This window comes from Dactylosporangium sp. NBC_01737 (assembly GCF_035963215.1).
Taxonomy (GTDB): domain Bacteria; phylum Actinomycetota; class Actinomycetes; order Mycobacteriales; family Micromonosporaceae; genus Dactylosporangium.
In genome coordinates, this window is record NZ_CP109153.1 from 11,495,440 (window position 1) to 11,609,444 (window position 114,005).

General features: G+C 73.4%; 100 protein-coding genes and 5 pseudogenes (2 of these 105 only partly in view). 40 read left to right on the forward strand and 65 right to left on the reverse strand.

The features are described 5' to 3' along the window. On the reverse strand, positions 1 to 142 hold the beginning of the coding sequence (locus OHA72_RS52975) for a tautomerase family protein (RefSeq protein ID WP_327003706.1). Its footprint begins 245 nt before the window's first position; only the first 142 of its 387 coding nucleotides appear in the window; it begins with the start codon at positions 140 to 142; the stop codon falls past the left edge of the window. Positions 143 to 210: 68 nt separating this feature from the next. On the opposite strand from OHA72_RS52975, the gene OHA72_RS52980 reads away from it, so the two are divergent. Then, positions 211 to 666, forward strand: a complete 456-nt coding sequence (locus OHA72_RS52980; protein WP_327003707.1) for a MarR family transcriptional regulator — start codon at positions 211 to 213, stop codon at positions 664 to 666. A gap of 15 nt (positions 667 to 681) precedes the next feature. Here the strand turns inward: OHA72_RS52980 and OHA72_RS52985 are convergent, their stop codons facing one another. Next, positions 682 to 1,080: a nuclear transport factor 2 family protein gene (locus OHA72_RS52985; RefSeq protein WP_327003708.1), complete on the reverse strand. Its 399-nt coding sequence runs from the start codon at positions 1,078 to 1,080 to the stop codon at positions 682 to 684. 59 nt (positions 1,081 to 1,139) lie between these two features. Between OHA72_RS52985 and OHA72_RS52990 the strand changes: the two genes are divergently transcribed. Continuing rightward, positions 1,140 to 1,694 (forward strand): TetR/AcrR family transcriptional regulator, encoded by a 555-nt coding sequence (locus OHA72_RS52990; protein ID WP_327003709.1) that lies wholly within the window; start codon positions 1,140 to 1,142, stop codon positions 1,692 to 1,694. A gap of 57 nt (positions 1,695 to 1,751) precedes the next feature. Here the strand turns inward: OHA72_RS52990 and OHA72_RS52995 are convergent, their stop codons facing one another. Further along, the gene (locus tag OHA72_RS52995; protein WP_327003710.1) at positions 1,752 to 2,591 is read right to left on the reverse strand and encodes an alpha/beta fold hydrolase; all 840 of its coding nucleotides are present in this window, start codon (positions 2,589 to 2,591) and stop codon (positions 1,752 to 1,754) included. Positions 2,592 to 2,647: 56 nt separating this feature from the next. Between OHA72_RS52995 and OHA72_RS53000 the strand changes: the two genes are divergently transcribed. After that, on the forward strand, positions 2,648 to 3,310 hold the full coding sequence (locus tag OHA72_RS53000; protein ID WP_327003712.1) for a TetR/AcrR family transcriptional regulator: 663 nt from the start codon (positions 2,648 to 2,650) through the stop codon (positions 3,308 to 3,310). Here OHA72_RS53000 and OHA72_RS53005 read toward each other — a convergent pair. Next, entirely contained in the window at positions 3,296 to 3,919 is a 624-nt protein-coding gene (locus OHA72_RS53005) for a TetR/AcrR family transcriptional regulator (protein ID WP_327003713.1), read from the reverse strand. The two genes, OHA72_RS53000 and OHA72_RS53005, sit on opposite strands and share 15 nt — an antisense overlap. Positions 3,920 to 3,987: 68 nt before the next feature. On the opposite strand from OHA72_RS53005, the gene OHA72_RS53010 reads away from it, so the two are divergent. Beyond that, a complete protein-coding gene (locus OHA72_RS53010) occupies positions 3,988 to 4,539 on the forward strand; it encodes a peroxiredoxin-like family protein (protein ID WP_327003714.1) in 552 nt (183 codons plus the stop codon). Here the strand turns inward: OHA72_RS53010 and OHA72_RS53015 are convergent. Then, complete coding sequence (locus tag OHA72_RS53015; protein WP_327003715.1) at positions 4,526 to 5,245, reverse strand: alpha/beta hydrolase; 720 nt, start codon at positions 5,243 to 5,245, stop codon at positions 4,526 to 4,528. The genes OHA72_RS53010 and OHA72_RS53015 overlap by 14 nt on opposite strands. A 155-nt stretch (positions 5,246 to 5,400) precedes the next feature. On the opposite strand from OHA72_RS53015, the gene OHA72_RS53020 reads away from it, so the two are divergent. Beyond that, on the forward strand, positions 5,401 to 5,766 hold the full coding sequence (locus tag OHA72_RS53020) for a winged helix-turn-helix transcriptional regulator (RefSeq protein ID WP_327003716.1): 366 nt from the start codon (positions 5,401 to 5,403) through the stop codon (positions 5,764 to 5,766). Positions 5,767 to 5,777: 11 nt separating this feature from the next. On the opposite strand, the gene OHA72_RS53025 is transcribed toward OHA72_RS53020, so the two are convergent. The 3 genes from OHA72_RS53025 to OHA72_RS53035 are packed head-to-tail and all read right to left on the reverse strand — an operon-like array spanning position 5,778 to position 8,271. Further along, entirely contained in the window at positions 5,778 to 5,909 is a 132-nt protein-coding gene (locus tag OHA72_RS53025) for a hypothetical protein (protein ID WP_327003717.1), read from the reverse strand. Then, positions 5,906 to 7,447 carry a tetratricopeptide repeat protein gene (locus OHA72_RS53030; RefSeq protein ID WP_327003718.1) on the reverse strand — a complete coding sequence of 514 codons (1,542 nt, stop codon included), beginning with the start codon at positions 7,445 to 7,447 and terminating at the stop codon, positions 5,906 to 5,908. The genes OHA72_RS53025 and OHA72_RS53030 overlap by 4 nt, the downstream gene beginning before the upstream one ends. Continuing rightward, positions 7,408 to 8,271: a hypothetical protein gene (locus OHA72_RS53035; protein WP_327003719.1), complete on the reverse strand. Its 864-nt coding sequence runs from the start codon at positions 8,269 to 8,271 to the stop codon at positions 7,408 to 7,410. Before OHA72_RS53035 ends, OHA72_RS53030 begins: the two co-directional genes overlap by 40 nt. A 127-nt stretch (positions 8,272 to 8,398) precedes the next feature. On the opposite strand from OHA72_RS53035, the gene OHA72_RS53040 reads away from it, so the two are divergent. The 4 genes from OHA72_RS53040 (at position 8,399) to OHA72_RS53055 (ending at position 11,972) form a co-directional block, all read left to right on the forward strand. Next, positions 8,399 to 8,725: a YciI family protein gene (locus OHA72_RS53040; RefSeq protein ID WP_327003720.1), complete on the forward strand. Its 327-nt coding sequence runs from the start codon at positions 8,399 to 8,401 to the stop codon at positions 8,723 to 8,725. Further along, the gene (locus tag OHA72_RS53045; protein WP_327003721.1) at positions 8,722 to 9,954 is read left to right on the forward strand and encodes an RNA polymerase sigma factor; all 1,233 of its coding nucleotides are present in this window, start codon (positions 8,722 to 8,724) and stop codon (positions 9,952 to 9,954) included. Before OHA72_RS53040 ends, OHA72_RS53045 begins: the two co-directional genes overlap by 4 nt. Positions 9,955 to 10,026: 72 nt before the next feature. Then, entirely contained in the window at positions 10,027 to 11,313 is a 1,287-nt protein-coding gene (locus OHA72_RS53050) for a condensation domain-containing protein (RefSeq protein WP_327003722.1), read from the forward strand. 11 nt (positions 11,314 to 11,324) lie between these two features. Next, complete coding sequence (locus OHA72_RS53055) at positions 11,325 to 11,972, forward strand: hypothetical protein (protein ID WP_327003723.1); 648 nt, start codon at positions 11,325 to 11,327, stop codon at positions 11,970 to 11,972. On the opposite strand, the gene OHA72_RS53060 is transcribed toward OHA72_RS53055, so the two are convergent. Next, positions 11,890 to 12,447, reverse strand: coding sequence for a DoxX family protein (locus tag OHA72_RS53060; protein WP_327003724.1), 558 nt, complete (start codon positions 12,445 to 12,447; stop codon positions 11,890 to 11,892). The two genes, OHA72_RS53055 and OHA72_RS53060, sit on opposite strands and share 83 nt — an antisense overlap. A 255-nt stretch (positions 12,448 to 12,702) precedes the next feature. Here OHA72_RS53060 and OHA72_RS65315 point away from each other — a divergent pair. From OHA72_RS65315 to OHA72_RS53080, 4 genes and pseudogenes are all read left to right on the forward strand, one after another. Continuing rightward, positions 12,703 to 12,885 (forward strand): annotated as a pseudogene (locus tag OHA72_RS65315) (RNA polymerase sigma factor); the annotation flags it as partial. Positions 12,886 to 14,213: 1,328 nt separating this feature from the next. Further along, a complete protein-coding gene (locus tag OHA72_RS53070) occupies positions 14,214 to 15,254 on the forward strand; it encodes a hypothetical protein (protein ID WP_327003726.1) in 1,041 nt (346 codons plus the stop codon). Positions 15,255 to 15,371: 117 nt separating this feature from the next. Further along, positions 15,372 to 16,514, forward strand: coding sequence for a hypothetical protein (locus tag OHA72_RS53075; RefSeq protein ID WP_327003727.1), 1,143 nt, complete (start codon positions 15,372 to 15,374; stop codon positions 16,512 to 16,514). A 4-nt stretch (positions 16,515 to 16,518) separates the two neighbouring features. Beyond that, a complete protein-coding gene (locus tag OHA72_RS53080; RefSeq protein ID WP_327003728.1) occupies positions 16,519 to 17,100 on the forward strand; it encodes a hypothetical protein in 582 nt (193 codons plus the stop codon). 4 nt (positions 17,101 to 17,104) lie between these two features. Here OHA72_RS53080 and OHA72_RS53085 read toward each other — a convergent pair whose 3' ends face one another. The 9 genes from OHA72_RS53085 to OHA72_RS53125 form a co-directional block, all read right to left on the reverse strand. After that, positions 17,105 to 17,860, reverse strand: a complete 756-nt coding sequence (locus tag OHA72_RS53085; RefSeq protein ID WP_327003729.1) for a DeoR/GlpR family DNA-binding transcription regulator — start codon at positions 17,858 to 17,860, stop codon at positions 17,105 to 17,107. Positions 17,861 to 17,866: 6 nt separating this feature from the next. Continuing rightward, on the reverse strand, positions 17,867 to 18,907 hold the full coding sequence (locus tag OHA72_RS53090; protein WP_327003730.1) for a Gfo/Idh/MocA family protein: 1,041 nt from the start codon (positions 18,905 to 18,907) through the stop codon (positions 17,867 to 17,869). Beyond that, positions 18,904 to 19,875: an ABC transporter permease gene (locus OHA72_RS53095; protein ID WP_327003731.1), complete on the reverse strand. Its 972-nt coding sequence runs from the start codon at positions 19,873 to 19,875 to the stop codon at positions 18,904 to 18,906. The genes OHA72_RS53090 and OHA72_RS53095 overlap by 4 nt, the downstream gene beginning before the upstream one ends. Continuing rightward, positions 19,872 to 20,831, reverse strand: coding sequence for an ABC transporter permease (locus tag OHA72_RS53100; RefSeq protein WP_327003732.1), 960 nt, complete (start codon positions 20,829 to 20,831; stop codon positions 19,872 to 19,874). The genes OHA72_RS53095 and OHA72_RS53100 overlap by 4 nt, the downstream gene beginning before the upstream one ends. Continuing rightward, positions 20,828 to 22,339, reverse strand: a complete 1,512-nt coding sequence (locus tag OHA72_RS53105; RefSeq protein ID WP_327003733.1) for a sugar ABC transporter ATP-binding protein — start codon at positions 22,337 to 22,339, stop codon at positions 20,828 to 20,830. The genes OHA72_RS53100 and OHA72_RS53105 overlap by 4 nt, the downstream gene beginning before the upstream one ends. Further along, positions 22,339 to 23,412, reverse strand: coding sequence for an ABC transporter substrate-binding protein (locus tag OHA72_RS53110; protein ID WP_327003734.1), 1,074 nt, complete (start codon positions 23,410 to 23,412; stop codon positions 22,339 to 22,341). Before OHA72_RS53110 ends, OHA72_RS53105 begins: the two co-directional genes overlap by 1 nt. A 162-nt stretch (positions 23,413 to 23,574) precedes the next feature. Then, positions 23,575 to 24,450 carry a DeoR/GlpR family DNA-binding transcription regulator gene (locus OHA72_RS53115; protein ID WP_327003735.1) on the reverse strand — a complete coding sequence of 292 codons (876 nt, stop codon included), beginning with the start codon at positions 24,448 to 24,450 and terminating at the stop codon, positions 23,575 to 23,577. A 43-nt stretch (positions 24,451 to 24,493) separates the two neighbouring features. Beyond that, positions 24,494 to 25,942, reverse strand: coding sequence for a rhamnulokinase (locus OHA72_RS53120; protein ID WP_327003736.1), 1,449 nt, complete (start codon positions 25,940 to 25,942; stop codon positions 24,494 to 24,496). 19 nt (positions 25,943 to 25,961) lie between these two features. Next, positions 25,962 to 26,357 (reverse strand): COG4315 family predicted lipoprotein, encoded by a 396-nt coding sequence (locus OHA72_RS53125; protein WP_327003737.1) that lies wholly within the window; start codon positions 26,355 to 26,357, stop codon positions 25,962 to 25,964. Positions 26,358 to 26,617: 260 nt separating this feature from the next. Here OHA72_RS53125 and OHA72_RS53130 point away from each other — a divergent pair, with 260 nt between their 5' ends. Both OHA72_RS53130 and OHA72_RS53135 read left to right on the forward strand, forming a co-directional pair. Then, entirely contained in the window at positions 26,618 to 27,721 is a 1,104-nt protein-coding gene (locus tag OHA72_RS53130) for a hypothetical protein (RefSeq protein WP_327003738.1), read from the forward strand. A gap of 13 nt (positions 27,722 to 27,734) precedes the next feature. Then, positions 27,735 to 28,073, forward strand: a complete 339-nt coding sequence (locus OHA72_RS53135) for a hypothetical protein (protein WP_327003739.1) — start codon at positions 27,735 to 27,737, stop codon at positions 28,071 to 28,073. A 66-nt stretch (positions 28,074 to 28,139) separates the two neighbouring features. Here the strand turns inward: OHA72_RS53135 and OHA72_RS53140 are convergent. From OHA72_RS53140 to OHA72_RS53150, 3 genes and pseudogenes are all read right to left on the reverse strand, one after another. Then, a pseudogene (locus OHA72_RS53140) lies at positions 28,140 to 29,377 on the reverse strand (vWA domain-containing protein). Further along, positions 29,377 to 30,578: pseudogene (locus OHA72_RS53145) on the reverse strand (AAA family ATPase). The pseudogenes OHA72_RS53140 and OHA72_RS53145 overlap by 1 nt, the downstream one beginning before the upstream one ends. A 43-nt stretch (positions 30,579 to 30,621) precedes the next feature. Continuing rightward, positions 30,622 to 31,932, reverse strand: coding sequence for an amino acid adenylation domain-containing protein (locus OHA72_RS53150; protein ID WP_327003740.1), 1,311 nt, complete (start codon positions 31,930 to 31,932; stop codon positions 30,622 to 30,624). Positions 31,933 to 32,096: 164 nt separating this feature from the next. Between OHA72_RS53150 and OHA72_RS53155 the strand changes: the two genes are divergently transcribed. Then, positions 32,097 to 32,336 (forward strand): hypothetical protein, encoded by a 240-nt coding sequence (locus OHA72_RS53155; RefSeq protein WP_327003741.1) that lies wholly within the window; start codon positions 32,097 to 32,099, stop codon positions 32,334 to 32,336. Between the two features lie 35 nt (positions 32,337 to 32,371). On the opposite strand, the gene OHA72_RS53160 is transcribed toward OHA72_RS53155, so the two are convergent. Further along, positions 32,372 to 33,451, reverse strand: a complete 1,080-nt coding sequence (locus OHA72_RS53160; protein ID WP_327003742.1) for a tetratricopeptide repeat protein — start codon at positions 33,449 to 33,451, stop codon at positions 32,372 to 32,374. 29 nt (positions 33,452 to 33,480) lie between these two features. Further along, entirely contained in the window at positions 33,481 to 33,663 is a 183-nt protein-coding gene (locus OHA72_RS53165) for a hypothetical protein (protein WP_327003743.1), read from the reverse strand. Between the two features lie 197 nt (positions 33,664 to 33,860). Between OHA72_RS53165 and OHA72_RS53170 the strand changes: the two genes are divergently transcribed. Then, the gene (locus OHA72_RS53170) at positions 33,861 to 35,102 is read left to right on the forward strand and encodes an MFS transporter (RefSeq protein ID WP_327003744.1); all 1,242 of its coding nucleotides are present in this window, start codon (positions 33,861 to 33,863) and stop codon (positions 35,100 to 35,102) included. 567 nt (positions 35,103 to 35,669) lie between these two features. Here the strand turns inward: OHA72_RS53170 and OHA72_RS53175 are convergent. After that, positions 35,670 to 37,901: pseudogene (locus OHA72_RS53175) on the reverse strand (ATP-binding protein); the annotation flags it as partial. Between OHA72_RS53175 and OHA72_RS53180 the strand changes: the two are divergent. The 3 genes from OHA72_RS53180 (at position 37,828) to OHA72_RS53190 (ending at position 41,156) form a co-directional block, all read left to right on the forward strand. After that, positions 37,828 to 38,337: a hypothetical protein gene (locus tag OHA72_RS53180; protein WP_327011981.1), complete on the forward strand. Its 510-nt coding sequence runs from the start codon at positions 37,828 to 37,830 to the stop codon at positions 38,335 to 38,337. The pseudogene OHA72_RS53175 and the gene OHA72_RS53180 sit on opposite strands and share 74 nt — an antisense overlap. A 289-nt stretch (positions 38,338 to 38,626) precedes the next feature. Beyond that, positions 38,627 to 40,354 (forward strand): helix-turn-helix domain-containing protein, encoded by a 1,728-nt coding sequence (locus OHA72_RS53185; protein ID WP_327003745.1) that lies wholly within the window; start codon positions 38,627 to 38,629, stop codon positions 40,352 to 40,354. 76 nt (positions 40,355 to 40,430) lie between these two features. Next, on the forward strand, positions 40,431 to 41,156 hold the full coding sequence (locus OHA72_RS53190) for a leucine-rich repeat domain-containing protein (protein WP_327003746.1): 726 nt from the start codon (positions 40,431 to 40,433) through the stop codon (positions 41,154 to 41,156). A 7-nt stretch (positions 41,157 to 41,163) separates the two neighbouring features. Here the strand turns inward: OHA72_RS53190 and OHA72_RS53195 are convergent, their stop codons facing one another. From OHA72_RS53195 to OHA72_RS53205, 3 genes are all read right to left on the reverse strand, one after another. Further along, the gene (locus OHA72_RS53195; RefSeq protein ID WP_327003747.1) at positions 41,164 to 42,108 is read right to left on the reverse strand and encodes a DUF1152 domain-containing protein; all 945 of its coding nucleotides are present in this window, start codon (positions 42,106 to 42,108) and stop codon (positions 41,164 to 41,166) included. 308 nt (positions 42,109 to 42,416) lie between these two features. Beyond that, a complete protein-coding gene (locus OHA72_RS53200) occupies positions 42,417 to 42,782 on the reverse strand; it encodes a hypothetical protein (RefSeq protein ID WP_327003748.1) in 366 nt (121 codons plus the stop codon). Further along, the gene (locus tag OHA72_RS53205; protein WP_327003749.1) at positions 42,746 to 43,435 is read right to left on the reverse strand and encodes a hypothetical protein; all 690 of its coding nucleotides are present in this window, start codon (positions 43,433 to 43,435) and stop codon (positions 42,746 to 42,748) included. The genes OHA72_RS53200 and OHA72_RS53205 overlap by 37 nt, the downstream gene beginning before the upstream one ends. Positions 43,436 to 43,465: 30 nt before the next feature. Between OHA72_RS53205 and OHA72_RS53210 the strand changes: the two genes are divergently transcribed. Further along, entirely contained in the window at positions 43,466 to 44,329 is an 864-nt protein-coding gene (locus tag OHA72_RS53210) for a hypothetical protein (protein WP_327003750.1), read from the forward strand. Positions 44,330 to 44,381: 52 nt separating this feature from the next. Here OHA72_RS53210 and OHA72_RS53215 read toward each other — a convergent pair whose 3' ends face one another. Then, positions 44,382 to 45,077, reverse strand: coding sequence for a vWA domain-containing protein (locus OHA72_RS53215; RefSeq protein ID WP_327003751.1), 696 nt, complete (start codon positions 45,075 to 45,077; stop codon positions 44,382 to 44,384). Between the two features lie 41 nt (positions 45,078 to 45,118). After that, positions 45,119 to 47,791: a tetratricopeptide repeat protein gene (locus OHA72_RS53220; protein ID WP_327003752.1), complete on the reverse strand. Its 2,673-nt coding sequence runs from the start codon at positions 47,789 to 47,791 to the stop codon at positions 45,119 to 45,121. Positions 47,792 to 48,020: 229 nt separating this feature from the next. Between OHA72_RS53220 and OHA72_RS53225 the strand changes: the two genes are divergently transcribed. After that, the gene (locus OHA72_RS53225; RefSeq protein WP_327003753.1) at positions 48,021 to 48,956 is read left to right on the forward strand and encodes a GNAT family N-acetyltransferase; all 936 of its coding nucleotides are present in this window, start codon (positions 48,021 to 48,023) and stop codon (positions 48,954 to 48,956) included. 24 nt (positions 48,957 to 48,980) lie between these two features. Here OHA72_RS53225 and OHA72_RS53230 read toward each other — a convergent pair whose 3' ends face one another. From OHA72_RS53230 to OHA72_RS53245, 4 genes are all read right to left on the reverse strand, one after another. After that, positions 48,981 to 50,660: an insulinase family protein gene (locus tag OHA72_RS53230; RefSeq protein ID WP_327003754.1), complete on the reverse strand. Its 1,680-nt coding sequence runs from the start codon at positions 50,658 to 50,660 to the stop codon at positions 48,981 to 48,983. Next, positions 50,657 to 51,307, reverse strand: a complete 651-nt coding sequence (locus OHA72_RS53235; RefSeq protein WP_327003755.1) for a hypothetical protein — start codon at positions 51,305 to 51,307, stop codon at positions 50,657 to 50,659. The genes OHA72_RS53230 and OHA72_RS53235 overlap by 4 nt, the downstream gene beginning before the upstream one ends. Before the next feature lie 98 nt (positions 51,308 to 51,405). After that, complete coding sequence (locus tag OHA72_RS53240; protein WP_327003756.1) at positions 51,406 to 51,606, reverse strand: hypothetical protein; 201 nt, start codon at positions 51,604 to 51,606, stop codon at positions 51,406 to 51,408. 40 nt (positions 51,607 to 51,646) lie between these two features. Beyond that, complete coding sequence (locus tag OHA72_RS53245; protein ID WP_327003757.1) at positions 51,647 to 52,246, reverse strand: TetR/AcrR family transcriptional regulator; 600 nt, start codon at positions 52,244 to 52,246, stop codon at positions 51,647 to 51,649. Positions 52,247 to 52,329: 83 nt separating this feature from the next. Between OHA72_RS53245 and OHA72_RS53250 the strand changes: the two genes are divergently transcribed. Beyond that, positions 52,330 to 53,361, forward strand: a complete 1,032-nt coding sequence (locus OHA72_RS53250) for a glycoside hydrolase family 113 protein (protein WP_327003758.1) — start codon at positions 52,330 to 52,332, stop codon at positions 53,359 to 53,361. Positions 53,362 to 53,461: 100 nt separating this feature from the next. Here the strand turns inward: OHA72_RS53250 and OHA72_RS53255 are convergent, their stop codons facing one another. Next, positions 53,462 to 54,421: a helix-turn-helix transcriptional regulator gene (locus OHA72_RS53255; protein ID WP_327003759.1), complete on the reverse strand. Its 960-nt coding sequence runs from the start codon at positions 54,419 to 54,421 to the stop codon at positions 53,462 to 53,464. A 62-nt stretch (positions 54,422 to 54,483) separates the two neighbouring features. On the opposite strand from OHA72_RS53255, the gene OHA72_RS53260 reads away from it, so the two are divergent. Beyond that, positions 54,484 to 54,882: a VOC family protein gene (locus OHA72_RS53260; protein ID WP_327003760.1), complete on the forward strand. Its 399-nt coding sequence runs from the start codon at positions 54,484 to 54,486 to the stop codon at positions 54,880 to 54,882. A 46-nt stretch (positions 54,883 to 54,928) separates the two neighbouring features. Here OHA72_RS53260 and OHA72_RS53265 read toward each other — a convergent pair whose 3' ends face one another. Then, positions 54,929 to 55,081, reverse strand: a complete 153-nt coding sequence (locus OHA72_RS53265) for a hypothetical protein (RefSeq protein ID WP_327003761.1) — start codon at positions 55,079 to 55,081, stop codon at positions 54,929 to 54,931. 41 nt (positions 55,082 to 55,122) lie between these two features. On the opposite strand from OHA72_RS53265, the gene OHA72_RS53270 reads away from it, so the two are divergent. Continuing rightward, positions 55,123 to 55,683 carry a class IV adenylate cyclase gene (locus tag OHA72_RS53270; RefSeq protein WP_327003762.1) on the forward strand — a complete coding sequence of 187 codons (561 nt, stop codon included), beginning with the start codon at positions 55,123 to 55,125 and terminating at the stop codon, positions 55,681 to 55,683. Between the two features lie 103 nt (positions 55,684 to 55,786). Here OHA72_RS53270 and OHA72_RS53275 read toward each other — a convergent pair whose 3' ends face one another. The 25 genes from OHA72_RS53275 to OHA72_RS53395 all read right to left on the reverse strand — a co-directional run bounded on the left by OHA72_RS53275 (position 55,787) and on the right by OHA72_RS53395 (position 90,369). Continuing rightward, on the reverse strand, positions 55,787 to 56,770 hold the full coding sequence (locus OHA72_RS53275; protein ID WP_327003763.1) for a radical SAM protein: 984 nt from the start codon (positions 56,768 to 56,770) through the stop codon (positions 55,787 to 55,789). A 46-nt stretch (positions 56,771 to 56,816) separates the two neighbouring features. After that, positions 56,817 to 57,188 carry a hypothetical protein gene (locus OHA72_RS53280; protein WP_327003764.1) on the reverse strand — a complete coding sequence of 124 codons (372 nt, stop codon included), beginning with the start codon at positions 57,186 to 57,188 and terminating at the stop codon, positions 56,817 to 56,819. Positions 57,189 to 57,231: 43 nt separating this feature from the next. Then, the gene (locus OHA72_RS53285; RefSeq protein WP_327003765.1) at positions 57,232 to 59,292 is read right to left on the reverse strand and encodes a hypothetical protein; all 2,061 of its coding nucleotides are present in this window, start codon (positions 59,290 to 59,292) and stop codon (positions 57,232 to 57,234) included. 348 nt (positions 59,293 to 59,640) lie between these two features. Continuing rightward, positions 59,641 to 60,915 (reverse strand): YqgE/AlgH family protein, encoded by a 1,275-nt coding sequence (locus tag OHA72_RS53290; RefSeq protein WP_327003766.1) that lies wholly within the window; start codon positions 60,913 to 60,915, stop codon positions 59,641 to 59,643. 119 nt (positions 60,916 to 61,034) lie between these two features. Beyond that, positions 61,035 to 61,901 (reverse strand): alpha/beta fold hydrolase, encoded by an 867-nt coding sequence (locus OHA72_RS53295; RefSeq protein WP_327003767.1) that lies wholly within the window; start codon positions 61,899 to 61,901, stop codon positions 61,035 to 61,037. A gap of 96 nt (positions 61,902 to 61,997) precedes the next feature. Continuing rightward, on the reverse strand, positions 61,998 to 62,579 hold the full coding sequence (locus OHA72_RS53300; protein ID WP_327003768.1) for a TetR/AcrR family transcriptional regulator: 582 nt from the start codon (positions 62,577 to 62,579) through the stop codon (positions 61,998 to 62,000). 92 nt (positions 62,580 to 62,671) lie between these two features. Further along, entirely contained in the window at positions 62,672 to 64,285 is a 1,614-nt protein-coding gene (locus OHA72_RS53305; RefSeq protein WP_327003769.1) for a methyl-accepting chemotaxis protein, read from the reverse strand. A gap of 6 nt (positions 64,286 to 64,291) precedes the next feature. Continuing rightward, positions 64,292 to 65,401 (reverse strand): multiple monosaccharide ABC transporter substrate-binding protein, encoded by a 1,110-nt coding sequence (gene chvE, locus OHA72_RS53310; protein WP_327003770.1) that lies wholly within the window; start codon positions 65,399 to 65,401, stop codon positions 64,292 to 64,294. Between the two features lie 200 nt (positions 65,402 to 65,601). Further along, positions 65,602 to 67,053, reverse strand: a complete 1,452-nt coding sequence (locus OHA72_RS53315) for a glycoside hydrolase family 10 protein (protein ID WP_327003771.1) — start codon at positions 67,051 to 67,053, stop codon at positions 65,602 to 65,604. Positions 67,054 to 67,361: 308 nt separating this feature from the next. Then, positions 67,362 to 69,551 carry an acyl-CoA dehydrogenase family protein gene (locus OHA72_RS53320; RefSeq protein WP_327003772.1) on the reverse strand — a complete coding sequence of 730 codons (2,190 nt, stop codon included), beginning with the start codon at positions 69,549 to 69,551 and terminating at the stop codon, positions 67,362 to 67,364. Positions 69,552 to 69,576: 25 nt separating this feature from the next. Further along, positions 69,577 to 70,338, reverse strand: a complete 762-nt coding sequence (locus tag OHA72_RS53325; protein ID WP_327003773.1) for a thioesterase II family protein — start codon at positions 70,336 to 70,338, stop codon at positions 69,577 to 69,579. Next, positions 70,335 to 71,600 carry a cytochrome P450 gene (locus OHA72_RS53330; RefSeq protein ID WP_327003774.1) on the reverse strand — a complete coding sequence of 422 codons (1,266 nt, stop codon included), beginning with the start codon at positions 71,598 to 71,600 and terminating at the stop codon, positions 70,335 to 70,337. The genes OHA72_RS53325 and OHA72_RS53330 overlap by 4 nt, the downstream gene beginning before the upstream one ends. 102 nt (positions 71,601 to 71,702) lie before the next feature. Continuing rightward, positions 71,703 to 72,419, reverse strand: coding sequence for a sulfotransferase-like domain-containing protein (locus tag OHA72_RS53335; protein WP_327003775.1), 717 nt, complete (start codon positions 72,417 to 72,419; stop codon positions 71,703 to 71,705). Further along, the gene (lysX, locus tag OHA72_RS53340) at positions 72,419 to 73,297 is read right to left on the reverse strand and encodes a lysine biosynthesis protein LysX (protein WP_327003776.1); all 879 of its coding nucleotides are present in this window, start codon (positions 73,295 to 73,297) and stop codon (positions 72,419 to 72,421) included. Before lysX ends, OHA72_RS53335 begins: the two co-directional genes overlap by 1 nt. A 28-nt stretch (positions 73,298 to 73,325) precedes the next feature. Further along, on the reverse strand, positions 73,326 to 74,354 hold the full coding sequence (locus OHA72_RS53345) for a BtrH N-terminal domain-containing protein (RefSeq protein ID WP_327003777.1): 1,029 nt from the start codon (positions 74,352 to 74,354) through the stop codon (positions 73,326 to 73,328). After that, complete coding sequence (locus tag OHA72_RS53350) at positions 74,351 to 75,016, reverse strand: beta-sandwich domain-containing protein (RefSeq protein WP_327003778.1); 666 nt, start codon at positions 75,014 to 75,016, stop codon at positions 74,351 to 74,353. Before OHA72_RS53350 ends, OHA72_RS53345 begins: the two co-directional genes overlap by 4 nt. Positions 75,017 to 75,028: 12 nt before the next feature. Then, entirely contained in the window at positions 75,029 to 75,772 is a 744-nt protein-coding gene (locus OHA72_RS53355; RefSeq protein WP_327003779.1) for a 2OG-Fe dioxygenase family protein, read from the reverse strand. Between the two features lie 266 nt (positions 75,773 to 76,038). Beyond that, the gene (locus tag OHA72_RS53360; protein WP_327011830.1) at positions 76,039 to 81,420 is read right to left on the reverse strand and encodes a type I polyketide synthase; all 5,382 of its coding nucleotides are present in this window, start codon (positions 81,418 to 81,420) and stop codon (positions 76,039 to 76,041) included. Position 81,421: 1 nt separating this feature from the next. Further along, on the reverse strand, positions 81,422 to 81,655 hold the full coding sequence (locus tag OHA72_RS53365; protein ID WP_327011831.1) for an MbtH family protein: 234 nt from the start codon (positions 81,653 to 81,655) through the stop codon (positions 81,422 to 81,424). A 98-nt stretch (positions 81,656 to 81,753) separates the two neighbouring features. Further along, entirely contained in the window at positions 81,754 to 86,256 is a 4,503-nt protein-coding gene (locus tag OHA72_RS53370; RefSeq protein ID WP_327003780.1) for a non-ribosomal peptide synthetase, read from the reverse strand. Positions 86,257 to 86,319: 63 nt separating this feature from the next. Beyond that, positions 86,320 to 87,144, reverse strand: coding sequence for an SDR family oxidoreductase (locus OHA72_RS53375; RefSeq protein ID WP_327003781.1), 825 nt, complete (start codon positions 87,142 to 87,144; stop codon positions 86,320 to 86,322). Then, positions 87,141 to 88,271 carry a M20/M25/M40 family metallo-hydrolase gene (locus tag OHA72_RS53380; RefSeq protein WP_327003782.1) on the reverse strand — a complete coding sequence of 377 codons (1,131 nt, stop codon included), beginning with the start codon at positions 88,269 to 88,271 and terminating at the stop codon, positions 87,141 to 87,143. The genes OHA72_RS53375 and OHA72_RS53380 overlap by 4 nt, the downstream gene beginning before the upstream one ends. Beyond that, positions 88,264 to 89,121, reverse strand: a complete 858-nt coding sequence (locus OHA72_RS53385) for a [LysW]-aminoadipate kinase (RefSeq protein WP_327003783.1) — start codon at positions 89,119 to 89,121, stop codon at positions 88,264 to 88,266. The genes OHA72_RS53380 and OHA72_RS53385 overlap by 8 nt, the downstream gene beginning before the upstream one ends. 50 nt (positions 89,122 to 89,171) lie before the next feature. Next, the gene (argC, locus tag OHA72_RS53390; RefSeq protein ID WP_327003784.1) at positions 89,172 to 90,152 is read right to left on the reverse strand and encodes an N-acetyl-gamma-glutamyl-phosphate reductase; all 981 of its coding nucleotides are present in this window, start codon (positions 90,150 to 90,152) and stop codon (positions 89,172 to 89,174) included. A gap of 37 nt (positions 90,153 to 90,189) precedes the next feature. Next, a complete protein-coding gene (locus tag OHA72_RS53395) occupies positions 90,190 to 90,369 on the reverse strand; it encodes a lysine biosynthesis protein LysW (protein WP_327003785.1) in 180 nt (59 codons plus the stop codon). A 362-nt stretch (positions 90,370 to 90,731) separates the two neighbouring features. Here OHA72_RS53395 and OHA72_RS53400 point away from each other — a divergent pair, with 362 nt between their 5' ends. The 6 genes from OHA72_RS53400 (at position 90,732) to OHA72_RS53425 (ending at position 96,787) form a co-directional block, all read left to right on the forward strand. Further along, entirely contained in the window at positions 90,732 to 92,087 is a 1,356-nt protein-coding gene (locus tag OHA72_RS53400; RefSeq protein ID WP_327003786.1) for a DegT/DnrJ/EryC1/StrS family aminotransferase, read from the forward strand. 49 nt (positions 92,088 to 92,136) lie between these two features. Further along, entirely contained in the window at positions 92,137 to 93,024 is an 888-nt protein-coding gene (locus OHA72_RS53405; protein ID WP_327003787.1) for a transketolase, read from the forward strand. Then, positions 93,021 to 94,034, forward strand: a complete 1,014-nt coding sequence (locus OHA72_RS53410; RefSeq protein ID WP_327003788.1) for a transketolase family protein — start codon at positions 93,021 to 93,023, stop codon at positions 94,032 to 94,034. Before OHA72_RS53405 ends, OHA72_RS53410 begins: the two co-directional genes overlap by 4 nt. A 5-nt stretch (positions 94,035 to 94,039) precedes the next feature. Beyond that, positions 94,040 to 94,312, forward strand: coding sequence for an acyl carrier protein (locus OHA72_RS53415; protein WP_327003789.1), 273 nt, complete (start codon positions 94,040 to 94,042; stop codon positions 94,310 to 94,312). Between the two features lie 47 nt (positions 94,313 to 94,359). Then, positions 94,360 to 95,565 carry an acyltransferase family protein gene (locus OHA72_RS53420; protein WP_327003790.1) on the forward strand — a complete coding sequence of 402 codons (1,206 nt, stop codon included), beginning with the start codon at positions 94,360 to 94,362 and terminating at the stop codon, positions 95,563 to 95,565. A 106-nt stretch (positions 95,566 to 95,671) separates the two neighbouring features. Continuing rightward, positions 95,672 to 96,787 carry a winged helix DNA-binding domain-containing protein gene (locus OHA72_RS53425; protein ID WP_327003791.1) on the forward strand — a complete coding sequence of 372 codons (1,116 nt, stop codon included), beginning with the start codon at positions 95,672 to 95,674 and terminating at the stop codon, positions 96,785 to 96,787. A 3-nt stretch (positions 96,788 to 96,790) separates the two neighbouring features. Here the strand turns inward: OHA72_RS53425 and OHA72_RS53430 are convergent, their stop codons facing one another. The 5 genes and pseudogenes from OHA72_RS53430 to OHA72_RS65325 form a co-directional block, all read right to left on the reverse strand. Continuing rightward, entirely contained in the window at positions 96,791 to 97,318 is a 528-nt protein-coding gene (locus OHA72_RS53430) for a DinB family protein (RefSeq protein ID WP_327003792.1), read from the reverse strand. Between the two features lie 90 nt (positions 97,319 to 97,408). Continuing rightward, the gene (locus tag OHA72_RS53435; RefSeq protein WP_327003793.1) at positions 97,409 to 97,792 is read right to left on the reverse strand and encodes a PaaI family thioesterase; all 384 of its coding nucleotides are present in this window, start codon (positions 97,790 to 97,792) and stop codon (positions 97,409 to 97,411) included. A 43-nt stretch (positions 97,793 to 97,835) separates the two neighbouring features. Further along, positions 97,836 to 98,309 carry a hypothetical protein gene (locus OHA72_RS53440; protein ID WP_327003794.1) on the reverse strand — a complete coding sequence of 158 codons (474 nt, stop codon included), beginning with the start codon at positions 98,307 to 98,309 and terminating at the stop codon, positions 97,836 to 97,838. 182 nt (positions 98,310 to 98,491) lie between these two features. After that, positions 98,492 to 99,901: a condensation domain-containing protein gene (locus tag OHA72_RS65320; RefSeq protein WP_442788784.1), complete on the reverse strand. Its 1,410-nt coding sequence runs from the start codon at positions 99,899 to 99,901 to the stop codon at positions 98,492 to 98,494. A gap of 87 nt (positions 99,902 to 99,988) precedes the next feature. Beyond that, positions 99,989 to 102,234: pseudogene (locus tag OHA72_RS65325) on the reverse strand (condensation domain-containing protein); the annotation flags it as partial. Here OHA72_RS65325 and OHA72_RS53455 point away from each other — a divergent pair. From OHA72_RS53455 to OHA72_RS53495, 9 genes are all read left to right on the forward strand, one after another. After that, positions 102,158 to 103,420, forward strand: a complete 1,263-nt coding sequence (locus OHA72_RS53455; RefSeq protein WP_327003796.1) for an MFS transporter — start codon at positions 102,158 to 102,160, stop codon at positions 103,418 to 103,420. The pseudogene OHA72_RS65325 and the gene OHA72_RS53455 sit on opposite strands and share 77 nt — an antisense overlap. 13 nt (positions 103,421 to 103,433) lie before the next feature. Next, positions 103,434 to 103,910 carry an AMP-binding protein gene (locus OHA72_RS53460; RefSeq protein WP_327003797.1) on the forward strand — a complete coding sequence of 159 codons (477 nt, stop codon included), beginning with the start codon at positions 103,434 to 103,436 and terminating at the stop codon, positions 103,908 to 103,910. Next, positions 103,907 to 105,358, forward strand: coding sequence for a non-ribosomal peptide synthetase (locus OHA72_RS53465; protein ID WP_327003798.1), 1,452 nt, complete (start codon positions 103,907 to 103,909; stop codon positions 105,356 to 105,358). Before OHA72_RS53460 ends, OHA72_RS53465 begins: the two co-directional genes overlap by 4 nt. Positions 105,359 to 105,463: 105 nt before the next feature. Continuing rightward, positions 105,464 to 106,633, forward strand: a complete 1,170-nt coding sequence (locus OHA72_RS53470) for a cytochrome P450 (RefSeq protein WP_327003799.1) — start codon at positions 105,464 to 105,466, stop codon at positions 106,631 to 106,633. Position 106,634: 1 nt separating this feature from the next. After that, positions 106,635 to 107,657, forward strand: coding sequence for a methyltransferase (locus OHA72_RS53475; RefSeq protein ID WP_327003800.1), 1,023 nt, complete (start codon positions 106,635 to 106,637; stop codon positions 107,655 to 107,657). Continuing rightward, positions 107,657 to 108,385, forward strand: coding sequence for a thioesterase II family protein (locus OHA72_RS53480; protein WP_327011833.1), 729 nt, complete (start codon positions 107,657 to 107,659; stop codon positions 108,383 to 108,385). Before OHA72_RS53475 ends, OHA72_RS53480 begins: the two co-directional genes overlap by 1 nt. A 165-nt stretch (positions 108,386 to 108,550) precedes the next feature. Further along, positions 108,551 to 111,883, forward strand: a complete 3,333-nt coding sequence (locus OHA72_RS53485; protein WP_327003801.1) for a non-ribosomal peptide synthetase — start codon at positions 108,551 to 108,553, stop codon at positions 111,881 to 111,883. Continuing rightward, positions 111,880 to 112,680, forward strand: a complete 801-nt coding sequence (locus tag OHA72_RS53490; RefSeq protein WP_327003802.1) for a thioesterase II family protein — start codon at positions 111,880 to 111,882, stop codon at positions 112,678 to 112,680. The genes OHA72_RS53485 and OHA72_RS53490 overlap by 4 nt, the downstream gene beginning before the upstream one ends. Continuing rightward, a protein-coding gene (locus OHA72_RS53495) for an AMP-binding protein (protein ID WP_327003803.1) crosses the window boundary here: on the forward strand, positions 112,677 to 114,005 show its 5' portion. The gene runs 1,308 nt beyond the window's last position; the window shows 1,329 of its 2,637 coding nt (coding positions 1-1,329); it begins with the start codon at positions 112,677 to 112,679; its stop codon lies beyond the right edge, outside the window. Before OHA72_RS53490 ends, OHA72_RS53495 begins: the two co-directional genes overlap by 4 nt.

Below are 114,005 nucleotides of genomic sequence, written 5' to 3' on the forward strand. Positions count from 1 at the left end.
GCAGGCCGATCAGGTGCACGACCACGGTGCTGCGGGCCCACTCCCCGTAGACGGCGACGACCGCGTCGGTCAGCTTCCCGATCAGCGCGGTCTCACGGCCGGCCAGGTCGCTCTCCAGGACGTGGACGCTGAGATGGGGCATACCATCCTCCGGGAACGAGTTTGATCGCAAATCAGCTTTGATAGCAAAGGTATTTGGAGGATGGGTGGATGTCAACGCCTGACACCACGGACGACACGGTCAGGGAGCTGCTCCTGGTCATGCCGAGGCTGGTCGGCAGGATCAAACGCCTGCCGCCGCCGGAGCAGCTGCGGTCGCTCGACCTGGCGCCGAGGCACCTGTCGATGCTGTCGCTGCTGCTGCTCGACGGGCCGCTGACCGTCTCGCAGCTGGCCGGGATGCTGGGTGTGGCACCGACCACGGTGAGCCTGATCGTGAGCGACCTGAGCCGCAAAGGGGTCCTGGTGCGGCGCGAGGACGACGCCGACCGCCGCCGGCGCATCATCGACATCAGCGACGAGAGCCGCCCCGCCATCGCTCAATGGCTGTCGCCGGGCGCCCGGGCGTGGCGGCACGCCCTCGCACCGCTGAGCCCGGCACAGCAACGGACGTTCGTCGACACGTTGCTCAGGTACGAGGCGGCGGCCGCGGCGGAGCGCGAGTAGGAGCGCACCGCGCCGTCAGGGCTGCAGTGGAACGCGGCGTGGCCGGACGACCCGGTGCGTGATCCTCCAGCCGCCGGCGCCGAGCTCGACCGTGTCCTCGTAGGTCCCGCTCGCGACGGACCCGTCCGTCATGACACCCAGATACTTGGACAGCGCCCGGACCGTGCCGTCCGCTGCCGCCTCGAGCACGATGTTCGTGACGTGATGGGCGAGCGGGTTTGCCTCGCCGAGTGCGAGCGCGGCCTCCCGCGCGTCGGCCAGCCCGGCGAGCACGCCGCCCCCGAGGGCGCTGACGTCATAGGTGACGTCCTCAGTGAACAGCGCGGGCAGGCCGGCGAAGTCGCCCCGATCGGTCAGATGCCCGTGCAGGTTGATGACGTCCTCGATGGCGAACCGGTCCTCCGTGGTCAGCATCGCTCGCCCCTCCACATAAGTGGGGATGTCCCCGTTTTGTTGCCGTACCATATGCGGGGATGTCCCCGGATAGCAAGCGCCGGCCCCGGTCCGACGCACGACACAACAGGGAACGCCTGATCGCCGCCGCTCGCGAGCTCGTGGCGGAGGTCGGCAGCGAGGTCGCGCTCGATGAGGTCGCGCGGCGCGCGGGCGTCGGCAACGCCACGCTGTACCGGCACTTTCCGACCCGTGCCGAGCTGCTCGCCGCGCTGTACACCGACGAGGTGCGGGCGCTGTGCGACCACGGCGACCGGCTCCTCGCCGCGCCGTCGCCGATCGAGGCGCTGTTCGCCTGGCTCGACGCGTTCGTCACCCATGTCGCGACCAGACGCCCGCTCGCCCTGGCGGCCACCGACGTCCCGGACGGCCGCCGGACGCCGATGTTCCACGAGTGGCACGCCGCGATCAACGCCACCGCCGCCGCGCTGGTGCGGCGCGCGCAACCGGCGCTCCGGCAGGACGTCACGCCGGCCGACGTACTGGCACTCGCCAGCGGCGCGGCGCTCACCACCGACGCCGAGAACGCACGCCGCCTGGTCGCACTGCTCCGCACCGGCCTGGCCGCCGACTGATCCAGGGGCGCGGCGGGGCACGCCGCCCGCCGTGGAGACGGCGGGCGGCGCATCGGGTCATTTCGACGCAGCGAGCGTGGCGGCCCGGCCCGCGAAGACGGCGGCCACGCGGGCGAGCTCGGCCGGCGCGGTCAACGGCAGCATGTGGTTGACGCCGTAGATCGTGGTGGCCGTGGCGCCCGGGATCAGCGCCGCCAGGTAGGCGGTCATGCGGTGCACCGCCGGTGAGCTCTCGCCGCCCTGCACCAGCAGCACCGGAGCGGCCAGTCGCGCCGGATCGAAGGGCCAGACGTTCACCGCCGGGATCTCGCCGGTGAAGAAGTAGCCGCTGCGGCGCTCGGCCTCCTCGACCGCACCCGGGCCGAGCGCGTCGGTCATCGCCCGGCGGTAGTCCGGGCCGCACACGGGGGACATGAAGGCGTCGAAGGCGGCCGGCAGGTCGCCGCGGGCCACGGCGCCCATCGCCGCGCCGATCGCCGGGCCGAGAAAGGCGTGCAGCGCCTCGTGGTCGGCCGGATCGGTCAGGGAGTCGATCAGTGGAGGCTCGCTCAGGCACAGCGTGCGCACCAGCTCGGGGTGGTCGAGGGCCAGCTGGAGCGCGAACGGCGCGCCCGACGAGTGGGCCACGACGTGGGCCGGGCCGGTGCCCAGCCGGCACAGCAGCTCGGCGGCGTGCCCGGCATGGTCGGCGACGGTCAGGCCGGCGGGCGCAGGCGCGGCGGTGTACCCGGCACGGATCAGGCGGATCACCCGGTACCCGGCGAGGGCTGGATCGGCGGCCATCGGCACGAACCAGTCGGCGAACCCGCCGGCGTGCATCAGCAGCATCGGCTCACCCGGGCCGCCGGAGTCGGTGTAGGCCAGTTCGGCGCCGGCGACGTGGCAGTACTCGATCATGAGGATCTCCTTCGCTAGAGTCAGCTCTAGTGAGTGACTAGAGTAGGCTCTAGCGGATGAGCGGGCCTGTCAAGAAACCGAAGAAACCCGACAGCCGGCCGACGCGGGCCGAACAGGCCCGGGCGACCAGGCGGCGCATCATCGCGGCGGCGGCCGAGCAGTTCATCGCCCTCGGCTACGGCGCGACGCGGCTGGACCAGGTGGCCGAGCGGTCCGGCGTCGCCGTGCAGACGGTGTTCTTCCACTTCGGCAACAAGCGCACCCTGCTCAAGGAGGCGCTCGACGTGGCCGCGGTGGGCGACGACGAGCCGGTCGCGCTGCTGGAGCGCCCGTGGATCGAGCAGATCCAGCAGGAGACCGACCCGCAGCGGATCATCGAGCTGTGGATGGTGACCGGCCGCGCCATCGTCGAGCGGGTCGCCCCGCTGATGCGGGTCGTGCGCGGCGCGACGGGCACCGACCCCGAGCTCGCCGCGCAGTGGGACACCAACCAGCAGCAGACCCGCACCGCCTACGGCTTCCTCGTGCAGCTGCTCGCCGGCCGCGACGCCCTCAGACCCGGCCTGGGCGTCGATCAGGCGGTCGACATCGCGTTCGTCCTCGGCAACGTCGAGACCTACCTGCAGTTCAGCGAGGTGTGCGGCTGGACCCTCGACGAGTGGCAGCAGCGCGTCGGCGAGCTGCTCGGCGCCGCCCTCCTCGGCTCAGCCGGGCGGTGATGCGTCCAGGCCGTTGAGCAGCAGGGCGAGGCCGCCGTGGAACTCCTCGTCCGGGCCGACCCGACGGGCCTCGGCGCCGAGGTCGCGCATGTTCGGGAACGACGCGGGGTCCAGGCCGGCGATGGCGACCGTGCCGGGGCCCGACAGCGGGCCGAGGTGCTCGAGCTGGATCGCGCCGATGAGGTACGACAGCAGCCCGCGCAGCGCGACGACCCGCCGCCTCGCGTCGCCGACGGGCTCCGACAGGATGCCCGCCACGGTCTCCGACCAGCGCAGGATGGCCGGCGAGCTGTGCCGGTGGGTCATCGTCAGCGGCACGACGGCCGGGTGGGCGCCGACCGCCACCCGCACCCGCTCCACCATCACCGTCACGCGCTCCTGCCAGGTGCCGCCGGCCGGGGGCGCCGGGTCCACGGCGCCCAGCACGCGTTCGACGATGAGGCCTTCGAGATCCTCGCGATCGTGCACGTACCGGTACAGCCCCATCGTGCTCATGCCCAGCTCGTGCGCGACGGCGCGCATGTTCAGCCCGCCGAGGCCGTCACGGTCGAGGACCGCGAGCGCGGCGGCGGCGATCTGCTCGGGTGTCAGCGACCGTGGGCGAGGCATGGCACTTGACAGCGTACGACCTACGCCTACTCTCGTAGGAGTACAACGTACGCTTACAGGAGGTTGCCGTGCACGCTGTCGATTCGCGCCGTCTGCAGGTCGTCGTCGGAGCGCCGGTCGCGCTGCCCGACCCGGACCAGCTGGTGCACCTGCAGTTCCGTCGCTTCGCCGGATGCCCGGTCTGCAACCTGCACCTGCGCTCGATCGTGCGGCGGCACGCCGAGATCACGGCGGCCGGCGTCCGCGAGGTGGTCGTGTTCCACTCCTCCGCGGCGGAGCTGCGTGAACACGTGACCGACCTGCCGTTCGCGGTCGTGCCCGACCCGCAGCGACGCCTGTACCGCGAATTCGGCGTCGAGTCGTCCCGCCGCGCCCTGCTGAACCCGCGCGTGTGGCCGACCATCCTGCGAGCGGTGGCCCGCAGCTCGTGGGCGCTGCTGCGCGGCCGCGAACGGCCCCCGTCGCTCAATCCGGCCGGCGGCCGCCTCGGCCTGCCCGCCGACTTCCTGATCGCCCCCGACGGCACGGTGCTGGCATCGAAGTACGGTGAACACGCCTACGACCAGTGGTCGGTCGACGAGCTGCTGCACCTCGTGAAGGGGACGGTCAGGCGAGCTTGAGCAGCAGCTCGGAGAGCTCGACCGGCATGGTGACCATGCAGTCGTGGCCGGTGGGCAGCTCCCACACCTGTGCGGGGGTGCCGTTGGGCTGCGTCGCGGGGACGGGCCGTCGTCCCGGCGGCGCGCCGGCGACGCAGTGGATGTGGGTGCGGGCGATCGCGTTCGCGGCCGGGTTGTCCAGGCGGACCCGTTGCTGGAAGCAGCGCACCGGCTCGTCCGACAGCATCGAGCGCACCCAGGCGACGTCCGCCGGGTCGGTGACGCCGAAGAGGCCCGCGGGCGGCGGCAGCGGCGGCAGCGGGGGGATACGCCACGGGGCGCCGGACCGTGCGGCCTGGTCGATCAGGAGCTGGGTCATGGGGATGACGTCGATCGCGTTCTCGCCGTCCTCGGGCACCATGGCGTCGAGGTAGACCAGGTGGGCGATCCGGTCCGGGATCCGATCGGCGACCGAGGCGATGATCATTCCGGCGTAGCTGTGCCCCACCAGGATCACCTCGGTCAGGTCCTCCCCGGTGATCAGCCGGACGATGTCGTCGACGTAGGTGTCCAGCCCCACCTCGGGGGCGAGCAGCTCGGCGCGGTCGCCGTGGCCGGTCAGGGACGGTGCGAGCACCAGGTGCCCGGCCATGCTCAGCAGGGGGACCACGCGATCCCAGCTCTGCCCGCTGTGCCAGGCGCCGTGTACCAACAGGTATGCAGACATGGTTGATCGTCCTTCGATGAGCCGTTGCGGTGCAGAAGGGCCGGCGGTTACCCGCAGTGCCTCGGTACCTTCCAGGAACTACACTCAGCATCGAGCACCCATCGCGGCCCGCGCAATCAGGCACATTGCCGTGCCCCGGTTCCCCGGAGGTAACCATGTCCGCAACGGATGACGAGCCCGCCCGGCGGACCGGGTGCCGATCCATCATCGAAGACAAGTGGGCGCTGCGGATCGTGTCGACCCTGGGCACCGGGCCGCGCCGGTTCACCGAGCTCAAACGCGCCACCGACGGCATCAGCCAGCGCATGCTCACCGTCACCCTGCGCAGCCTGGAGCGCGACGGCATCCTGACCCGGACGGTCTACAACGTCATGCCGCCCAACGTCAGCTACCGGCTGACGCCGATGGGCACGGCCCTGCTCGAGGCCGCCACCCCACTGCTGGCATGGACCACCGACGCCCTGCCGCTCATCGACGCCGCCCGCGCGGAGTACGACGCGCGCAGCCGCACCGCACCGTGACCCCGGGGGCGCTACCGCTCGGGCCGTCCGGCCGTGTCCCGTTCCGCGGCGCGGACCGCGCTGTCGCCGACGGCGCGGGCCGCTCCCGCGCCACCCAGCACCGCGCCGATGCTGACAACGCTCGGCAGGCTGAAGTCGCTCACGACCCGCCGTCCGGGCCACCGGGAGCGGCCGGCGGGTCGGCGCCGGCGAGCAGGGACACCGCCAGGCCGGCGAGCGACGGGTCCGCCAGCGGCACGGCGGCCAGGAACCGTGGGGTGTCCTGCTGGGTCGCCAGCGCGTGGGCCAGCTGGGTGCGGCACCGCCGCGGGTCCACCTCGACCCCGGCCCGCACGCAGGCGGCGAGCGACAGGTTGCCGCCCGCCCCGCCTTCGCGGGACAGCAGGCAGGCAAAGGCCTCGTCCATGACGGCGCGGGCGCGGCCGGGCTCACCGGCGCGGGCGTGCGCCACCGCCCGCGCGGCGAGTGCCGGCACCCGATGGTCCGGGTGGGCGTCCGTGAGCCGCTCCAGCAGGGCGTCCGCGCGGTCCGTCTGGCCCAGCTCGGCGGCCGTGACCGCGAGCAGGGACAGTTCGCCGTCGATCGCCCGCCGCACGGCGCCCGACCAGCCGAGGGCAGCGCGGGTGGCGAAGTCGAGCAGTGACCCGGCGAGGTCCGCGTCTCCCCGGGCGGAGGCGACGATGGCAAGAGCGGTCGCGGCGTCGGCGACCGGCCCGGTGCCGGCCGTCACCCGCTGCACCGCAGGCTCGATGTCGCCGCGGATCGCGTCGATGAGCGGATCCGCCGGCCAGTCCTCGGCCTCGGACGGCCGGACCAGTGTGCAGAAGTCGTCGAGCAGCGGGCTGCCGGCCCGCAGCGCCAGGACCGCGATCCGGGTCGCCGTGTGCTGCAGCCCCCGCCACTCCACCACGGACGGCGGCGACAGCTCCCGCAGCTCGCCGGCGCGGGTGAGCAGCGCCATCGCCGTGTCGAAGCGGCCGGCGCCGGCCGCGCCGACGGCGGCCTTGCGAAGGAGACCCGCCGCCTCGACGCCCTCGGCGAGTTCGTCCACAAGGGACAGACGGTCGGTGCGCCCGGCCGCCTCGGCCAGCGGCGGCAGCATCCGCACCCGCAGGTCTTCGTCGCCGCCGGCCAGCGCCAGCAGCGGCTGCGCCTGGTCCAGGCGGCCCACCTCGGCGACCGCCTCGGCCAGCGCCAGGATCTCCCAGAACGGCTGCCGGGGGTGGTACATCGACCGCAGGATCTCCTCGGCCCGCTCGGGTCGCCCGGCCTCGGCCAGCGCGACGGCGAGGTCCCGCCGCGGCTCGATCTGGCGCGGGCCGGGGACGGACCGGGCCACGGCAGCGGCCCGGTCCAGCAGCGCGCCGGCGCGTTGCTCGTCGCCGGACTCCGTCGCCGCGCGGGCCATCTCGATCAGCGCCGCCAGCCGGATGTCCGGGTCGGTGATGCGCGCGATCCGCCCGCACGCGGACGCGTGGTCGCCGAGCAGCTCGTACACCAGGGCCAGGCGGGCATGCAGCTGGTGCTGGCTGGAGTCGTAGCCGAGAAGCCGGATCGTCGGGCCGGCGCGCTGCAGACAGCCGAGGGCCCGCTGCGGGTCGCCGACCCGGGCCGCCGCCTCGGCGAGCTCGGTCAGCGCGATCAGCGTCTCCCGCAGCCGCAGCTCCTGCTGGCCGTGCACGACGGTGCCGTGGTCCAGGGACGGCAGGCTCCGCGCGGCCGCGTCGAGCAGCCGGCCGGCCCTGGTGCGGTCCCCGCCCCGGCGGCGGCGCGGGCGAAGGCGGCGACGACGCGGACCGTGTAGGCCGGGTCGCGCGGGTCCGGGAACGACCGTTGTGCCGCGTCCGCGCCCCGGACCTCGGCCGACGCGAACGCGATCAGCGACAGCCGGTACGCCCGCAGGTCGGCTGGGCGCAGCCCGTCGAGCTGCCGTTCCGCCTCGGCGATGAGCTGCCGGGCGTGCCGCCGAGCGCCGATCGCCGCGTACGCCTGGGCGACCGCCGCCATCGCCTCACCCCGGTGGTCGGCGTCCGGCGCGACGCTCGTGCGCCGCAGCACCGTCTCGGCCTCGCGCAGCAGGTCGCGGGCGAGGCCGGTGGCGCCCAGCCGCGCGGCGGACCGGCCGAGGACCGCGAGGTGGCGGGCCCTGAACCAGTCCGACGTGGACGGCCGCGCCGGGTCACGGGCCGCGTCCACCAGGCGCCGGAACCGTGGCACGTCGCCGTTGCCGGCGGCGACCTCGGCCAGGCCGGTATACGCCTCCATCGAGTGCAGGATGAGCGGCGCGACGTGTTCGGCGCGGCTCCAGTCGCCGAGCCGGGCCCACGCCACCGGGATCGCCGCGGGAAAGCTCTGGCCGCGGTCGGCGACGAACGCGATCAGCCGGTGCCTGCGCATCGCCAGGATGCACATCTCGCGCAGCGCGTCGCCGCCGGCCGTCGCGCTCAGCAGATCACCGAGCTGCTGGACGGCGGGCCCGTCAAAGCTGGGCTCCGCCCCGGACACGCGTCCAGACTACGGCGACTTTGCAAGAATTCTCCGGGCGGCGGTGTCGGATCGGGGCGGCGCCGTTCGTAGCAGGGATGAACGGCCGCCCACGAGGGGCGCCCGGACCACAGGAGATGATCGTCAGATGCAGTACCTGGTTTCCGTGATCTTCGACTCGCCCGGACTCGCCACGCCGGAGGAGATGGCGGCCATCGACGTGTTCAACGACCGGCTCCAGGCCGACGGGCACTGGGTCTTCGCCGGCGGCCTCGCGGCGCCCGCCTCGGCAACGGTCGTGGACAACCGGGGCGACGGGGAGGCGCTGTTCACCGACGGGCCGTTCGTGGAGTCCAAGGAGTTCCTCGCCGGCTTCTGGGTCATGGAGGCCCCCGACCTGGACGTGGCGCTCAAGCTCGCCGCCGACGGGTCGAAGGCCTGCAACCGGAAGGTCGAGGTGCGGCCGTTCCTGTGAGTGGGATCGACGTGCGCGAGGCGATCACCCGGGCGCACCGCGAGGAGTGGGCGCGGGTGGTCGCCGCCCTGACCAGAAGGTTCGGCGACCTCGACACCGCCGAGGAGGCCGCCGCCGAGGCGTTCACGACCGCCGTCGAACGGTGGCCGGCCGACGGCGTACCCCCGAATCCCGGTGCGTGGCTGACCACCACCGCCAACCGCAAGGCCATCGACCGGATCCGCCGTGAGGACAAGCGCGACGACAAGCAGAAGGAGGCTCAGTTGCTGCACGACGACGACCCGCCCGAGCCTGTCGGCGCCATCGACGACGAGCGGCTCCGGCTGATCTTCATCTGCTGTCACCCGGCGCTCGCGACGGAGACCCGCGTGGCGCTGACGCTGCGCATGGTCGGCGGCCTGAGCGTGGCCGAGATCGCCCGCGCCTTCCTGGTGCAGGAGACCGCGATGGGGCAGCGCATCACCCGCGCGAAGGCCAAGATCAAGGCGGCGCGCATCCCGTATCGGGTGCCGTCCGCGGACGACCTCCCGCGCCGGGTGTCCGGGGTCCTCGCCGTGCTGTTCCTGGTGTTCAACGAGGGCTATCTGGCGACCGGCCCCGACACCGACCCCGTCCGGCAGGACCTGACCGCCGAGGCGATCCGGCTCACCCGCCTGATCCGTGCCCTCCTGCCGCACGACGGTGAGGTGGCCGGGCTGCTGGCGCTGATGCTGCTCATCGAGGCCCGGCGCACCGCCCGCGTCTCGGCGGGCGGCGAGCTGGTCACGCTCGCCGAGCAGGACCGCGGGGCGTGGGACGCGGCGATGGTCGCCGAGGGCCACCGGCTGGTGCGCGAACGCCTGTCCACCGGCGTCGCCCCCGGTCGCTACCAGATCCTGGCGGCGATCAACGCCGTGCACACGTCCGCGCCCGATGTACGCGACACCGACTGGACGCAGGTCGTCGCGCTGTACGACCAGCTCGTCCGCCTCGACGCCTCGCCGATCGTCGCGCTCAACCGGGCGATCGCGGTCGCCGAGCTCGACGGCCCGGAGGTGGCGCTGGCGGCCGTCGACCGTCTCGGCACCGCGCTGGCCGGCTACCACGCCTACCACGCGACCCGCGCCGACCTGCTGCGCCGGCTGGGCCGCGGCGGGCAGGCACGGGCGGCGTACGACACCGCCATCGAGCTGGCGGGCAACACCGCCGAGCGGGCCTACCTGACCCGCCGCCGCAGCCAGCTGGGGTGACGCCGCGGGCTGCACATTTCCTGCAACCGCCGGCGCCGTCCGGGGGCCCCGGATTCCCCTAGAGTGACCGCCATGGATGAGGTGGCGGGCCGCCGCACCGTGTCGTTCGCCGGGGAAGGCTCCGGGGAGGGTGAGCTGTCCTGGGGGCAGCTCGACGTCTGGCTCAAGATGCGCAGGCTCGGCCGGACGTTCGCGATGGGTGGTGCGCGGCCGCTGCCGCCGCGCACCACCGTCGAGGACGTCGCCGGGGAGCTGGCGTACCTGATGGGGCGCTACCAGTCGATGCGGACCCGGTTCGTGCCCACCACCGGCGACGACCCGCCCCGGCAGGTCGTGCACGACCACGGCACGATCGACCTCGAGCTCATCCCCGCCGGGCAGGACGCCGAGGACGTGGCCCGGCGATACCGGACGACACCGTTCGACTACGCGGCCGAGTGGCCGGTGCGGATGGGTGCCGTCGTGGACGGCGACCGGTGCACCCACGTCGTGCTGGTCATGTCGCATCTGGTGTTCGACGGCGCAGGGGCGGTCGTCATGATGGCCGAGACCGCCGCCCGCACCACCGCACCGGTGCGCGGCATCGCGCCCCTCGAACAGGCCCGGCAGCAGGCGCAGCCCGCGGCGCAACGGCACAACGCCGCCGCGCTGCGGCACTGGGAGACGCGGCTGCGCCAGATCCCCGTGCCGGTCGTGCCGCCGTCGCGGGACGTGCGCAGCCCCCGCTACCACCACGGCGTGTTCCGCTCCACGGCGCTGCCCGCGGCCCTCTCCGCCGCCGCCCGCGAGCACGGCACGGACACCGCGGCGGTGCTCCTGGCCGTGTTCGCGATGGCGTTCGCGGAGGTGACCGGGGTCCTGGTCCTGCCGCTGCGGCTGATGGCCAGCAACCGCTTCCGCGCCGAGCTGGACGGCAGCGTCTGCCCCGTGTCGCAGAACGGCCTGTGCGTGCTGGACACCACCGGCGCGTTCGGCGACGTCGTACGGCGGGCCCGCGGCGCGGCGATGGCCGCGTACAAGCACGCCTACTACGACCGCCGGGCGCTGGAGGCCCGCGTCGCCGCCGTCGTCGCCGACCGGGGACCCGGGGTCGACCTGGACGTGAACTTCAACGACCGCCGGTTCGGCGGCTCGCTGCGGCCCATCCCGCTCCCGGCCGGGGCGGACAGCGAGTTCACCTGGGTCAGCGCCCACGACGACCCGCAGTCCGGCTTCTTCCTCAGCGTCGACGGCTCCGACGAGGTGCTGGAGATGACGCTGTACGTCGACAGCCACTTCCTCGCCCCCGACGACGCCGCCGCGGTCCTGCACGCGATGGAGACGGTCGCCACCCGTGGGCCGGTGACGCACGCGCTCTAGGATCGGCGGTCATGACCGAGCCCTATGAGCTGGCGACCGCGGTCCTGCGCCAGGATCCGGGGCGGGACCTGGAATCGCTGGGGATCGACCGGCTGCCGCTGCCGGAGCGGCTGATGGTGCGGGCGTTCGCGCTCGGGCTGGAGGAGTACCCGGAGGACAAGGCGCACGCGGTGTGGCTGTTCCACGAGGCGCTGGCGCGGGACCCGTACCATCCCGGCGGCCTCTACGACCTCGCCTGCGTCCTCGCGAAGGCCGGCGACCGGCGCGGCGCCGCGGTGGCGTTGCTGGACGCGATCCGTGACGGCGGCGGCGAACGCCTCGCGACCCGTGCCGCCGCCGACCCGGACCTCGACCTGCCGGCCGACGAGCTGACGCGGGCGGTCTCCGGCGGGGCGCACTGCCTGTCGGCGTTCCAGGTCCGCCCGGAGCACGACGGCGGCAGCATCCGCTTCCGGGTCCGGCCGCAGCAGCGCGAGCAGGCCCACGAGGAAAGCCTCGCGCTCAGCGTCAGCGGCGCTCCCCCGGCGACCGCCTCCTGGCCGAGGCGGTCGCCGCCGAGTTCGGCTGACGGCATGATCAGAACTGGGTGTGCGTCATCGTGTACCAGGTCGGGACGAACACCGTCAGCACCATCAGCACGAGCACGGCGACCGAGGTGAGGACCCGCCGGGTGGTGAGCGGCGCGGCCTCGACGGGTCGCAGGTCGGCCCGTCCGGCCGCGAGGAACGCGGCCACGGCGCCCAGCACGACGGTGGCGGGCACGAGTGCGTACTCGCCGCGCACGACGTGGAAGCCGGCGGCCAGCAGCATGGTGAGTGCGAGACCGGCGGCGGCCAGCGGCGTGAGCCTCGGCGCGACCCGGGTGATCGCGGGCAGGAGCAGGCCGATCCCGCCGAGCACCTCGACGACGCCGATGCCGACGATGAGCGGCTGCGGCACCGCGGCGTACCAGGCCACGGCGCGGGGTGCGGCGGCGTAGAGGGCCCCGTCGTACAGCAGGACCTTGCCGAAGCCGCTGCCGGCGAAGAAGAAGCCCCAGACGATCTGCAGTGCCCAGAGGACACCGTTGAGGGTGAACCAGGACCTGCGGATGGTGCCGGCGTCGGGCTGGTGCGCGGTGGCCTGTGCGTTCATGGCGTGTCTCCTGCGTGTCGTCCGGGTGTTGCTGACAGGAGCCATCCGAGCATCGAGGCGCCGGTGCCCGCGCCGCCCGTGGGACACCATGGGACACCGGCGAAGCGGGCCACCTGCGCAAACACGACCGTGTGCCGTTGCCGCCGCCTGGGACGGCACGGGTGTTGCAGAATTTGCCGCAGTCGGTGAGAGGTCGGACGGTGCGCGCACACGTACCGATCTGACAGGGTTCTCTCACGCCTTCTGGAGGGTGGCATGGCACTCGATCAGGACCCGCTGTGGACGCGCCTGCGCGACGGTGACAGCGGTGTGCTCGACGAGCTGTTCCGGCAGTACGCGCCGAAGCTGCGGCGGCACTTCGCGCGGGCGCTGCCCGATCGCGGCGAGGCCGACGACTGCGTGCAGGAGGTCTTCGTGCGGATCGCGGCGGCGGCCGCGGCCGAGGACCCGCCGCCGGTGCAGCGGATGGGGCCGTGGCTGTGGGGACTCGCCACCAACGTCGGCAACGCCCGGGTCGGCGCGTTCGTGCGGGCCCGGGAGAAGGCCCGCACGCTGGAGGATCCGACGCTGGCGCCGCCGTTGCGGCCCGGCGTCCATCACGACGCGCCGGAGCTCGACGACGACGGCAGGCAACGCGCGATCGACGACGCCGAACAGGTCATCGAGACCCTTCCGGCCAACCGGCGGCTGCTGCTGGAGACCGTCATGGCGGTGGTGCGGCGGGAGGGTCGCGAGGTTGTCGGTGAGGAGCTCGCCGGCGAGCTGGGCAACGGCCGGGACGCCGCCTGGGTGCACCGGGAGCTCAGCCGGGCACACGCCGACGTGCGGCGGAAGATGGGGATCCTCGCGGTGGCCCGCGCCGCGGGTGGGTGCGGCACCGCCGCGGGCCTGGTTCGCGCGCCGGGCCCGCAGCTGCGGTTCGCGCAGCTCGACCGGGCGGAGACGGCCGCGCTGGCCCGGCACGCGACGGCGCCGGTCGCGCACCTCGACGCCGCCGCCGACGGATCCGGGGACGGGTGCAAGCGGTGCACCATCATCTTCCGTGACGCGCAACGGGCCGGGCTGTACGCGTTCGGCCCGGGCCTGCTGCTGCTCGCGACCCAGGTGCTCGACGGCGACGGCCGGCCACGCCGCGACGCGCTGGTCGCGAGCGTCACCGAAGCCGTGGCGGCCACCACCGACCCGGCTGCTGCCGCCACCACCGACTCCGCCACTACCACCGCCACCGCCACCGCCACCGCCACCGCCACCGCCACCGCCACCGCCACCGAGGCCGCTACCACCACCGACGCCGGCACCGCCGACGACACCGGCGAGGGCACTGAGATCGACGCCGGCAAGGGCGCCGGGGTCGACCGGGCCGGCGGGGCGCCGGTCGACGGCGGAGCGCCGGCCTCGCTGCAGCGGGGCGGCGGTCTCCGGGCGTTGATCGACGCGGCCGCCCAGCGCGTCGCGAGCATGCCGATGGTCGGCAACGTCGTGCAGGTCGTGCAGGCCAACCCGGCGGTGCTGCGAGTGGCGGGCCTGGCCGTGGTGGCGCTCGCCGCGGGCGCGACCCTGGCCGCGTCCGGCCCGGGCGGCCTGCCCGTGGAGGTCGAGGGCGGGCCGGCCCGTTCGCCGGGCGCCACCGGCCCGGCCACGGCACCGGGGCCTTCGGCACAGCCGGGCGGCACACCCACCAGCCCGGCGCCGGGCGCCTCCACAGCCCTGGCACCGGGCCCGGCACCGGGCCCGGCGGCGGACCCGGTGGCGGGCCTGGCGGCGCGGTGCCCGGCCCCGGCGGCGGGCCGGGCGTGTCCCTGCCGGCGGTGTGGGCCTTCGGGCAGGTCCGCTGGGTCGACCACCCGATCGGGACCACGCACGACCTGGCACCGAACCCGGAGCACCCCACCAACGACGAGTCGAACTGGACGTACGGGCCGTGGCGCACGGGCGGGCCGGGCGGCGGTCGCGTCGCCACCGCCACGCACACCGACGTCGGCCGGCAGCGCATCGTCCTGCCCGGTGCCGGCGCCCCCGGGGGCGTCGCGCACGCCACCGCATACGACTACACCGGCGCCGGGGCGACCTGCCAGCCGTCGGCCTGGCACCAGGACGGCATCGACGAGGTCGTCGACGTGGCCTGCTTCGACCGGTCCGGCGGGCCGGCCGACGTCCCGGTCGACGTGCTGTTCCTGGCCGGCACGCCGGCCGGCGGCGCCCGCGGCTTCGTGCACGCCGCGAGACCGGCGGCGTCGTCGTACACGCCCGGCGCGCCGGACGCGTCGAACACGGGCCAGGTACGCCGCACCGGCACCGGCCGGTACACGGTCGCGGTGCCCTCCGGTGCCACCGCGGTGCAGGTGTCACCGGTCGCGGGCGCGGCCAGGTACTGCGCGGTCGCCGGCGTCGCCGGTGGTGCCGCGTCCGTCGTGTGCACCGGCCCGGGCGGCGCGGCGCAGGACACCGCGTTCGTCCTGAGCCACACCGGCCGGGAGAGCCTCCTCGGCGACCCGCGGGTGCCGTACGGCGCGTTCCTCACTGGCGCCGGCACGTCCGGTCCGGGTGACTGGTGGGCGGGGAAGCCGGGCGCCGTGACGGTGGACCGGACGGGCGCCGGCCGGTACACCGTGCGCCTGCCGGTCGGGCAGCTGCCGAGCTACACACACGTCACCGGGCGCGGCCCCGGGCACTGCGGCCTGGTGCTGCGCAACGACTACGGCACCAAGGACGCCGTCGTGCTGCACGTCGCGTGCTTCGCCGCGGCGGGCGCGCCGGCCGACGCCGCGTTCGACCTCACCTACGCCACGGCGTCGCCGTACGAGTGACCGGCCGGGCCGCCGCGGAAAATCTTGGCGCGAACCTGAGAGATCGCCGTAGCCGCAGCAACGACCACTGTGCACACGGCCGCCGACCCGCGCGGCCGGGCGAGGACAGGAGGTCCCGTGGACACCGTGGATTCGAGCACTCCCACCCCCGGGCGGCGGCACTCCCGCCGCACCGTCCTGCGCGGTCTGGCGTCGGCGACCGCCGGCGCCGGGCTGGGCGCCGCCTTCGGCACCGCCCTGGGCGCCGCCGGGGCGGCACCGGCGTCGGCCGTCGACTTCGGCACGGTCACCTGGTCCCCGGCCGACCGGGGCACCCCGATCAACGGGCTCGGTTTCCGGATCGTCACCGGCGACGACGACCTGCGCGGACCCGAGGGCATCGAGCCGGCGAGCAGCATCACCGCGTCGGTCGTCGTGCGGCATCTCGACCGCACCGTGACGGTCAACCGGTGGCTGAACAGCGACGGCGCGGGCTGGCCGAACCGGTCGACCCGGGACCGCTGGATGTCCTTCGCCGCCGCGGGCCTGCCGACGGTGCTCGCCGAGAACATCGTCAGCGTGCGGCTCACGTTCGTGCCGAACACCGTGTGGTCCCTGGACAACTGGAGCATGGCAGCCCTGTCGGTCTTCTACCCGAAGGGCGACGGCCTCGGCGACCCCGCGTTCGTCCCGGCCGCCAACGGCCTCGGCATCGACAACAGGTTCCGGCTGCTGGCCACCGGCGGCGGACAGCCGTGGCTGCACCGCTTCCGGCAGTCGTTCGACATCGAGGGCGGTCCGACGTTCGACACCGTCAACCCGCTGCACAACCCGGTGCTCGGGCAGCGCAACTGGCGCTGGTGCCGCCGGTGCCAGTCGCTGTTCTTCGCCGGCAACACGTCCTCCGGCGCGTGCCCGCTCGGCGGCGGCCACGACCGCACCGGCAGCGCCAACTACGTCATGCCGGCGTACAACGCGCCGCTGCCGCCGCAGGTGCAGAACGGGTGGCGGTGGTGCCGGCGGTGCCAGGGGCTGTTCTTCGGGCCGTTCGTCGGCCGCTGCCCGCTCGGCGGCGGGCACGAGGCGGTGGGCAGCTCCGACTACGCCATGTACGTCAACGACGGGCAGTCGCCGAGGATGCAGGTCGGCTGGCGCTCCTGCGGGGCGTGCCAGTCGATGTACTTCGCCGGCAACGGCGGCTCGGCCTGCGCCGCCGGCGGCGGGCACGACCCGACGGGCAGCTTCCAGTACCAGATGGCGTTCTCCTCCCGCGAGCCGTGACCCGGTGCGGGACGTCACCCTCGTCGTGCTGTGCGCACTGGCCGTCCTCGTGGCGGCCGGTGTGGCCGGCGCCCACCGCACCGTGCCCGCGGCGGTCGACGGGTTCACCTGGCACCGCAGCGTCGACATCCACGAGGAGCGCTGGGTGCGGCGCAGCTCCTACTGGGGACCGCCGGCCGGCAGCCGCAACCACACCCGGGAGACGGTCCACGTCACCCGGCCCGTCCAGGACGTGCAGTGGCGCACGGAGTACGTGTTCGGCAAGGCGCAGACCCGCGCCGTGTACAGCACCCGCTGGGTCCACGAGACTCGCACGCTGCACACGTACGAGATCCCGAAGCGCCACTACAGCCACACGGTCGAGGCGTCGGGCCGCTCCCGCGCGGACGTCGCGTGGCCCGCCGCGCACGGCGTGGCCGGTGCCCGGCGGGCGTCGTACCGGGTCCGGTTCACCGGCACCGACGACCGGCGGTACACGGCCCGCATGGGTGAGCGGCGCTGGCTGCGGCTCGACGAGCGCCGGGTGCACCTGCTGCGGGTGACCTGGTACGGCGTGGTCCTGCACGTCCGACCCCACGAACCGTGAGCCGTCAGGGGCCGGCGGTGGCGAGGATCAGGTGGCCGGCGTGGTCGGTCAGGGCGACGTAGGCGTCGTCGGCGAGGGCGTCGTCGGTGATGACGACGTCGGCCTCGTCGAGGGCGGCGACGGTGGCGATGCCGGTGACGCCCCACCGGCCGTGGTCGGCGAGGACGACGAGCCGGCGGGCGGACTCGACGAGGCGGCGGTCCACGGCCGCGGCGGCGAGGCTGCCGGCGGTGAAGCCGGCCCGGACGGTCATGCCGTGCGCGTCGAGGAACAGCGCGTCGACGTTGAGCCGGGCCGCGGCGTCCTCCGCGATCGGCCCGACCAGGGCGCCGGACGGCTCACGGACACCGCCGAGGACGACGACGGTGTGCCGGGCGGGCCGGGTGGCGTGCAGGACGGCGGCGACCCGCAGGGAGTTGGTGACGACCGTCGTCGGGGGGCGGTCGGCGAGGCAGTGCGCGAGGGCGGTGGTGAGCGGGCCGTTGGACAGGGCGATCGCGGCGCCGGGCTCGACGAACGCCAGGGCGTGCCGGGCGATCGCCGCGACGGCATCCGCCTGGGGAGCCGCCGCGGTGGTCCCGGCGGGGCGGGTCGCGCCGCCGTGGACCTTCTCGACCAGGCCCCGCTCGGCGAGGTCGGCGAGGTCGCGGCGCACCGTCATGTCGGACACGCCGAGGCGGTGCATCAGGTCGCGCAGCCGCACCCCGCCGTCGCGGTGGACGAGGTCGAGGATGATCGCCTGCCGCTGCTGGGCCAGCATCTCCGCTCAGTCCGCCACGGGCACCCGGGCGCCGCTCTCGAAGGAGCGGATGACGGCGCCGGCGAGCAGGACCGCCCGCCGGCCGGCGGTGATCGGCACCGGTGGCTCGCGGCCCTGCCGCAGCGCCGCGAGGAGGTCGTCGACGTGGCGGTCGAAGGTGGCGTGGAAGCCGCGGTCGGTGTCGTTGAAGTAGCCGGCCTGCCAGACCTGGGCGGTCTCGTCGCCGGCCCGCTGGAACGTGTACCGGCGCACCGTGTCCTGGATGAGGATCCGGCCGGCGGTGCCGTTGAGCTCGACCCGGTGGGTGTCGGTGTAGGCGTAGGAGGAGTCGTAGCTGCCGACCAGGCTGCCGACGGCGCCGTTGACGAACTGCAGCGCGACGACCAGCGTGGACCAGGCGTCGCCGACCGGGGACACCGCCTGTGTCATGACGGACTCGACCGGTCCGCACAGGTGCTCCAGCATGTCCAGGCCGTGGCACTGGGTCTCGATGAGGTTGGCGTGCGGGTGCCGGCTGGTGCCGGGCTCGCCGCCGAAGCGCCAGGTCGCGAACGTGAGCCGGCCGAGGTCACCGCGGGCCAGGGCGTCGGCGGCGAGGCGGACCGGTTTCGCGTAGCGGTGGTTGAAGTTGATCCCGACGAACCGGCTGTACTCCGCGGCCGCGGAGACGAGGACGTCGGCCTCGGCGAGGGAGAACACCAGCGGCTTCTCCAGCAGCAGCGGCACGCCGGCGCGGATGAGCCGCAGCGTCGGCTCGAAGTGCGCCTCGTTGGGCAGGCACACCGACACCAGGTCGGGCTGGTGCCGTTCCAGCATCTCGTCGAGGTCGACGTGGGGCGCCGCGCCGTAGGCGGCGGCCCGGGCCGCGGTCCGTGCCGGGTCGCGGCCGACGACGGCGACGAGGGTGGTGTCGGGGCGGCCGGCGAACAGTTCGGCGTGCTGGCGGCCCCACCAGTCGCCGGTACCGACGACCGCCACCCGGACCGGCGGACCTTCGTGGACATCGGGCGGGACGACGCCCGGTGCGTGCCGGGCGGCCCGGTTCACGACCGCCGCCTTCGGGCGAGCCGCAGCTGGACCAGGACCACCACGACGAGGAACGTGCCGCTGACCACCTGCTGGTAGTAGGCGGTGAGGGTGCCGACCTGGTTGATGAGGTTCTGGATCACCTTGAGCAGCAGGACACCGGCGAGGGTGCCGCTGAGCGAGCCCGCTCCCCCGGACAGCAGCGTCCCGCCGATGACGACCGCGGCGATGGCCTCCAGCTCCCGCCCTTCGCCGATGGTCGGCAGGCCCGACTGGGTCTGCGCGGCGACGAGGACACCGGCGACACCGGTCAGCACGGCGCTGAGGACGTAGACGAGGACCCGGACCCTCGCGACCGGCAGGCCCATCAGCTCCGCGGCCTCCTGGTTGTCGCCGACGGCGAACGTGGCCTGGCCGAACCTGGTCAGGTTGAGCAGCACCAGGCCGCCCGCGAACACCGCCAGAGCCAGCCAGACCGGTGCGCCGAGACCGAGCCAGCGGGCCTGGCCGAGCCGGGTCAGCGTGAGCCCGGCGGGGATGATGTACACCCGGTTGCCCTCGTCGGCGACGGCGAACGCGAGCCCGCGGGCGAACAGCAGCGCGGCGAGCGTGACGATGAACGGCGCTATCCTCGCCCGGCCGATGAGCAGGCCGTTGACGACGCCGAACGCGGCGCACACGGCCAGCGGCAGGGCGACCGCGGCGAGGGTGCCCCATCGGGCGCCGTACGCGGTGAGCACCCCACTGAGCGCGAGCAGCGAGCCGACGGACAGGTCGATGCCGCCGCTGAGGATCACGAACGTCATCCCGGTCGCGATCAGCAGCAGGTACGAGGCGTCCAGGGCGATGTTGCCGAGATTGCGGCCGCCGGCGAAGCTGCCGCCGAAGACGGCCGCGCCGCCGAGGACGACCAGGCCGAGCACGATCGGGGCGCCGGCCCGGTCGACCCGCCAGCGGGGCAGCGCGATCCGCAGTCCGAGGGTGGTCATGTGCGGCTCCGTCCACGTTGGACATACACGGCGGCGATGATGATGCCGGCCTGGATCATGCGGGCGGTGGAGTCGGGCAGGTTCTGCTGGATGACGGTGGCCGTGATGAGCTGCATGAGCAGTGCTCCCATGAGGGTGCCGAGGATCCGGACCCGCCCGCCGGACAGTGGGGTACCGCCGACGACGACCGCCGTGATCGCGCTGAGCTCGATGAGCAGCCCGACGAACGACGGATCGCTGGCGCCCTGCCGGGACGTGGACAGCACCCCGGCCGCGGCGGCGAGCAGTCCGCTGAGGACGTAGACGATGATGAGGGTCCGCCGCACCGGCAGCCCGGCGAGCACGGCGGCGGGCCGGTTGCCGCCGATGGCGAGGATCCGCCGGCCGACCGCGGCGTGCCGCACGGTGATCCCGGCGGCGGCGGTGACTGCGAGGAACAGCAGGACGCTGACCGGTATCCCCGACAGCGAGGCGTTGCCGAGGCCGGCGAGTGTCGGGTCGAACAGTTCGGTGAGCCGGCCGTCGGCGAGGACCAGCGCGAGGCCGCGCCCCGCGACGAGCAGGCCGAGCGTGGCGATGATCGGCTGCATCCCGGCGAACGCGACGAGCGAGCCGTTGACCGCGCCGACGGCGGCACCGGCCAGCAGCGCGATCCCGATCGCGGGCCAGGCGCCGTATCCGATGTACAGCGGCAGCAACGCCGCGCTGATCGCCATCGTCGAGCCGACGGACAGGTCGATGCCCTCGGTCGCGATGACCAGGGCCATCCCGATCGCGACGATCGCGACCGGCGCGACCTGCACCAGTTGCAGCCGCAGGTTGGCGGTGGTGGCGAAGTTGGGGGTGAAGAGCAGGTTGAAGACCACGACGACGGCGATCGCCAGGTACACCCCGCCGACCTGCAGCAGGCCCGTGACGTCTATGGGCCGGCGGGCCGCCGCCTGCACCGTCGTCATGAGGCGATCACGCGCATGACCGCCTCCTCCGTGATCTCGTCGCCGCGCAAGGTGCCGGCGACGGCGCCGTCGCGCAGCACGAGGACCCGGTCGGCGCCCTCGACCACCTCCTCCAGGTCGGAGGAGATGAGCACGACGCCGAGGCCCTGCTCGGCCAGGTCGTCGATGAGGGCCTGGATCTCGGCCTTGGCGCCGACGTCGATGCCGCGGGTCGGCTCGTCGAGGATGAGCACCTTCGGGTACAGGCACAGCATCCTGGCCAGCAGCACCTTCTGCTGGTTGCCGCCGGACAGCTCGCGGACCTTCTGTGCCGGGCTGGAGACCTTGATCCGGAGCCGTTCGACGAAGGTGTCGACGAGCCGGTCGCGGCGCCGTTCGGACACGAACCCGGCGACGCTGAGCCGGGGCAGCACGGCCAGGACGATGTTGTCGCGGACGGACAGCTCGGGGATGACGCCTTCGGCCTTGCGGTCCTCGGGGACCATCGCGAGGCCGGCCCGGATCGCGCCGGCCGGGTCCCAGCGCCTGCGTCGCTGCCCTCCGACGGTGACGGTCCCGGCGTCCAGGGGCGCTGCGCCGAAGACGGCCTTCACCGTCTCGGTGCGGCCGGAGCCGAGCAACCCGGCGAGGCCGACGACCTCGCCGGCGTGCACGTCGAGGCTCACGTCGCGCAGCCGGGGCGCCCGGGTGAGACCTTCGGCGTGCAGTACCGGCGGGCCGGCGGCGGTGCGGTGCTCGTCGGTGAACGTGGTGGCGCCGTGCCGTCGGACGAAGTCGACGTCGCGGCCGAGCATGGTGGCCACCAGCCGGAGCCGGTCGGTGGCGGCGACCTCGCCGGTGTGCGCGAGCCGGCCGTCGCGCAGGACCGTGACCCGCTCGCAGGCGCGGAACACCTCGTCGAGCTTGTGCGTGACGTACAGGACGGCGACCTCCCGCCGCCGCAGCAGGTCCACGACGTCGAGGAGGAGGTCGACCTCGCGCGGTTCGAGCGAGGACGTCGGCTCGTCCATGATGACGACCTGCGCGTCGGTGGCGAGGGCCCTGGCGACCGCGACCATCTGCTGGACGCCGAGGCCGAGCTCGCCGAGGCGGCTGCGCACGTCGACGGTGATGCCGTAGCGGGCGAGGATGTCGCGCGCCTCGCGGTGCATCCGGCGCCGGTCGATGAGGCCGAACCGGTTGACCGGCTCCCGGCCGAGGAACAGGTTGCCGGCGACGCTGCGCTGCGGGACCAGGTTGACCTCCTGGTAGATGGTGCTGATCCCGGCGGCCTGCGCCTCCCGGGGTCCGGCGAAGGTGACCGGGGCGCCGCGGTAGTGCACGGCGCCCCCGTCCGGCCGGTGGACCCCGGTGATGAGTTTGATGAGGGTCGATTTGCCGGCGCCGTTCTCGCCGACGAGGGCGTGCACCTCGCCGGGGCGCAGGGTCAGGGAGACCTTGTCGAGGGCCTGGACGCCCGCGAAGTGCTTGCGCACCTCGCGGACCTCCAACGTGGTTGAGTCCGTCATCAGTACGCGTTGACGAGTTCGGCCTGGGCGTTGGTCTTGGTGTACTCCTTGTCGGAGATGATGGTCTTCTCCGCGACGCCCTTGCCGCTGTAGAAGTCCTCCAGGGCCTGGAACGCCAGGGGTCCGAAGCGCGGGTTGGACTCGATGACGCCGGCGATCCAGCCGTCCAGGATGCCCTGCACCGCGCCCTTGGTACCGTCGATCGTGATGATCTTGACGTCACCGGGCTTCTTGCCGGCGCCCTTGAGCGCGGCGACCGCCCCGAGGGCCATCTCGTCGTTCTCGGCGTAGATGGCGGTGATGCCCGGGTTGGCGGAGATCAGCTGCTCGGTGACCTTCTGGCCCTTCTCCCGGGTGAAGTCGCCGGTCTGCTCGGCGACGACCTTCAGCTTGGAGGCCTTGGCGGTGAGCTGGTCCTTGAAGCCCTTCGTCCGGTCGACGGTCACGTTGACGCCGGACGCGCCGAGCAGGATCGCCACCTGCCCCTGGTCGCCGGTGGCGGCGATGAGCGCGTCGGCGGCGCGCTGCCCCTGGATGACGAAGTCGGAGCCGATCCAGCCGATGTAGTCCTTGCAGGCGGTCTTCGTGGTGAGCAGCCGGTCGATCGTCATCACCGGCACCTTGGCGTCCTGCGCGGCCTTCAGCGCGGGGTCGAGACCCTCGGAGTTCAGCGGCGAGATGATCAGCGCCTTGGCGCCCTGCGCGATCATGCCCTGGATGTCGGCGATCTCCTTGTCGAGGTCGGACTGCGCGTTGGTGGTGATGAGCTTGATGCCCCGCTTGGCCGCCTCGTCCTTGATGGACTGGGTCTCGGTGATCCGGAACGGGTTGGCTTCCTTCTCGGACTGGGCGAAGCCCACGGTGATGCCCTTGAGGTCGAGCTTCGGCACGCCGCCGTTGTAGCGCTCCGGCGTGCAGCCGGTGGCGCCCGAGGTCGCCTGGACCTGCTGGGCGGCGGAACCGGTGGCGGCGGGTGCGGCGGTGTCGCCGGCGGTCTTGGTGCAGGCGGTGCCGGCGGTGGCGAACAGGACCAGGACGGTGGCGAGGGCAGCGGAGCTACGGGACTGCGACATCTGGCTTTCCCTTCACGCGGGCATGGCGGATCAGCACCGCCGCTCGGGCACGGTGCCAAAAAGTGAAAGAGATTGAGTCGAACTTGCCAGATGGTAGCCAGGTGGTGCCAACTGTTGTCAAGAGTTGGAATTTGTTGACGTTTTCTGGTTGGTACTGCGGAGCTACGCGAGCCGCACGTCGACGCCCTCCGCGCGCAGCCGGCGCACGGTGTCCGGATCCGCGTCGGCGTCGGTGACCAGGACGTCGATCCGGTCGCAGGGCACCGTCTGGCACATCGTGTCGTGGCCGATCTTGGTGTGGTCGGCGAGCACGACCACCTGCCGGCCGGCGGCCATCAGCGCCTGGTCGGTGGCGGCGGCGAACACGTTGGGCGTGGTCAGCCCGCGCTCGGCGGTGACGCCCTCACCGGACAGGAACACCTGGGCGCCGCGCAGCGCCTGCAGCGCCTGCTCGGTGATCGGGCCGACCACGGCGCCGATGGACCGTCGCAGCGCGCCGCCGACGAGGACCACGTCGATCTGCGGCAGGTCGATGAGCGCCTGGGTCACGGCCACGGAGTTGGTCACGACCGTGAGCTGCTCGATCCCGGCCAGCCGGCGGGCGAGAGCGGTGGTGGTGCGGCCCGGGCCGAGCAGGATCGCGGTGCCCGGCACGATCAGCGTGGCGGCGTGCGCGGCGATCGCCTCCCGCTGCTCCGGAACCGGGTCGGCGCGCTGCTCCGGCGGCACCTGGGACGCGCCGTCGGCCGCACCGTCGCGGCGGTGCGCGGCCGCGCCGTTGGCCGGGCCTTCGGCACGGCCCGCGGGCCGGTCGGCGCCGACGTGACCGCCGCCGCGGTACCCGGCCGGACGCGGCTGCCGGATCGGGCCGACGCCGCCGCGGGTCGCGACGAGGAGCCCCTCGTCGACCATCGAGCGCAGGTCGCGGCGCACGGTCGACTCGGAGATCTCCAGGGCCTCCGCGAGCTCCCGGAACGAGACATAGCCGCGGTGGTGGACCTGCTCCAGCAGCAGCCGCCGCCGCTCGGCGATCAACACCGACGACACCTCCCCTTGCACACGCCGTACTTTGCAGAATATGTCAGATCCGGTCACCCGCGTCGAGCAGGGCGAGGAAGCGAGCGTACGCGTCGTCGGACCGGGCGCCGCCGGCCGGCTCGAAGCGGCGCGGCGGCAGCGACCGGGCGACGACCGCGCGCAGGTCCTCCAGGGTGCCGAGCCGCCCGTCGGCGCGGGCCTGCACGAGGAGGTTGCCGACCGCGGTCGCCTCGACCGGCCCGGCGAGGACGGGCCGGCCGGTCAGGTCGGCGGTGAGCTGGCAGAGCAGCGGATTGGCCGCGCCGCCACCGACGACGTGCACGACCTCGGCCCGGCGACCGGCAAGCGCCTCGGCCCGCTCCAGGGTCCACCGGTGCCTGCACGCGAGGCTGTCCAGCACGCACCGCACGAGGGCGGCCCGACCGACCGGCACCGGCTGCCCGGTGGCCCGGCACGCGGCGGCGAGCTGCGCCGGCATGTCCGGCGGCGCGACGAACGCGGGGTGGTCGGGGTCGACCAGCGACCGGAAGCCGGGCACCGCCGCCGCGGCGGCGACCAGGTCGGCGTAGGAGGTGTCGGCCCACGCCGCCCGGCACCGCTGCAACAGCCAGAGCCCTGTGCCGTTGCGCAGGAAGCGGGTCGTGCCGTCCACCCCCGCCTCGTTGGAGAACCCGGCGAGCCGGGCCTCGTCGGTGAGCACCGGCGCGTCGAGCTCCAGGCCGACCAGTGACCAGGTCCCCGAGGAGATGTACCCGAACCCGGGCCCGGTGGCGGGCACCGCGGCGACCGCGGCGGCGGTGTCGTGCCCGGCCACAGTCCACAGTGGAATCTTCGGGTGTCCGAGCAGCGGCCCGACCCTGGTCCCCGCGGGCACGACACCACCGGCGAACAGCCTCGCCGGGATGCCGAGCCGGTCGATGATGCCGCTCGCCCAGGTGCGGGTCGTGACGTCGAGCAGCTGGCTGGTGCTGGCGATGGTCTGCTCGGTGGCGAGCTCACCGGTCAGCCAGTAGCCGAACAGGTCCGGCAGCATGGCGAGCCGCTCGGCGATGTCGAGCTGCGGGGAGCCCTCCATCGCGACGAGCTGGCTGGCGGTGTTGATGGGCAGCGGCGGGGTGCCGGTCGCCCGGTACAGTGCGCCGGCGCCGACCCGCGCCGCGACGACGGCGGTGCTGGCGCTGGTCCGCCGGTCCCGGTAGTGGAACGGGTTGCCGATCAGGCACCCGGTCCGGTCGAGCAGACCGAAGTCGTTGCCCCACGCGTCGATACCGATCCCGGCGACGGGTTCGCCGCCACCGGCGACGGCGGCGGCGATCCCTTCGGACAGATCGGCGAACAGCGCGAGGGCGTCCCAGTGCAGCCCCTCGGGCAGCGCCACCGGCCGGTTGACGAACCGGTGCGCCTCGGTGACCGTCAGCCGGTCGTCACGCAGCGCACCGCGCAGCACGCGACCGCTCTCGGCGCCGAGGTCAACGGCCAGATAGTCAGGCACCGGCCGAGCTTAGCTCTGGTCATTTCCTGACCACCGGTCTGCCGTCGGGGCGCACGACGCTCCAGTTGCCGCCGACGCCCTCACCCTTCGTGTCCGCGGGCGACTCGTCCTGCTTGTACAGGTACAGCGGCCAGCCGTCGAGGGTGACCTGGGTGAGGCCGTCGGCCCGCTGGACCGAGCCGACCAGGCCCGGGTTGACGCCGGCGAGCTTGACGGGGGTGCCGTCGGTGAGCAGCGGCGGCCAGATGACCAGGCAGTCGCCGACGCAGTTCACCTTCGGCGGCTTGTTCTCGTCGGCCTCGAAGCGGTACACGACGCGGTCCTTGAACCGCACGACGTCGGCGTCGGTGCCGGCGACCTTCGCCTTGCCGGCGGTCAGGCCGATCGGTTCGGGCTTCGGCGTCGGGACGGCCACCGCGGTCCCGTCGGTGAGGTCCGCGCCGGCGGCGGTCGAGGCGGCCGCCGATGTGGGCGGGTTCGCGGCGGGCGTGGCGCCGGACCCGCACGCGGCGCGTGACGCTGCCGTCGACGAAGGCCCGGCCCCGCACCCCGCGGGACCGGGCCTTCCGGCTGCCGGCCGCGGCGTAACCCATAGAGGTTGCGCAATGGTCCCGGACGCGACCTGTGCCACGGCTCGATCGTTGAGCCCGCGGACCCAGGCGAAAGAGGCGGCCGATGCAGCACGTCCAGGTGTACCGCTACTGCGTCACCCTCGCGTGCGGCGACGAGGCCGCGGCGCTCGCCGCCACCACGGAGGCGTTGCGTGCCGTCGCGGAGCGAGGATCGGACGAGGACGACCCGGCGGCCCTGTTCGCGCTCGCCCGCGCCGCCGTCAAGGCCGGGCTGCGGCAGCGCAAGGAGGCCGCGACACCCGCCGCGGGCACCCTGTACGCCGCCCGGCCGGCCCTGGAGGAGCAGCACTGGAGCCTCCTCGCGCTGCTGCTGCCCGAGTACGCGGACCGTCCCCGCCACCGGCAGGTCGACCTGACGGCGGTCGCGGCGGCGCTCGGCAGGAAGGTGGACGTCACCCGGAAGGCGGTCGACCGGTTGGTGGAACCCGGCGGTTACCTCGACGTCGCCATGTTCACCGCCGACGCTTTCGCCGGCGGGACCGGCTGCCCGGAGCTGGCGGCGCTCGTCGCGGGCGCGAAGCGGCCACGACCCGCGCTGCGCAAGGCGGTGGCGGCGCATCTGCCCGACTGCGCGGTGTGCACCGCAGCGCTGGAGGCGCGCCCCGGAGCGCTCACCGTGCTCAGCGCCGCCACGGTCCCGGCCGTCCCCGCGGACCTCACCGGACCCGTTGCCACGCCGCCCCCTGCGGCCTCCCCTGACCTCGGCGAGCCCGTCGTGCCCGAGCCGGGTGAGGACACCGACATCACCGCGGAGATCCTCCTCGACGCTGACCGTCCACTGTCGACGGTCTACCACCCGGTGCCCGTGCCCGCCGTCGCGAGCGTGCGGCTGCCGCTGCTGCGGCGCCCGCCGGTGTTGCTGACCGTCCTCGTGATACTGCTGGCCGTCGCCGCCGTCGCCGGGTTCCTCGGCGTCCGCAGCGGTTCGCCGAAGGGCTCCGCCGGTGCCGCGGGGGTGCCCTCGGCGCCCGGCGCGGGGCCGCCGCCCGCCGCCCGCGCTGGTGCCGCCGGGCGTCGCGGTGTCGGGGTCGCCCGGCGCCGGCCGTACACCTGCCGCATCGGGACATGCAAAGGTCTCGACCAGTCCGTCGGCGCCCGGCGGGTCGCCGTCGGCGGGGAGCGCCGCGCCGCTCGTCCCGGCCGGTGACCGGCTCCGCGAGGTGCTGCCGCTGCTGGTGAAGGCGCCGGGGTGCCCCGGGCAGACGTTCAGCGGCTCGTGCTACTCGGTCCAGCCGTTCACGCTGCCGCTGTCGGTGGTCGTGCCGGCGGGGTTCGACGAGGCACGGCTCTCCGAGTCTCTCCAGTGGACGGTGCGGGCGCAGACGGTGCTCGGGCCGGTGGAGTTCCGCGGGCGCGGCAACCACGCGCGGGTCACGGTGACCGACGGCGGGCAGGCCACCCCGCCGACCGTCTGGACCATGCAGGCGGCCCTGACCGTCGACGGGGAGACCCACCTGAGCAACGAGGTGACACTCCGGGTGTACGCCACGACTGTCTGAAGTGGACGGTCAGGCGATCTGGGTGAGCTTCCGCCCGCGGACGCGCAGAGCCCGATCCGGTGCCGGTCAGCCGATGGCGACGACGTGGGCCCAGTCGGGCGGCTGGTCCGGCACATAGTCGGGGTCATCCTCGTTCCAGGAGGTGTGGCGGGGGAACAGCCCGACCACCGTCCGGCACTGCGGCCGGGCCTCCGGCCACGGCGTCTGCCCGTCGGTCAGCACCACGACCACGTCGGGGCGGGGCGTCGTGCGCAGCGCCTTGGCGAACCCGGCGCGCAGGTCGGTCCCGCCGCCGCCGATCAGCGGGATCCCCTCGGCCCGGCACAGCGGATAGGCGACCCCGGCCGCCGCGTCGCACGACATCACCCGCACCAGGTCGCGGCGGCCGCCGACGGCCCGGCCGATCGCGGCGACCTCCAGCAGCGCGCCGCCCAGCTCGGCATCGCTCACCGACCCGGACGTGTCGATGATGACGCACACCTGCGGCGGGCGGCGGCGCAGGCTCGGCAGCACCACCCCGGGCAGCCCGGCCGAGCGCCGCGCCGGCCGGCCGTAGGTGTAGTCGTCGCCCCGGCGGCGCTCGCCGCCGCGGAGCGGACCGCCGCGCCGAGCAGGTCCCGCCACGGCTGTGGCGGGTGGAACGCCTCGTCCGCCCACCGCCGCCACCCCTGCGGGACGTCGCCGGGGCGGGCGTTGATGCCCTGCGCGACCCGGAAGCGGACCGCGTCCAGCTCGTGGCCGCTGAGCCCGTGGGCGCCGTCCTCGCCGAGGTCCCAGGCCCGAACCTGGCCGTCGGCGCCGCTGCCGCAGTCCAGCCAGACCATGCCCGAGGTGTACGGGCCGAGCCGGAACTGCCCCAGGTAGTCCTCCATCAGCTGCCCCTCGTCCAGCCCGAGGTCCCGGGCCGAGACGGCACCCTCCGGGCGGGCGAGGCCGTCGCCGTAGATGTCGTCGTTGATCTCGAAGTCGGCGGCGATGTTCATCCGCAGCCGCTCCCCCGGGCCGGTCAGGTCGCGCTCCAGCGCCACCCGGTCGCCGCGGCCGTGGTGGTCGCGCAGCAGGTGGGACACCTCGTGGACCCAGACGCCGGCAAGCTCCTCGACCGGGGTCCGGGCCACGAACACCGGCGAGGCGTAACAGCGCCAGTGCCGGTCGACGGCCATCGTCGGTACCCGCCGCGACTCGACCACGTGCAGCGCGAACAGCGCGGTTGCGAGGTACGGCCGGGCCCTGGCGGCGTGCAACCGAGCGGCGAACAGCTTGTCGACGTCCAGGCCCGGCGCGGGTGCTGCCCCGGGCGGCATCAGGCGGCGACCCGCGCGGCGGCCCGGTCGGCGCGCTGCGACAGCGACACCGCGCCGGCGAGCCGCTCGATCAGCTCCGGCACGTCCCAGTCGACGCGGCGCAGCGCGGCGAGGGTGGTCGCCGGGACCACCACGAGATCCGGCGCGCCGGTGTCCACGGCCCGGGCCAGGATCGCCCACGCGGCGTCCCACCGATCCTTCTCCGGGCGTTTGCGGACCGCCTCGACGACGCCGTCGAGGACCGCCTGCCGCAGGTCCCCGCGCTCCGGCAGGTCCGCCGCCGCCGGGTCCGCCAGGAGCGTCTCGGGGTCCGGCAGGTCCATCCGGTCCAGGCCAGCCAGCAGTTCCAGGCCGGGGCCGTCGCCGACGGTGCCGCGCACCAGCATCGACAGCACGTCGCGGGACGTGCCGGCGGCGGTGGCGAACGCGGTCAGCCGCAGCGCCATGTCCCAGCTGCGCGGCGACGGCCACGGCCCGCCGCGGCGGGCCTCGCTGCCCGGCAGCTGGTGCACCAGCCGGGGCGGGCGGCGAGCAGCCCGCACACGGCCCGCCGGGCGAACGCGACCGCCGCGCCCAGCCGCTGCGGGTCCAGCCTCGGCAGCGACGCGCGGGGCCAGGTCCCGCCGAGGCCACGGACGACGACGTCGTGGTCGTGCGCCCACTGCAGGTGGACGAACCGGTTCGCCAGCGGTGCGCTCAGCTCCCAGCCGTCCGCCGCGGACGAACGGGGGTTCGCGGCCGCCACGATCCGCACACCGGGCGGCAGCCGGAGCGCGCCGACGCGGCGCTCCAGTACCAGCCGCAACAATGCCGCCTGTACCGCCGGGGGTGCGGTGGACAGCTCGTCGAGGAACAGCAGACCACGGCCGGCCCGCACGAGGCGCACGGCCCAGTCCGGCGGGGCCATCGGCACGCCCTGGACCGCCGGGTCGTCGCCGACGACCGGCAGCCCGGAGAAGTCCGACGGTTCGTGGACGCTGGCGATGACGGTGGTCAGCGGCAGGTCCAGCTCGGCGGCGAGCTGGGTCAGGGCCGCGGTCTTGCCGATGCCGGGCTCGCCCCACAGCAGCACCGGCAGGTCGGCGGCGACCGCGAGGGTCAGCGCCTCCAGCTGCGCGTCGGCGCGCGGCTCGGTGTCCGTGTCGTGCAACAGGGCGAGCAGTTCGGCGGCGACGTCGAGCTGGTCGGAGAACGTGGGCATGAGGCATCACCTTTGTGAGAGGTAGCAGCGGGAAGGGGGAAGGTCAGCGGGACGACGCGTGCCGCGGGTGCGACCGGGAGACGCGGCGGCCGGTGCGGTGTGCCGGGCCCGGGCCGGTGCCGGCCAGCCCGGCGCGGAAGAGCCCGTGCGCGACCTGGCGCAGCGCCGCGGTCTCCAGCTCCTCGCGCAGCGCGCCGTGCCGCAGCACCGCGTCCGCGCCGAGGAGGCCCTCGACGACGGCGAGGGCACCGGCGGCGTCGCCGTGATCGAGGCGGCCCCGCACGTCGGCGAGGCACTCCGGCCGGCGGTGCGCCTCGTCGATCGCCTGCAGGCACGGCAGCGGCGGGCCGCCGAGCGCCGCGAGCAGCTCCTCACGGCGGATCTCGCCCGGGTCGTGGTCCAGCGCGACGAGCACGCCGTCGACGAGGCCGATGCGGTGCCGGTCGCCGCGGCACTCGACGATCCGCGGCGCACCGGGATCGCCAGGGCCTCCGGGCGCGCGGCCGGCCCGCGGCCGGTCCGGGGCGAGCGCGGCGGCGACCAGCGGATGCAGCCGATCCGCGTCGAGCAGCCCGGCGCGCAGCAGCTCCACGTCCGGCGGCACCCACGTCGCCGCGTCCGGCAGGATCGGGCCGCGTCCACGTGCCGGGCCCGCGGTGACGTGGCCGTCGGCGCCGACGACCAGCCGGTGCCTGGCGCCGAGCCGCACGGTCACGGCGCAGCCGGGCCGCCCTTCGGCATGCCGCAGGATCGCGGCCTCCTCGGCCCACCGGTCGGCGGCGCACCCGAGCCCCGGCGGCACACCTGGCGCGGTGCCGCCGCGGCCGGCGCGGATGCGCAGCTCGCCGGCCCTGCGCGCGTCCCACAGGTGCGGGTGCAGGTCGAGACGGAAGCGCTGGTCCGGATGCGGATGGGGATGGGGTACGGCGCCGCGCGGCGCACCGTCCCACAGCGCGAGGCTGATCCGCTGGCCCGCGTCCGCCCACGCCGGCGGGGTGCGGGCGACGAGGTGCACCCCACCGCCACCGGCCGGGCCGTAGCGGGCCAGGGACACGGTCAGCCCCGGGCGCAGCAACCCGTCCGGAGCGATCCGCGGCATGTGCCACCGCAACAGGTCCGGCGCCAGGTGCCGCAGGTCCGCGCGGATCCGCGCGGACAGCTCCGCACCACCGGAGCGGGCCACGGCCCGCAGGTCGAGATCGACGTCGACACGCGCCGCCGCACACGCCCCGGCCCAGTCACCAGCACCACGGCGGACGGTCGCTGCCTCGATCATGGAGGGCGGCACGGCAAACTCGCGCACGCGCAGCCAGAAGGAACGGCGGGAATCCCCACTCGCGTCATGAGAGTGCATCAGCACTCACCTTGCGCGGATGGGACCCCCAATCTCTGACATGAGGTAGTCATCGCCGGGAGCATACAACGTACCCGGCCGCCGTGTCAGCGCCCCCGGCCCTTGCGCCACGGCCGGCGGGGGGGGTCACGGCACAGATCGCGGACCGGGGTGGGTCAGGGGCGGTGACCGTGGGACGCCCGCAGGTGGGCGAGGACGGCCAGGACCCGGCGCTGGCCGTCCTCGGACTCGGCCAGGCCGAGTTTGAGCAGCAGGTGCCGGACGCGGCGTCCACTGTGGACAGCAGGCGGCCCGTCGTGGCCGGGGCCGCGCTGAGCGGTCGCCGAGGCCTGTGGTCACCGACCCGGGCGAACCTTTCCTGCCACCGGCGGCGGGGCGAGCCGGCCAGGCACCCGTGCGGGTAGGTCGCCGACCGTGCCCGCCGCCCGCCGGACACCCGTCACCGTGCCGTCCGCACCGTTTCGAGGAAGCCCGCCACGGAGCGCAGGACCGGGTGGTCGGCGGCGACCCGGGGCGCGAGGATGCGGTGCGCCTCGGCCGCCATGGCGCGTGCGGCCGCGTGCCCGCCGCGGCCGGCGGTCAGGGCCGCCAGGTTGTTGAGCGTCAGCGCGAGCTCCGGATGGTCGGGCCCGAACGTGCGGCGTTTGCCGTCCAGGGCGCGGCGGTACAGCTCCTCCGCGCCCGCCGGGTCGCCGGAGCCGGCCAGGACCGCGGCCAGGTTGTGCAGGTTGGTGAGGACGTCGACGTGGTCCGGCCCGTGCAGGTCGGTGAAGTACCCGATCGCCCGGCGCAGCAACGGCTCCGCCTCCGCGTGGTTGCCGCGGGCCTGCAGCAGCGCCGCGAGGTGCGCCTCGTCGGCGACGACCGCGGGGTGGCCGGGCGGGAACGCGGCACGGTGCAGGGCGAGGGAGCGCCGCGCGTACGCCTCCCCCTCGGCCAGGTCGCCGCGGCTGTGCGCGAGGCCGGCGAGGTTGTGCCAGACCGCGCCGAGCACGGGATGCCCGGCGCCGTACGCGTCCTCCAGCACCGCCCGCACGATCGCGTACCGGGCCTGCGCGTCGTCGAAGCGGCCGGCGAACTTGTACAGCACCCCGAGCTCGTTGTGCAGCGGCACCATCTCCAGCGCGGTCCACGTCGCCGCCGCGTCGTCGCACGCGGCGAGGTACACCCGCTCGGCCTCGGCGTAGCGGCCCTGCCGGCGCAGGTTGCCGGCCAGGCCGAGGGCCGCCTGGACGCGCAGCCGCAGCAGCACGTCCGGCTGCGACGGCAGCGCGCCCATGATGCCGGCGGCCCGGCGGTGGTGCGCCTCGGCCTCCCCGTGCGCGCCGAGCTCGTCCTGCGCGCCGCCCAGCAGCGTCAGGACGTTGGCGACGTCGGGACTGCCGGCACCGGCGTGCGCCTCGAGCAGTTCGAGGGCACGCCGGCACAGGTCCGCGGCCAGCGGGTAGCGGCATTCGTCCCAGGCGGACAGCGCCCGGTCGTGCAGGGCGACCGCCTCGCCGACGGGATCCGGTGCCATGGTTCGCTCCCCGCCGTCCGCGTCGTGGATCAGACCAGCCGGGTGACGGCCTGGCTGTGGTTCGAGGTCAGGCCCCGCACGGTGGCCACGGCCTGGCTGTGGTTCTGGGTCAGGCCACGCACGGCGGTGACGGCCTGGCTGTGGTTGGTGGCGAGGCCGTCGGCCCGCACCTGGGTCCGGACGACGGGCGCCTCGGTGGTCGAACGCTGCATCGGAGTGCTCCTTGGATTCGGTTTCGTGGGCCCGGCGGGTGGTCCCGACCGGGCTCCATGAGCGTGCCCGGCGCCGCTTGGCCCGAACTTGCGGCGGACTTGGAGCCCGCCCGCCCGCGGCGCCAAGAGTTCGGCAAGGCACCCGGCACAGACTGCGCCGACACCGTCGAGAACCGCCCGCGGATCAGGAGCACACGATGCACGACACCCTGCGCAGACCCCGGCTCCCGGCCGCCCTGCGGCTGCTGCTGGCCGGTGACGTCGTATCGGCCGTCGGGATCGGGCTCACCCAGCCGTACCTGGTGATCCTGCTGCACTCGGTGAAGGGGGTGCCCCTCGTCACCGCCACCGCGATGACGTCGCTGCTGGCGCTCGCCAGCTTCCCCGGCAACTGGCTCAGCGGCGCCCTCGCCGACCGGTACCGCGGCCACCGCGTGATGACCGGCGGCCTCGCCGTCACCGTCTGCGGGCTGGTCCTCGTCGCCACCGGCGAGCATCTGCTGCTGCTCGGGTGCGCCGTGGCCGCCGTCGGGTTCGGCTGGTCGGTGACGCTGCCCGCCTACGCGACGCTGATCGCGGGCCTGGTCCCGCAGGCCGCCCAGGGCCGGGCGTTCACGCTGCAGTTCGCGCTGTTCAACGCGGGCATGGGCGCGGGTTCCGCCGCCGGTGTGCTGGTCGGAATCGGGGACCTCACCGCGCTGTGGTGGGTCGCGGCGGCCACCTGCCTCGTCGCGGTCGGCGCGGTGTGGGCCGCGCACACCAGGACACCCACCGGCGCGCCGGCCACCGCGGTCCAGGGCACCGCACCGGCGGCCGGCGGCGGCTACCGGGCGCTGCTCGCCGACCGGGCGCTGCTGCGGGTGCTGCTGGTCGCCCTGCTCATGTCCGCCGCCGGGTACGGCGTCTACAACGCCGGGCTACCGGTCGTGGCCGTCACCGGCGGGGACCCGGGTGCCATGTCGTGGGCGAGCGTCGCCAACTGCCTCACCATCGTCGCCGGTCTGCCCCTGGCGTTGCGGGCCGGCGCGCGGCTGCGACCCCCGCAGCTGATCGCCGCCGCCGCGGCCGTATGGTCCGCCAGCTGGCTGCTGTGCGCCGTCGAGGCCCGCTCGCACCTGCTCGGCGCGGGCGTCACGCTGCCGCTCGCGGCGGTGCTCGTGGGCGCCGGGGAGCTGCTCCTGGCCGGTGCGCTCCCGGCGCTGGTCAACGCCCTGGCGCCGGAGGCGTTGCGCGGCCGGTACAACGCCGCGCTCACCCTCGCGATGACGTCCGGCATGTGGGCCGGTCCGCTGCTGGCCGCGGCCGCCACCGGGCTCGGCCGGGTCTGGCTGCTGTTCGCCGCGGCCGTCGCGCTCCTCGCCGTCGTGACCCTGCTGGTGCGCCGCCCGGCCCGCACCGCGCCGGTCCCCGACCTCCAGCCGGCTACAGGTCCGCGCTGACGGCGGCGGCGAGGGCGTCGCGGGACATGGCGGCACCGCGGGCGCACTGGCGGTCGAAGCGGCCGCCGCCGAGCGCCGCGCGGCACAGGTCCGTGGCGGCCGCCGCTCCGAAGCGGTCGCGGCCGACACCGGCCGGCTCGACGCCGCACGGATCCGGCGGGCGGCGCCGAGCAGGTTCGCCGCCGCGACCGGCTCGGCGGCGGCGAGCAGCCTCGCGTGGCTCTCCAGGGCGTTCGCGGCCTCGCCGCAGTCACGGTCGGTGCTGTCCAATGCGGCCGCGAGCACCTGCCGCAGCGCCCCCGCCGCCGCGGGGCGTTCGCCCGCCGCGTGCAGCACGACGCTGTACCGCAGCCCGATGACCGCGAACGTGCGCCGGTCGTCGCCGGACTCGCCGAGCAGCGCGACCGCCTCCCGGACGGCGGCGAGGGCCTCGCCGGTCCGCCCGAGCCGCAGCAGCGCGAGCGCCCGGGTGGTGCCGGCGAACGCGGCGAGACGCGGGTGGCCGTCGCGGAGCGTCGCGGCCGCCGCCCGGGCGTGCTCCTCGGCGGCGCGGTGCCGCCCGGCGTCCAGGGCCGTCTCGGCGAGGTTGAACAGGGTCCGCCCGGAGTCGACGTCGCCGGCACCGCTGCGGCGCTTGGCCTCCAGCGCGGCGCCGAGGAGCCGGTCGGCGTCGGCGAGCCTGCCCAGCTCCATCGACAGGGTGCCGAGGTTGTTCAGTGCCCTGCCGATCAGCCGGACGTCACCGGCGCGGCGGGCGTGCACGAGCGCGGCACGCAGGTGGGTGCGGGCCGCGCGGCTGTCGCGGCGGTCGGTGTTGACGGAGCCGAGCGTCAGGTGCGCCGTGCAGCGTCCGCTGTGGTCACCGGGGTCCAGGCCGGTGAGTGCGAGCGCGGCGAGCCGGGCGGCGTCGGTGAGGTCGCCACGGAGCCGGGCGAGCTGACCGGCGCGGACGTGGGCGTGCGGCGCCCCGGCCGCGCCCGCCTTCGCCAGCAGGCCGTGGCCTTCGGTGAGGCGGCCGGTGCGCTCGTAGTAGGCGAACAGCGCGTCGACGGTGGCCGCGTCGAACATGCCCGGCTCGTGCGTGACCGCCCACGCCAGCGCGGACCGCACGTTGTCGGTGTCCTGGCCCGTGTCCTGCCCGGTGTCGCGGCCGCGCAGGCGGGTGACGTAGTGCACCGCCACGGCTCGGGCCACGCGGTGGCGGCCGGGCGACGCGGCGAGCCGCTGCGCGGCCAGTTCACGCATCGCGTCGGGCAGCCGGTACCGGGAGCCGCCGCCGTCGGTCGTGACCCGCACCAGGCTCGTGTCGACCAGTTCGGCGAGCGCGTCGAGCAGCCACGGCGGGTCGTCGCCGAGGGCCGCGGTCACCGCCTCCAGGTCGTGGAACGCGACCCCGCCGGCGAACGCGGCGAGACGGTCGAACAGGACCCCGGCGGGTGCGCCGACGACCGCCAGGCTCGACTCGATCGTGGCCCGAAGCGACCGGTGCCGGGCCGGCAGGTCGCGCGGCCCGCCGGCCAGCACGGCAAGCGGGTTGTCGAGCCGGTCGAGCAGCTCGGCGGGGGTGAGCAGCCGCATCCGGGCCGCGGCCAGCTCGACCGCCAGGGGCAGCCCGTCCAGGCGCCGGCAGATCGCGGCCACCTCGGCCCGGTCGGCGTCGGTCACCGCGAAACCGGGGCGCACCGCGGCGGCGCGGGCCTCGAACAGTGCGACGGCATCGGCAAGCCGCAGCGGTACGAGCCGGACCTCCCGCTCTCCACGGACCAGCAGCGGCCGCTGGCTGGTGGTGAGCACGGTCAGCCCGGCGCACCGCCCGGCGAGGGCCGCCACGTCGGGCGCGGCGCCGACGAGCCGCTCGAACCCGTCCAGGACGAGCACCGCCCGGCGGTCGCGCAGGTGCGCCGCGACCCGGTCGACGTGACCGAGGCGGGACGTGCCACCACAGCCGAACGCCTCCGCGACGACCTCGGTGACCAGGTCCGGCTCGCCCAGCGCCGACACGTCCACCACCCGGACGTCCAGGCCGTGCCGCTGCCGGGCCACGGCGGCGAGCGCGGCCGCCAGGCGTGACTTGCCGACGCCGCCGGGACCGGTGACGGTGACGATCCGCCGCCGCCCGACGGCGACGAGCTCCAGCAGCGCCCGCAGGGCCTCGTCCCGGCCGACCAGGTCGTCCAGGGCGGCGGGCGGCGGGGGCGGGGCGGCGCCGTCCTGTGCGGCCGACAGGAACGCCGTGAGCTCGGCGCCGTCGAGACCCACGGCCGCCGCCACGGCCCGCACGGAGTGCCCGCGCGGTCTGGCGGTCGAGCCGCGCTCGAGGTCGCGGATCGCGCGCTCGCTGAGCCCGGACAGTGACGACAGCTCCCGCTGGCTGAGCCCGGCGGTGCGGCGGTGGCGCCGCATCAGTTCGGCGAACGGTCCGGCCTCGGCACTCACACGGGTTGTCACGGCGCCGGTACGGCCCGGGTTCGGTCGCCTTCGCGACACCCGCCGCGGGCGGCCCGCCGCGCCGATGTCGCCCGGGTGACAGTCCCGGCCGGCGGACCGGCAGTTGACCGGAACTTTGCCGCCCGGCGGCGGCGCCGGCCGGTCCGCGGCGGTGACGGTGGTGGCGGTGGTCGCGCAACGTCGCCGGCCACCGCCGCGCCGGTGGACTCCCCCACCGGCCGGCCCGCCGATCGAACGTGAGGTACCCGGAATGCCCTTGATCCGCACTCTCCGCGCCGTGCTCGTCGCGGCAGCCCTGGCCGTGGGCGTGCTCGCGGTCAGCGCGACGCCCGCGTCCGCGAACGTGAACATCTTCGACAGCTTCGAGCCCCCGCCCGCCCTGCAGAACTGGTCGTTCTCCCACTCCGGCGACGGCGCGGGCGGCTTCAGCTCCCTGCAGGTGCGCACCGGTGTCCGCGACGCGTTCATCACCATCCGTGGCGACGGCTTCTCCTCCGTCAGCCGCAACGTGTTCCTCAGCCACCCGCAGACCTGCTCCGCGTCGGTCTTCGTCAACCCGGCGCCGACCGGCGGGTTCCAGCTGATCAACTTCGAGATCCTCAGCTTCGACTTCCACTACATCGCGCTGAAGTCGGCCACGCTGACCTCCGACGCGCCGTACACGAAGTTCAGCACCTCGTGGACGAACAGCCCGACGTTCTTCATGGTCCGGGTGTCGGTGGTCGGCAACGGCCCGGGCACCACGGTCGCGGCGTGGGTCGACGACGTGTCGGTCAACTGCAACTGATCCTCCCTCCCTCACCGGCCAGGCGGGCCCACCCCCGGGCTCGCCTGGCCGGCTGACTGATGCGGCGCCGGGCGCCGCGCGGCGACGACCGGATACCCCCGTTGATGCGTATCCGGTCGGCGCCGAAGCAGCGGTGGCGGCAGTCTGCCAAGGCCCGCCGCCGGGCCGCCAGCAGCGGCCGGCAGGTCGGGACGCTGGGACGGCATCCTCGTGCCGACCTGCGGGGATGTGCGAATCCTGGGACGGTCGGTACGATGCTGCACCCGACCCCTCTGGAGAGAAGACGGCGATGCCGCACCGTCCTGGCGACCTTGCCGCGCTGCTGAGCGGGCTCAAGGAACGCAGTGGGCTGAGTCATGTGCAGATCGGGCAGAAGGTCAACCTGAGCAAGTCGGCGGTGCACCGGTACATCGCCGGGCGGGCCGTGCCGCACGACTTCGGCACGGTGGAGCGGATCGCCCGGGCGTGCGGCGCGGACCGGGCCGAGCTCGACCGGCTGTACCCGCTGTGGACGGCCGCCCTTCGCCAGGCGTCGTCGGAAGCCGCAGAAGCCGCGGAAGCCCCAGAAGCCGCGGAGCAGGCATTGCCGGTGGAACAGGCATCGCCGGTGGAACTGGGCGAAGCGGTTGCGACGGTGCCGGCGGTGGCCGTACCGGCGAAACCCCGGCGCAGGTGGAGGACCGCTGCGCTCGCCACGCTGGCGGCCCTGCTGCTGGTGACCGCGACCGCCGTGGCGACGCGGATGAGCGTGGCTCCGGACCCCGCACCGAAGAACCTCACGACGAGCGCGAGCCCGACCGCGGCCGCGACACCGCAGTGGATCAGCGGACCGACCTGGACGCTGCCCCCGCAGCCGGTGCCCTCGGAGTACTTCGGGGTGACGATCAACAGCGGATCGGGTCACATGCCCGGCTTCACGACCGGGGCGGTGCGCCTGTGGGACAGCGAGACGACCTGGTCACGCATTCAGCCGGCGCGGGACCAGTTCGACTGGACGATCCTCGACCGGCTCGTCGACGGCGCGCGCAGCCACAATCTGCCGGTCCTGTTCGTGATGGGCGGCACGCCCGGATGGGCCGCGCCGAACGGCCCCCTGACCGTCTACCCGGACGGCGCGAGGTCGGCGCCGCCCGACGACCTGACGGCGTGGGACGCGTTCGTCAGCGCGCTCGTCGGCCGGTACCAGGGCCGCATCTCCGCGTATGAGCTGTGGGTCTTCGCCAACGACCCGAGGCTGTACAGCGGCTCGGTGGAGACGCTGGTCGAGATGACACGGCGGGCGAACGCCATCATCCGCGCCGCCGACCCGAAGGCGGTCGTGGTGTGCCCCGGCATGGGCAACCTGTGGAACGCCGAGGGCCAGAAGGTGCTGCGGCGCTTCGCGGAGCTCGGCGGGTACGGCCACTGCCACGCCGCCGGCATCAAACTGCACCAGCGCTCGCCGGAGGACCCGCCGGAGACGATGCTGGAGCTGACCGCCCTGATCGGCCGGCTCTTCCAGGAGATCGGCGTGCACCCGCCGCTGTGGAACACCGGCACGACCTACGACATCCCGCTGCAGGGCCACCTCGACGGAGAGCGGGCCCGCGACTACGCGGTGCGGTTCTTCCTGGTCGGCCTCCTGGCCCGCGCCACCAACCTGCAGCGGATGTACTTCTACAACTGGGGCGGCACGAAGATCCCCATCGTCCTCCAGCCGGACCAGGGCGCCCCGACGGAGGCCGCCCTCGCCGTGCAGCAGCTGCAACGCTGGGTCGCCGGCGCCCAGATCAGCGGCTGCGGCAACGGCCAGGCCGTGGAACTGCCCCCGTACGTGTGGCAGTGCGAGTTCGTCCTCTCCACCCCGGAAGGCAACCGCCGCGCCCTCATCCGCTGGACCCACGCCGCCCCGATCACCCTGCGTGCCGAGGCGGGCGCGGAGGCAGTGCTCCGCCTGGACGGCACCACACAGACCGTCGCCGCCGGCGCCGAGATCACCATCACCGGTACCCCGGTCCTGATCCGCTACAGGCTGTAGGGCCTCACAGGGCCGGCCATGCACTGCGGCATCAGTGCGCGGGGCCCGGGTGTGCCGACGTCATTACCATGCATGCATGGATGAGGCCGGTCAACGGATCGAGGCTGCGCTCGCCGCGCGTTCACCGGTCCTGGACCTGTCGCGGTGCGGGCTGCGGGAGCTGCCGGACGCCGTGCGCCGGCTGACCCATCTCGAGTCGCTCAAGCTGCCGTTCAACATGATCGACGACCTGCCCGGCTGGCTGACCGGACTCGATCACCTGGTCGAGCTCGACGTCACGCACAACGGCATCGAGGAGATCCCCGAGGTGATCGGCCACCTCACGCGGCTGCGGGTGCTCGACCTGAGCGAGAACAACCTGGAATCCGAGTCCCTGGACTTCCTCGGCCGGCTGACCGCGCTCACCACCCTGAACCTCATCGACACCCGCTCGGACCGGCTCCCGGACAGCATCGGCAACCTGGCCCGGCTCACCGAGCTGAACCTGTACCTGGGCTGGTTCCGGGACGAGCCGCAGAGCCTGCCGGACACCCTCGGACAGCTCACCGCCCTCACCCGCCTGGAACTGTCCGGCAACGGCCTGACGACGGTGCCGGAATGGATCCGCCGCCTGACCAACCTGCGGTACCTCGGGCTGTGGTGGAACGAGATCGAGGAGATCCCGGCGTGGATCGGTGAGCTGACCGCGCTCACGGAGCTCACGCTCCCACTCGTACCCGACGAAGCGCTCCGGGCCGTGCTCCGCGGCCTGCCCCGTCTCGAAAGGGTCACCTCCAGCGACGGAGACGTGGACCTCAGCTGACGCCGTGTCAGTGCGGGAAGGCGACTCTCGGCCGCGGGGTGATCTCGTCGCGGAAGCGTTCGATGGTGTGGCTGACCTGGAGCATGTCGTCGGTGGTGCGGATGCGGTCCAGGTACAGCGACCGCGCCGCCAGCCCCGCCAGGTCGAACGTGAAGTACATGGCCATGAGCGGGTTCACGAACAGTGGGGTCCCGCCGGCGCGGCCGTCGAGTGGCACGTCGCCCGCGGCGCCGGTCAGGGCGGCGGCGATCTGGCCGTTGACGATGCTGGCCCGGTCGGGGGCGATGGCCCGCGCGTGGGCGACCGCGTCGCGGTAGAGGGCCGCCTCAGGGCCGTGCGACGGCACGGTGAACGCGCCGAGGTAGGCGCCCGCGCGGTCGAGGGCGGCGATGTTCTCCAGGACCTGGACGTGGTTGACGCCGTGGTACGCGTCGACGCCGAACCCGATCACGGCGACCAGTTTCGTGGCCACGGGCGTGCCGTTGACGGCGGCGAGGCTCGTCGCGTCCTCGACCGGGGTGCCCAGGGCCGCCTCGTCGCCGCGCATGAGGATGTCGGTGCCGCCGTCCACCAGGATGATCGCGTCGAGGTCGAGGCGTTTCGCCAGGCGCCGGTACGCCGAGCGCAACGGCCGTACACCGGTGCGGGGGAACGCGAAGACGGTCGCGGGTAGCCGGTGCAGGGCCAGCCATCGGGCCAGGGCCCGTTCCGGGAAGTAGTCGCTGTAGGCGACGGTGTCCGGGGTGACCGCCGCGATGCCGGGCTCCAGCCACGCGCCCACCTCATACAGGTTGACGATCGACAGGTTTGCCAGGTGGACGGTCCGGCCGTCGTTCATGAGTGACAGGGCGAGCGGCAGCCCGGCGTACACGTCGAACCCGCCGCCGGCGCCCGCGATCAGGATGCGCCGGGCGTCGCGGAGCGCCTCGAAGAACGGTAGCCGCCACGTCATGCGGCGCCGCCGTCGAAGGCGACCTCGGCGTCGCCGAGCCCCCAGCCGATCCGCGCCGCGACGTCGCGGGCGTCAGCGCCCGCGACCGCCACCACCGTGAAGCTCATGCCCATCGACAGGGGAGACTACCCGCCGCCGCTCCGGTAGTCTCCGCTGGATTTCACCGCCGGGCGGCTCCAGGTCGGCGACGGACGTCCTGCTCCTGCTGGGTGATGAGCTTCTGCGCGAGCGCGTTGACGGACCCGACCGCGCTGCGCACCCCGAGGTCGTAGTCCGGCCTGATCCGCGCCGGATCCGGTGAGCCGGTCCTACGGACCGATTGCCGCGGCGATGCGCCGGACCCTGCGCGGCGGGCCCTGGACGGTGCGCTGCAGCTCGCGCAGCGCGGCCTCGCCGGGCGGTCCGCGCCGGCCGAGGACGTCGATGGCGGCGTTGACGGCCCGCTCGTCGACCGCGCGGCCGAGCGTGGCGGCCGTGGCGATCGCCGGCACCGCGGCGCCGGCGGCTGCCGCGTCCAGGGCGCAGGCGGACCAGAGCAGGCCGCGGACGGTGATGCCGTTGTCCGAGCCGACCCAGCGGGGCTCGAAGTCGCCGGACGCGTCCGCGTGGTCGGCCGGGTCGCCGGCGGCCACGGCGGTCAGCAGGTCGTGCACCAGCCGGTGCCCGTCGGGCATCTCGCGCAGCAGCACCCCGGCGCGCGCGGACCACGCGGCCGTCGGGGTCGGCGCGGCGCCGTCGAGGTGCGCGACGAACGGTCCGGCGGCGGCGGGCAGCCGTGCCACCGCGGCCTTCCCCAGCCGTCGCCGGCGTGGACCAGGTCGACCGCTGCCCCGGCCCCGGCCAGCAGGGACCGCAGCAGTGCCCGGAGCCGGCTCCGCTCGGTCGGCGTGAGCGACCGGCGCCGGTCCAGCCCCGTGAACACGGCCTGCGCCACGGGTACCAGCGCCCGCCGGTCCGCCAAATCCAGCCGCCCGGCGGCGCTGACGGCGGCCCGCACAATGGCCGGGATGTTGGCGTCGTCGAGGTCACCGACGAACCGGAGCAGCAGCGCCACGTCCGCCATCCGCCACGGCAACGCCCGCCGGCTGAGATCGGCGAGCAGCGCGCCGCCGCACCAGTCCGCCCGCCACGACCGGAGCATGTCACCGGTGACGACCACGACCGACAGCGCGACCTCGTCGTCGGCCTTCGCCACACTCCCACGCATCCGCCCGACGGCGTTGTCATACCGCCAGATCGTCTTACGGAACACGCCCGCGCCCAGGAATCCGTCGACGCGAGCCTGGTGCACCGCCACGGCGGCGGCATCGGCGTCCGGTTCTGCCACGCCGGCAGCATAATGGGAGCTGGAGGGATCATGAGGACACGGCGACTGGCACTGCGGCGGGCGGATCTGGACGGCGGCGTCTGCCCCGTGCCAGAGGAATGCGTCGAAGCGCTCCAGCACAGGGACACCGTCCCGCTCGTGCTCGACCACCGCCTCCGGGGCATCACCGCCGAGCGCCTCGCCTTCCACAGCGCCCTGCGGCAGGACGTCGAGTGGCAGTTCGGCGGCATCGAGTGGCCGGCCGACCTGCGGCCCGGGGTCCTGCTCACCGTCGCCTACCGGCCCGCCAAGGACGAGGTCGTCGTGCGCACCGTCCCCCTCGTGGAGCCCATGCGGGTCGACGGCGTCGACTACTTCCACGAATACGACCCGATGGTCGTCACCCGCGAACACACCCCGGGCAACGCGAACTGGTCGAAGGTCCTTTCCACCGTGCGGCGGCTGGGCCGCGTCTTCGACGACGGCAGCGCCGTGTTCCCCGAGGCCGACCTGCTCAAACGCAGCCGCCTCGGCCGCGGCGACCGCGCCGCGTTCCTGCTGCGCAACGCCGTCGAGCAGCTGCTCCGCGAAGGCTACGTCACCCGCGTCGTCGGCAGCGTCGACGCCACCGGGCACCCCTCCTACCCGGGCGTCGACGGCGAGGAGCCGGCCGAGATGCTGCTGTACGCCCCGCTGGTCGAACCGGCCCCCCACCCCGACGACGCCGTCCACGGCGAGGGCGCCGACCGCCGCGAGCACTGGGTCAACGGCTTCCTGCGCAAATTGCCACCCGGCGCCCAGCCCTCGGAGCGTCAGCTGTCACTGCACCAGCAGATCGTCGAACAGGAGGAGCTCGACGACGCCGAGCTCCCACCCGGCTACACCTTCGTGAAAAAGCACCACCGCAACGGCTGAGCCGGGTGAGCGGTGTCCGGGTCATCCAGCCGGTGCTGGTGCTGCTTCCGGGTCAGGGGAAATCGTCGGGGTCGTGTTGCGTGATGCCTGCCGGGAGGTGGGATCGAGGAGGCAGGATCGATCCGGTCCAACCGCGGGCGTTCGAGTAGCCGACCTGGATCACGCTGGACACCAGGGTCTCGCCGATCCCGGCCATTGCCTCCGGGTGGAAAGCATCGACGCTGTAGAGCGCGCAGCGCCTGGCCCCTGTCGCCGGGTGGATCAGCTGAGCCATGGTGTCGATGCCTGCCGGGTCAAGAACGCACGGTATGACATTCGGGGACCACTTCATGGACGTCAGTCCGACGAACGCTCGCCGCATTGCCTCTGGGTCGTCGGACGGTCGCCCGCCGCTGAGAAACCACACGATGGGCCGGTAGACGGCGTATCCATCGGCTCGCAGCTGGGCAACATTGATGTCGATCTCCTGATGGAGAACCTCGAACGCAGACGCGAAACACAAGCCTCCGCGAGGCGTGAGCACCGGCAGTTCGACATTCGGATCGAGCAGATCGCACAACGGGAGTCGGACCTGTGCGTCGTCGGCGAAGTCGATGAAACCGAACCGGATGTTGTCTGCCAGGACGGGATCGCGGCACAGTGCTTCCTGGACGGCCGGTAGGAACCGGTTCACCGCGTCCAGTCGCGCGCCCATCGACCAGGACACGTCAACCATGAGGTAGAAGGGAACCACCTTGGTTTCCCTCACCGGGCCTCCTGCCAAATGCTGCATCGTGACGTTCACCGGCTTCACAGGCTGTGGGCGACTTCGCCGTCAGCAGTGAGACCATACTTTCTCAACCGGGCCGCATCGTCCGGGCTGGTCCGCTGCCACAGCCAGGCGAGGTCGTGCAATGCATGCCTGTCGCCGCGGTTCACCGCCTGTTGATACAGCGCTGCGGCATGAGCGAGGTCGTCGGCGCGCTCCCACCACCGTGCGAGGTCACGCAGGGCACCGGTGTCACCTCTGTCGGCGGCGTGAAGTGCCGCCTCCTCCGCCCCTGCCGGGTTCTCCGTTCGCGTGCGCAGCCCGGCAAGGTCTCTCAGTGCGCCGATACTGCCGCGCTCTGCGGCATGGACATACGCCGCCTCTGCACCAACGAGGTCATTCACCCGCTCCCGGAATGCCGCCGCCAACCGCAGCGCCTCGGGATCGTTCGGATCGGTCGCCGCCTCGACAAGCGCATACGCCTCCGCGGTGTCCCCGGCCCGGATGTGCCGCAGTGCCAGTTGCCACAAGGAGCTCGGATCATTGCGAGGGGATGGCGTGCGGTTCTCGCCGCCCGGTTCGTTGAGACGGTCCAGGTCCCAGCCTGCGCTGGTGCTTCCTGCCGCAACGGCCCTGCGATACAGCGACGCCGCGCCGAGCAGGTCGCCGGCGCTCTCCCGTAACCGGGCGAGCCGCTGAACAGCGGCGACGTCACCGTGGTCCGCTGCCTGCCGGTACAGGTCCTCGGCGGCCGCATGATCACCAGCGCGTTCGCGCATGCCGGCCAGGTCCCGCAGGGCACCGCTGTCGCCGCGCTCGGCGGCGACAGCGGCGAGCGCCTCGGCGCGTTGTGCATCGCCGGCGCGTTCCAGCATTGCGACCAGGTCGCGCAGCGCTGCAACATCGCCACGATCAACCGCATGCTGGTACTGGGCCTGCGCGCCGGCAAGATCCCCAACCGCGGCCAGCAGCCATGCCAGTTCTCGCATGGCCTGCCGGTCATCGCGGTCAGCGGCCTGCCTGAGCAGCCGTTGAGCGTCCGCCAGATCACCGGCACGCTGGCGCCTCCGGGCGACGCGCCGCAGCGCGGTGGTGTCACCCTGTTCGGCGGCCTCTGTCGCGGCAGCCTGGGCCAATGCAGTTTCACCAGCGCGTTCATACAACCTCGCCAGGTCGTTGAGCGCCTGCGGGCCACCCCTTTGCACCGCCAGCCGGTACAGCGGCAGCGCGTGGCCGTATCGGCCGCGGCGTTCGGCGTGTGCCGCAATCCCGATCAGGATCTCGGGGGCGGTCACCGTGCGCATGACGGCGGACCAGAACGACGGGGGCGGGAAGACGTCGGCACGCTCGGCCCGGCCTACCTGATGCAGGTAGTCGGCCAGCCGGTAGTGCGCCTGGTCCGGTGATCGGTCGTCACCGCTGCGCGGCCGGACGAGGGTGACTGGTCCCGGCGTGCCGTGACAGGGCCTGCCGACGTAGCCAAGTGCCTGCTCGAACCATGTTTCGCCGGCCTGGTCCCACTCCGGATCGGTGAAATAGCCGGGGGCGGCATCCGCCAGCAGACCGGCCGGAATCGGCGCGGTGCAACCAAATCTGTGGGCGTCAATAGCTGCCAGAATCACCGCCCGCGCGGCCGGCGGCGCGGCACGGTAGCGATCCAACAGCAGAGGGACGCCGGCAAGGTGCTGCGTGACCCTGCCGTGAACTGCGTGCTCTGCGGCGTTGCGCAGCCGGGGGTCGCGCCGGCCCAACTGCCGCAGGGTCGTCATGTCGGTGTCGGTGAACGTCTCAGGCACGAAGATCACATGCCCCGAAAGCAGGTCACGCGCCTGCGAGTTCGGATCCGGGCGATCGGGGGCCGGACCGCTCATGGCCGCCTCCCAGAACTCCGGCCACATCGTGCCCAGCACGAGGACCGGCCCGCGATTCGGGTCAGCCAACAAGGCGCGAAGCCCGGCAGCGATGCGCTCCCCGAACTCGGCGTCCGCCGGCAGCAGGTAATGCTGGCTCTCGTTCAGCCACAGCACGGTGAACGGGTCGATCCGGTCCAGCGCCTCGACCAGGGCGCCCGGCCGGGTCGGATCGTAGGGGTGCCACAGCCGCCACCGGTCCGGCAGTGCCTGCACCGCCTCCCAGCAGGCGCGGGTCTTGCCCGTGGACGACCCGCCGACCAGCACGGCGATCCGGCTCGTTCCATGCGCAGCCGCGGCAACGACCTTTCCCAGGGCCGCGTCAAGCGGCCGCGTCACGTAGCCGGGTAGCACCGGCATACTGCCATCGTGGTCGAGGTCGATGGCCCGATGAATCTCCAGTGTGTGCGGATCGGTCTCGCCGATCGGCCTGCCGAGACGGGTCGATGCGGTCATCTTCGCTCTGATCCACAGGTCGCGGACGTGGTCGGCCACTGCCGCGCCGTCCCGACCGGCCATCCGGGCCAGCACCATTGCAACCGCTACGACATCGTGCTGCCCCGGCGGGACATCCGGTCCACCGATGATCCTTCCAATACTCGCCCGGGTCGGTACCCCAGGCAGGTCAAGGTCGTCGGCCATGGTCCGGATCGCCTCGGCGGCCTGGTCCAGCGTCGGCGCGCCCGCCCGCAGGTACAACTCGTACAGCGCGTCCTTGAGATCCTTTGACGGTCCGCTGAGGCCATGCGCACGATCGATCAGGCGGGGCCTGGTCCGGCCTTGCTGGTGCTCGTCGCGGCTCATCGCAACCCAGCATCGCGGAGTCGGCCACGACCTGACAATGGGCGTGCTGCCTGCGACCCTCGCCGTGCTGTCTTTCCGCAGCGGCGCGGGCCGTCGCCGTCCGGCCATGGCCATGGCGCCCCGCTGGGCCGAGTTCGCCAGGTCGCCGCGTCCGTCCGGTGGACGTGGGACAGCCACGTCGTCACCGTAGTGGCCGCAATCCGGTTGCGGGGGTCCATACGGTGGACGGGTGACGGATTTCGATGTGCGTGCGTACCGGGGCGACGACGCCGCGGCGGTTGCCGAGCTGATCAACGTGTTGTCCGAGGTCGGTGGCGGACACGGGGGGCATGTCGCGGCCGAGATCGACGACGTCGTGAACAACGAGGTCCGGGACCCGGCGGTGGACACGCGGGTCGTCACCGACGGGGACGGGCGGATCGTCGCGGTCGCGATGGTGCCGTTGCCGCCGGAGGGTGGGGATCGGCTGGAGCTGATCGGTGGGGTGCATCCCGACCGGCGCGGGGAGGGTCTCGGCCGGGAGCTGCTGGCGTGGCAGCTCGACCGGGCCGCGGCGCGGCACGCCGAGGTGGCGCCGGACGCGTCGTGGCAGGGGCAGGTCATCGCGGGTGACGCCGACACGTCGGCGACGCGGTTGTTCGAGCGGTTCGGGTTCGCCGTCGCGCGGTACTTCCTGGACATGGTGGCACCGACCACGCCCGCGCCGGTGGCGTCGCTCGCCGACGGGCTGCGGATCGCGCCGTACGAGCGGGCGCGGGAGCGGGACCTGCACGCCGTGCACACCGCGGCGTTCCGGGAGTTGTGGGGGTACCAGGAGCGCACGTTCGAGTCGTGGGCGCCGCTGACCGTGCACTCGGAGTCGTTCCTCCCGGAGCTGTCCCGACTCGCGCTCGCCGGCGACGCGATCGCCGGGTACGTGCTCTCGTACGCCAGCGACGTGCCCGGCCGGTTGTACATCGGACACGTCGGCACCGCCGGCGACTGGCGCCGCAAGGGTGTCGCGAGCGCAGTGCTCGCCGAGGTGCTCGACGAGGCCGGCCGGGCCGGCTACACCCACGCGTCGCTCGACACGGACGCCGAGAACCCTACCGGCGCCGCCGGTATCTATGCGAAGGTCGGGTTCGTGGTCGAGCAGCGCGTCGTCGCGTACCGCAGAGCCGTCTGAGCCACGACCGTCCGCCGGCGCCGCTCATCGTGACGGGCGGCTGCGGCGCCAGAACCGCACGGCGAAGACGACCGCGGCGGCCAGGAACGGCCACGACCGCAGGCCGATCGCCAGGGTGATCGCGGCGGCGCCGGCGAGGCCGAGCAGCACGTTCACCACGACCCGCCCGGTGCCCTTGCCGAGCAGGGCGGTGCGGCCCACCCGGGCGCGCAACCGCAGCCGGGCATGGCGCAGGCGGGACCGCAGGCCGGTGGTGCGGGACAGGCGCGGGATCTCGTCGGGGTCGCGGGCCGGCAGGTCGACGACGAGCCGTGCCGGGACCGCCGCCTCGATCGCCGCGGTGACCGACGCGGGCAGCGGGAACAGGGTCGGCTCGATGTGGACGTTGACGCCGTCGGCGCCGAGCAGCCGGCGGGCGCCGTCGGGCCAGCGCAGCAGTGCGACACAGTCGGTGTACAGGACGGTGGACGGGCCGGGCGGGGTGCTGAGGCTGACCCCGTCGGCGGCGTGGACGAGGGCGACCTCCGGGTCGGCCTTGCAGCGGATCCGCTTGCCGACGACGCTGAACCGGGACAGCTGCGGCGCCGCCTCGAACCCGGCCGGCGGCCGGCCGATCCCCCGCGGCAACATGAGCAGCGCGGAGTCGTCGACTGCGCGGGCGACCTCGCGCACGTCGGCCGCGGTGACCCGGCGCAGGTCGTCGGCGAATTCGGCCACGGTACAGCCGGCGAACCCGCTGAGCAGATCGGTGGCCCGGCGCGGCAGGAGCCTCGCCTCGGTCTCGGGATCCTGGCCGGGCTCCAGTTCCAGGGTGCGGATCGCGTCCAGTTCGCCGGCGTCGAGGTCCTCGTGCCGCAGGCGGCGCAGTTGCGCGGTGAAGTGCTCGACGACGGCCTCGGCGTCGCCGTCGCGGGTGTCGGCGACGGCGGTGAGGGTGGCGGTCGGGCGGCCGTCGGAGCTGTAGCCGGCCGCCGTCGTGTACGACAGGCCCCGCTCCTGGCGCAGCTCGCGGAACAGCGCCCGCTCCAGTGCCCAGGTGTAGACCGTGGCGGCGGCGGTGCGCGGTACCGAGGCGTCCAGAACCATCACGGGTGCGCCGCCGGGAAACGCGGCGGGCGTCAGCGGCAGCGCCGACGACGCGGCCGGCAGCGCCCGGCGCGGGCCGTCGGGCAGGTCGAGGCGCAGGCCCGCGGGCAGCTCGGCGCCGGTGAGCCACAGGACCGCGTTGCCACGGGTGAAGCGGGTGGCGGCCCACTCGAGGACCTGCTCGGCGGTGACGGTGTGGACGCCGTACTCGGGGAGACTGACCAGACCGTAGTCGCGGGCGCCGTGCCGCCAGAACGGCATCGACAGGTTGACCGGCGTGCCGCGTCCGGCGGCCTCGGACGCGATGAGCTTGCGCTCCACCGGTAGCCGGTCGACCGGCAGCGCGCGCAGGCCGGCGCAGACCCCGTGCAGGAAGCCGGTCACCGTCTCGGGGGTGCCCTGCGTGACGAACTGGGTGACGGTGGCGCTCGTCGAGCCGTTGTAGTGGTAGTCGGCGACACCGAGCCGGTGCAGCGCGAGATGCTCGACGAGGTGGGTGATCCCGACCGTGGCCGCGGTCTCGTCGGCGACGCCGACGCGGAACACCAGCCCGGCCCGCATCGGCCCGGGCGACGGGGCGAACAGGACCGGCACCCCGTCGACGTCCGGCGGCGTCACCGGGCACCCGTGGTGCGGCCCGCGTGCCGGAAGTCCGACTTCCAGGTGTTGCTCATCATCTCCCAGCCGTACGGCTTCATCCGGTTGCCCAGCGCCGCGAAGTGCCGTGCGGAGCGGGGCATGTCGCCGCCCTCGTACAGCGCGAACGCAAAGGCGCTGTGCGCGGCCACCCAACCGTGCCAGGGCTCGAAGCCGGCGTGCAGGACGGTGCGCGCCGCGGCGGCGCCGAGCTCGTCGCGGACCTTGCGCTGGTGCAGGTGGTCGCGGATGCGGTCGAGCAGGTTGCTGGTGAACGCGTGCTCCATGTGCGCGTCGGCCACCACCGCACCGGCGAGCGTGCCGGGCGGCCCCGCCTTCAGGCACTCCTGCGCGAAGCCGTGCATGGCCTTGGTCGACCCGCCCCACTTCGGGCAGAGGTTCTGGATGAACTGTGCCTGCGCGACGTACGGCACGTCGCAGTGCTCGGCCGCCTTGTCGTACCGGCGCCGCGCCTCCTGCGGCTCCAGCCCCAGGGCCCGCGCGGTGACGATCCGCTGGGTCCACGCGGCGGCGTTGCCGGGGTCGATGGCCACGGCGTCGCCGAGGAGCCGTTCGGCCCGGCCGACGTAGTCGTGGAAGACCCGCCACTGCGCTGCGGTGACATGCACCGCGAACGCGGCCGTGCGGGCCTCCCAGCCGATGACGACGCACCGGGCGCCCAGCAGGGTCCTGGCCAGGGACGAGTCCGGTCGGTGTCGACCGCCCGCTACAGGAACCGCTCGCTGCCCTTCACGTCGGCGACGACCCGCATCGCGACGGCGCGGTCGGCGCGCGGCGGCAGCCCGTCGAAGTACGCAACGACCGCCGCCCAGTCCCCCGCCTTCGCCACCCGGCGCAGGGCGGCCAGGTCCGGTGAGTGCGTGGAGTCGCTGGTACGCAACGGCTTCAGCAGATCGATCATCGACACGGCGGCGATCATACGGCCGGATCCTTGTGCTGTCCGTCCCTTAAACCTGGCCCCGTTTGCGCACCAGCGGCAGGTACACCTCGTCGATGATGTCGATGAGGACCTCGTCGGGCGCGGTGGGCACGCCGCGGGTGACGAACTCGTTGCGCAGCAGGACGATCGCGACGGTGGCGACCCGCGGGTGCAGCGCCGCAGGGTCCGCTTCGCCGCGGGCGACGGCACGCCCCAGGACGGTCAGCCACATGGCGGTCATGGCGTCGGCGGACTGCTCCGGCACTTGCGCCATAAGGCTTTGCGCGCCACCGGCGGCGCCGAGCAGCTCGCGCAGGACGGCGCCGAGCGGCGAGCTCCAGTGGCGGTTGGCCCGCCGCAGCAGCTCCAGCGCGTCGTCGCGCAGCACGCCGGTGTCGGGCGGCTCGATCGTCGTGGCGAGCTGCCGGTACGCGGCGATGCCGAGGGCGAGGCGGTCGGGCCATCGGCGGTAGATGGCGTTCTTGTTGGTGCCCGCCCGCTTCGCGACCCGGTCCATGGTCAGTCCCGCGAAGCCGTGCTCGATGAGCTCGGCGGCGGCGGCGCGCAGGATCGCGGACTCCAGCGTCGCGCCCCGGCGCCGGGTCTGCGTCGTCAGGTCGTCCCGCATGCCTCCCAGCATCGACTTGACCACCACCCCCGGTCAAAATAGGGTACGCGTCGTACCTAATTTCCCACGGGAAGGACCTTGGCGTGCGGCGCAACGGCATCACCTACGACACGGGGTTCGTCCGGCACGGCGTTCACTCCCGCCTCCGGTTCGACGCGGACCTGGTCGCGCGCGAGCTGCGCGTCATCCGCGACGACCTGCACTGCACCGCGGTCCGGGTGATCGGTGGCGACCCGGAGCGCATCGAGCTCGCCGCGGCGCTCGCCGTCGAGCTGGGCCTGGAGGTGTGGTTCTCGCCGTACCCTCTGGACCTGACCACGCACGAGACGCTGGCGCTGTTCGCGGACTGCGCCGAGCGCGCGGAGCGACTGCGGCGACGCGGTGGCGACGTCGTGTTCGTCACTGGCGCCGAGCTCAGCATCATGAACCATGGCTTCCTGCCCGGCGACACCATGGAGCAGCGGCTCGAGCTGCTGAGCCGGCCGGAGCGGCTCCGCGAGGTCATCGCCGAGGTCGGCACCCGCGTCAACGCCTTCCTCGCGGAGGCCGTCGCCGCGGTCCGCGAACGCTTCGGCGGCCGGATCACGTACGCATCCGTGCCCATCGACCGCGTCGACTGGGCGCCGTTCGACATCGTGTCGATGGACGTGTACCGCTCGGCCGAGATCGCCGACCGGTTCGCCGAAATGCTCGCCGACGGCATGCGCAGCCCCGCCCTGCAGAGCAAGCCGGTCGCCGTCACCGAGTTCGGCGCCGCCACCTACCGGGGCGCCGGCGACCGCGGCGCGCAGGGCCTGGAGATCGTCGAGTACGGCACCGACGGCCCCGTCCGGCTCACCGGCGACCACGTCCGCGACGAGGCCGGGCAGGCCACGTACATCCGCGAGCTCCTGACCGCCTTCGAGGCCGCCGGCGTCGACACGGCGTTCGTATTCCTCTTCGCCCTCTACGACCACCCGCACCGCCCGGACGGCGCCGCCCGCGACGACCTGGACCTGGCCAGCTACGGCATCGTCAAGGTCTACGAGGACCGGCACGGCACCACGTACCCCGACCTGCCGTGGGAGCCGAAGGCCGCGTTCACCGCGATCGCCGAGTACTACGGCTCCCACTAGACCGCATGCCGCGCGGAGGCGCCGAGGTCGATGAGGCCGGTGCCGGCCGGCAACGCCGCCGACCGGCGACGCATGCGCACCGCGGCCGGCCCGCCGTGGGTCAGGGGGCGCGCCGGGCGGAGGCGGCGAGGCGGGCGGCGAGGGCGGCGACGAGGTCGCGGAGCTCGTCCGGTCGTTCGATGGCGAACGGTAGGTCCAGCGAGGCGAGCACGCCCGGCAACCAGTCGAGCCGCTGCGCCCGCAGCTCGACGTGCAGCCAGCCGCCGGGCTCCGGTGGTTCGATGATGGTCGCGACGCTGGCGGGCAGGCGGGTGCGGATCTGCTCGGCGGTGCCGTCGATGCGCAGGGTCACCTCGTGCGGGTAGCCGGCACCGGCGAAGCCGGTGAGCAGGCGCTGGGCCGGATCGAAGTCGGCGGGTGGCTCGAACGCGCCGGGCAGGGTCCGCGCGTCGGTGATGCGGTCCAGCCGGAACGTGCGGTCCTCGCCGGCGTGCGGGTCGGCGCCCGTCACGTACCAGCGGCCGGCGTGGACGACGAGTCCGTAGGGGTGCACCACGCGGCCGCTGCGCCGGCCGGTGCGGTCGGTGTACGTGATCGAGACCGGCCGGTGGGCCTCGACCGCGGACGCGACGGTGAGCAGGATCGTGCTGTCCGGCGCGGGCGCCGCGGGCGAGGACGCCGTGAACGCGAGGGAGCCGAGGACGGCGTCGAGCCGGCGGGCGAGGCGGTCCGGGAGGACCCGCCGGATCTTGGCGGTCGCCGTCTCGTGGGCCGCCGACAGTCCGGCCCCGCGGCCCGAGACCAGGCCGAGCATCACGGCGAGCGCTTCGTCGTCGGTGAGCATGAGCGGCGGCATGCGGTAGCCGGGGCCGAGCCGGTAACCGCCGTACCGGCCGCGGACCGACTCGACGGGCACGTCGAGGTCGATCAGGTGGTCCACGTAGCGGCGCACGGTCCGCTCGTCGACATCGAGCCGCTCGGCGAGCTCCGCGAGGGTCCGCAGGCCGCCCGACTGCAGCAGTTGCAGCAACGTGAGCACGCGGGCAGTGGGTCGGGCCATCCCGGAAGTATCTCCCGGATACCGGGCGGAATCTGTCCAGTATCCCGCTTAGCGTGGCCGGCATGAACCTCGTTTCGATCCGCATCATCACCGCCGACGTCGCCCGTCTCGTCGAGTTCTACGAGCGGGTGACCGGTGTACCGGCGACCTGGTCGACGCCCGACTTCGCCGAGGTCAGGGCCGGCTCCGCCACGCTCGCGATCGGGAGCACCCGCACGGTCGCGCTCCTCGCCCCGGACGCCGCCCGCCCGGCCGACAACCGCTCCGTGATCGTCGAGTTCCTGGTCGGCGACGTCGACGCGGTACACCGTGACCTCACCGCCTTCGTGGCGGATTTCGTCACCGAGCCGACCACCATGCCCTGGGGCAATCGATCACTGCTGCTGCGCGACCCCGACGGCAACCTCGTGAACGTCTTCACGCCCGTCACGCCCGCCGCGGTCGCGAGGTTCGCCCGCTGAGCCTGCCGGCCCGCGTGCGGATCATGATCTCGCTGCTGTAGGCCGCTCAGGCGGACCGGGCCGCCGAGAGCCCTTCGACGACGGCCTCGAGGGCGGGGCGCCTGGCCTCCTCGGTGATGAAGCCGACGAACCCGCTGCCCTCGAAGGTCAGCGTGACCTGGACGAGGCGCTCGTTCGACTGCCCGTCCACAATGATCATCCGCGCAGGGTAGGGGACGGCGCCGGCCGTAGCATAGGGGTGTGGCCGGCGGGGTGGATGAGGTCGAGAGCAAGCATCTCGTGCCCGATCCGGCCGCCCTCGCCGACCGGCTCGCTTCGCTGCGTTTCCGGGCGGCGCCGGTGCAGGAGCAGCTCGACGAGTATTACGACACCCCCGACGGGCAGCTGCGGCGGCAGGATCTCGTGACGCGGCTGCGGGTGGTGGGAGGCCTCGTGACGGCCGGGTTCAAGGGCCCCCGCACATACGCGGACGACGGCACCTATCGGCGGGTCGAGGTGGAGTTTCCAGCCACCGGCGACGTCCGGGACGCGTTCGCCCGGCAGGGGCTGGTCGTCGTCTGGCGGCTCGCGAAGCGCCGGCGCGAGTTCCGCCGTGGCGGCACCGAGCTCGTCGTCGCCGTCGACGAGCTGCCGGAGCTGGGCACGTTCGCGGAGTTCGAGGGCGACCCCGCGCAGATCACCCTCGCGAGGGAGCAGGTCGCCGGGCTGATCGGGCCGCCCGAACGGCGCAACTACGCCGAGCTCGCCGCCGACTGGCTCCGCGGACACGGCCGCCCCGAGGCCCGCGAGCTGACGTTCTGATCCACCGCGAGCGACCCCGTGGGCGGGCCGCCGCGAGCAACCCGACGGGCACGCCGCCGCGAGCAACCCGATCGGCGGGCCGCCGCGAGCGACCCGTGATGCGCTACACCGTCGCGAGGCGGTTGTAGATGCAGATCGGGCGATGCCCGCCGTCGGACGGGCGCAGCGGGCAGCCCTCGCACGGCGACGTCGTGCGGGCCAGTTCGGTGTCGCCGGCGCGGCGCACCAGGGTGCCGTCCTGCCACCGGTACGCGGCGAGGGCCTCGTCCTCGAGGAGCATCCCGCACGCGAAGACCGCACCGCTGGGCAGGAACTGCAGGTTGGTGCCGTCCCGCACGGCGCAGACGCCCCGGTCGGCGCCCGGCACCGGGAAGTCGAAGGCGACCTGGCAGTCGACCGTGAACGACTGCCGCGACGGGCGGTACGCGGCGACGACGTCGAGGACCTTGCGCCGCCAGTCGGCGGCCGGCACGGACTGGTCCGCGGCGTGCAGCGCGCCGCGGCCGACGGGTGAGAACCAATGCATGTTGAGCCGGCCGGCGCCGCTGGCCTCGGCGTAGGCGAGCATGTCGGGCACCGTGTCGACCGTGTCGGCCAGGACGGTGCAGTTCAGGTCGAAGGGCACGGCGGCGGCGCGCAGCTCGTCGACGGTCGCGACGGCGTCGGCGAACGCGCCTCGGCCGCGCAGGCGGTCGACCACATCCGCCGACGGGGCGTCGAGGCTGACCGCCACCCGGCTCAAGGCATGCCGGACGGCGGGAAGGGCCGCCCGGAACTGACGGCTGCCGTTGGTGACGGTACGCACACGAAGAAGCGCCGCCGCAGTGTCACAGACGATGGACGCGAAGGAGGGGTGCAGCGCCGGCTCGCCACCCAGGACGGTGATCTCGGTGGCGGCGCCGGACGCCCAGCCGACGATCGCGGCGACCGTCGCCGGCGTCATGTGCTGGATGCGGTCGAAGTAGGTGTCGGGCAGGAAGCAGTACGAGCAGCGGCGGTTGCACCGCGACGTGATGTAGAGGTCGATGCTCTCAAGCTTGAAGTCCGAGGCGGCAAGCTTGGGCTCTGGAGCGGCAAGCCGGGTCACGCGGCGAATCATGCCATCGCCAGGGCCGGTCCGTGGCCGAACCGGGTCAGCGAGGCTTGAGCGAGTCGCGCTCGGCGAGCTCGAGCACCATGCGGTGCTCGTCCGGGTCGCCGGTGCGGATCACGCTCGCCGGGCTGCGGAAGCCCAGCGCCGGGTGCAGGTCGCGAACCCAGGCGCGGGCGACGCTGCCGAGGTCGAAGAGCCGCTGCACCTCCAGCACCAGCCGCAGCCGGGTGCGGGTGGCGGGATCCTGGATCGCGGCGTCGGCGGACCATCCGGCCAGGGGTGCGTCGAGCCCGGCACCGAGTAGGTAGGCCAGCAGATCGGGGCCCCAGACCTGCTCCGCGGCGTCCAGCGCGTCGAGCGCGCCGGACAGTGTGAGGTCGTCGACGTCGGTCGCGGCGGGGGAAGCGCCCATGCCCTCGACGGTACCCGCGGGCGCCGTACCGCGCATGGGCTGATCAGACCGACTCGTGCATGAGCAGCGCCGCCACCTCGCGGGCGATCACCCGGACCGTCCCCGGCCGCTGCCGGGCGTCGAGCAGCGCGGCACGGACGGTCTCCCACGAGTCGAGCAGACGCCCGTCGTAGGACAGCGGCGGACGGTTGCGCAGGTACCGGTGCAGCACGACCGCATGCTGCACGATCCAATGCAGGTAGTGGTCCTCGCGGTCCCAGCTCTCCAGCCGCATCGCCTTGCGCAGGTGATCCTCGACCTCGCGGAAGCTGCGGGCGCCGAGCATCCGGGCGTCCTGCCGGACGTTGGCCATGACCGGGTGGAACAGGTGGCCGACGGAGTCGGGGAACGTGTCGTGCCACTGGTCCCACATGACCGCCTCGTCCTCGCCGCCGAGGGTCATGACGGCCTCGGGGCGGGTGTCGCGCAGCAGGTACTGCAGGTACGCCCAGATCGCCGGGGTGCTCATGAGCCGCTCGGCGCGGGTGGTGCGGATCTGCGCGCCGACCATGGCGTCGTCGATGTCCAGGTCGCCGACGCCGGGGAACGCCTTCGCCGCGCGGGCCACGTCGAGGATCATGCGGTCGCCGCGGTAGTACTCCAGCTGCACCGCCCACGGGTGCGTCGGGCGGCGCAGCAGCTCCGGGTCCTGGAGCCGTTCGGCGACGCGGCCCGGCGAGCAGAACGACATCAGCGAGTCGACCTCCGGCGGCCGGGCACCCTCGACGAGGGCGAACCAGCGCTCGACCTCGTCGGTGAAGCGGGCCCGCCAGCTGCGGGTGTGCTGGTCGCCGGCGAGGTCGTCGAAGCAGAGCACGACGCGGACGCCTCGGGCGGACAGCGCCGCCGCGACGGTGGCCTGCACCGCGTAGATGAGGGTGGGCTGGCGCAGGCGCACCGGCCAGAAGACCAGGTCCAGGGGCGCGTCCGGGGTGTCGTCGACGCGCCGCCACCGGAACTCGTAGTCCAGCTGCCGCAGAAGTTCCACCGCCGATGGGCGCGTGCCGAGGATCGCCTCGAGTGTCGGCAGGTGTACGCGGTGCAGCGCGGTCCCCGACGGCACGGCGACGGGCGCCGTGGCGGTCCCGGCCGGTGCGGGCGTGACGGGTTCGGCAACGGCGGGTGGGGCGGGTTGGGCCCGTTGCAGCGATACGGGCAGGGCGGCGAGGCCGCGCCGTACCGCCGGGAACAGCCGGTCCACGTCGACGCCGGTGTAGATCAGTGCGGTGCCGGCCGGCGACGCGTCGTCGTCGTGCCGGGCCCACAGCACGTCGGACTGCTCGTGGACCGCACGGGTCAGCGCGTCGTTGCGGCCCGGCGGGTATCCGGCCACGCAGATCGTGTCGCCGCGCAGCGCCGCGGCCAGGGCCGCGACGATGACGGTGTCGTCGGCCCGTGGCGGCTCGGGGTCGTGCAGCAGCGAGCGCTCGTCGGTCTCCGACGTCGGCCGCCAGTACCCGTGCAGATGCAGCACGTCGATCCCATCGGCGGGACCGATCGGCCCGGCGAAGGTGCCGTCGCGGCGGAGGGTGAGGGAGCGCGCGGTGCCGCCTGCGCGGCGCACCGCGATCTCGATGAGCGGGTCGAAGTTGGTCGTGATGACCCGCCGCTCGAAGCGGTCCGGCAGGCCGGCGAGCAGCTCCCCCAGCGCCTCGACGCCCGGCGTCAGCGACCACGCGTCGCGGTCCTCCTCCAGCTGGACGCCGCGGTGGTAGCCGACGCGCTCCCAGCCGCCGACGGTGGCGCGGGCCGGCCGGTACGCCTCCAGGGTCGCCCGCTGCACGACGATGTCGAACTCGACCGGGGACAGCCACTCGGTGAACGCGCGGCGGTAGGCGGTGTACAGGGCGCCGCCACGGCGGGCGGCGCGCAGCCCGGCGAGGGCCGCCTGCAGGTCGCTGTTCTGCAGCGCCTGCCCGACGAACTCGTCGGCGAGCTCGATCATCCGCTCGACGCCCGGCACCACCCCGGCGGTCAGGCCGGAGCCGAGGACCAGCGTGACGTCGCGGCCCTGCCGGATCGTGGTGACGAGCCGGTTCACCAGACTCTGCTCCGTGCCGGTCATGCTGTCACCTCCGCCGCGCTCCGGCGCCCGCACGACGGACCGCAACCCTGATGCCCGGCCCCTCCGCTGCGCTCCGTGCCGGTCATGCTGTCACCTCCGCCGCGCTCCGGCGCCCGCACGACGGACCGCAACCCTGATGCCCGGCCCCTCCGCTGCGCTCCGTGCCGGTCATGCTGTCACCTCCGCTGCGCTCCGGCGCCCGCACGACGGACCGCAACCCTGATGCCCGGCCCCTCCGCTGCGCTCCGTGCCGGTCATGCTGTCACCTCCGCTGCGCTCCGGCGCCCGCACGACGGACCGCAACCCTGATGCCCGGCCCCTCCGCTGCGCTCCGTGCCGGTCATCGGCTCACCACGCCTGCTGCGGGTCGCCGAGCCAGGTGGCCAGGTCGGTGCCCGCGTCGACGAGGTCGCCGGCGGCCAGCTCGGTCTCCAGCTGGTGCGGCCGCCAGCCGAGGTAGCCGACGAACAGGTACGCGGCGGCGACGACCGTCTCCGCTCGCGCGGGGTCGGCGTCCAGCGGCATGACGACGAGCCCGGGGCCGAGGACCCGCCACCCGTCCGGCGGCGCGGCGCCGGTCCGCAGCACGGCGAGCAGCAGCACCACGTCGCGGACCGGACCACCGTCCAGGACCGCCGGGACGTGCAGGGACCCGGCGAGCTCGTCGCCGAGCACGTGCGCGGGCGAGCGGGTCGCGGGCCGGTCGAGCCGCACCCCGATCGCGCCCTCGACGGGCGAGTGGGCGAGGATCGCGATGGCCCCGGCCAGCTCCGGGTCCGTGACGCTCGCACCGCCGCGCAGGACCCGCCCGACGAGGGAGCTGTCGGCCCGCGGCGGGGGCTCCGGCTGCCGCGCCGGGGCGTCCGCGGGGCGCACCGGTCGCTGGGCGTTGACGACGATCGGGATCCGGTCGCCGCCGTTGCGGGCCCGAAGCTCCGGGATCGGGCGGCCGCGGGCACGCTGCACCCGCCGGATCTCGTCGTGCAGGGTGCCCAGGTCCAGCAGCGCCGGCCCGCCGTCGACCCCGTCGCGCAGCAGCTCGACCAGCACGCCGGTGAACGCGGTGAGCGGCTCGTCGGGCGGTGCGAGCGCGACCCGGTTGCCGGACGCGGCCACCATGACGCAGCTGCGGTCGATCTCGACCTGGGTGGCGAGCGCGGCGTCATCGGCGGCGCCGAGGCCGGGGATCGCCCGGCCGGCATAGCAGCAGTCGAGGATGACGACGCGGTGCGCGCTGCGGCTGCCCTGCACCAGGCGGCGCACCCAGTCGAACGGCACGGCGCTGGAGTACGCCGAGTCGGGCATGGTCTGCCCGACCGCGAGGTGCAGCACGCCGGTGTCGGGGTCGATGACGCCGTGGCCGGCGAAGTACAGCAGCAGCAGCCCCGACACGTCGACCTCGGCCGCGGCGCGGCGCATCACCGCGTGGACGTCGCGGGGCGTCTCCGGGTTGTGCACCACCCGGCACGCGTCGGGGTCCAGCCCCCACCGAGAAGGGTCGATCAGCACGTCCCGCAGGGCGGTGAGGTTGTTGGTGACCGCGGGGATGGCCGGGAAGTTGTCGTAGGTGCTGGACCCGACGAGCACCACGCGCGACCGCCGCGGGTCGGACAGGTGCGTCAAGACGCGGGCTCGCCGAGCCGCCGGTCCCCGGAACCGTCGCGCACCCTGACCAGCACCATGCCACCTTCCATCGATCCGCGTCGTCGGCACCGAGGGTATACGGTCGACGCCGGTGGGTGCTATCCGGCCGGCCTGGGTTCCCTCCGGTCGATGCCCGCGTCCATGAAGTCGAGCACGGCGCCGATGACCTCGGGCTCACGCAGCAGCCGGCGGTGCCCGAGTCCGGACGTGACGTGCAGCCGCGCGGTCGGCCACGCCTCGGCGATCGCGATGCCGTCGGCGACGGGGACGGAACGGTCGGCCCGGTCGTGCACGATCAGCGTCGGCGGCATCTGGACGGCCCGCCCGATCTCCGGCACGTCGAAGTGGTGCATGGGCGCCCCGACGCGCCGCTCGACCCGCCGGGTGAGCCGGGCCAGGGTCCGTGGCCCGAACCCGAGGATCCGGGCGAAGTGACGGGCGTGGGAGGCAGGGCTCGCCATCGGGGCGATCATGGCCACCCGCCCGGCCCGCAGCCCGTCGCAGAGCGCGATCGCGGCCGCGACCGAGCCGAGCGAGTGCGCGACGATGCCCGCCGCGGGCCCGTGCCTGGCGATCACGGCGGTCAGCGCGTCGGCGAACTCGGGGATCGACGAGGATCGGGGCCCGTACGCGCCGGGACCGGACTCGCCGTGGCTGGGCGCGTCGAACGCGACCACCCGGAACCCGCGGCGGACCAGGCCGGGCGCGAACGCCTCCAGCTGGCCGCGGTGCCCGGCCCAGCCGTGCAGCAGGTACACCACCGGCCCCTCACCACCCCAGGTGCCGCCGACGACGTCGGTCCCGCCGACGCGGATCGTGAACCGCTGGCCCGGATCCCCCGACGGCGCGAGCCGCGCGAGCGCGGACCGGGTGGTCGTCCTGGGCAGCCGGAACCAGATCCGCTCCGCCCACCGCGCGCCGATCGCGGGCGCGGCGCGCTCGAGGAACGAGAACGCCAGCCGCACCGGCTGTGGCGCTCGAAAAAACCGATCGTTCGTGCTTTTTTGAACCGCCACGACGGCCTCGGTGACCATGGGACTCCTCCAGTGGAGTGGGTGGGATCAGTTCCGGACGCGGTCGAGGAGGCTGTCCAGCGCCCGCCGCGCCCGCGGCTCGGCGCGCTCGTCCTCGAGCAGGTGGAAGGCCGAATGGAAGGCCAGGAGAATGCCGTTGAACTCGTAGGCGCACTGCTCGGGGTCGGTGTCCGGGCGGAACCCGCCGTCGGCGATCCCGGCCCGGAACATCGTGGTGATCATGTCGATCATGTCCCGCTCGCCGCGGACGACCTCGTCGCGCACGACGCCGGCCTGATGGTGGAACTCGGCCCCGGCGGTGACGAACAGGCACCCGCCGGGCACCCCCTCCCACCGCAGCCACCCGTCGAAGAGCACCCGCAGCCGCGGCTCCCCGCGCGGCGCGGCGATGGCGGGCCGGACCACCAGATCCACGAACCGCGCCCTGGCGTGCTGGAGCACCTGCAGCTGCAGGGACTCCTTGGACTTGAAGTGGCCGAAGAGCCCGCTCTTGGACAGCGCCGTGCGCTCGGCCAGGGTGCCGATCGTCAGCCCGCCGAGCCCGACGCCACGCGCCACGCTCGCCGCCTCGTCCAGCACCGCGAGCCTGGTCTCCTCGCCCTTCCCCATGCCCTAAGAAAAGCACGACCGTTCGCACCTGGCAAGACCCGGCCAGGCGGACCAGGCCCGCCGCGGCCCCGGCGGGCGTCGGGTCGCGTGGCTCAGGTGCGGAAGTGCGTCACCATGGCCTGCAGGTCGTGAGCCATGCGGCTGAGTTCGTCGACTGCCTTCTGCGACCGGGCCACGCCCTCCGTCGTGACCTCCGCCGCGGCGGCCAGTCCGGCGATGTTCGCCGCGATGCCGCCCGCGCCGTCCGCCGCGGCGGCAATGCCGCGGTTCATCTCGTTGGTCGTGGCCGTCTGCTCCTCCACCGCGCTGGCGATCGTCGCCTGGAAGTCGTTGATGCGCGCCACCACGCTGCTGATCTCGCCGATCGCGGCGACCGCGCCGCCGGTGTCCTCCTGGATCGCCGCGACCCGCCGGGCAATGTCCTCCGTGGCGCGGGCGGTCTCCTGGGCCAGGTCCTTGACCTCGCCGGCAACGACTGCGAAGCCCTTGCCCGCGTCGCCGGCCCGGGCGGCCTCGATGGTCGCGTTCAACGCCAGCAGGTTGGTCTGCTCGGCGATGCCGGTGATGACCTTCACCACCGTCGCGATCTCGGTGGAGGAGTCACCGAGCTTGTTCATCTGCGCCGTGGTCGACTCCGCGACGTGCACCGCGTGGCCGGCAACCTTCGCCGCCTCGGCGGCGCTGTGCGAGATGTCGCGGATCGAGGCGCCCATCTCCTGCGCGCCCTGCGCGACCGTCTGGACGTTGTCCGAGACCTGTCCTGCGGACTCCGAGACGCTGCGGGCCTGGCCGGAGGCGTCATCCGCGGACGCGGCCATGGACCTGGAGGACGAGGTCAGCTCCGCGGCCGCGGCGGCGACCGCCCGCGCGGCGGAGGACACGGATGAGACCACGCCGCGCAGGCCGCCGATCGCCTCCTGCAGTGCCGAGGCCATCTGGCCCACCTCGTCGCGGGAGGAGACCCGGGGGTCCACCGTCAGATCGCCGCCGGCCATGCCCTGCAGCGCGATCCGGACCCGAGCGAGCGGGCGGGTGATCGAGATGACGACCAGGCGCGCCAGGCCGCACAGCACGACGGCGGCGACGACGACGGCGATCAACATGATCCGCTTGGCGTTCGAGCGGCTGGCGGCGGCGTCCTTCTCCGCCAGCGCCACGGTCCGGGCGAACAGGGCCCGTTCGTTGTGCAGGACCGCGGAGGTGAGGTAGTTGTCGACGCCGATCTGCTCCCACGCCAGCCGGGCCTGGGCCTGGTCCACCGACGCGCTGTCGACGAAGCGGGCGACGACGGAGCCGTAGTCGGTGTACACGTCGTTGATGCGCTGCACCGCCCCGGCGAGCTTCGACGGCAGATGCATCGCCTTGAGCTGGCCGAGCAGTTCCTCGGCCTCGGCCTGCTGGGTCTTGAGCAGAACCCCCTGCGCGGCCGGATCGGAGCGCACCACGGCCTGAAGGCCGCTTACCTTGAGCTCGCTGGCGAGGCGGTCGAGGCGCAGCACCAGCGCGCTCGCCTCGTTGAGCCGCTGCAGCCGGTCGGCGGTGCGGTCGGCGGCGCGGTCGCCTATCAGGGTGACCACGAGGCACCCGCACAGGGCGAGCAGGCTGGCGCTGATCAGCGCGGTGAGCTTGGCCCACAGCGGCAGGTCGACGAAGACCCGGGCGACCCGGTTGCCGCGGGCCGGGCGGGGAGCGGTCCGGTCGGTCATCGCGGTTCAGCCACCGATCTGGCTAGCGGTGTAGTAGCCGCCGTCGACCAGGACGCGGCGGTAGTTCGACCTGTCGACGCTGACGGGCTGCAGGAGGAAGGTCGGGACCACCTTCACGCCGTTGTCGTACTGGCTGGTGTCGTTGACCTCTGGGCTGCCGCCGGTGAGCACGGCGTTGGTCATCTGCACCGCGACCTTGGCCAGCTCCCGGGTGTCCTTGTACACGGTCTGGCTCTGCTGTCCCGCCATGATCAGTTTCACTGACTCCAGCTCGGCGTCCTGGCCCGTGACGACGGGCAGCCGGCCCCCGCGACCGGCCGCCTTGAGCGCGTCGATGATGCCGCGGCTGATGCCGTCGTACGGCGAGAGCACCGCGTCGACGTGCACCGCGGCGAGCGGCCCCGCCAGCAGGCGCTGCATGCGCTGCTTGGCAATGTCGCCGTCCCACCGCTGGGTGGTCACCTGCGTGAACGCCGTCTCGCCGCTGCGCACCACGAGCGCGCCGGAGGCCAGATACGGCTTGAGCACGCTCATCGCGCCGTTGAAGAAGAACGTCGCGTTGTTGTCGTCGGCCGAGCCGGCGAAGAGCTCGATGGTGAACGGCCCGCGTGCGCCCCGCGCAAGTCCCAGCGCCTCGGCGATGTAGCTCGCCTGCTGCACACCGACCTTGAAGTTGTCGAACGTGGCGTAGTACGCGATGTCGGGGCTGTCGCGGATGAGCCGGTCGTAGGCGAACACCGGGATGTGTGCCGCGGTGGCCTTCGCGAGCACTTCCTTGAGCGCGGTCCCATCGATGGCGGCGATGATGACTGCCTTGTCGCCGTTCTTGATCATGGCTTCGATCTGCGCCACCTGCGCCGCGATGTCGTTGTCGGCGTAGGCGAGTTCCGGGCGGTAGCCCAGCAGCTCGAACTGCTTGCGCATGTTCTCGCCATCGGCGACCCAGCGCTCGGAGGTCTTGGTCGGCATCGCGAGACCGACGGCGCCGCGGTCGGGCGGCCCGGCGACGAGCGCCTCCTGGGCGTCCCCGCCGCAGGCCGCACCGCCCAGCAGCGCCACCGCGAGAAGTACTGCGATCGCCGGCAGCCTGTGGCGCCCGGGTCTCTTGCGTGTCATCTCGCCCACCTCTCCGGAGCGCCCGATACGCGGAGATTACCAACGTTCGCCCTGAAAGGGTGGTCTTTCATGATCGCCGCGGTGACGCGATACCGCCCATGCGGCCCGGCAGCCGGCCGGCCACGACGGCACAGTGCCCGGAGCCACCGGCTCCGGGCACTGTCAGTGTCCTGGCGTGAAGGGCTGGTCCATGCCCTCGATCAGGGGCTGGTGCACGAGATGTTGCCGGGTGCCGCGTTGGTGCTCCCATTGACCAGGAAGCCAAAGGTGGTCGAGGCGTTCGCGCCGAGGGAGCCGTTGTACTCGGCGTTGCGGACGCTGACCGTGCCGCTGGTGCCGGTGTTGATGCCGTTCCAGACGTTGACGATGGTCTGCCCGCCGGCCAGCGTCAGGCGTGCGGTCCAGCCGTTGAGGGTCGCGGCGCCCTTGTTGGCCACGGTGACCTCACCCTGGAAGCCGCCGCCCCAGCTGTTGACCATGAGGAACGTCGCGGTGCAGGCGCCCGGCTGCCCGCTGACGGGCGGTGTGCTCGGCGGCGTGCTGATCGGAGTGCTCGGCGGCGTGCTGATCGGGGTGCTCGGCGGTGTGCTCGTCCCTGGCACCGTGGTGGAGGCGGCATTGAGGGCGTTGAGGACGGAGGTGTACGCCGCCTTCGGGTTGCTGTTGCGGTCGAACAGCAGCGGGTTCTCGCCGCCGCGCCAGGAGTCGCTGTCCCGCACGCCCCACGTCGTGATGCCGACGCAGCGGGGGACGTTCATGCAAGCCTGGGTCAGACCCTGGTACTGGCTGGTCGAGGCATTGGTGACGTCGGCCTCGGTCAACGCCACGTCGACCCCGAGGGCGGCGAAGCTCGACAGCGTCTGCTGGAAGTTGCCCGGCAGCGAGCTGCCACCGGTGAAGTGGGTCTGGAGACCGACGCAGTCGACCGGGACGCCGCGGGACTTGAAGTCCCTGATCATGTTGTAGACGCCCTGCGTCTTGGCATACGTCCAGTTCTCGATGTTGTAATCGTTGTAGCACAACTTCACGCCCGGGTCGGCGGCACGTGCGGCCCTGAACGCCGCCTCGATCCAGTCATTCCCGGTGGCCTGCAGGTTCGACGACCGCCGGCTGCCGTTCTCGGCGAAGGCCTCGTTGACCACGTCCCAGTAGGCAAGCTTGCCCTTGTAGTGCGCCATGACGCCGTTGATGTGCTCGATCATCGCGGTGCGCAGGCTGCTGCCGCTGAGGGTGCTCCAGAACCTCGGCTGCTGTGCGTGCCAGGCCAGGGTGTGGCCGCGGACCCGCATGCCGTGCTGGGTGGCCCAGTTGTAGATCGCGTCACCGGCCCGGAAGTCGAACTGGCCGCGGTTGGGTTCGGTCGCGTCGGGCTTCATCTCGTTGACGGCCGTCATCATGTCGAACTCGCGGTTCGCGATCGTGAGGAAGCCCGAGTCGCTGAGGCGGTCTCCCCCCATCGCGGCGCCGAAGTACCGGCCACTCCGCTCGGCGGCCGCCTTCAACGTGGTCCCGGGCGGGCCACTGAGATCGGCGTGGGCGAATGTGGTCATGGCCACCGAGGAAACGGCGACCACCACGGCGCAGACACAGCCGAGCAGCAGTCTGGTGCGACGGCCGGTACGGCGTTTCGGGCGGGCGGGAACGTCTTTCATCTGTGCGCTTCCTCCTTGATGTGCTGCCGGGTGCCGGATGGAGACGTCGCGCACGCGACTCCCGCCATGATCAAGTCCGCTGCCGCTGAACCACGAACGCGGGTCGCGCGGTCATTTCCGCGGCGACCGATCCGGTCCGCCTCCCACGCTGGCGAAGGACCCCGGCGACCGAGGGGGAAGGTATTTCGTATGATGTCTGATGTCAATATTCGTACATAGAGCTACATGGATAGCTGGGCGCACGGTTGTAAGTTCCACGCGCGATGCGGGAGCCCGCACCTGCCCGCCACCGGAAACGCGCTGGGGTGCTAGCCGGCGGTGACCGCCGCGGACCGCCACAGCTCGGCGGGGGTGCCGAGGCGCAGGGACTCGACGGAGACCTGGCGGTACGCGGTGACCGTGGTCGAGTGGGCGAGCATGCCGCGGACGCCGTGCAGCTGCAGGGCGGTGCGGCTGGCGACCTGCGCGTGCTCGGCGATCGCCGCCAGGACCGCCGCCGCGGGCACCCGCTCGTCGCGGTCGAGGTCCCACGCCGCCTTGTGCAGCACCAGCCGCCAGCCGTCGGCCTCGCCCATCAGCAGGGCCAGGCGATGGGCGACCGTCTGCCGCTCCACCAGCGGGCGGCCCGACTGGACGCGGGTGTTGACGTGCTCCCGGGCGACTTCCAGGATGCGGTCGGCGATGCCCAGCAGCAGCGCCGCCTGGCGGATCTGCGCGGCGGCGAGGGCGTGGTCCCACTGCGCCGCGGTCACCGGCAGCAGCGAAGCGGTGGCGCCGTCGAAGCGGACGCGGGTGGCCGGGGTGCCGAAGTGGTCGAAGGACTCCACGGCGCAGGTGGCGGGGTCCGGGACGACCAGGTGCCACGCGCAGGCGCCGTCGTCGCCGGTGGCGCGCACCAGGCACAGCCCGACGTTGCTGCGGGGCAGCGGCTCGGACTCGCCCCAGACGGTGCCGCCCTCGCCCCAGACGGTGCCGTCGGCCTTGACGCGCACGCCGGAGGAGCCGCGGGCGCCGGACGAGCCGGAGCCCGGACCGCCGATGAGGACGGCGTGACGCGTGCCGTCGTACAGCGACGCGAGGTCCAGCTGCCCGGTCTGCACGCCGTCGCCGCCGAGCAGGTCGAGGGCGAACGCGGTCTCGCGGTAACAGCCGAGCGGCTGCAGCGCGTACCCGAGGCGTTCGTTGACCACGATGTCGGCGGTGAGGCCCAGCGCGAGACCGCCGAGGTGCTCGGGAGCGTTGAGCGCGGGCACGCCGATCGTCGCGAGCTGCGCGGACAGGTCGCCGGTGTGGGTGAGCACCGCGTCGACCGCGTCGTGCAGGCGCTGCTGCAGCGGGTCCAGCCGCGGGCCGGGCGCACCGCCGGCACCACCGGAGGAGTACACCCGCGCGCTGGCCAGGATGTCCAGCATCACCTCGGACGCCCCGCCGGAGATGGTCACCCCGGGCGACTCGCGCAGCGCCGCCTCCAGGATGCGGTCGCCGGCGTCGGGACCGGGCGTGAGCACGTCCGGGCCGAGCGCGTCCAGCGACCACCAGGCGATCCGCTGGGCGGTCTCGCTGCAGTGCCACTTGGCGAAGGACGACTCGGCGATGTCGGCGTTGCCCTCCTGCAGGTTCTGCATGACCTGGCAGCTGAGCAGCTTGCTGGCCGCGAGTCGGGTCCGGTGGCGGGCCAGGCCGACGCGGTCGCCGTCCTCGCCGAGGCGCTCGGCGATCATGTTCAGCCAGTGCCGGCCGCGGGCGTAGTAGTCCAGGCCGGTGCGTTCCGCGGCGAACATCTGGGTGATCAGTGACCAGCCGGCACCGGCCGGGCCGAACACCGCGTCGTCGCCGACGCGCACGTCGGTGAACCAGATGTCGTGGAACTGCTCGTTGGCCATGCTCGGGATGGGGCGGATGACCACGCCGGGCGTGTCCAGCGGGACCAGGAACAGGGTGATGCCCTCGTAGACGCTGGCCTGCGGGTCGGTGCGCACCGCGATGAGCGCGAAGTCGGCGTAGGCGCTCTTGAGGTTGTACGTCTTGCGCCCGTTGATGACCCAGCCGTCGCCGTCGCGGACCGCGGTCGTGGTGAGCGCGGCGAGGTCGGAGCCGTTGGTCGGCTCGGTGAACAGGATGCAGGCGGTGGTCTCCGCGCTCGCCATCGCCGGCAGCAGGGTCGCGCGCTGCGACTCGTTGCCCGACGCCAGGATCAGTGAGCCGACGTTCTGCACCGAGATGCAGTACAGGTTCTGCGGGATCCCGTGGGAGACGAGCTGTTCGAGCAGCGTCACGGTCGCCGTGTAGTCAAGGCCCCTGCCGCCGTACCCGACCGGCCACGAGGGCGCGAGGATGCCGGCGGCGCCGAGGTGCCGGTACAGCGGGCGGACGTCGCCGTCCATGCCGTCGCGCCGAGCGTGGACGTCCTGCAGCAGCCGCGCCGTCTCCGGCGAGCGCAGCACCTCGTCGACCTCGGCGGCGAAGTCGGCGGTCTCCTGTGGCACATCGAAGTCCATGCTCAGGCTCCTTTGAAGATACGGCTCAGACGCCCCGGACGGCGGCGTTGATGCCCCGCACGACCTCGGCGTGGTGCTCGGTGAGGAAGAAGTGCCCGCCCGGCAGCACCGACAGCTCGAACGGCCCGGACGTCTCGTCGCCCCACGGGACCATCGCCTCCGGCGGCACCCCCGGGTCGCTGTCGCCGCACCACGCGGTGACCGGGCACGACAGCCGCGGCCCCGGCCGCCGCCGGTAGTTCTCGATCATCGCGAAGTCCGCCCGGATCATCGGCATGAGCAGGTCCAACAGGTCCTCGTGCTCGAAGACCGCGTCGTCCGCGGCGCCGTAGTCGCGCAGCATCCGCAGGAACTCGTCCCGGGGCAGGTCGCTGACCGGCGTGCGGGGCCGCACGATCGGCGGCGCGGGGCGGCCGGTCACGAACAGGTGCCGGGCGGGGCGGCCCAGTGCGCCGAGCCGCCGGCCGACCTCGAACGCGAGGATCGCGCCCATGCTGTGGCCGAACAGCACCACCTCGGTGGGCTCGTCGGCGATCACCTCGGCGAGCTCGTCGGCCAGGCCGCACAGGTCGGTGGCCGGCGTCTCGGTCATCCGTGCGCCGCGGCCCGGCAGCTGCACCGGCACCAGCTCGACCCGGCCGCTGAAGTACTTCTCCCAGGCGGCGTAGTAGGTGGCGGAGCCGCCCGCGAACGGGAAGCAGTAGAGGCTGTGGGTCGCGGTGACGGACTGGAACCGGCGGTCGAACCATGCCCGGGCGTCACTGCGGTACGTCGGCGGGCTGCTCACCGGGCCGCCACCACCGTCTTGCGCGGCGTGAAGCGCACCGGGAGGCTCTTGTACCCCGGCACGAAGTGCGACGCGACGTGCTGCACCTCGCCGGCGATCTCGACGCGCTCCACCATGTCCAGCATCTCTTCGATAAAGATCTGCAGGGTCACCTTCGCCATGCCGGCGCCGATGCAGTAGTGCGGCCCGATGCCGAACGCCACGTGCCGGTTCGGCCGGCGGGTGAGGTCGAACGTGTAGGGGTCCTCGAAGACCCGCTCGTCGCGGTTGGCGGAGCCGAGCCAGGCGCTGACCGGCTCGCCGGCCTTGATGGTCTGCCCCTGCAGCTCCACGTCCTGGATGGCGTAGCGCATGAGCGCGGTGACCGGCGACGCCCAGCGCAGCACCTCGGCGAGCGCGACCTGGATGTTCTCCGGGTGCTGCCGCAGCTGCTCGAACTGGTCGGGGTGCGCGGCCATCTGCGAGAAGAGGGTGCACAGCGTGTGCGGCGTGGTCACGTTGGCGCCGATGAGCAGCACGTAGCCGTTGACCATCGCCTGCAGCTCGGTCATCGGGCCTTCGGAGAGGTCCATCTGGCGCATGACGCCGATCGCGTCGGGGTGCTCGTCGTCGCGGGTGCGCAGCGCGAACTGCTCCTTGAACGCCTCGAACACCTGGTGCCGGGCCTGGCGGACGGTCGCCTGCGCGCCGCCGGCGGAGTAGGACGGGTCGTCGTAGGCGATCATCATCATCACCAGGTGCATCAGCCGCTCCCAGGACTCCGGGGGCAGGCCCATGAGCGTGCCGGTGATCGACATCGCGAACATCATCGTGTCGTGGGCGATGTCGTAGACGTCGGCGTCCAGCGCCCGCTGGATCGCGTCGCGGGCCAGCCCGCGGATCAGCTCGTCGTGCGTGGCGACCAGCGTCGGGGCGAAGGCGTGGTTGAGCGGCTCGCGCAGCTCGCGGTGGCGCGGCGGGTCGGTGTCGGCGAGCATGTCGTCGGTCGCGATGTCGGGCGTGTTCAGGTCGAGCACGCTGAGGATCGTGCCGCGCCGGGAGGAGAACTCCGTGTGGGTGCGCAGGACCCGGCTGACGTCCTCGTGCCGGGTCACGACCCAGAACTGTTCCCGCCCGCCGCCCGGATCCGCCTTGTACACCGGGGCGACGTCGCGCAGGTGCGCCCACAGCGCGTGCATGTCCGTCGTGGCGTGGAACGCGGAGTTGAGCAGATCAGGGTCGTCGAACTGCACCGGACAGAACGGCGGCGTTGAGATAATCATCAACCATGCCTCTCGATATCGCCTGTGCCATGTCGTATATGTCGAGTGTTGACTAAGGCAACAGTAACCGCGGTGCCTACGGGCGGCAACCCGGAGACCGCCTCACGAGATCCGGATACGTCGATCCCACAGCCGCTCGTAGAACGGCAGATGATGCTCGTAGAAGCTGCGCAGCAAGGGATCTGTCTCGATCGTGCGGTCGTAGGCGCGCTCCTGGCGCTGCACCGTCGAGCTGGTGCTGACGTCGGTGTGCCAGCGCGCGGACTGGCGCCATTCGGACCGCTCCCCCGGCTGCCAGTGCAGTATGTCGTCACGGAACGGCAGACCCACCGCGGTACAGTATGCACGCACCGTCTGCGCCGGCCGGTCGACGAAGTCATCGGAGTCGACGACCACCGGCTCACCACCGGCGTCGAGCACCGCCTGGTGGATCCTGGAGAGGTACTCGACGCCGACCTCGCGCAGGGCCATGTCCGGCTTGATCGCCGCGTACGACGGGATGATCTCCCGCGGGTGCCGCAGCAGGAACGCGTGCCGCCCGCCCTTCAGGAAGTCCTGGCGGTCGAACACGGCGTCGTACTCGCAGTCGGTGGTGTCCTTGAAGAACACCGTGCGCTGCTCGGCGAGCCCGAGCAGGACGTCGACGAGGTCGCCGGGCGAGGTCACCGCGCGGTCGCCGACCTGGGTGGTGCCGTCGTTGGCGATGTTGCAGAACGGCTCGTGGAACGGCAGCAGGTCGTTGCGCTCCAGCATCATCCGGAAGAACACCGTGGACCGGGAGCGCGGCGCGCTCCACAGCGCGAGCAGCGGGTGTCCCATCACTGATCCCTGCCTTCCAGACGCTCCAGCGACGCGACGGCCCAGTCGACGATGTGTCCCGCGACGTCCACGCCGGTCGCGTCGATCGCGCCGTGGAACTCCGGGGTGTGGTTGACCTCGTTGGCGAACATCCGCTCCTGCTGGTCGATCAGGATGTCGACGCCGAGGAAGCCACCCCCGACGGCGCCGGCCGCCGCCACCGCGAGCTCGTTGAGCTCCGCGGTGATCGGGCACGGGGTGGGTGCGCCACCGATCGCGGTGTTCGTCCGCCAGTCGTCGACCGCGTTCTTGTAGATGGCGCACACCACCTCGCCGCCGGCGACGTAGGACTTGATGTCCCGTCCCGGCTTGTCGATGTGCTCCTGCAGGTAGAACACGTGCTGCTGCGGGTTCGGCAGCGCGGCGCGGTGCTCCAGCACGGTGCGGCCCTGCTCCTCGTCGTGGACCCGCGCCGTCAGGTGCCCCCACGAGCCGGTCACCGGCTTCACGACCACCGGATAGCCGAGCTTGGGCATGGCTTCCAACGCGGCAGGTGTACCCCACGCGACGCCCGCCTGTGGGATCGGCAGGCCCGCGTTGTGGAACGCCAGGGCCGTGCGCAGCTTGTCGCCGCAGGTGTCCAGCACCTCGGGCCGGTTGAGCGTGGGGACGCCGAGCGCGGCGAGGGTCGAGGCGACCGACGCGGCGCGGCTGTGGCTGACCTCGCGCATGAGCGCCGCGCGGTACGGCGGGCGGCCGTCGGCGAGCAGCACCGTCAGCTTCCGCGGGTCGACGTGCTCGTGGCGCAGCCCGCGCCGCTGCAACGTCTGCAGGATCAGTCGCTCCTCCCGGCGGACCCGGGAGGCGACCACGGCAATCGGCATGTCGGTTCTGTCCACGATGGCCCTTCTCGTTGCCGGCGGCGGTTCACGCCTGCCGGGACACGGCGTCCGCGGCGAGGTCGAGCTGTTCGAGCGCGACCTCGAGGCGGCGGATGAGTTCGGCACTGTGCGCGCGCAGCTCGTCGGCGCGGTGCCGCTGCCAGACCCGCGAGTGCGCGCCGGTCATGCGCACGCCGGTCCAGCCGTGCGCGACGGCGTCGACGCGGGCGGCGGCCTCCGCCAGCTCGGGGATCCTCCACCGCAGGCCCTGTCCGCGCAGGAACTCCGCGTGCAGCCCGGCCTGGGCCTGGATGTTCCAGCTGATCACGTAGAGCTCGCTCAGCGCCGCGTCGGCAGCCTCCGTGCCGGGCTCCGGCGCGCACAGCCCGCCGAGGTACCGGCGAAGGCCCTCGACCCCGGTCTCGGTGCCGGCCGGCGACGCGGCCCGGTACCGGGCGACGTTGTCCCGGATCACCCGGGCGAGCCAGGCCGGGCCGGTCTCCGGGACGGCGCCGCGCATGCGGGCGTGCAGCCAGCGCCGGTCGCTGGGGCTGGAGCTGAAGAACACGTCGGCGTCGTGCGCCGGGTTCGCCGAGTCCCAGCTGCGCAGGAAGTCCGCGATCGGGATCGGGCCCTGGAACGCCGGCGGCTGGGCGTCGGACACGTACACGTCGGTGTCGGTGATGCGGTACACCACCACCAGGTGCGCGGCGTGCACGTCGTGGAAGGCGGGCCGGAACGGCAGGTGGAAGTTGTCCACCGCGGCGATCGGCAGCACCCCCGCGGCGAGGGCGTCGCGCAGCTCGTCCAGCACGTCGCCGGGTCCGTCGCTGCGGTGCCAGGTCGACTCGAACGGGTGGTACAGCGCCAGCCGCTTGGCGAGGGAGTCCGGCTCGGCGAGGTAGTAGTACTCCTCGGTGGTCCAGGCGCCCGCGCGGCGGCGGAACTCCCACGGCGCACCCAGGACGGTGACCGGGTCGTGGCCGTCGTGCAGCAGCACGGTCGCCAGCGTCCCGTGCAGGCAGCTGCCCAGGTCGCGCGTCCAGAGCTGGACCTGCGGTGCGGTCTCGATCATGCCGGCGCGCCGTCCGCGAGGCGCACGTCGATGCCGGTCACCAGCGTGATGGCGAAGACGTGCAGGGCCACCAGCCGCGGCAGCCGCAGGGCCCGCGCCCGCCCGCGGCGGGGCATCCCGACCCGGGCCAGCCACATCGTGGTCGGCAGGTTCTCCTGGACGTGGTGCGGGTAGTGCATCTGCGCGGTCCGGAACGCCGGCAGCTCACCGAACGCCGGCGTGCCGTCCAGGAAGTCCGAGACCCCGACCCGCAGCGGATCGGCGTGCCCGTCCTCGTAGTGCACCCACAGCGTGTCCTCGCTGCGGCGCTCCGAGGCGGCCAGCAGGTAGATCCAGTCGTAGCGGCCGGACGGGATGTCGATGACCTGCCCCTCGGACCGGACGTTGTCGCCGGCGGTGTGCGCGTTCGGCCACACGAAGGGGATGCCGGCGATCTCGATCACCGCGCCGGGCTCCGGCAGCTCCCGCGACGGGAACGAGTTGCCCCAGGCGTTCAACCGGCCCGTGTCGAGGTCGTCGACGCCGGTCGTCGCGCGGTTGTTGAGCAGGTCGTCGATGCCGATGAGGCAGAAGTCCGGGTGTGCCGTCGTGCCGGGCAGCCGCTGCACGAGGCGGTCGTACGCCTCGGAGGTGAGCAGCGGATGGTCTGAAACCTGGCTCATGGAACCCTCCAATCACTGCAGCGAGCTGTGCGTGCGCCCCGCCACCTCGGCGAGGTCCGGCACGGTGTTGAAGTCGACGATCATGGTGTCGCGCCAGCCGCAGTCGCACTGTTCCTCGGTGCGGATCTCGCTGACGGCGTGCTCCATCGTCGTGTCGGACAGCGCCAGCGCCTCCAGGGGCTCGGTCATGGTGACCTGGTGCTGCGGCTGCTCCTCGCCGCGCCGGAAGACCCGGCTCTCACCCCCGACGCAGCGGTGCCGGTCGATCAGGTGGATCACCACGTACTCGTGGCCGTCGGAGTGCCGGCCCTCGGGCGCGGGCTCCGAGGCGTCCTCGGCGTCGGCGATCACCCGGATGAAGTGGATGCCGAGCTCCCAGTCGCGCTTGCCCGCCGCCTCGTTGACGATGCCGACGGACTCGCGCAGGATCTGGCTGAACCGCGGGCTGGCCAGGGCGTCGTCCGTCAGCGGCTCGAAGACGCGCAGCTGGTCGCCGAACGCGCGGTTGATCTGCTTGCTCTGGAAGAACTCGGTACCCACCAGCGGCTCGAGCGTGCCGTCGCGGTGCGCGAGCACCCTGCCGTAGCGCCGGTTGCGGCGGCACCGCGCGTCGCCGAGGTAGGCGTCAGGGACCAGGTCGTCCCACGCCGACGCGAACCGTTGCCATTCGCGTCCTTCGGTCGGCAGCGGCAGGCGGCCGTGCGCCCAGCCGTTCTGCGCGACGTCGCCGGCGCGGAGGTCTTCGGAGTTGTCCATCAGTGGCTTCCCCTCGATGGTTCAACGTGAACGGGTGCCTCGGGGCACAGACCCCACAGTCATTACCGGGAATCATATCGTGGACTCTGCAACGCGTCCTGTCGACTGTGCGCCGTCAGCGTCGCTTGATGGCCCTTTCAGCAGCTCAAGCCCATGTTGAAGTATATGTAGAGTCTTGGAATACGACGGGCCCGGGACGAGTGGGTCACACCGTCCCGGGCCCGGGTGGACCGGGGTTTCGAGATCATCTCCACCCCGGTCCGGTCTCAGGCGGCGGCCACCGGGGCTTCTTCGCGCCGGACCTGCGGCACCTGCCGGGTCAGGTCCGCTCCGCCGTCCGCCTGCGGCGCACCGGCCGGCTCAGCGCCGGCCTCGGCCTCGGCCCCGGTCTCGTCCTGCGCGCCGCCCAGTTCGCCGGCGAGGAATCCGGCGAGCGCACGCACCGTCGGGTTGCTCCACAGGATCGTCGGCGGCAGGTCCACCGCGAAGCAGCGGTGCAGCCGCACCCGCAGCGCCACGGTGAGCACCGAGTCGACGCCCAGCTCCAGCAGCGGCCGGTCGATCGCGATGTCCTCCGGTGCGAGGTTGAGCTCGGCGGCCACCTGCTGGTGCGTCTCGTCGAGGACCTTCTCCTCCAGCTGGTCCGCCGGCACGGCCGACCAGTCCACCGCTCCGTCGCCGTCGCTCTGCGCGTCGGCGTCGGTGACCGACAGGTGCGAGAACACCGGCAGCGTGTGGCCCGGCATCACCCGCATCACCGCGGCGTACGGCAGGCCGTACCGGTCCGCGTAGCTCCAGCTGCGCAGCGCCTCGGTGACGGTGATGCCGCCCAGGCCGCGGGACTCGGCCTCCAGGATCGTGGCCTTGCCCGTGGTCTCGCCCATGCCGCGGCCGATCCACTGCGCCCACGCGAAGCTGGTCGCGCCGGCCTCGCCGCCGGCCCGCCGCAGCGCGGCGAGGGCGTCCAGGAACGAGTTCGCCGAGGCGTAGCTGACCTGGCCGGTGAGCCGGGCGTACTGGCCGCAGGAGGAGAACATTGTGAAGAAGTCCAGCGTGCCGGCCGGGTACAGCCGGTGCAGGACCATCGCGCCGTCGGCCTTCGGCCCCATCGTGGTGTCGATGTTCGCCGCGCCGGTCTTCTCCACCAGCGCGTCGGACACCACGCCGGCGCAGTGCACGATGCCGCGGATGGGCGGCATGTCCAGCGCACCGGGGTCCAGCGCCCGGGCCGTCGCCTCGGCGTCGGCGATGTCCAGCCGCAGCACCCGGACCGTGGCACCGGCCGCCTCCAGGGCGACCACCTCGGCCACCTGCGCCGCGACGGCCGGGTCGTCGATCCGGCCCCACTCCGAGCGGGGCGGCAGCCCCCGCCGGCCGACCAGGACGAGCCTGCGGGCGCCCTGTTCGACCAGGTACCGCGCCGCCTCCAGGCCCAGCGCGCCGAGACCACCGGTGACCAGGTAGGTCCCGTCCGGGCGGCAGGTCGCCGCGTCGTCACGCTCGGCGGGCCGCTCGACCCGCTGCAGCCGGGCCGCGAACAGCCCCTCCGACGTCGCGGACAGCACGTCCTCGTTGGGCGGCAGCGCACCGATCACCCCGGCGACGGACGCGAGGTCCTGGTCGCCGGCCACGTCGATCGTGCCGCCCCACAGGTCGGGGCGCTCCCCGGCGACGATCCGGCCGGCGCCCCACAGCGGGGCGTGCGCCAGCGCGGCCTCGGTGTCGCCGTCGCGGACCCCCTTGGTGAGCACCCAGACCGTGGGCCTGCGCTGCTCGTCGGGGATCTCGGCGATGCGCTGCACCGCGTCGACGAGGGCCTTGGCGTTGCGGCGGGCGGCCCGCTCGGGCGCCTCGTCGGGCAGCAGCGCCGGCGGCGCGACGATCACCACGTCACCGGCGGCCAGGGTGCCGTCGCCGATCGCGGCCGCGTCGAGTGCCGAGCGGGCCTCGATGCCCTGCGCGGCGAGGGCCTCGACGAGCTCGGGACCGCCGTCCGGCTGACCCACCAGGAGGGCCTGCCGCGGCGCGGGCGCGTCGTCGCGCACCGTGACCCGCTCCCAGGCCAGCTCCTGCACCAGGTCGCGCGGGCCGACCGCGCCGGAGCCGATGTCCTGCACCTGCACGTAGCGCAGACCGCGCGCCTCGCACACGACCTCGCCGCTGTCGTTCGCCACGACCATGTTGATGGTGTCCGGCGTGCGCGGGTCGAAGGTGGTGTGCACGTGGATGCGGGCCGGCGGCGCGCCACGGTAGGACAGCGACTCCAGGTGCGAGCACGTCCGCAGCACCGAGGAGTCCTCGGTCATCACCCGTACGCCGCTGACGGTCAGCGCGGCGTCGACGACCGCGGTCCAGCTGGACGGGTGCCGCTTCGGCGTGTGGTCGACCTGGACCGTGGTGATCTGCTCGTCGTCGCCGCGCAGCAGCTCCTGCACCTCCCACGGGAACGTGTAGCCGTCCACGCCCATGCCCCGGAAGATGTCGTCGACCTTCGTCCAGCTCCACGACTCCGGGCAGCGGGCGCGAATGGTGTCCACGTCCTCCATCGGGGTGGCCCCGACGACCGGCTCCGGCACGACGGTCGCGGTGGTGTGGGTCAGCCACTCGTTGTCGTGGACGCCGCCGCTGCCCTCCTCGCGCTTGATCCGGCTGGCGAGGCGGACCTTGTCCTGCTCCATCACCAACTGCACCACGCGGGTCGGGTGCGCGGCCAGGGGGATGCGGAACACGATGTCGCGCAGCCCGTACCGCACGTCGCCCTCACTGGCGTCGGCGGCGGCGCCGATGAACGAGTTGAGCACCACCGAGGCGGGCACGGTCTCGACCCCGACGACCTTGTGCGACTGGGCGTAGGGCCGGTTGGACATGTCCAGCTCGGTCTGCCAGACCCGCTGCACCGGTGCGCTGGCCACGGTGGTGTACCCGCCGACCAGCGTGTGCGCCTCCGGGTCGTGGCCGCGGCCGGCGCCCTGCTCGGCCGGCGTGTCCGGGAAGATCCAGAACGGCCGGTGCTGCCAGCGCACCGCCGGCACGTCGACCAGCTCACCGGGGTACGACCAGGTCACCGGCGTGCCGAGACAGTGCAGCTTCGCCAGGTTGAACACCGCGGTGCGCTGCTCCGGCTCGTCGCGACGCAGGGTGATCGCGACCTGCGCGTCGGCGATCCCGGCGTCCAGCGCGGTCTCGGTGATCGAGTGCGCCACCACGGGGTGCGAGGAGACCTCCAGGAACACCCGGTTGCCGTCGTCGAGCGCGGCGCGGACGGCCTGGTTGAAGCGCACCGGCTCGGCCAGGTTCGTGGCCCAGTACTCGCCCTCGCGGGCCGCGCCGGAGCGCGGGTCCGTCTGCGCGGTGCTGTACAGCGTCACCCGCGGGTCGCGGGCGTGCAGCGCGCCGGCGGCCTGCCGGACCGCGTCGAGGACCGCACCCCGCACGTGCGGGCTGTGGAACGCCACGTCGGTGTTGACCTTCCGGGCCTTGATGCCCTCGGTCTCGAACCCGGCGACGGCGGCCTCGACCGCGTCGATGTCACCGGAGATCACGGTGGACAGCGGGCTCGCGGCGATCGCGGCGACGACGCCGTCACGCCCGGCCAGCTTCCGCTCGACCTCGTCGAACGCCATCGGCACCATCGCCATCGCGCCACGCCCGGCGACCTGCTCCAGGGCCCGGGCCCGCCGGCAGGCGAACCTGGCCGCGTCGGCGCGGTCGAGGCTGCCGGCGACGACCGCCGCGGCGATCTCACCGACCGAGTGCCCGATGACGGCGCCCGGGCGCAGCCCCAGCTCGGTCCACACCTCGGCGAGCGCGACCTGCATCGCATACGTCATCGCCTGGGTACGGGCCACCGTCCACGGCCCGCCCGCGTCGATCGCCTCGCGCGGGGTCCAGCCCAGCTCCTCGGCGAAGACCGGGCCCAGCTCGTCGATCACCCGGGCGAACACCGGCTCGGTCCGCAGCAGCTCCTGGCCCATCCCGGACCACTGGGCGCCGTGCCCGGAGAACACCCAGACGGGTCCCTCCGCGGCGGACTCGCCGAACGTGCGGGCCGCGCCCATGGCGACGGCCGGCGAGTGCTCCCCGGCGACCAGCGCGTCGAGACCCGCCAGCAGCTCGTCACGGTCGCCGGCGACCACGCCGGCGCGGTGCGCCAGGTGGGAGCGGCGCTCGGTCAGTGTGTGGGCGAGGGAGCCCAGGTCGGCGTCGGGATGCTCACGCACCCACTCGGCGACGGCGCCCGCGAGGTCGCGGACACCCTGACCGGCGGCCGCCGACACCGGGAACACCCACGGGCGGACGGTGTCCGTGCGGGTGACCGCATCGGTCTGGTGCGCCGGGGGCTCCTGGAGGATCGCGTGCGCGATCGAGCCGCCCACGCCGTAGCTGGAGACGCCGGCACGCATGCCGTGCTCGCCCTCCGGCCACGGGGTCGGCTCCTCGACCAGGCGGATCTTGCTGGACTCCAGGCCCAGCTCGGGGTTGACCTCCTCGTGCGGGCTCGGCGGCAGTTCGCCGTGCCGCATGCCGAGCAGCACCTTGATGACGCCGGCGATGCCGGAGGCGGCCTCGACGTGGCCCACGTTCGGCTTGAGCGTGCCGAGCAGCAGCGGGTCGTCGCTGTCGCGGTTGGGCCCGAAGACGCTGCCGATGGCCCGTGCCTCGGCGGTGTCACCGAGCTGGGTGCCGGTGCCGTGCGCCTCGACGTACTGCACCGTGTTCGGGTCGATCCCGGCCCGCTGGTACACCTCCTCCAGCATCCGCTGCTGCGCCTCGCTGTTCGGCGCCATCATCCCGTCGGAGCGGCCGTCCTGGAACACGCCGCTGCCCATGACGAGCCCGTAGACCGGGTCGTCGTCGCGGACCGCGTCGGAGAGGCGCTTGAGGATGACGACGCCGCCGCCCTCACCGCGGCCGTAGCCGTCGGCGGCCTTGTCGAACGCCTTGCTGCGCCCGTCCGGCGACGTCGCGGACGCGGCGTCCAGCGCTACGACGAGCGCCGGCGAGGACATGATGTTGATGCCGCCGACGATCGCCACGCTGGTCTCACCGCTGCGCAGGGCCTGGCACGCCACGTGCAGGGCGGTCAGGGAGCCGGCGCAGGCGGTGTCGACCGCCATGCTCGGGCCGTGCGCGTCCAGGAAGTAGGAGATGCGGTTGGCGATGCCGTAGAACGTGGTGCCGTTGACGGCCCAGGCGCCGGTGCGGTCCAGGTCCTCCAGGAGGCGGCGGCCGTAGTCGTTGGTGTTCGCGGCCACGTAGACACCGGCGTCGGTGCCCGCAAGCGAGGTCGGGGGCAGCCCGGCGTCGCACAGCGCCTCCCACGCCATCTCCAGCATGATGCGCTGCTGCGGGTCGATGTACTCGGCCTCGCGCGGCGTGATCTGGAAGAACTCCGCGTCGAATCCCTCGATGTCCTGCATGAACGAGCCCTTGCGGGTCGTCTGGCGCAGGATCGCGCGGGTCTTCGGGTCGGCCTCGTAGGGGTCCCAGCGCCGGGCGGGCATCTCGCCCACGGCGCTGCGGCCGGCCCGCAGGAACTCCCACAGCTGGCCGGGGGTGTCGAGGTCAGGGGCGAACCGGCAGCTCATGCCGATCACCGCGAGCGGCTCTTCGGTCGCGTCCGGGGTCCTCTGCGGCGTGTGCACCATCTCAGCCAACGTGCACACCCCCTTCGACGACGCCGGCGTGGCGCAGGCTCAACGGCCGCAGGTCGGTCCACACCTCGGCGATGTGCGCCAGGCAGGCGTCCTTCGGGCCCTCGAAAGCTCCGGCGCCCTCTGCGGCCCAGCCGTCCGGGACGTCCTGCCCGGCGGGCCAGATCGAGTACTGGTCCTCGTGGTTACGCACCACGAGATACGTGCGCTCGTCCGTGCTCACTGTCACTCCCATCGTTTCGGTTCCGTCCTTCTCGGCCGTGCAGGGGCAAGGGCTGGACATCCTCCCGGTCCGTTCCCGTCGTGGTCGTGGTCGCCGCCGACGGGTCAATCGCCGTCGAGCGTCCGGATGTACCCGGTCAGCTGGGCCGGCGTGTGCAGCGCCCGCGTCCGCAGGAGATCGCCCAGGTCGCCCTCGTCGGGGACGGCGAACCGGCGCAGGGTGCGGGGGGCGGCGGCGGACGGGTCCGCCGCCAGCTGGGCCGCGACGTGGCCGGCGATACCGGCCACCCAGACCCGGCCCGGGTCGAGCTCGCCGACCCGCGAGTACCACTCGCGGTCCGGGTGCGGGCGCAGCCGGTGCCCGGCGGCGCGGATCGCCTCCACCAGGTCCTGGGTCCCACCGATCACCGCCGGAACGGCGTCCACGTAGCGGGTGCCGGGCCGGGTGTGGCCCCGGTCCGCGAGCAGGATCGTCCGGGCCGCGGCGTCGGCGGGCAGGGCCTGGAAGAGCTCGTTGCCTTCCAGCGCGAAGCTCTCCGGGAAGGACCCGGTGTCGATCATCGCCCGGGACCAGCTCCACACCGCGTCCGCGGCGTTGATCTGGAAGCGCCGCTGGTCGCCGAAGACGCTCGGGATCCGCACCACGACGGCGGGCACGTCCAGCTCCTCGGCGAGGTCGAGGTACAGCTCGGCGACCGCCTTGGACCGCACATAACCGTTGGCCGCGGCCGGCAGGGCCCGCAGCGGGCCGGGCGACACGGTGTCGCCGGTGGGGTCGAAGACGGAGCTGGTCGACACCACGGTCAGCGCGCAGCGGCGGCCGGCGGCGGCGAGCTCCAGCAGCCCCGCCATGCTGTGCGTGTTGGCGGCGGCCAGCTGCTCGTACGGGTAGACGTGGTTGACCCACGCGGCGGCGTGCACGATCCGCCCGGCCCCGGTCGCCAGCCGGTCGTGGTCCACTGTGGACAGCCCGAGGCGCGGCGCGGCGATGTCGCCGTCGACCAGCTCCAGGCGGTCCGCGTGCTCCTCGCGCCACAGGCCGAGGTCGCTCATCCCGGCGACGAGGTCGTCGCGCCGGCCGGTCCCGCCGCGCACCAGGCACACCACGCGGGCGCCGCTCGCGAGCAGCTCCGCGAGCACGAACCGGCCGACGAAGCCGGTGGCACCGGTGAGCAGCACCGTGTCGCGGTCAGCGTCCTCGCGCGGGCCGGGCCGTGGGATCCCGGCGACCCGCTCGGCCACCTCGGCGCGCACGGCGTCGATCTCGTCGGCCGGCGCGGCACCCGCGGGCTCGCCGACCTCGTCGACGGCGTCGGCGAGGGGCTGCAGCTGCGGGTTGGAGAACAGGGTCTCCATCGGCACCTCGACGCCGAGCGCCGTGCGGATGCGGGCGACCATGTGCATCACCATCAGCGAGTGGCCGCCGAGCTCGAAGAAGTTGTCCTCGCCGCCGACCTCGGGCACGCCGAGCAGGTCGGTCCAGATCGCGGCGAGCGCGACCGCGGTGTCGCCGTGCGGCGCCTCGCCACGCGGCCCGGACGCGGCGGCCTTGTCGCGGCGGCCGGCGAGGGCCTTGCGGTCGAGCTTGCCGTTGCGGGTCAGCGGGAGCTCGTCGAGCACGGTCACCGACGCCGGCACCATCCACTCCGGCAGGGTGCGCAGCAGCGCCCGGCGGATGCCGGTGCCGGTGGGCTGCGCGTCCCCGGCGGGCACCGCGTAGCCGGCGAGGGTGGCGGCGCCGACCCGGTCGCGTTCGAGGACCACGGCGGCCCGGGCGACGTCGTCCAGCGCCGACAGCGCCGCCTGCACCTCGCCGAGCTCGATCCGATGGCCGCGCACCTTCACCTGGTCGTCGCCGCGGCCCAGGTACACCAGTTCGCCGTCGGCGCGGCGCACGGCGAGGTCGCCGCTGCGGTACATCCTGGCGCCGCGACGCCCCGCGAACGGGTCGGGCAGCATCCGCTGCGCGGTCAGCGCCGGGTTGGCGACGTAGCCGTGGCTCACGCCGTCGCCGCCGACGAAGATCTCGCCGGGGACGCCGGTGCCGACCGGGTGCAGAGACGCGTCCAACAGGTACAGCGACAGGTCCGGCAGCGGCGGCCCGATCAGCGACGCGGTCTCGGACAGGTCGTCCTCCCGGACGGGCCGGACGGTGACGTGCACGGTGGTCTCGGTGATCCCGTACATGTTGATGAGCTCCGGCTGCCGGTCGCCGTGTGCCCGCACCCAGGGGCGCAGCGCGGCGAGGTTGAGCGCCTCACCGCCGAACACGACGTAGCGCAGCGCCTGCGGCTCGGAGCGCTCCAGCAGCGCGGCGCTCACCTGGCCGAACGCGGACGGCGTCTGGCTCAGCACGGTGACCCGTTCGCTCAGCACGAGCTCGGCGAACACGTCGGGGGCCCGGGTGGCCCACTGCGGCACGATCAGCAGGCGGCCGCCGTGCAGCAGCGCGCCCCACAGCTCCCACACGGAGAAGTCGAAGGCGTACGAGTGGAACAGCGTCCACACGTCGTCGGGGCCGAACCGCATGTGCTCGTCGCAGGCGGCGAGGAGCCGCAGCACGTGGCGGTGCGCGACGAGCACGCCCTTGGGCTTGCCGGTGGAGCCGGAGGTGTAGATGACGTAGGCGGGCGCGTCCGGGGACACATCCACGGCGGCCGCTGCGGGCGCGGCACCGGACCAGGCCGGGTCCTGCCAGTCCAGCACGAGGGTCTGCGGGCCGCCGTCGGCGCCGAGCGCGGGCGCCTTCGCGGTGGCCGGGGTCGCGAGGACGGTGTGCACCCGGCACTCGGCGAACTGGTCGGCGGTGCGGTCCGCCGGGTTCTCCGGGTCGATCGGCAGGTACGCCGCGCCGGCCTGCAGCACCCCGAGAATGGCGGCGGGCAGGTCCACGCCGCGGTCGAGCACCAGCCCGACGATGCTGCCGGGCCCCTCGCCCCGCTGCTGCAGGGCGGCGGCGATCCGCCCCGCCCGTGCGGACAGCTCGGCGTAGGTGAGCTGCTCCCGGTCGTCGGAGACGGCGACGGCGTCGGCGTGCCGGGCGGCCCGCGCGGCGAACGCGGCGTGCAGCGTCGCCTCGAAGCCACCGGCGCCGGCCAGGCCGCGGGCGGGGATGACGGCGGGCTCGTCCTCGCCGAGCATCGCCAGGTCGGCGACCGGGACGTCCGGGTCGGCCAGGCCGGCGCGCAGCAGCGTCTCCAGCCACCCGGCCCAGCGGGCGACGGTCGCGGCGTCGAGCAGCTCGTCGTCGAAGGGCAGGTAGCCCACGACCTCGTCGCCCTCGCACCACAGCTCGGCCATCAGGTCGTAGTGGGTCGCGCCGCCCTCCAGCTCGAAGAAGCCGATCTCCAGGCCGGGCATCCTGGGCGGGGTGGGCGCGCCGTCGCGCAGCGAGAACGAGGTCTGGAAGATGGGCGTCACGCCCGGCTGCCGGGACGGCTGCAGCTCGCGGACCAGCATGTCGAACGGGATGTCCTGGTGGCCCATCGCGTCGGCCAGGGCGGACCCGGTGCGGCGCACCAGGGTGTGCAGGTCGGGCCGGTCACCGACCCGCACGTGGATCGGCAGCCAGTTGAGGAAGTAGCCGATCATCCGCTGCGTCTCCGCCTGCGGCCGGCCGGCCACCGGTACGCCGACGACGAGGGAATCGGCGCGCACCAGCCGGGACAGCAGCGCGACGTAACCGGCCAGGAACGCGCCGAGCAGCGTGGTGTCGTGCTTGCTGGCCAGGTCGCGCAGCCCGGCGACCAGGTCGGCGCCGAAGCGCACGTGGTGGAACCGGCCCTGGCTGCCGCGGATCGCCGGCCTGGGCCGGTCGGTGGGCAGGTCGAGGGCGTCCGGCGCGCCGTCGAGGCGCTCCCGCCAGTGCTCCAGGATGCGCTGCGTCGTCGCACCGTCCACAGTGGAGCGCTGCCACCCGGCGAAGTCCGGGTAGTGCACGTCCAGCGGCGCCAGCTCGACCGGCACGCCGAGCTCGTTGGCGTACAGGCGGCCGAGGTCGTCCAGCAGGATCCCCAGCGACCAGTTGTCGGACACGATGTGGTGCTGGACCAGCGCCAGCAGGTGCGTGCGCTCCCCGACGTGGTACAGCGTGCAGCGCACCAGCGGTCCTTCGGTCAGGTCGAAGTCCTCGGTGACCAGCTCCGACGCGAGGTGCCGGGCCGTGCCGACGGGGTCGGCCTCCGCGCGGCAGTCGACCCGGTCCAGCGGGATCGTCATGCGGTCCAGAACCAGCTGGTAGGGCTTGCCGTCGCGTTGGCGGAAGACCGTGCGCAGCGCCTCGTGGCGCAGCGCGAGCCGCTGCAGCGCCCGCTCCAGCGCGCCGGCGTCCAGGTCGCCGTCGATGCGCAGCGCGACCGGCACGTGGAAGATCTCGCGCCGGGTCAGCAGCTCGTACATGAACCACAGCCGCTCCTGCTCGAAGGAGCAGGGTGCCTCCGGCGCGTCTCCGGCGCGGCGGATGATCCCGAGGTCGGTGCCCTTGCGGGCCAGCATCCGCTCCACCAGCCGGCGCTTGTCAGGGCTCAGCCCGGCCAGCCGCGACCGCAGCGCGGCGAGGTCCTGCGGGGCGGCGCCCGCCCGGGTCTGCAGCTCGGTCGGCTGATCCATGACTGGGAACTCCTTGTTCGTCGAGGTGTCCGTCGAGGTGTCCGTGTGCTTCGGGGTGCCGGTTCAGCGGGCGGTGAAGCCGCCGTCGACCACCAGCTCGGTGCCGGTGACGCCGCCGGAGTTCGGGCTCGCCAGCCACAGGCAGGCGGCGGACACCTCGGCGGCGGTGACCAGCCGGCCGATCGCGTGCAGGGACGCGGACTTCACCTCGTAGTCGTCCAGTGCGGACCCGAGGGCCTCGGCGACCGCGCGGGTGCTGCGGGTGCCCAGCTCGGCGTCGTCGGCGACGGTGCTCGGGCAGACGGCGTTGGCGCGCACGCCGTGCCGGCCGTACTCCAGCGCGATCGACTTGGTCAGCCCGATCACGCCGTGCTTGGAGGCGACGTAGTTGGCGTACATCTCGAAGGCGACCTTGCCGCCGGTCGACGCGGTGTTCACGATCCGCCCGCCGCCCTGCCCGACCATGTGCGGCAGCACCGACCGGCAGCACCGCCAGGTGCCGCTGAGGTTGACGTCCAGCGCCAGCTGCCACTGCTCCTCGGTCAGCTCGTGCGCGCGGACCCCACCCGGGCCGAGCACGCCGGCGTTGTTGAGCAGCACGTCGATCCGGCCGAACTCGTCGAGGCCCTCGTCGACCACCTTGTCCACATTGGACTGGTCGCGGACGTCGGCGACACCGGTCAGCACCCGGCTGCCGAAGCGCCGGCACGAGTCGGCGGTCTCCTCCAGCTCGCGCCGCCCGGACATCGGGTAGGGCCCGGCGTCCGGATCGCAGTGGTCGACCAGGATCAGATCGGCGCCCTCGCGGGCGAAGGTCAGCGCGTGGGAGCGACCCAGCGCCCGGGCCGCGCCAGTGATCAGGGCGACGTTCCCGTCGAGCAACATCATGCCTCCAGTGGATTGGACCCGGCCAGTGCCGGTTCGAGCGCCGGCTGGAGCGGGCGGGACGTCACCCCGGCGAGCTGCCGGCCGAGCCGGGGCAGGGCGCACGTGAGGACGTCGATCGCGCGGTACAGCTCGCTGATCGGGATGTGTTCGTCGGTCGTGTGGTCCAGGTGGGCGTCCCCGGGCCCGTACGCGGCCATCGGCACGCCCCACGGGTCGAGGGTGTTCATGTCGGAGGTGCCGGCCTTGCGCTTGAACGTCGGGCGGGCACCCTGCGCGGCGATCGCCGCGCGCAGCTGGCTCACCACGGGATCCGACCGGGTCCGGGTCACCCCGGGCACCCGCTCGTCCACCCAGATCCGGCTGTGCGTGCGGCTGCGGGCGAAACGCTCCAGGGCCGCGAAGTCGAAGCCGGGCGGCACCCGGCAGGTCAGGAACGCCTCGGCGTCGGCGAGGTCGCCGCAGAGCCGGGTGAGGGTGCCGGCGGCGACGCCGAACGCGACCGGGTCCGGGTCATGCTCCGCCGACAGCCCCCGCAGGTAGTCCTGCACGTCGTGGGCGAAGCGGGCGGCGCGTTCCACCGCGGTCGGCTCCGGGCTGCTGGTGTGCAGCGGCGGCTGGTGCATCTCGTACCCGAGGCCGATGCGCCCTTTGTAACCCAGGCAGACCCCGTCCCAGCCACTCGGCTCGCCGATCACCACGGCCGCCGGGCGGGGCACGGTGTCCATCACGTGCCGGGCGCCGCGCCCACCGGCAACCTCCTCGCCGACCGCGCCGACGACGTGGACCCGCACCTCGCTGCTGCGCGCCGCGGCGCAGATCATCGTGACGAAGGAGCCCTTGGCGTCCACCGAGCCGCGGCCGTACAGCAGGTCACCGACCTGGCAGACCGGCACGTACCCGGGAACGGTGTCGATGTGGCCGAGCAGCATCACGGTGGGTCCGCCGCTGGGGCCGATCACGCCGTGCACGTTGCCGACCTCGTCGACGTGCGCGTCGAAGCCCAGTGTGTCCAGCTGCTCGGCCAGGAACCCCGCGAGCGGCAGTTCCTGCCCGGACACCGACGGGATGCTCAGTGCGGCGCGCAGCAGCCACGCCGGGTAGTCCTCGATCTGCTGCCGGTCAAGCATCCCGGTCCCCTTCGCTGACGAAGGTTCCGGTCCCTTCGAGGGCCTGCCGGATCGGCTGTGCCTGCTGTGCGGAGGCGATGGCGACCTGCTCGACGGTCCGGCTGGCCCGCAGCCCGGCGCGGACCTTGTGCCGCATCCGCCCTTGCACGATGTCGCCCTCCAGGTGCTCCGGGCCGACCTCCGCGAGCTTCGTCGAGGGGTCGGCGGGGTCCGCGAGCACCCCGCTCACGTCGGTGAGCAGCACCAGCGCCGAGGCGTCCAGGGCCACGGCGAGCCGGGCCGCGGTCTCATCGGCGTCGACGTTGAGCAGGTGTCCCTCGGCGTCGCTGGCAGGCGGCGACACCACGGGGACGTCGCCGTGCTCCAGCACCGCCTGGACCGAGGTCGGGTCGACCCGCTCGATCTGGCCGGAGCGGTCGTCGCGGATCAACACGGTCCGCCCGTCCTGCACGGACCGGATCGCCGGCTTGCGCTTCGCGGTCAGCATCTCACCGTCGGCGCCGCTGAGGCCGACCGCGCGGGCGCCGCGCGCCCGCAGGCCGCTGACCAGTTCCGGCTTCACCTGCCCGAGCAGGGCCATGGTGATGACCTCGAGCATCGGCTCGTCGGTGCGACGGCTGTGCGTGCCGTCCGGCGACCGGATCACCTCGCGCTCCACGCCGAGCTGGTCGGCCAGCTCGTCGGCGGCGGCGCCACCGCCGTGCACCAGCACCGTCGGCAGGCCGGCGGCGGCCAGCTCCGCGACCTCGTCCAGCACCGCGGCGGGGTCGGACCCGCCGCCGATCTTGACCACGATCACCCCGTCGGGGATCGAGCCACCCGCCCGGTCCCGACTGTTGTCCTGTGCCATGTTGCCCACTCACCTCCCGTCATGTCCGTGTCCGTCCCGGCCTGCGGCGGTCAGGAGGGATGCAGGCCCGGGAACTCCAGTCCTGCGTCCTCGGGCAGGCCGCGGGCCACGTTCAGGCTCTGCACGCCACCGCCGGCGGCGCCCTTGACCAGGTTGTCCAGCGCGGCCACCACGACGATGCGGCCGCCGTCCTCGTCGACCGCGCAGCCGACGTCGGTGAAGTTGGTGCCCGACAGGAACTGCGGGTCCGGCATCCGGTGCACGCCGCGGCTGCGGGCCACCACCCGGACGAACGGGCGGTCGCGGTACTCCTGCTGCAGCACCCGCAGCACGTCCCGCCTGGTGACCGGCTCCGGCGGCGTGACGTGGCAGATCACCTGCACGCCGCGCACCGCCGGGACGGCCGTCACGGTCATCCGCGGCCGTACTCCGGCGAGCGCGGCGATCTCGGTCTCGTGCCGGTGCCCGGTGGGTCGGTAGACCCGGAAGGCGTGCCCGCGCTCCGCGTGGTGCGAGGCGGGTCCCGGCTCGGCGCCGGAGCCCGACGAGCCGGTCCGGGCGTCCACCACGACGTCGCCGGAGACCAGGCCGGCCCGCTGCAGCGGGGCCAGGGCGAGCACGGCGGCGGTCGCCATGCACCCGGGGACGCTGATGCGTGCAGCGCCGGGAAGCTCGTCGGCGTACAGCTCGGGCAGCCCGGTCCGGTAGATCTCACCGGACGCCGAGCCGGCGCCGAAGCGGAAGTCCGGGCTCAGATCGACGATCGTCCCGGCGACCTCCGCGACGCCCGCCTCCACCTCGGCGGAGGCTCCCGACGGCAGCGCCAGGAAGGCGGTGTCCACCGGGCTCAGGTCCTGCGGCGGCTGAAAGGTCAGCCCGAGATGGTGCAGGTTCGGGTGCACCTCCGCGACGGGGCGGCCGGCGTGCCGTCGCGAGACGGCCTGCACCAGGTCGAGCTCGGGGTGGGTGTGCACCAGGCGGAGCAACTCCCCGCCGGTGTATCCGGCCGCGCCGAGAACACTCACCTTCACCGGACAGCTCCTTCCAGCTCGTGGTCGTCGTGTCCGGTTACTCGCCCCAGTCCTCTTCGACCTCGGGGGCCAGCGCGAGGACCACGGGCCCGGTCGCCACCACTTCGAGCTCGCTCGAACAGTGCTGGCAGATCACGATCTCGGCGACCATCAGTTCGTCGGAAACAGGGACGGCACCCGCACACTCGGGGCACTGCACAGTCACAGCAACAGTCATAGTTGCCTCCAGCAGATTGTGTGATTACTGTCTGTCCAACACTGCAGAAGCTAACACATGCTTCACGAGTGCACACCTCGGGAGACCATCTCTTCCCGATGCCCAACAGATCAGTGCCGATCATTGGAGCCGACGGTCGCGGGAATGGATCGGTGCGCGGAAAGTGCTGCTACACAAGGCTTTTGGCGCATCCGTACGACACGTGCGGACCGTGAAGATCGAGTTGCGGACGCCCTCGACCAGGACAATGCTGGCCGTCGAGGCTATGTTGTCAAGGCAGCAATACTGCACTAGTGACACAAACAGTCTACATTTTGTCTGTCGAGTGTCTGCGCGAATCGCCCGCCCGGAGGTGCACACCCATGTCTGAGACGACCCGCACCGCGAGCCGTCCACCGGCTGCCCGTGCCGACGGGCAGCTGGCCCTGCTCGGCGGCCCCAGGGCCGTGCCCAAGGACAGCGCCGGTGGCGTCTGGCCGATCGTCACCGAGGCCGATGAGCAGGCGGTGCTCCGGGTCCTGCGCAGCGGGCAGCTCAACGCCGCCTCGCCCGGCGAGCCGGAGGTCGGCCGGCTGGAGGCGTCATGGGCCCAGGCCACCGGGGTGCGCCACTGCGTCGCCGTCGCCTCCGGCACCGCCGCGCTGCACGTCGCCCTGCGCGCGTGCGGCATCGGCCCCGGCGACGAGGTGATCGTCCCGGCCCTGACCATGAACGCGACCGCCCACGCCGTGCACGCGGCGGGCGGCACAGCGGTGTTCGCCGACATCGAGCCGGACACCTACACGTACACGATGGACCCGCACTCCACCGCCGAGGCCGCCGGCCCGCGCACCGCGGCGCTGCTGCCGGTGCACCTGCACGGCCTGCCCGCGGACATGCACGCGCTGAACCGGCTGGCCGCCCGGCTGGACGTCCCGGTCGTCGAGGACGCCGCCCAGGCGCACGGCACGCAGCTGGACGGCGAGCGGGCCGGCGCGCTCGGCACCGCCGGCTGCTTCAGCCTGCACCCTCACAAGAACCTGCCGACCTGCGGCGAGGGCGGGCTCGTCACCACCGACGACGACGGCCTGCACGAGCAGCTCGTGCGGCTGCGCAACTTCGGCGAGCTGGCACCGACCGGCGCGCGCACGTACATCTCCCACCGCACCGCGCTCAACGCCCGCATGGCGCCGGTCGCGGCCGCGTTCACCCGCTCCCAGCTGGCGCGCTTCCACGACGACACCCGCCGGCGCGAGCCCGGCATCCGCGCCTTCCTGGACCGGCTGGAGCAGCTGCCCGGGCTGCACGTGCCGCGGGCACCCGCCGGCCGCACGCACTCCTGGCACATCCTGCGCCTGATGCCCGAGCCGGAGGAGCTCGGCCTGGACCCGGAGCACCGCGCCGGGCTGCGCGCTGCCCTGCACCGGGCGCTGCGCGCCGAGGGCGTGCCGGTCTCCCAGTGGCAGGTCGCGCCGCTGCCCGCGCACCCCGCGTTCCGGCCGGCCGGGCTGTCCGAGGACGCCGCGCTGGACCGGGTGGCCGAGCGCTTCCCGGTGACCGCCGACGTCGTGGACGGCTCGCTGTGCCTGCAGCGCCGGCACCTGGACCCCGACGCCGGGCCGCTGCTGCAGCGCTACGCCGACGCCTTCGAGAAGGTCTGGCAGCACTTCGACCTCATCCGCCGGATGGCCGGCTCCCGGCCCGCCCCGGGCTGGCGGGAGGTGCTGCGCCGAGGCTGACCCGCCCGACCCGACCCAGCCCGACATCCCACCTCGAAGGGAGCCAGACATGGCCGTGCCGACCACGACAGGCCCGCCGCACTCCCCCGCGGCAACGCTCGAACCGGCACAGGACCCGGCGGCCTCAGACCCGGCGGCTTCAGACCCGGCGCTGGACGCGGCGTCCATGGCCAGGCGCATCCGGCAGGACATCATCCGGATGGCCGGCGGGCCCGAGGGCGCGCACGCCGGCGGCAGCCTGTCCTGCGCCGACCTCATGGCCGTGCTGCACGCGGAACTGCTGCGCCCGGGCGACTCCTTCGTGCTCAGCAAGGGCCATGCCGCGCCCGCGCTGTACAGCGCGCTGAGCCAGCTCGGCCGCTTCCCGGCGGACGAGCTGGACGGTTACGCCCAGCCCGGCAGCCGGCTGTTCGGGCACCCGCGGTACGACCTGCCCGGCGTCGAGTTCGCCACCGGCTCGCTGGGCCACGGGCTCGGCCTCTCCGTGGGTCTCGCACTCGCCGAGCAGCTGCGCGGCGGCGACCGGCGCGTGTACACCGTCCTCGGCGACGGCGAGCTGCAGGAAGGCAGCGTCTGGGAGGCCGCGCTGCTGGCCGGCCACCGCAGGCTGCCGGGCCTCGTCGCGGCCGTGGACCGCAACGGGCTGCAGATCACCGGCCGCACCGAGGAGACCGTCGGACTGGAGCCCCTCGACGCCAAGTTCGAGGCCTTCGGGTGGCAGGCACGCGCCGTCGACGGGCACGACCTGCCGGCGCTGCGCGAGGCGCTGCTGCCGTCCGCGGACGGGCCGGTCGTCGTGATCGCCCGGACCGTGAAGGGCCGCGGGGTGCCGTTCCTGGAGCAGCGGGTCGCCGGGCACTACGCCAAGCTCAAGCCGGCGCTGGTGCAGCGCGCCCTCGCCGCGATCGGCCGGCCCCCGGCGGGAGGTGCGTCGTGACCGCCGTGGCCGAAACCGCCGAGGCCGTCCTCGGCCCGGATCCCCGCACGGCGTACCGCGAGGCGCTGCTGGAGCTGGCCGCCGCCGACCCGCGGGTGATCTGCCTGGACTCCGACACCGGCGGCCTGGAGGACACGTTCGCCGAGCAGTTCCCCGACCAGTACGTCAACATCGGCATCGCCGAGGCGAACCTGATGACGGTGGCCGCAGGGCTCGCCAGCCGCGGCTTCATCCCGTACGTGCACACCATGGCGACCTTCGCCACCATGCGCGCGGCGGAGTTCCTGAAGCTCGACGTGGTCGGCAACCGGCTGCCGGTGCGGGTGATCGCCACGCACGGCGGGCTGTCCGCCGCGCACTTCGGCACCACCCACTTCGCGCTGGAGGACCTGGCCGTCGCCCGCGCGCTGGCGGAGCTGGCGGTCGTCGTCCCGGGCGACGGGCGCCAGATCGGCGCCGCCACCCGGCAGCTGCACGAGCTGCCCGGCCCCGCGTACCTGCGGCTGGGCCGCTCGGCCACGCCGGTGCCGCCGGGCCCGGCGCCCGACTTCCGGCTCGGCCGTGCCAGGGTCCTGCGCGACGGCACCGACGTCACGATCGTGGCGACCGGTCCGCTGCCGCTGCTGTTCGCGCTCGAGGCCGCCGACGACCTCGCCGGCGACGGCATCGCCGCGCAGGTCCTGGAGCTGCACACGCTGCACCCGCTGGACCGTGACGGGCTCCTCGCGGGCTGCCGCGGCCGCGCCGGGGTGGTGACGGTGGAGGAGCACCGGCCGCAGGGCGGCATGGGCGACGCCGCCGCCGAGGTGGCGTCGGCCGACCTGGCCGTGCCGATGCGGCGGCTCGCGGTGCGGGGCACCCCCGGCGCCCGCGTGGCCAGCCAGCGCGACGCCCTCGCCGCGCACGGGGTGAGCACCGCCGCGGTGGTGGACGCCGCACGGCAGCTGCTCGCCCACGACCAGAACGAGCGACCGGCGCGCCATGGGGCCGCCGCCACGAGGACGAGGTGATGACGATGGCCACCACGGCCCTGATCCACGACGAGGACCGCATCCAGTACGTGCGGAGCGTGTTCCGCCGGGTGCTCAAGCTCGACCGTGAGGTGTCCCCCGACGACGACTTCTTCGCCCTCGGCGGCACGTCACTGACGGCCATGGAGGTGATCGACCTGATCGACGCCGAGCAGGGCCGGCGCCTGCCGGTGCGCAACTTCTACCAGGCGACCGTGGTCCGCGAACTGGCCGGCGAGCTCGCGCCCGCCGCCGAGACCGGTGGAGGTGCGAAGTGACACCGAGAACCGGAACCCCCATCGAGGCGAGAGTCGGAGGTAGTGAGGTGGCAACAACCGTACAAGCCCCCGTAGGGCCGGTCACCGAGGCGGAGCGGCGCAAGGAGAAGCTGCACTCCCTCACCGGCCTGCGGTTCATCGCGGCGTTCCTCGTCGTGCTCTGCCACGTCGGCATCAACCTGCTGCCGAACGTCGCCAAGGACCAGGTCTTCCTGATCCACGTCTTCTACGGCTTCGGCTCCGTCGGGGTGTCGTTCTTCTTCATCCTGAGCGGTTTCGTGCTGACCTGGGTCGCCCGGGAGAGCGACACAGTGCCGCAGTTCTGGCGCCGGCGGTTCTTCAAGATCTACCCCAACCATCTGGTGACGCTGCTCGCCGCGGTGCTGCTCGCGGTCACCTTTGCGCAGGCGCTGTCGACCCGCGACACCCTGGCCACGCTGTTCCTGGTGCACGCCTGGATCCCCGACCAGCAGCTGCTGTTCAACCTGTGGAACAACACGCCCACCTGGTCGCTGTCCTGTGAGCTGCTGTTCTACCTGGCCTTCCCGATGGTGCTGAACCTGCTGCGCCGGGTGCGCCCCGAGCGGCTCTGGCGCGGCTTCTGGTTCACGTTCGCCGCGATCGTCGCCGTGCCCTTCGTGGCGCTGCTGCTGCCCGCCGGCGGGACCCACCGCGGCACCGGCCTGCCCTGGCTGCACATGTGGTTCATGACGTTCTTCCCGCCGGTGCGGATGCTGGAGTTCGTGCTGGGCATGTTCACCGCGCTGATCGTCATCAACGGCCGCTGGGTGAAGCGCTGGCCGCTGCCCGTGGCGCTGTCCGTCGCCGCCGTCGGTGCCGTCGCCGCCGGTGGCGCCACCCCGCCCATCGCCGGTTTCGTGATGGTGTCCGCCCTGCCGCTCGTCTTCCTGGTGGGTGCCGCCGCCAATCGCGACATCAACGGCACCGGCAGCTCGCTCGGCAGCCGGCCGATGATCTTCCTCGGTGAGATCTCCTTCGCGCTGTACCTGGTGCACTGGCTCGTCGTGGTCTACGGCTGGATCGGCCGGCACTCCCCGACCTGGGGTGCGAACCCGGCCGACGCACCCACCACGTGGGGCACCGTGCTCACGTATGCGGGGCTGACGATCGTCACCAGCCTCGTGCTCGCCTGGGCGCTGTACACGTTCGTGGAGCGGCCCATCATGCGACGGTGGAGCCGTCCCGCCTCGAAGCGCGACACCCTGGAGGCCAGGACGGCCGACACGGGCTGAGCGCGGATGCGACGAAGCTCCCGCCCCGTGCGGCGGGAGCTTCGTCGCGTCTGCTGCCGGGTATGTGGACTCGGTATAGGGTGAGATTGACTGCAAAGGGGGCGACGTGAAAGTCACCTGGAAACAGGTCGCCACTTGGCGCATGCAGCGCCAATACGTGGACCCGCGCACGAAGCGCAGCGCCAGCGAGATCGTCGCAAGACTGTGTGGTGTGCAGGCGCAGGTGTGGAGCGCCGCCGAGCTGGCCGTCGCGCTGCGCCAGACGACACCCGACGGCGACGCCGTGGACCGCGACGTCGCCGACCTCACGCTGATGAAGACCTGGGCGATGCGCGGCACGCTGCACCTGCTGCGCCCGCAGGACGCCGGCGCCTTCCTGTCGCTGATGGCGGACGCGGGCAGCTGGCTCAAGCCGTCCTGGACGAAGGCGTCCGGCGTCAGCCCGAAGCAGGTCGACGAGCTGACCGATGAGGTCGCCGCAATCCTGGAGGACGGCGCCGAGCTGACCCGCGACCAGCTGGTCACCAAGCTCATCGCCGACAAGCGGTTCAAGAGCATGGAGGAGCGGCTGCGGTCCGGCTGGGGCTCGGTGCTCAAGCCCCTGGCCTGGCGGGGCGCCCTGTGCCACGGCGTCAACCAGGGCAACAAGATCACGTTCACGTCGCCGGCGAAGAAGTTCGGATCCGACTGGAAGGGCATCCCGGAGCCCGACGACGCCGCCCGCACCGCGATCGCGGCCTACCTGGGCGCCTACGGTCCCGCCCCGATGGACACCTTCGACCGCTGGCTGACGCTCAACAGCACCAGCAAGCCGAAGCTGCGCAGGTGGTTCGCGGACCTGGAGGACAAGCTCACCGAGGTCGACGTCGAGGGCCGCAAGGCGCTGATCCTGACCGAGCACGCCGACGAGCTCGCCGACGCCGCGCAGTGCTCGGGGATCAAGCTGCTCGGCCACTTCGACCAGTACGTCCTCGGCCCTGGCACGAAGGACGAGGTGCTGGTGGAGCCGAAGCACCGCACGAAGGTGAGCCGCGCCGCCGGCTGGATCTCCCCGATCGTCGTGGTCGACGGCAAGGTCGAGGCGGTGTGGGAGATCGACGGCAAGGAGCTCGTCGTCACCCCGTTCGACGGCGTCACGCTGCCGGTGAAGGACCTGCAGAAGGAGGCCACGCACGTCGGCAAGGCCAACGGCGTGAGCGGGCTGAAGGTCCGCGTCGCCTGAGCGTCAGGAGAAGTTGGCGCGGTACAGGTCACGCAGCAGGCAGATCTCCGCGCCGTGGTGCATGACCTCGCGGTTGACGTGCAGCATCAGGGTCGCCATCGGCCGCTTCGCCCACTCGCCCTCGGCCTCGCCGATCGAGCGGGCAAGCGCCGCGCCGTCTAGGCCGGCCACGGCGTCACGCCAACCACGGTAGTGCCGCTCCAGGGTGGCGACGGCGTCCTCGGCGGTGACCGGCAGCCGCGCGGTGTCCATGGTCAGCGAGCCGTCGCCGAAGTGGGCGCTGCTGCGGATGCCGAGCACGTGGAAGGCGACGTGGGTCATGCGCCACGCGATCGTGGTCACCGGCGGCGGATCGGGGACCTCGCCCATCCCGTCGAGGGTGGCCTTGCCGTCGGCGGCGGTCCGCAGCGACCAGCAGTCCTTCACCGGCTCCCAGAAGTACTCGTCGTCGGTGAGGCCGGCCAGTCTGGGCGCCAGGTGCATCTGCCAGTAGAGGTCGAGCTGGTCGACCACTTCGGCGCGCCAGATCATCCGCGGCTCCCGTCGGTTGAGGACGATGACTCAGATGTCTGCACCATAGAACGGCGGCCGCGGGGTCGGTGCCGGTTCCCTCGAACGGGATCAGCGCAGGTTCTGCAGCCGGACCTGGCCCCGGGCGACGAGGTTGCCCGCGGCGTCGAGGGTCTCCACCGTCCAGACCTGCTGGGTGGCGCCGCGGTGCACCGGCACCGCCGTCGAGGTGAGCCGGCCGTTGGCCGCGGTCACCGGCGCGTAGAAGTCGGTGGCGTTGCTGACGCCGACCACGGTGCCCTTGTCGCCGAGCCAGCGGTCGGCGGCAACGCTCGCGACGGACTCGACGACCGCGCAGTGCACCCCGCCGTGCAGGATCCCGTGCGGCTGCAGCAGGTCACTGCGGGCCGACCAGGCCGCGACCACCTGGTCCGGACCGACCTGCTCGAACTGCAGACCGAGATGCTCGATGTAGGGTCCAAGTTGCTGCGTCATGGCTTCAGTATCCCAGTGTCTGCATGACTCTGCAGGTCCACGATCAGGTGTCGAAGAACTCCAGCACGCCGTTGCGGCGCAGCCGGTCCACCCACGCCTGGGCGGTGTAGCGGGGGACGTCGAAGTGCCGGGCGAGCTGGCCGACGCTGCCGGTGCGGCGCAGCTCCGCGGCCACCAGCTCGGGGTCGGGCATGCGCCGGTAGGGCCGGTCGGGCTTGGCGCGGCGGGCGGGCGGCTGCTGCTCCTCGGCGGCGGCGGGCGTGCCGCTGAGGACGGTCGCGGCGACGGCGCTGCTCAGCGAGCGGGCCAGCATGTCGAAGTCGATCGACCGGGCGGCGTTGGTCGGCAGGGCGCCGCCTTCGGGCGCCATCACGGACAGCTCGACGACCTGCGCCTCGAGATTCTGGTTGATCCGGACGCGGGCGGTGATGGTGGCGGGCATCTTGTCGCCGTCCGGGCTCTCAGCCACGATCTTGACCGTGTAGTGCGTTTCAACGTACTCCTGATCGCTATTCATGGAGACCGCCTTTATTCTGTTGCGCTCCCCGGCGTTCCGAGGAAAAAGTGCGTGTCGGGTGCCGCCGAGTGGCGCAGCCACCCAGGCAATACTATACTGCGTCGAATCTTGAACGAGGTCACCCGTCGAGTGACGCTCCGAAGACGACGCGCGCCGACGCGAGGAAGTCTGCGACCGGACACTCACGCAGCGTGACGCACTCCGTCCAGGTCGCCGATCGGGGTGCGGGGCGCGCCCGCCACCGCCGCGATGATCTCCAGCACCTGGTCGATGCGCTGGTAGCCGGACGCGTGGTCCCACAGGTCCGTGTTCAGTTCCAGCATCGCCGACAGCCCGGACGGGCGCAGCAGCCCGTGGAAGGCCATGTCGTAGCGGGCCGTGCCGTGGGAGATGAACCGGTACTCGCAGCCCAGCCCCGCGAAGCTGGCCGGCATCCACGATTCCAGCTGCAGCTCGCAGGTGACCTGGTAGATCGGGTGCATCCCGGTGACCCGCTGCGGCGCGACGGTCTGCACGATGTCGGCGAACGGCGCCTGCTGGTGCTCGTAGGCGCGCAGCACGGCCGCACCGACCCGCTGCACCAGTTCGTCGAAGCGCGGGTTGCCCGACAGGTCCAGGCGGATCGGGATCACGTTGAGGAAGCAGCCGACCAGTTGCTCGGCGCCGCGCTGGGTACGGTTCGCGGTGGGGATGCCGATCACGATGTCGTCCTGGCCGCTGAGCCGGTGCAGCAGCACCGAGACCGCGGCGCAGAACACCGTGAACGGCGTGGTGCGCCCAGCGGTCGCCAGCTCCCGCAGCGCGCCGGCCGCGGCGGTGGACACGGGCCGCTCCAGGAACTCGCCCCGGAAGCGCGCCCGGTCGCCGCGCGGATGGTCGGTGGCCAGCCGCAGCGCCGACGCGCCGGCCAGCTCGCGGGCCCAGAACCGGCGCAGCCGCTCCCCCTCGGGACCGTCCAGCAGGTCCTGCTCGGCGCGCGCCAGGGTGGCGAAGTCGACCTCGTGGCGGGGCAGGACCGGCGCCCGCCCGGCGGCCCGGGCCTCGTACGCGGTGCTCAACCCCTGCATCAGCAGCGTCATCGACACCTCGTCGGTGACCAGGTGGTGGAACAGCAGCTGCACCTGATGCCGGTCCGGTTCGAGCCGGACGATCCGGGCCTGCAGCAGCGGCCCGCGGGTGATGTCGAACCCGGTGTACGCGATCTCGTGTTCGAGCCGCTCCCGCTCCGCCTCGCGCCCGGAGGGGTCCAGGCCGGTCAGGTCGTGCACCGGCACGTCGATCCCGGCGTGCGGCTGGATGCGCTGCACCGGCCGGCCGTCGACCTCGACGAACGTGCCGCGCAGGCCCGGCTGGTGCGCGACCACGTCGTTGACGGCGGCGGCGAACGCGTCCGGCCGCAGCGGCCCGGTCAGGTCCAGCACCAGCGGGATGGTGTGGGTCAGTGAGCCCGGGTCGGCCTGCTCGGCCAGCCACAGCTGGCGCTGCCCTGACAGCAGCGGCACGTCCACCGCGACGTCGGGTGCGCCGGCGACGGCGGGCTCCTCGGAGGCCGGCTCCTCTGCCTCCGGCAGCCCGGCCACCAGCTCCAGCATGCCGTCGATCTCCGGGTTGGCGGCGCGCACGGCGGCGGTCAGCTCGGCCGGGGTGGGATTCTCGAACAGTGTCCGCACCCGGACCCGCACCCCGAGCGCCTCCTGGATGTCGGCAACGAGCCGGGTGGCGAGCAGCGAGTGCCCGCCGCAGGCGAAGAAGTCGTCGTCCGGGGCGATCCCGGGGTGCTCCAGGGCCTGCGCCCAGAGCTCGATGACCAGGTCCAGCAGCCGGTCCGGCCCGGCCGCGGCCCTGCCGGTGTCCGGCGTCGCGGTGTCCGCCTCGGGTGCGGGCAGCCCGTCCACGATCTCCAGCCGCCCCCGCGCGTCGCGGCGGGCGGTGAGCCCGGTCGGCGCCTCGGCCAGCAGCAGCGCGGCGGGCTGGTGCGCCGACAGTCCGGGCTCCAGCCGCAGGTCCTCGGCGCGCGCACCGGACAGTCCCGTCAGCACCGGCCAGTGCTCCGCCCCACGGGTACGGTCCAGGCCGAGGGTGACCGGCGTGCCGTCGGGCAGGTCGATGCGCAGTTCCTCGGCCGGCCCGCCGTCCGTGGCGCCGGTGCCGATCGGCGCCGGGTCGGGTGCGTGCAGGTCCAGTTCGTTCAGCCGCAGCGTGGGCCGCTCCAGCCACTGCCGCAGCACCCTGGCGTAGTCCTCGACGAGCGCGCGGACCCCGGCGGGGGTGTAGAGGTCGCCGTCGTACTCCAGCCACAGCCGGACCTGCTCGCCTGCGAACTCGATCTCGGCGACGGTGTCGAAGCGGCCGCGGCCGCGCTCGACGTCCAGGACCCGCACCGGGTGCCCGCCGAGGCTCAGCTCGCCGACGGCGTCGACGCGGGGCAGGAACAGGTGCTGGATGAGCGGGGTCCGGTCGGTGGGGCGCGGGGCGGCCACGGCGTGCACGATCCGGGTAAAGGGCAGCCGGACGTGCTCGATGGCCGACGCGACCCGCACCGAGCAGCGTGCCACCGTCTCGGCGAGGTCCGGCGTACCGCCGAGGTCCAGGCGCAACGGGACGGTGTTGGACACCTGCCCGATCAGCGACTCCAGCTGCGGCACGCCGCGGTTCGCGGCGAGCACCCCGAGGATCAGGTCGTCGCGACCGGTGGAGCGGGAGATCGTCGCGGCCCACCCGGCCAGGCACAGCGCGTACGGCGAGCACGGCAGCTCCCGCGCGGCGCGGCGCAGCGCGGGGCCGTCGACGCCGGGCAGGACGAACTCGATGCGCCCGCCGACCCCGCGCCGGATGGGCGGCGCGGCCGGTCCGGGCGCACGTCCAGGCTGGTCGGCGCGTCCCGCAGGGTCTCCTGCCACCAGGCGGTGTCGGCGTCCTGGGCGGTCGGCAGCAGCGCCTCGCGCTCCCACTGCACGAAGTCGCCGTACTGCAGCTCGGGGGCGGACACCGGCGACGGCGCGCCCGCGAGGGCGGCGGCGTAGTCCGCGGCGAGCTCCGCCAGCAGCAGTCGCACCGTGGTGGCGTCCGCGACGATGTGATGCACGGCCACGGCGAGGACGTCCTCGCGGGCCGGGCCGCCGCCGTGCAGCAGCAGGAACGCGATGCCGCAGCCGGCCGCGGGGTCGATGCCCGCCCCGGCGAACCGGGTCAGCTCCCGGTCGCGGTCCGCGGCGGCGTCGGTGTCGGCCTCGCGGGCCGGCAGGTCGAGCTCGGTCACCGGCAGCGGGTCCGGGACCGGCAGCACGACCTGGCCCGGTGCGCCGTCGTGCACCCGCATGGCGCTGCGGAGGATCTCGTGGCGGGACAGCAGCGCGCGCACCGCGGTGTGCAGGGCCGCCGGGTCCAGCGGGGCCGGCACCGCCAGCGCCACGCACTCGGTCAGCGGCGCCTGCTCCGCCGCCGATCCGTCCGAGGACCAGAAGTGCTCCTGGATGACCGCGAGAGGCATGAAGTCTTCAAAGTCTCTCATGCAGATACGGTAACTCACTATGCAGTCATTGCGCATGGGTGACCGGTTCGGGTGGCTTCGCTGCTCTGAAGATGCGCTGTCTGCGGTCCAGTTGTACGGTGAGGCCGTCGGCAGTTGTGGTGTGTGGTCCGAAGACTCGATGTCGACCGCGAAGACACAACACACCCGAGCACCAATTCCTGCAGAGGAGCCATGGGGCATGACCTCAACAAACTCGCAAAACAGGACAGCAACCACACGGGCCGCGCGTCCCGCAGGGGTCTCCCCCAAGGCGCCCCCCGGTCCCTCCGGCACCGCGACACCCACCGCCGGAGGTGGTGGCGAGCGCCGGCCCTCGGTGCTGCGCAACCGCGACTTCTCCCTGGTCTGGGGCGGCGAGTCGATCAGCCTGCTGGGCAGCGAGATCAGCGTCATCGCCCTGCCCTCGCTCGCGGTCCTCGTCTTCGGTGAGGGCGCGCTCGGCGTCGGTCTGCTGATCGCGCTGCAGTGGATCCCGTTCGTGCTGCTCGCCCCCGTGATGGGCGTGCTCACCGACCGCCTCAACCGGCGGATGCTGATGCAGGTCGCCAACCTCGCCCGGTTCCTCATCCTCGGCTCACTGCCGCTGCTCTGGGCGCTGGACGGGCTGACGATCCAGCACCTGTACGTGGCGGCGGTGCTCAAGGGCGTCTTCGACGTCGTCTTCCAGCTCGCCTATCAGGCGTACCTGCCGCAGCTGCTGCCGCGGGAGGACCTGGTCGACGGCAACGCCAAGACCCAGCTGAGCCGCTCCGTCGCGCTCATCTTCGGCCGGAGCGCCGGTGGCGCGCTGGTCGGCGCGCTCGGCGCCGCGCGGGCCATCACCGCCGACGCCATCACCTACCTGCTCGCCGGGCTCAGCCTGATGTTCGTGAAGTTCCGCGAGCCGGCGCCGCAGCCCCGCCCGGGCGGTGTGAAGGCCACCCTCGCGGACCTGCGCGGCGGCGTGACGATGACCTTCGGCAACCGGCTGCTGCGCTTCCTGACACTGATGGCCACCTTCGGCAACACGGCCGTGTCCATGGTCCTCGCGATGATCATCGTGTTCGGCTACCAGGACCTCGAGCTCAGCGCCACGCAGATCGGTCTGGTCCTCGGTATCGGTGGCACGCCGGTCATCCTCGGCGCGATCCTGTCCCGGCGGATCAACGAGCGCCTCGGCATGGGCCGCACGCTGCTGCTGACCCACTCGATGCTGGTGGTGGCGTTCCTGCTGCTGCCCTTCGCGCAGTTCGGCAACACGACGACCGCCGTCATCATCCTGATCATCTCGCAGGGCATCTCGTCGTTCACCACGCCGGTGGGCAACGTCGGTGTCATGACCCTGATCCAGAAGGCCACACCGCCGCAGGCGATGGGCCGCGTCGGTGGCGTCGCCCTGCCGTTCGTCTGGGGCGCCAACGCCGCCGGGCCGCTGCTGGGCAGCCTGGTCGCCGTGACGGTCAACAACGTCGCCGCGTTCTACCTGGCCGCCGCGCTGGCCGTGCTCGCCCTGCTGTGGGTCGTGGCCGGCAAGGTGCAGAGGCTGCACGACGACGTCCCGGAGGACATGCGAGTGGTCGTCCCGGCCGCCCCGCAGTGACCGAGAGGAAGCCATGCTTACCCAGCAGGACGCCCCGGCGGTCCGGGAGACCGGCACGGACACGACGCTGGTCTCCCGGATCGAGGAGTTCGCCCGCACCACCCCGCAGGCCCCGGCCGTGCGGCACGGGGACCGGGCGCTGACCTACCACGAGCTCAACCAGCAGGCCAACCAGCTCGCCCACGACCTCGCGGTGCTGGGGGTGCGGCGCGGCGACATGGTCGCCATGTTCCTGGGCCGCTCCGTCGAGTGGGTGGTCGGCATGCTCGGCTGCCTCAAGGCCGGCGGGGTCTGCATGCCGCTGGACCCGGCCGTGCCGGTCGAGCGGTTCAACCGGGCGATCGATGCGGGGCGTCCGGCCGCGGTGGTGGCCGCGGCCCACTGCCCGGACGCCGGCGAGGTGCCGCCCGTGCCGGTGGGCCTGCCCGTGCCCCCTGCCCGGGCGGCGGCAACCCGACGCCGCCCGGACCCGCGGGGCTGCCCGTGGTGACCCTCGACGCGGGCGTCCCGGTCCGGGAGGAGCTGCCGGACCCGCGGCCCGCGGCGCGACCGGAGGAGCTCGCCTACGCGATGTTCACCTCGGGCTCCTCCGGCGCGGCGAAGATCGTCCTCGCCCAGCACTCCTGGCTCGCGCTCAGCGCGGGTCGCAGCGCCACCATCAACGCCACCACCGCCGCCGACCGCGGGTCCTGGCTCGGTGCCGCCGGCGCCGGGATCGCCATCCACGAGGTCGGCGGCCTGCTCTGGCAGGGCGCGCAGATCGTGATCGGCGACCACGACGTGATCGCCTCCCCGCCCGCGTTGCGCGACTGGCTCCTCGCCGAGCGGATCACCACGAGCTTCGTGATCACCCCCGTCGGGGAGGTGCTGCAGAACCTGCCCTGGCCGCGCGAGTGCGACCTGCGGCTGCTCACCCTCGGCGGGGACCGGCTCAACCGGTGGGGCCCGGCGGACCTGCCGTTCGAGGTCGCCGTGTCCTACGGCAGCCTCGAGGCGTTCCAGATCGCCAACTCCTGCCACCCGTGGCCCCGGAGGCTGACCCCGTCCACGGCCACCGACGCGGACCGCGAGACCGCCCCGCCGGTGGGCCGCCCGATCGACGGGGTCGCCGTCCACCTCCTCGAGGATGACGGCCTGACCCCGGTCGGCGACGGCATCGGCGAGGTGTGGATCGACTCGGACTGCCTGAGCCTGGGCTACCTGGACGACCCGGCGCAGACCGCGGACCGGTTCCGGCCCAACCCGTTCGGCGCGCCGGGCAGCCGCATCTACCGCTCCGGTGACGCCGGCCGGTTCCGCCCCGACGGCATCCTCGAGCACCACGGCCGCATCGACGACATCGTGAAGATCCGCGGCCACCGCGTCGAGCTCGGTGACGTCGACTGGGTGCTCGGCCGGCACCCGGGAGTCGGCCAGGTCGCGGTGGTGCCGACGATGGACGGCGATCAGCGGCGCCTGGTGGCCTGCTTCGTCGCCGAACGCGACATCCTGCCGCTGGAGCTGCGCAACTACGCCATGGAGCGGCTGCCGGACTGGATGGTCCCGGTCGCCTATGTGCAGCTCGACGAGCTGCCCCTGAACACCTCGAACAAGATCGACCGCCGCCGGCTGCCCCCGACGGACTGGGCCCGCGGCCGGCCGGCCCGCGCCTGGCGGGCGCCCGCGCCCGGGGCGGAGACCGAGCTTGCCCGGCTGTTCGCCGACCTGCTGCACATCGACCGGGTCGGCGCGGACGACAACTTCCTGGAGCTCGGCGGGGACTCGCTGCTGCTGGCCACGTTGCAGGGCCACATCGAGCAGGACCTCGGCACCCGGATCGAGATGAACGACCTGGTGACCGACCCGACGGTCAGCGGCCTGGCGCAGCTGATCCCGGCGGACGGCAGCGCCGGTGCCACGGCACCCTCGCTCCCCCCGATCACCCCGCGGCGTCGCTGAGCGTCACCCGTACCGCCGCCGAAACGACAACCGCAAGGACCCGGCTTGGAGGCTGGCATGGATGCTGCCGTGACCACGCAGTCCGCGGACGCTACCGACAGGTTGGTGACCGCGTTCGACCACCACGACCCCGAATACACTCCGCAGACCGCACCGCTGGTGAACAGCGCGATCCGTGACAGGGGGGTGACCTGGTCGCCCGCATACGGCGGCATCTGGATCCTGTCGCGCTACGAGGACGTGCGCGCCGCCCTCACCGACTGGCAGACCTACAGCTCGGCGCGCGGCGTGCACTTCCCCCGCGCCGAGGGCATGCCGATGTTCTCGCCGATCGACTACGACCCGCCGCAGCAGCGCGACATCCGGGACCGGATGGCCGACCCGGTGACCCGCGAGGCGATCGGGGGCCTCGAACCGCAGCTGCGGCGCATCGCCGCCCGGCTGCTGGCGCCGGTGGCCGGGCGCGGGCACGGCGACCTGATGGCCGAGCTCGCCGAGCCGTTCGCGATCGAGGTGCTGGGCGTGGCGTTCGGGCTGTCCGACGCCTGCCGCAGCCGGGTCCGCGAGGCGACGAAGACGATGTGGGCGTACATCTCGACCGACAACGACGCGAGCAAGTTCTGGCCCGCGTTCCACGACATCCTCGCCGAGGAGATCGAGCGGGTGCGGCGCGAGCCCGACGGCGGCTACATCGCCAAACTCGCCGCGATGCGGCGCGACGGCAGGCCGTTGCCGGACGAGGAGCTGTACTCGATCATCGTCAGCTTCTGCGTCGCCGGGCACGACAACACGATGAACTCGATCACCCGGCTGGTGCACACGCTGGGCCGGGATCCGGCGCTGCAGCTGCGGTTGCGCCGCGAGCCGCAGCTGCGCGCGGCCGTCGCCGAGGAGGCGCTGCGCCGCTGGTGCCCCACCGACCGGTTCACCCGGATCACGACCCGCGAGGTCGCCGTCGCCGGCACCGTCATCCCCGCCGGCGCCCGGGTGGTGCTGCTGTTCGACGCGGCCAACCGGGACCCGGAGAAGTTCCCGTCGCCCGACGAGTTCGACCCGGACCGCGGCAACTCGCACCAGCACCTGAGCTTCGGCCACGGCATCCACCACTGCATGGGCGTGCACCTGGCCCGGGCCGAGTTCGCCGCGGTGCTGGACGAGCTGGCCGAGCTGCCGGTGTTCGACCTGGACGGGCCCAGCGAGCTGCACTTCGAGAACGGCCGGCACATCATGTTCGACCAGGTGCCGGTGCGCTTCCGCACCGGGGAGGAGCGCTGAGATGATCGTTCACGCCGACACCGCGCCGCCGCCCACGCTGCTGATCGACCTGGCCACCGGCCTGTGGCGGTCGCAGACGCTGACCGCCGCGATCGAGACGGGCCTGTTCGAGACCCTCGCCGACGGCGGCGCCACCGCGCCCGAGCTGGCCGACCGGATCGGCGTCGGGGCGCGGCCCGCCGAGATCCTGCTGACCGCCTGCGCGGCATTGGGGCTGCTGGAGCTGCGCGACGGCCGCTACTACAACGGCGCCGTCGCCGACCGGTACCTGGTGCCGGGGCGGCCCGACTACTTCGCCGACTACGTGCAGATGGTGGCCAGGTACACCGCGCCCGGCTGGCTGCGGGCCACCGAGGCGGTGCGCACCGACGCGCCCACCAAGCCGGTGCCCGACCCCGACCGCAACATGTTCGAGGAGGGCAACCGCCCGCAGTCGTTCTGGGACGGGCTCTTCGCGTTCTCCACCCTCACCGCTCGCAGCCTGGCCGCCGCCGTGGACCTCTCCGGCGTGCGGCGCATCCTCGACGTCGGTGGTGGCGCCGGGGCCACGCTGATCGAGTTGCACCGGCGGTACGAGCACCTCCACGGCACCGTACTGGACCTGCCGCACGTGTGCGGGCTGGCCCGGGAGCGCATCGGCACGGCCGGCCTGTCGGAGCGGATCGGCACCGTGCCGGCAGACTTCTTCGCCGACCCGATCCCGTCCGGGCACGACGCCGTGCTGCTGTCGATGATCCTGCACGACTGGGACGAGGCGCAGAACCGCAAGCTCATCGCCGGTTGCCTGGACGCGCTGCCGTCCGGCGGCACGCTGCTGATCAGCGAGCTGCTGGTGGACGACGACAAGTCCGGGCCGGTCGACGCGGCGCTGATGAGCATGAACATGCTGGTCGGCACCTGGGGACGCAACTACACGGCGGCGGAGTACGGAGGCTGGCTGCGCGACGCCGGGTGCGCCCGGGTCCGCACGGTCCGGTTCGACTCGCCGGGCGCGAACGGCGTGGTGATCGGGGAGAAGGCGTGATGGACCCGCAGCAGCGGCGCTGGTTCCTCAACGAGCCGTCCGCCGACGCCGAGATGCTCCTGCTGGCCATGCCGTACTCAGGCTGCGGCGCCTCCATGTACCGGGCCTGGCCGGGCAGCATCGGCCCGGCCGAGGTCGTCCCGCTGCAGCTGCCGTGGCGGGAGAACCGGATGCGGGAGCCGCACTTCGGCACCTACCAGGACCTGGCCAAGGCGATGCTGGACGACGTCGGCGACATCGTCACCGCCCGCCCGTATGCGGTGTTCGGACACTGCGGCGGCGCGCTGCCGGCGTTCGAGCTGGTGATCCAGGCCGCCGAGCGCGGCCTGCCGGGGCCCCGGCAGATCTTCATGTCCAGTCAGGTCGCGCCGCAGGACGGCCCGTGGGGACGCTTCCTCGGCCTGGACGAGGCCGGGCTGCGGGCCGAGATCGCCGGGCTGCTGACCGCGATGGGCGCCGCCGCGCAGGCCGAGGAGCTCGTCGACCTGTTCATCGACGTGATGGAGGCCGACGTCGAGGCCAACCGGGTGTACCGGCGCCCGGCCGGCACCGTCCCCGGGCAGATCACCGCGATCGGCTGGGACGCCGACGTCGAGGTGCCGCACCACCTGATGACCGGCTGGATCGACTGGGCGCCCACCGAGAAGGAGATCCTCAAGGGCACCCACTACACGTTCCTGGAAGCGCCGCCGGACCTGCTCGAGCTGCTGGAGCGAAGGCTCGGCTGAGCGGTCCCGCCACCACGTTCGACCGACGGACCCCGGCACACCCGAGTGCCGGGGTCTCGTCGTTCGCACCGTGTCGACTGTGGAGTATCTGCACACTCCACGTGCCAATACCGTGAAGTCTGTATAGTCTGTAATGAATCGCACGCTGACTGGGAGGACCGTGGCATGCCTCAACAGAGCGAGTTGCTTCGTCGATTGCGCCAGCTCCCCGGCGACCGCCGGGACGAACTGCTGGCCCGGCTGGAGGGCGTCTCCTCGGGGATCCGATCGGCCCCGCTGTCGTTCCGGCAGGAGCAGCTGTGGCTGTTCGACCGGTTCGCCCCCAGCAGCCGGGCGTACGGCCTCGGGTTCGCCTTCCCCATCGAGGGCGCCCTCGACACCGACGCGCTCCGCGCCGCGCTGAGCGACCTGCTGCAGCGGCACACCGTGCTGCGCTCGACGTTCCCCGACGACGACACGCAGGGCACCCAGCACGTCCAGCCGGCGCCGGCCGAGCTGCGGCTGGACGTCGAGGACATCCCAGACGGCAAGCTGCGCGCCCGCGCCGACGAGGTCGTGCAGGACGAGCTGCGCCGCGGCCTGGACCTCAACTCCGGCCCTATGGCCCGCTTCCGGCTGCTGCGCACCGACCCCGAGCACCACCTGCTGGTGCTCACCAGCCACTACATTGTGCTCGACCCGCGCTCCGCCCGGGTGCTGCAGCGCGACCTGGCCGTCGCGTACCGCGCCCGGGTCGCCGGCACCGCACCCCAGTGGCAGCAGGAGCCCGTCGACTTCGGCGCCTACGCGAGCTGGCAGCGCGAATGGTGTGAGCAGGACGGCGTCCGCGACGCGAGCGAGCACTGGCGCGGCGCCCTCGCCGGCTGGGAGGGCACCGAGCTGCCCTCCGACGCCCCCCGGCCGCGGCTGCTCGACCTGAGCAGCGACGTGGTCCGCGTGCCGCTGCCGGCCGGCCTCATCACCGCCACCGAGGCGGTCGCCGGCCACGAGCGCGGCGACATCCTGCTCGCCGCGTTCCTGGTCGTCGTCGCCCGCCACACCGCCCGCAGCGACCTCACCGTCGGGCTGCCGTCCGACGTCGCCGGCCCGTTCGACACCGACCGGCTCGTCGGCGACATCGGCAACCTCGTGCCGCTGCGGGTCGAGCTGGACGAGGCCGACACCTTCGCCGCCGTGGTGGCCGAGGTTCGCGCCGCGCGGCAGGCCGGCACCGAGCACAACACCCTGCCCTTCAAGCTGATCCTCGACGCACTCGGCGTCGAGCCGGACGCCGGCCGGCTGCCCCTGGTGCAGCTCGGCTTCGCCGACACCGGCGAGCCCGCCGCCCCGGTCGAGGCCGGCGGGGTGCGCATCGGCTGCGAGCAGGTCGACGCCGGCGCCGGCACGTTCGAGCTGGCCCTGGAGGTCAGCGGCGGCGAGCAGCCCACCGTGGCGGTGCGCTTCGCGACCTCGCTCTACGGCCGCGCCACCGCCACCCGCCTGCTGGAGCGCTTCCTGCAGACCCTCGGCGCGCTGTGCGCGCAGCCCGACCGGCCGGTGGGCGACGCCCCGCTGGGCACCGCGCAGGAACGCGCGGACGTGCTGGAGCACTGGAACACGCCGATCGGCGAGCCCGCCGACACGACGCTGCACGAGCTGTTCGCCGGCGTCGTCGCCGCCGACCCGGGGCACACCGCGCTCGCCTGGCAGGGCGGCAGCCTCAGCTACCGCACCCTGGACAACTGGTCCTGCCGGATCGCCGACCAGCTCGCCGGCGCCGGCGTCGGCCTCGGCGACCTGGTGCCCGTCGTGATGGAGCGCGGCCCGGCGTTCATCGCCGCCGCGCTCGGCGTGCTGCGCGCTGGTGGCGCCTACGTACCGCTGGACATCAGCCAGCCCGACGAGCGGCTGGCGATGATCCTGGAGGACACCCGGGCCGGCACCGTCGTGGTCTCCCCCGGCACCGCCGACCGGGTGCCTGAGCCGCTGCGGCTGGTCGTCGGCACCGACCCGGTGCACGGCACGCAGGACGACGAGGACGCGTGCCACCGGTGCGCGCCGGCCGTCGTGCCGCCCGCCTCCGCCGCGTACGTCATCTACACCTCCGGCTCCACCGGCCGGCCGAAGGGTGTCATCGTCGAGCACCGCAACGCCGCCAACTTCGTGCGCACCGTGCGCGACATGTTCGACCTCACCCCGAAGGACCGGGTGCTGCACTTCGCCTCGCCCGGCTTCGACGTGTCGGTGTTCGAGATCTTCGGCTCGCTGCTCAACGGCTGTTCCCTGTACGTGATGGACGAGGACCAGCGCCGCTCGATCGACGTGCTCGACGCCGTGCTGCGCGAGGAGCACATCACCGTCGTGGACCTGCCGCCGGCCATCATGGAGCTGCTCGCCCCGGACAACTACCCCGACCTGCGCATCGCGTTCGTCGGCGGCGAGGCGTTCACCGGCGAGCTGACCACCCGGTGGGCCTGCGGCCGCGGGTTCTGGAACGGCTACGGCCCGACCGAGACCACGGTCACCGTCGTGGCCAAGAAGTGTGAGGGCGAATGGACGTCCTCGCCGCCGATCGGCCGCGCCATGGCCAACCACCGCGCGTACGTGGTCGACGGCGCCGGCGCCGGGGTCCTCCCGGCCGGCGCGATCGGTGAGCTCGCCGTCGCCGGGCTCGGCGTGGCCCGCGGCTACCTGGGCCGCCCCGACCTGACCGCCGACCGGTTCCGCCCCGACCCGGACGGCCCGCCCGGCTCCCGCCGCTACCTCACCGGCGACCTCGCCGTGTGGGACGACGCCGGCGACCTGCTCTTCGTCGGTCGCGCCGACCGCCAGGTGAAGGTCCGCGGCGTGCGGATCGAGCTCGGCGAGGTCGAGGCCGCGCTGCAGGCCGTCGACGGCGTCGCGCAGGCCGTCGCCGAGGTCGCCACCGACCCGCGCACCGGCGCCCTGCTGATGGCCTACGTGGTGCCCGAGCGCGCCGGTGAGCTCCAGCTGGACACGGTCCGCTCCGCGGTCGCCGGCCGGCTGCCGTCGGCCATGGTGCCCTCTGTGCTGGTGCCCTTGGACGCGGTACCGCTCACCCCCAGCGGCAAGATCGACCGGCGGAAGCTGCCGGCGGTCGAGTTCGCCGCCGTGGACGAGCTCACCGAGGCCGACGAGGAGAACAGCACCCCCACCGAGCGCACCATGCGCGAGGAGGTGTTCGCCCCGCTGCTGGGCGCCCGCATCGGCAACGACGTGAACTTCTTCGCCGCCGGCGGCACCAGCCTCCAGGCCATCCAGCTGTCCTCGCGGGTGAACGCCGTGTTCGGCGTCGCGGTGCCGATCGCCGAGTTCTTCGCCACGCCGACGGTGTCCGGCCTCTCGGCGCTGGTCGACGCGGCGAGCTCGACCCAGGGCTCGCAGCGCGACGCCCTCGCCGAGGCGCTGGACCTGGTCGAGGGCCGCAGCGACGAGGAGATCGCCGAGCTCGCCGCCTCGCTGGACGCTTTTCAGGACGCGTCTCAGGACGCTCGATGAGCGCAGTGACGTTTGCAACCGACTCGCAGTGGGTGCGGCGGGTGCCGCGCGACGGTGCCCGGCTGCGGCTGATCTGCCTGCCGTTCGCCGGTGGTGGCGCGTCGGTCTACCAGGGGATGGCGGCGTTGCTGCCGTCCTGGGTCGAGGTCCTGGCGGTACAGCCGCCCGGCCACGAGGACCGGTCGCGGGAGGACCCGCCGGCCAGCATCCCCGGGCTCGTCACCGCGTGCGCCATCGCCCTGCGCCCGTACACGAGCATGCCCTACGCGCTGTACGGCCACTGCGCCGGCGCGCTGCTGGCCTACGAGATCGCGCACGAGATGGGCAACCGGTTCGGCACGTGGCCCTCCCGGCTCATCGTCGGCGAGCAGCCCGCACCGCAGGCCCCGCCGCCGGCCGCACCGCTGCACCGGCTGCCGGACGAGCAGCTGCTCACGACCGTCCGCGACCGCGGCGGGCTGCCCGACGCGGTCGCCGGCAACGCGCAGCTGCTGGATTTCCTGCTCCCGGTGCTGCGCAGCCAGTTCACGCTCTGGGAGAACTACCGGCACCGGCCCCGCCCGCCGCTGCCGGTCCCGATCACCACGGTCCGCGGCGCGACCGGCTCGGTCGACGAGACCGCCATGGCCGGCTGGGACGAGCAGACCAGCGCCGGGCGCACCGGCGTGACCGTCGAGGGCGGCCACTACTTCATCGTCGGACTGACCGCGGCGGCGGCCCGGGACATCGGCGGGCAACTGCCCACCGGGCCATCGGCCACCGAGGACAGCGCCATGGACGGAAGGACACCCCCGTGAGCACGACCGCCGCCGCCCGGATCCCCTCGGCCACCATCGCCCAGATCGCCGCCGGCGCCGCCGGCGTCCAGGACGCCGCCGCCGTCTACGACCGCAAGCTGCGCGCCGCCGGCTCGCGCCGCACCGCCGAGCAGGGCGCCGGCGGACTCCCGGACGGCGTCGAGATCCCCGGCGACCGGCCGGCACTGGTCCGCGGGCCGGAGCCGGTGCTGCCGCCGGACGCCGTCGCGACCCTGCCGGAGGCCCTCGCCCGGGCCGCGCGGATCGCCCCCGGCCGCGGCACCACCTACCTGCTGCCCGACGGCGGCACCGACCGGCAGACCTACGCCGAGCTGTACGACGACGCCCGCCGCATGCTGGGCGGCCTGCGCCGGCAGGACCTGGCCCCGGGCGACGCCGTGCTGCTGCAATGCGCCGACAGCCGCACGTTCGTCACCGCCTGGTGGGCCTGCGTCCTCGGCGGCTTCATGCCGACCGCGGTCGCGCCGGCTCCGGGGTACGCCGGCGACAACGCGGCCGTGCGCAAGCTCGCCTCCGCATGGGAGCTGCTGGGCCGCCCGCCGGTCATCGCCGACCCGGGACTGCTCGACGGCGTGCGGTCCCTCGCTGGGCGCCTGCCGGGCGGCGAGGCGCTGCGCGTGCTGGACGCCGGCACCCTGCCGGACCCGTCGCCCGCCGACTGGACCGTCCCGGACCCCGACGCGCTCATCGTCAACCTGCTCACCTCCGGCAGCACCGGCACCCCGAAGTGCGTGCAGCACCGTCACCGCACGATCGTGGCCCGCACGTACGCCACGATCGCCGCGAACGGCTTCACCGAACACGACGTCTCGCTCAACTGGATGCCCCTGGACCACGTCGGCGGCATGATCATGTTCAACCTGCGGGACGTGTTCCTCACCTGTGAGCACGTCAACGTGCGCACCGAGTCGGTGATCCGCCGGCCGCTGCTGTGGCTGGACTGCGTGGACCGGTTCAAGGCCACCTGCACCTGGGCGCCGAACTTCGCGTTCTCGCTCGTGTGCCAGCACGAGGACGAGATCGCCGCCGGCTCCTGGGACCTGAGCAGCCTCACCAACATCTGCAATGCCGGCGAGGCCGTGGTCGCCCGCACCGCCCGCCGCTTCCTGGAGCTGCTCGGCCCGCACCGCCTGCCCGCCGACGCCATGGTGCCGTGCTGGGGGATGTCGGAGACCTCCTCCGGCGTGACCTACACCCACATGCACCGCGACGACCCGGCCGCCGGCACGATCGCGCTCGTGCCCGCGTCGCTGGACGGCAGCCTGCGTGAACTGCCCGCCGGCACCCCGGGCGCGGTCGTCGTC

Excerpts from the sequence above, each read along its gene's own strand:
- OHA72_RS52980 (WP_327003707.1), top strand. The coding sequence starts at position 211 with ATGTCAACGCCTGACACCACGGACGACACGGTCAGGGAGCTGCTCCTG.
- OHA72_RS52985 (WP_327003708.1), bottom strand. The coding sequence starts at position 1,080 with ATGCTGACCACGGAGGACCGGTTCGCCATCGAGGACGTCATCAACCTG.
- OHA72_RS52990 (WP_327003709.1), top strand. The coding sequence starts at position 1,140 with ATGTCCCCGGATAGCAAGCGCCGGCCCCGGTCCGACGCACGACACAAC.
- OHA72_RS52995 (WP_327003710.1), bottom strand. The coding sequence starts at position 2,591 with ATGATCGAGTACTGCCACGTCGCCGGCGCCGAACTGGCCTACACCGAC.
- OHA72_RS53000 (WP_327003712.1), top strand. The coding sequence starts at position 2,648 with ATGAGCGGGCCTGTCAAGAAACCGAAGAAACCCGACAGCCGGCCGACG.
- OHA72_RS53005 (WP_327003713.1), bottom strand. The coding sequence starts at position 3,919 with ATGCCTCGCCCACGGTCGCTGACACCCGAGCAGATCGCCGCCGCCGCG.
- OHA72_RS53015 (WP_327003715.1), bottom strand. The coding sequence starts at position 5,245 with ATGTCTGCATACCTGTTGGTACACGGCGCCTGGCACAGCGGGCAGAGC.
- OHA72_RS53020 (WP_327003716.1), top strand. The coding sequence starts at position 5,401 with ATGTCCGCAACGGATGACGAGCCCGCCCGGCGGACCGGGTGCCGATCC.
- OHA72_RS53040 (WP_327003720.1), top strand. The coding sequence starts at position 8,399 with ATGCAGTACCTGGTTTCCGTGATCTTCGACTCGCCCGGACTCGCCACG.
- OHA72_RS53050 (WP_327003722.1), top strand. The coding sequence starts at position 10,027 with ATGGATGAGGTGGCGGGCCGCCGCACCGTGTCGTTCGCCGGGGAAGGC.
- OHA72_RS53055 (WP_327003723.1), top strand. The coding sequence starts at position 11,325 with ATGACCGAGCCCTATGAGCTGGCGACCGCGGTCCTGCGCCAGGATCCG.
- OHA72_RS53060 (WP_327003724.1), bottom strand. The coding sequence starts at position 12,447 with ATGAACGCACAGGCCACCGCGCACCAGCCCGACGCCGGCACCATCCGC.
- OHA72_RS53085 (WP_327003729.1), bottom strand. The coding sequence starts at position 17,860 with ATGCTGGCCCAGCAGCGGCAGGCGATCATCCTCGACCTCGTCCACCGC.
- OHA72_RS53095 (WP_327003731.1), bottom strand. The coding sequence starts at position 19,875 with ATGACCACCCTCGGACTGCGGATCGCGCTGCCCCGCTGGCGGGTCGAC.
- OHA72_RS53100 (WP_327003732.1), bottom strand. The coding sequence starts at position 20,831 with ATGACGACGGTGCAGGCGGCGGCCCGCCGGCCCATAGACGTCACGGGC.
- OHA72_RS53105 (WP_327003733.1), bottom strand. The coding sequence starts at position 22,339 with ATGACGGACTCAACCACGTTGGAGGTCCGCGAGGTGCGCAAGCACTTC.
- OHA72_RS53110 (WP_327003734.1), bottom strand. The coding sequence starts at position 23,412 with ATGTCGCAGTCCCGTAGCTCCGCTGCCCTCGCCACCGTCCTGGTCCTG.
- OHA72_RS53130 (WP_327003738.1), top strand. The coding sequence starts at position 26,618 with ATGCAGCACGTCCAGGTGTACCGCTACTGCGTCACCCTCGCGTGCGGC.
- OHA72_RS53150 (WP_327003740.1), bottom strand. The coding sequence starts at position 31,932 with ATGCACTCTCATGACGCGAGTGGGGATTCCCGCCGTTCCTTCTGGCTG.
- OHA72_RS53160 (WP_327003742.1), bottom strand. The coding sequence starts at position 33,451 with ATGGCACCGGATCCCGTCGGCGAGGCGGTCGCCCTGCACGACCGGGCG.
- OHA72_RS53165 (WP_327003743.1), bottom strand. The coding sequence starts at position 33,663 with ATGCAGCGTTCGACCACCGAGGCGCCCGTCGTCCGGACCCAGGTGCGG.
- OHA72_RS53170 (WP_327003744.1), top strand. The coding sequence starts at position 33,861 with ATGCACGACACCCTGCGCAGACCCCGGCTCCCGGCCGCCCTGCGGCTG.
- OHA72_RS53185 (WP_327003745.1), top strand. The coding sequence starts at position 38,627 with ATGCCGCACCGTCCTGGCGACCTTGCCGCGCTGCTGAGCGGGCTCAAG.
- OHA72_RS53190 (WP_327003746.1), top strand. The coding sequence starts at position 40,431 with ATGGATGAGGCCGGTCAACGGATCGAGGCTGCGCTCGCCGCGCGTTCA.
- OHA72_RS53195 (WP_327003747.1), bottom strand. The coding sequence starts at position 42,108 with ATGACGTGGCGGCTACCGTTCTTCGAGGCGCTCCGCGACGCCCGGCGC.
- OHA72_RS53200 (WP_327003748.1), bottom strand. The coding sequence starts at position 42,782 with ATGCCCGACGGGCACCGGCTGGTGCACGACCTGCTGACCGCCGTGGCC.
- OHA72_RS53210 (WP_327003750.1), top strand. The coding sequence starts at position 43,466 with ATGAGGACACGGCGACTGGCACTGCGGCGGGCGGATCTGGACGGCGGC.
- OHA72_RS53220 (WP_327003752.1), bottom strand. The coding sequence starts at position 47,791 with ATGAGCCGCGACGAGCACCAGCAAGGCCGGACCAGGCCCCGCCTGATC.
- OHA72_RS53245 (WP_327003757.1), bottom strand. The coding sequence starts at position 52,246 with ATGCGGGACGACCTGACGACGCAGACCCGGCGCCGGGGCGCGACGCTG.
- OHA72_RS53255 (WP_327003759.1), bottom strand. The coding sequence starts at position 54,421 with ATGGCCCGACCCACTGCCCGCGTGCTCACGTTGCTGCAACTGCTGCAG.
- OHA72_RS53260 (WP_327003760.1), top strand. The coding sequence starts at position 54,484 with ATGAACCTCGTTTCGATCCGCATCATCACCGCCGACGTCGCCCGTCTC.
- OHA72_RS53265 (WP_327003761.1), bottom strand. The coding sequence starts at position 55,081 with ATGATCATTGTGGACGGGCAGTCGAACGAGCGCCTCGTCCAGGTCACG.
- OHA72_RS53280 (WP_327003764.1), bottom strand. The coding sequence starts at position 57,188 with ATGGGCGCTTCCCCCGCCGCGACCGACGTCGACGACCTCACACTGTCC.
- OHA72_RS53285 (WP_327003765.1), bottom strand. The coding sequence starts at position 59,292 with ATGACCGGCACGGAGCAGAGTCTGGTGAACCGGCTCGTCACCACGATC.
- OHA72_RS53300 (WP_327003768.1), bottom strand. The coding sequence starts at position 62,579 with ATGGGGAAGGGCGAGGAGACCAGGCTCGCGGTGCTGGACGAGGCGGCG.
- OHA72_RS53305 (WP_327003769.1), bottom strand. The coding sequence starts at position 64,285 with ATGACCGACCGGACCGCTCCCCGCCCGGCCCGCGGCAACCGGGTCGCC.
- chvE (WP_327003770.1), bottom strand. The coding sequence starts at position 65,401 with ATGACACGCAAGAGACCCGGGCGCCACAGGCTGCCGGCGATCGCAGTA.
- OHA72_RS53315 (WP_327003771.1), bottom strand. The coding sequence starts at position 67,053 with ATGAAAGACGTTCCCGCCCGCCCGAAACGCCGTACCGGCCGTCGCACC.
- OHA72_RS53320 (WP_327003772.1), bottom strand. The coding sequence starts at position 69,551 with ATGGACTTCGATGTGCCACAGGAGACCGCCGACTTCGCCGCCGAGGTC.
- OHA72_RS53330 (WP_327003774.1), bottom strand. The coding sequence starts at position 71,600 with ATGATTATCTCAACGCCGCCGTTCTGTCCGGTGCAGTTCGACGACCCT.
- OHA72_RS53335 (WP_327003775.1), bottom strand. The coding sequence starts at position 72,419 with ATGGGACACCCGCTGCTCGCGCTGTGGAGCGCGCCGCGCTCCCGGTCC.
- OHA72_RS53345 (WP_327003777.1), bottom strand. The coding sequence starts at position 74,354 with ATGATCGAGACCGCACCGCAGGTCCAGCTCTGGACGCGCGACCTGGGC.
- OHA72_RS53350 (WP_327003778.1), bottom strand. The coding sequence starts at position 75,016 with ATGAGCCAGGTTTCAGACCATCCGCTGCTCACCTCCGAGGCGTACGAC.
- OHA72_RS53355 (WP_327003779.1), bottom strand. The coding sequence starts at position 75,772 with ATGGACAACTCCGAAGACCTCCGCGCCGGCGACGTCGCGCAGAACGGC.
- OHA72_RS53360 (WP_327011830.1), bottom strand. The coding sequence starts at position 81,420 with ATGGTGCACACGCCGCAGAGGACCCCGGACGCGACCGAAGAGCCGCTC.
- OHA72_RS53370 (WP_327003780.1), bottom strand. The coding sequence starts at position 86,256 with ATGGATCAGCCGACCGAGCTGCAGACCCGGGCGGGCGCCGCCCCGCAG.
- OHA72_RS53375 (WP_327003781.1), bottom strand. The coding sequence starts at position 87,144 with ATGATGTTGCTCGACGGGAACGTCGCCCTGATCACTGGCGCGGCCCGG.
- OHA72_RS53380 (WP_327003782.1), bottom strand. The coding sequence starts at position 88,271 with ATGCTTGACCGGCAGCAGATCGAGGACTACCCGGCGTGGCTGCTGCGC.
- OHA72_RS53385 (WP_327003783.1), bottom strand. The coding sequence starts at position 89,121 with ATGGCACAGGACAACAGTCGGGACCGGGCGGGTGGCTCGATCCCCGAC.
- OHA72_RS53395 (WP_327003785.1), bottom strand. The coding sequence starts at position 90,369 with ATGACTGTTGCTGTGACTGTGCAGTGCCCCGAGTGTGCGGGTGCCGTC.
- OHA72_RS53400 (WP_327003786.1), top strand. The coding sequence starts at position 90,732 with ATGTCTGAGACGACCCGCACCGCGAGCCGTCCACCGGCTGCCCGTGCC.
- OHA72_RS53405 (WP_327003787.1), top strand. The coding sequence starts at position 92,137 with ATGGCCGTGCCGACCACGACAGGCCCGCCGCACTCCCCCGCGGCAACG.
- OHA72_RS53415 (WP_327003789.1), top strand. The coding sequence starts at position 94,040 with ATGGCCACCACGGCCCTGATCCACGACGAGGACCGCATCCAGTACGTG.
- OHA72_RS53430 (WP_327003792.1), bottom strand. The coding sequence starts at position 97,318 with ATGATCTGGCGCGCCGAAGTGGTCGACCAGCTCGACCTCTACTGGCAG.
- OHA72_RS53435 (WP_327003793.1), bottom strand. The coding sequence starts at position 97,792 with ATGACGCAGCAACTTGGACCCTACATCGAGCATCTCGGTCTGCAGTTC.
- OHA72_RS53440 (WP_327003794.1), bottom strand. The coding sequence starts at position 98,309 with ATGAATAGCGATCAGGAGTACGTTGAAACGCACTACACGGTCAAGATC.
- OHA72_RS65320 (WP_442788784.1), bottom strand. The coding sequence starts at position 99,901 with ATGCTGGAGCTGGTGGCCGGGCTGCCGGAGGCAGAGGAGCCGGCCTCC.
- OHA72_RS53460 (WP_327003797.1), top strand. The coding sequence starts at position 103,434 with ATGCTTACCCAGCAGGACGCCCCGGCGGTCCGGGAGACCGGCACGGAC.
- OHA72_RS53475 (WP_327003800.1), top strand. The coding sequence starts at position 106,635 with ATGATCGTTCACGCCGACACCGCGCCGCCGCCCACGCTGCTGATCGAC.
- OHA72_RS53480 (WP_327011833.1), top strand. The coding sequence starts at position 107,657 with ATGGACCCGCAGCAGCGGCGCTGGTTCCTCAACGAGCCGTCCGCCGAC.
- OHA72_RS53485 (WP_327003801.1), top strand. The coding sequence starts at position 108,551 with ATGCCTCAACAGAGCGAGTTGCTTCGTCGATTGCGCCAGCTCCCCGGC.
- OHA72_RS53490 (WP_327003802.1), top strand. The coding sequence starts at position 111,880 with ATGAGCGCAGTGACGTTTGCAACCGACTCGCAGTGGGTGCGGCGGGTG.